85 protein-coding genes and 3 tRNA genes are annotated in these 90,665 nt (G+C 66.2%); 61 read left to right on the top strand and 27 right to left on the bottom strand.

Features of this window, described 5'->3' with window-relative positions; genetic code table 11:
* Window positions 1–147: 147 nt before the first annotated feature.
* The 4 genes from YWC_RS0121195 (at window position 148) to ybgF (ending at window position 2,842) form a co-directional block, all read left to right on the top strand.
* Window positions 148–1,026: a PhzF family phenazine biosynthesis protein gene (locus tag YWC_RS0121195; protein WP_027867197.1), complete on the top strand. Its 879-nt coding sequence runs from the start codon at window positions 148–150 to the stop codon at window positions 1,024–1,026.
* Between the two features lie 39 nt (window positions 1,027–1,065).
* A complete protein-coding gene (locus tag YWC_RS0121190; protein WP_027867196.1) occupies window positions 1,066–1,599 on the top strand; it encodes a DinB family protein in 534 nt (177 codons plus the stop codon).
* A 75-nt stretch (window positions 1,600–1,674) separates the two neighbouring features.
* Window positions 1,675–2,088, top strand: coding sequence for an excalibur calcium-binding domain-containing protein (locus YWC_RS34210; protein ID WP_371846448.1), 414 nt, complete (start codon window positions 1,675–1,677; stop codon window positions 2,086–2,088).
* Window positions 2,024–2,842 carry a tol-pal system protein YbgF gene (gene ybgF, locus YWC_RS0121185; RefSeq protein WP_229413154.1) on the top strand — a complete coding sequence of 273 codons (819 nt, stop codon included), beginning with the start codon at window positions 2,024–2,026 and terminating at the stop codon, window positions 2,840–2,842. Before YWC_RS34210 ends, ybgF begins: the two co-directional genes overlap by 65 nt.
* A gap of 18 nt (window positions 2,843–2,860) precedes the next feature.
* Here ybgF and YWC_RS0121180 read toward each other — a convergent pair whose 3' ends face one another.
* Entirely contained in the window at window positions 2,861–4,105 is a 1,245-nt protein-coding gene (locus YWC_RS0121180) for a glycoside hydrolase family protein (RefSeq protein ID WP_036215303.1), read from the bottom strand.
* A gap of 154 nt (window positions 4,106–4,259) precedes the next feature.
* Here YWC_RS0121180 and YWC_RS30220 point away from each other — a divergent pair, with 154 nt between their 5' ends.
* The 7 genes from YWC_RS30220 to YWC_RS0121145 all read left to right on the top strand — a co-directional run bounded on the left by YWC_RS30220 (window position 4,260) and on the right by YWC_RS0121145 (window position 13,193).
* On the top strand, window positions 4,260–4,616 hold the full coding sequence (locus tag YWC_RS30220) for a hypothetical protein (RefSeq protein WP_051306632.1): 357 nt from the start codon (window positions 4,260–4,262) through the stop codon (window positions 4,614–4,616).
* Between the two features lie 79 nt (window positions 4,617–4,695).
* The gene (locus YWC_RS0121170; RefSeq protein WP_027867193.1) at window positions 4,696–6,672 is read left to right on the top strand and encodes a TonB-dependent receptor; all 1,977 of its coding nucleotides are present in this window, start codon (window positions 4,696–4,698) and stop codon (window positions 6,670–6,672) included.
* A gap of 83 nt (window positions 6,673–6,755) precedes the next feature.
* Window positions 6,756–7,142, top strand: coding sequence for a hypothetical protein (locus tag YWC_RS31745; RefSeq protein WP_156923828.1), 387 nt, complete (start codon window positions 6,756–6,758; stop codon window positions 7,140–7,142).
* Between the two features lie 73 nt (window positions 7,143–7,215).
* Window positions 7,216–8,424 carry a TolC family protein gene (locus tag YWC_RS0121160; RefSeq protein WP_027867192.1) on the top strand — a complete coding sequence of 403 codons (1,209 nt, stop codon included), beginning with the start codon at window positions 7,216–7,218 and terminating at the stop codon, window positions 8,422–8,424.
* Complete coding sequence (locus YWC_RS0121155) at window positions 8,421–8,975, top strand: hypothetical protein (protein WP_036215301.1); 555 nt, start codon at window positions 8,421–8,423, stop codon at window positions 8,973–8,975. Before YWC_RS0121160 ends, YWC_RS0121155 begins: the two co-directional genes overlap by 4 nt.
* A gap of 2 nt (window positions 8,976–8,977) precedes the next feature.
* The gene (locus YWC_RS0121150; RefSeq protein ID WP_027867190.1) at window positions 8,978–10,087 is read left to right on the top strand and encodes an efflux RND transporter periplasmic adaptor subunit; all 1,110 of its coding nucleotides are present in this window, start codon (window positions 8,978–8,980) and stop codon (window positions 10,085–10,087) included.
* 7 nt (window positions 10,088–10,094) lie between these two features.
* On the top strand, window positions 10,095–13,193 hold the full coding sequence (locus YWC_RS0121145) for an efflux RND transporter permease subunit (RefSeq protein ID WP_027867189.1): 3,099 nt from the start codon (window positions 10,095–10,097) through the stop codon (window positions 13,191–13,193).
* Window position 13,194: 1 nt separating this feature from the next.
* Here the strand turns inward: YWC_RS0121145 and YWC_RS32980 are convergent, their stop codons facing one another.
* Complete coding sequence (locus YWC_RS32980; RefSeq protein ID WP_156923827.1) at window positions 13,195–13,611, bottom strand: hypothetical protein; 417 nt, start codon at window positions 13,609–13,611, stop codon at window positions 13,195–13,197.
* 114 nt (window positions 13,612–13,725) lie between these two features.
* On the opposite strand from YWC_RS32980, the gene YWC_RS0121135 reads away from it, so the two are divergent.
* The 5 genes from YWC_RS0121135 to rnk all read left to right on the top strand — a co-directional run bounded on the left by YWC_RS0121135 (window position 13,726) and on the right by rnk (window position 18,935).
* On the top strand, window positions 13,726–14,067 hold the full coding sequence (locus tag YWC_RS0121135; protein ID WP_027867187.1) for a TfoX/Sxy family protein: 342 nt from the start codon (window positions 13,726–13,728) through the stop codon (window positions 14,065–14,067).
* 224 nt (window positions 14,068–14,291) lie between these two features.
* Window positions 14,292–14,945, top strand: a complete 654-nt coding sequence (gene paoA / locus YWC_RS0121130) for an aldehyde dehydrogenase iron-sulfur subunit PaoA (protein ID WP_036215324.1) — start codon at window positions 14,292–14,294, stop codon at window positions 14,943–14,945.
* Entirely contained in the window at window positions 14,942–15,892 is a 951-nt protein-coding gene (locus YWC_RS0121125) for an FAD binding domain-containing protein (RefSeq protein WP_027867185.1), read from the top strand. Before paoA ends, YWC_RS0121125 begins: the two co-directional genes overlap by 4 nt.
* Window positions 15,893–15,907: 15 nt before the next feature.
* Complete coding sequence (gene paoC / locus YWC_RS0121120; protein ID WP_027867184.1) at window positions 15,908–18,166, top strand: aldehyde oxidoreductase molybdenum-binding subunit PaoC; 2,259 nt, start codon at window positions 15,908–15,910, stop codon at window positions 18,164–18,166.
* 361 nt (window positions 18,167–18,527) lie between these two features.
* Window positions 18,528–18,935, top strand: a complete 408-nt coding sequence (rnk, locus tag YWC_RS0121115; RefSeq protein WP_027867183.1) for a nucleoside diphosphate kinase regulator — start codon at window positions 18,528–18,530, stop codon at window positions 18,933–18,935.
* Here the strand turns inward: rnk and YWC_RS30210 are convergent.
* From YWC_RS30210 to YWC_RS0121095, 4 genes are all read right to left on the bottom strand, one after another.
* The gene (locus YWC_RS30210) at window positions 18,880–19,662 is read right to left on the bottom strand and encodes a phosphatase PAP2 family protein (RefSeq protein WP_229413153.1); all 783 of its coding nucleotides are present in this window, start codon (window positions 19,660–19,662) and stop codon (window positions 18,880–18,882) included. The two genes, rnk and YWC_RS30210, sit on opposite strands and share 56 nt — an antisense overlap.
* Complete coding sequence (locus tag YWC_RS0121105) at window positions 19,643–21,292, bottom strand: phosphoethanolamine transferase (RefSeq protein ID WP_084416515.1); 1,650 nt, start codon at window positions 21,290–21,292, stop codon at window positions 19,643–19,645. Before YWC_RS0121105 ends, YWC_RS30210 begins: the two co-directional genes overlap by 20 nt.
* A gap of 101 nt (window positions 21,293–21,393) precedes the next feature.
* Window positions 21,394–22,614, bottom strand: a complete 1,221-nt coding sequence (locus YWC_RS0121100) for a sensor histidine kinase (protein ID WP_027867181.1) — start codon at window positions 22,612–22,614, stop codon at window positions 21,394–21,396.
* On the bottom strand, window positions 22,601–23,314 hold the full coding sequence (locus YWC_RS0121095) for a response regulator transcription factor (RefSeq protein WP_027867180.1): 714 nt from the start codon (window positions 23,312–23,314) through the stop codon (window positions 22,601–22,603). Before YWC_RS0121095 ends, YWC_RS0121100 begins: the two co-directional genes overlap by 14 nt.
* A 156-nt stretch (window positions 23,315–23,470) precedes the next feature.
* On the opposite strand from YWC_RS0121095, the gene YWC_RS0121090 reads away from it, so the two are divergent.
* Window positions 23,471–23,971, top strand: coding sequence for a nuclear transport factor 2 family protein (locus tag YWC_RS0121090; protein ID WP_027867179.1), 501 nt, complete (start codon window positions 23,471–23,473; stop codon window positions 23,969–23,971).
* 42 nt (window positions 23,972–24,013) lie between these two features.
* Complete coding sequence (gluQRS, locus tag YWC_RS0121085) at window positions 24,014–24,925, top strand: tRNA glutamyl-Q(34) synthetase GluQRS (protein ID WP_036215298.1); 912 nt, start codon at window positions 24,014–24,016, stop codon at window positions 24,923–24,925.
* Here gluQRS and YWC_RS0121080 read toward each other — a convergent pair.
* Window positions 24,918–25,508 (bottom strand): CHRD domain-containing protein, encoded by a 591-nt coding sequence (locus YWC_RS0121080; RefSeq protein ID WP_027867177.1) that lies wholly within the window; start codon window positions 25,506–25,508, stop codon window positions 24,918–24,920. The genes gluQRS and YWC_RS0121080 overlap by 8 nt on opposite strands.
* Window positions 25,509–25,748: 240 nt before the next feature.
* Between YWC_RS0121080 and YWC_RS0121075 the strand changes: the two genes are divergently transcribed.
* Complete coding sequence (locus tag YWC_RS0121075; RefSeq protein WP_036215295.1) at window positions 25,749–26,318, top strand: NMCC_0638 family (lipo)protein; 570 nt, start codon at window positions 25,749–25,751, stop codon at window positions 26,316–26,318.
* Between the two features lie 76 nt (window positions 26,319–26,394).
* On the opposite strand, the gene YWC_RS0121070 is transcribed toward YWC_RS0121075, so the two are convergent.
* The 3 genes from YWC_RS0121070 to YWC_RS0121065 form a co-directional block, all read right to left on the bottom strand.
* The gene (locus tag YWC_RS0121070) at window positions 26,395–26,859 is read right to left on the bottom strand and encodes a DUF421 domain-containing protein (RefSeq protein WP_027867175.1); all 465 of its coding nucleotides are present in this window, start codon (window positions 26,857–26,859) and stop codon (window positions 26,395–26,397) included.
* A gap of 85 nt (window positions 26,860–26,944) precedes the next feature.
* Window positions 26,945–27,121, bottom strand: a complete 177-nt coding sequence (locus tag YWC_RS32235; RefSeq protein WP_084416514.1) for an oxidoreductase-like domain-containing protein — start codon at window positions 27,119–27,121, stop codon at window positions 26,945–26,947.
* Window positions 27,118–27,510, bottom strand: a complete 393-nt coding sequence (locus YWC_RS0121065) for a BlaI/MecI/CopY family transcriptional regulator (RefSeq protein WP_027867174.1) — start codon at window positions 27,508–27,510, stop codon at window positions 27,118–27,120. The genes YWC_RS32235 and YWC_RS0121065 overlap by 4 nt, the downstream gene beginning before the upstream one ends.
* A gap of 184 nt (window positions 27,511–27,694) precedes the next feature.
* Here YWC_RS0121065 and YWC_RS0121060 point away from each other — a divergent pair, with 184 nt between their 5' ends.
* On the top strand, window positions 27,695–28,894 hold the full coding sequence (locus YWC_RS0121060; RefSeq protein ID WP_036215315.1) for an RNA-guided endonuclease InsQ/TnpB family protein: 1,200 nt from the start codon (window positions 27,695–27,697) through the stop codon (window positions 28,892–28,894).
* A gap of 59 nt (window positions 28,895–28,953) precedes the next feature.
* On the opposite strand, the gene YWC_RS33600 is transcribed toward YWC_RS0121060, so the two are convergent.
* From YWC_RS33600 to YWC_RS30205, 3 genes are all read right to left on the bottom strand, one after another.
* On the bottom strand, window positions 28,954–29,409 hold the full coding sequence (locus YWC_RS33600; protein WP_027867172.1) for a hypothetical protein: 456 nt from the start codon (window positions 29,407–29,409) through the stop codon (window positions 28,954–28,956).
* Window positions 29,410–29,498: 89 nt separating this feature from the next.
* Entirely contained in the window at window positions 29,499–30,161 is a 663-nt protein-coding gene (locus YWC_RS0121050) for a response regulator (protein ID WP_027867171.1), read from the bottom strand.
* Window positions 30,158–31,726 (bottom strand): ATP-binding protein, encoded by a 1,569-nt coding sequence (locus YWC_RS30205; protein ID WP_051306630.1) that lies wholly within the window; start codon window positions 31,724–31,726, stop codon window positions 30,158–30,160. Before YWC_RS30205 ends, YWC_RS0121050 begins: the two co-directional genes overlap by 4 nt.
* A 259-nt stretch (window positions 31,727–31,985) precedes the next feature.
* Between YWC_RS30205 and YWC_RS0121040 the strand changes: the two genes are divergently transcribed.
* Window positions 31,986–32,345, top strand: coding sequence for a KGG domain-containing protein (locus YWC_RS0121040; protein ID WP_027867170.1), 360 nt, complete (start codon window positions 31,986–31,988; stop codon window positions 32,343–32,345).
* 116 nt (window positions 32,346–32,461) lie between these two features.
* Here the strand turns inward: YWC_RS0121040 and YWC_RS0121035 are convergent, their stop codons facing one another.
* From YWC_RS0121035 to YWC_RS0121015, 5 genes are read right to left on the bottom strand one after another with little or no spacing between them, the layout of a single operon-like run.
* Window positions 32,462–33,808, bottom strand: coding sequence for a sulfite reductase subunit alpha (locus tag YWC_RS0121035; protein WP_027867169.1), 1,347 nt, complete (start codon window positions 33,806–33,808; stop codon window positions 32,462–32,464).
* Window positions 33,805–34,818, bottom strand: coding sequence for an FAD:protein FMN transferase (locus tag YWC_RS0121030; RefSeq protein ID WP_036215292.1), 1,014 nt, complete (start codon window positions 34,816–34,818; stop codon window positions 33,805–33,807). Before YWC_RS0121030 ends, YWC_RS0121035 begins: the two co-directional genes overlap by 4 nt.
* Window positions 34,819–34,833: 15 nt before the next feature.
* Entirely contained in the window at window positions 34,834–35,655 is an 822-nt protein-coding gene (locus YWC_RS0121025) for a DUF4198 domain-containing protein (protein WP_027867167.1), read from the bottom strand.
* A 23-nt stretch (window positions 35,656–35,678) separates the two neighbouring features.
* On the bottom strand, window positions 35,679–36,191 hold the full coding sequence (locus YWC_RS0121020) for a DUF2271 domain-containing protein (protein WP_027867166.1): 513 nt from the start codon (window positions 36,189–36,191) through the stop codon (window positions 35,679–35,681).
* A gap of 24 nt (window positions 36,192–36,215) precedes the next feature.
* Complete coding sequence (locus YWC_RS0121015) at window positions 36,216–36,884, bottom strand: PepSY-associated TM helix domain-containing protein (RefSeq protein ID WP_027867165.1); 669 nt, start codon at window positions 36,882–36,884, stop codon at window positions 36,216–36,218.
* Window positions 36,885–37,170: 286 nt separating this feature from the next.
* On the opposite strand from YWC_RS0121015, the gene YWC_RS0121010 reads away from it, so the two are divergent.
* From YWC_RS0121010 to YWC_RS0120985, 6 genes are all read left to right on the top strand, one after another.
* Window positions 37,171–40,026, top strand: a complete 2,856-nt coding sequence (locus YWC_RS0121010) for a 2-oxoglutarate dehydrogenase E1 component (protein ID WP_027867164.1) — start codon at window positions 37,171–37,173, stop codon at window positions 40,024–40,026.
* Window positions 40,027–40,095: 69 nt separating this feature from the next.
* The gene (gene odhB, locus YWC_RS0121005) at window positions 40,096–41,355 is read left to right on the top strand and encodes a 2-oxoglutarate dehydrogenase complex dihydrolipoyllysine-residue succinyltransferase (RefSeq protein ID WP_027867163.1); all 1,260 of its coding nucleotides are present in this window, start codon (window positions 40,096–40,098) and stop codon (window positions 41,353–41,355) included.
* Between the two features lie 73 nt (window positions 41,356–41,428).
* Complete coding sequence (locus tag YWC_RS0121000) at window positions 41,429–41,791, top strand: PspC domain-containing protein (protein WP_027867162.1); 363 nt, start codon at window positions 41,429–41,431, stop codon at window positions 41,789–41,791.
* A gap of 15 nt (window positions 41,792–41,806) precedes the next feature.
* The gene (gene lpdA, locus YWC_RS0120995) at window positions 41,807–43,240 is read left to right on the top strand and encodes a dihydrolipoyl dehydrogenase (RefSeq protein WP_027867161.1); all 1,434 of its coding nucleotides are present in this window, start codon (window positions 41,807–41,809) and stop codon (window positions 43,238–43,240) included.
* A gap of 150 nt (window positions 43,241–43,390) precedes the next feature.
* Window positions 43,391–44,488, top strand: a complete 1,098-nt coding sequence (gene zapE, locus YWC_RS0120990; protein ID WP_027867160.1) for a cell division protein ZapE — start codon at window positions 43,391–43,393, stop codon at window positions 44,486–44,488.
* A gap of 13 nt (window positions 44,489–44,501) precedes the next feature.
* Window positions 44,502–45,185 carry a hypothetical protein gene (locus YWC_RS0120985; RefSeq protein WP_036215289.1) on the top strand — a complete coding sequence of 228 codons (684 nt, stop codon included), beginning with the start codon at window positions 44,502–44,504 and terminating at the stop codon, window positions 45,183–45,185.
* Between the two features lie 193 nt (window positions 45,186–45,378).
* On the opposite strand, the gene YWC_RS0120980 is transcribed toward YWC_RS0120985, so the two are convergent.
* A complete protein-coding gene (locus tag YWC_RS0120980; protein ID WP_027867158.1) occupies window positions 45,379–46,185 on the bottom strand; it encodes a PP2C family protein-serine/threonine phosphatase in 807 nt (268 codons plus the stop codon).
* A 192-nt stretch (window positions 46,186–46,377) separates the two neighbouring features.
* Here YWC_RS0120980 and YWC_RS0120975 point away from each other — a divergent pair, with 192 nt between their 5' ends.
* Window positions 46,378–46,578 carry a YdcH family protein gene (locus YWC_RS0120975; protein WP_027867157.1) on the top strand — a complete coding sequence of 67 codons (201 nt, stop codon included), beginning with the start codon at window positions 46,378–46,380 and terminating at the stop codon, window positions 46,576–46,578.
* A 25-nt stretch (window positions 46,579–46,603) separates the two neighbouring features.
* A complete protein-coding gene (yoaA, locus tag YWC_RS30200) occupies window positions 46,604–48,676 on the top strand; it encodes a DNA repair helicase YoaA (RefSeq protein ID WP_036215286.1) in 2,073 nt (690 codons plus the stop codon).
* Between the two features lie 110 nt (window positions 48,677–48,786).
* Here yoaA and YWC_RS0120965 read toward each other — a convergent pair whose 3' ends face one another.
* Window positions 48,787–49,761, bottom strand: a complete 975-nt coding sequence (locus tag YWC_RS0120965) for an NADPH:quinone oxidoreductase family protein (RefSeq protein WP_027867156.1) — start codon at window positions 49,759–49,761, stop codon at window positions 48,787–48,789.
* Window positions 49,762–49,949: 188 nt separating this feature from the next.
* On the opposite strand from YWC_RS0120965, the gene YWC_RS0120960 reads away from it, so the two are divergent.
* From YWC_RS0120960 to rlmD, 7 genes are all read left to right on the top strand, one after another.
* Window positions 49,950–50,558, top strand: a complete 609-nt coding sequence (locus tag YWC_RS0120960) for a toll/interleukin-1 receptor domain-containing protein (protein WP_027867155.1) — start codon at window positions 49,950–49,952, stop codon at window positions 50,556–50,558.
* Window positions 50,559–50,569: 11 nt separating this feature from the next.
* Window positions 50,570–52,678: a tetratricopeptide repeat protein gene (locus YWC_RS0120955; protein ID WP_027867154.1), complete on the top strand. Its 2,109-nt coding sequence runs from the start codon at window positions 50,570–50,572 to the stop codon at window positions 52,676–52,678.
* Between the two features lie 114 nt (window positions 52,679–52,792).
* A complete protein-coding gene (surE, locus tag YWC_RS0120950) occupies window positions 52,793–53,527 on the top strand; it encodes a 5'/3'-nucleotidase SurE (protein WP_027867153.1) in 735 nt (244 codons plus the stop codon).
* 8 nt (window positions 53,528–53,535) lie between these two features.
* Entirely contained in the window at window positions 53,536–54,411 is an 876-nt protein-coding gene (locus tag YWC_RS0120945; protein WP_027867152.1) for a protein-L-isoaspartate(D-aspartate) O-methyltransferase, read from the top strand.
* 203 nt (window positions 54,412–54,614) lie between these two features.
* Window positions 54,615–55,547 (top strand): peptidoglycan DD-metalloendopeptidase family protein, encoded by a 933-nt coding sequence (locus YWC_RS0120940; protein ID WP_036215283.1) that lies wholly within the window; start codon window positions 54,615–54,617, stop codon window positions 55,545–55,547.
* A gap of 16 nt (window positions 55,548–55,563) precedes the next feature.
* A complete protein-coding gene (rpoS, locus tag YWC_RS0120935; protein ID WP_027867150.1) occupies window positions 55,564–56,556 on the top strand; it encodes an RNA polymerase sigma factor RpoS in 993 nt (330 codons plus the stop codon).
* Window positions 56,557–56,690: 134 nt separating this feature from the next.
* A complete protein-coding gene (gene rlmD / locus YWC_RS0120930) occupies window positions 56,691–58,079 on the top strand; it encodes a 23S rRNA (uracil(1939)-C(5))-methyltransferase RlmD (protein ID WP_027867149.1) in 1,389 nt (462 codons plus the stop codon).
* 168 nt (window positions 58,080–58,247) lie between these two features.
* On the opposite strand, the gene YWC_RS0120925 is transcribed toward rlmD, so the two are convergent.
* Window positions 58,248–58,946 (bottom strand): Bax inhibitor-1/YccA family protein, encoded by a 699-nt coding sequence (locus YWC_RS0120925; protein WP_051306629.1) that lies wholly within the window; start codon window positions 58,944–58,946, stop codon window positions 58,248–58,250.
* A 232-nt stretch (window positions 58,947–59,178) separates the two neighbouring features.
* Between YWC_RS0120925 and ndk the strand changes: the two genes are divergently transcribed.
* The 20 genes from ndk (at window position 59,179) to YWC_RS0120825 (ending at window position 79,998) form a co-directional block, all read left to right on the top strand.
* Window positions 59,179–59,604 (top strand): nucleoside-diphosphate kinase, encoded by a 426-nt coding sequence (gene ndk, locus YWC_RS0120920; protein WP_027867147.1) that lies wholly within the window; start codon window positions 59,179–59,181, stop codon window positions 59,602–59,604.
* A gap of 126 nt (window positions 59,605–59,730) precedes the next feature.
* Window positions 59,731–60,900, top strand: coding sequence for a dual-specificity RNA methyltransferase RlmN (gene rlmN / locus YWC_RS0120915; RefSeq protein ID WP_027867146.1), 1,170 nt, complete (start codon window positions 59,731–59,733; stop codon window positions 60,898–60,900).
* Window positions 60,900–61,709, top strand: coding sequence for a type IV pilus biogenesis/stability protein PilW (gene pilW / locus YWC_RS0120910; RefSeq protein ID WP_027867145.1), 810 nt, complete (start codon window positions 60,900–60,902; stop codon window positions 61,707–61,709). The genes rlmN and pilW overlap by 1 nt, the downstream gene beginning before the upstream one ends.
* 9 nt (window positions 61,710–61,718) lie before the next feature.
* Complete coding sequence (locus YWC_RS0120905) at window positions 61,719–62,735, top strand: RodZ domain-containing protein (protein WP_027867144.1); 1,017 nt, start codon at window positions 61,719–61,721, stop codon at window positions 62,733–62,735.
* An 11-nt stretch (window positions 62,736–62,746) separates the two neighbouring features.
* Window positions 62,747–64,030, top strand: coding sequence for a flavodoxin-dependent (E)-4-hydroxy-3-methylbut-2-enyl-diphosphate synthase (gene ispG, locus YWC_RS0120900; protein ID WP_036215309.1), 1,284 nt, complete (start codon window positions 62,747–62,749; stop codon window positions 64,028–64,030).
* Window positions 64,031–64,151: 121 nt separating this feature from the next.
* Window positions 64,152–65,510, top strand: a complete 1,359-nt coding sequence (gene hisS / locus YWC_RS0120895) for a histidine--tRNA ligase (protein ID WP_027867142.1) — start codon at window positions 64,152–64,154, stop codon at window positions 65,508–65,510.
* A gap of 47 nt (window positions 65,511–65,557) precedes the next feature.
* A complete protein-coding gene (locus YWC_RS0120890) occupies window positions 65,558–66,229 on the top strand; it encodes a YfgM family protein (protein ID WP_027867141.1) in 672 nt (223 codons plus the stop codon).
* A 93-nt stretch (window positions 66,230–66,322) separates the two neighbouring features.
* The gene (bamB, locus tag YWC_RS0120885; RefSeq protein ID WP_027867140.1) at window positions 66,323–67,504 is read left to right on the top strand and encodes an outer membrane protein assembly factor BamB; all 1,182 of its coding nucleotides are present in this window, start codon (window positions 66,323–66,325) and stop codon (window positions 67,502–67,504) included.
* Between the two features lie 9 nt (window positions 67,505–67,513).
* Window positions 67,514–68,857: a ribosome biogenesis GTPase Der gene (gene der / locus YWC_RS0120880; RefSeq protein ID WP_027867139.1), complete on the top strand. Its 1,344-nt coding sequence runs from the start codon at window positions 67,514–67,516 to the stop codon at window positions 68,855–68,857.
* Window positions 68,858–69,009: 152 nt separating this feature from the next.
* Window positions 69,010–69,246: an RNA chaperone Hfq gene (gene hfq, locus YWC_RS0120875; RefSeq protein ID WP_026354376.1), complete on the top strand. Its 237-nt coding sequence runs from the start codon at window positions 69,010–69,012 to the stop codon at window positions 69,244–69,246.
* 32 nt (window positions 69,247–69,278) lie between these two features.
* A complete protein-coding gene (hflX, locus tag YWC_RS0120870; RefSeq protein ID WP_084416513.1) occupies window positions 69,279–70,457 on the top strand; it encodes a GTPase HflX in 1,179 nt (392 codons plus the stop codon).
* Window positions 70,458–70,460: 3 nt separating this feature from the next.
* Window positions 70,461–71,750: an FtsH protease activity modulator HflK gene (gene hflK / locus YWC_RS0120865; protein ID WP_027867137.1), complete on the top strand. Its 1,290-nt coding sequence runs from the start codon at window positions 70,461–70,463 to the stop codon at window positions 71,748–71,750.
* Window positions 71,750–72,622 carry a protease modulator HflC gene (hflC, locus tag YWC_RS0120860; RefSeq protein WP_027867136.1) on the top strand — a complete coding sequence of 291 codons (873 nt, stop codon included), beginning with the start codon at window positions 71,750–71,752 and terminating at the stop codon, window positions 72,620–72,622. Before hflK ends, hflC begins: the two co-directional genes overlap by 1 nt.
* Window positions 72,623–72,888: 266 nt before the next feature.
* On the top strand, window positions 72,889–74,043 hold the full coding sequence (locus tag YWC_RS0120855) for an ATP phosphoribosyltransferase regulatory subunit (RefSeq protein ID WP_027867135.1): 1,155 nt from the start codon (window positions 72,889–72,891) through the stop codon (window positions 74,041–74,043).
* A 3-nt stretch (window positions 74,044–74,046) separates the two neighbouring features.
* Window positions 74,047–75,363 (top strand): adenylosuccinate synthase, encoded by a 1,317-nt coding sequence (locus YWC_RS0120850; protein ID WP_036215279.1) that lies wholly within the window; start codon window positions 74,047–74,049, stop codon window positions 75,361–75,363.
* Between the two features lie 28 nt (window positions 75,364–75,391).
* Window positions 75,392–75,931, top strand: coding sequence for a phosphoribosyltransferase (locus YWC_RS0120845; protein WP_027867133.1), 540 nt, complete (start codon window positions 75,392–75,394; stop codon window positions 75,929–75,931).
* A 271-nt stretch (window positions 75,932–76,202) separates the two neighbouring features.
* Window positions 76,203–76,688 carry an Lrp/AsnC family transcriptional regulator gene (locus tag YWC_RS0120840; protein WP_027867132.1) on the top strand — a complete coding sequence of 162 codons (486 nt, stop codon included), beginning with the start codon at window positions 76,203–76,205 and terminating at the stop codon, window positions 76,686–76,688.
* Window positions 76,689–76,757: 69 nt separating this feature from the next.
* Window positions 76,758–77,354 carry a MarC family protein gene (locus YWC_RS0120835; RefSeq protein WP_027867131.1) on the top strand — a complete coding sequence of 199 codons (597 nt, stop codon included), beginning with the start codon at window positions 76,758–76,760 and terminating at the stop codon, window positions 77,352–77,354.
* A gap of 85 nt (window positions 77,355–77,439) precedes the next feature.
* Window positions 77,440–79,455 (top strand): hybrid sensor histidine kinase/response regulator, encoded by a 2,016-nt coding sequence (locus YWC_RS0120830; RefSeq protein ID WP_027867130.1) that lies wholly within the window; start codon window positions 77,440–77,442, stop codon window positions 79,453–79,455.
* 78 nt (window positions 79,456–79,533) lie between these two features.
* Window positions 79,534–79,998 (top strand): RES family NAD+ phosphorylase, encoded by a 465-nt coding sequence (locus tag YWC_RS0120825; protein ID WP_036215277.1) that lies wholly within the window; start codon window positions 79,534–79,536, stop codon window positions 79,996–79,998.
* Here YWC_RS0120825 and YWC_RS0120820 read toward each other — a convergent pair.
* From YWC_RS0120820 to uvrB, 3 genes are all read right to left on the bottom strand, one after another.
* On the bottom strand, window positions 79,995–80,726 hold the full coding sequence (locus tag YWC_RS0120820) for a peptidase (protein ID WP_156923824.1): 732 nt from the start codon (window positions 80,724–80,726) through the stop codon (window positions 79,995–79,997). The genes YWC_RS0120825 and YWC_RS0120820 overlap by 4 nt on opposite strands.
* 1 nt (window position 80,727) lies before the next feature.
* Window positions 80,728–81,036 carry a hypothetical protein gene (locus YWC_RS0120815; RefSeq protein WP_036215275.1) on the bottom strand — a complete coding sequence of 103 codons (309 nt, stop codon included), beginning with the start codon at window positions 81,034–81,036 and terminating at the stop codon, window positions 80,728–80,730.
* 133 nt (window positions 81,037–81,169) lie between these two features.
* Window positions 81,170–83,266: an excinuclease ABC subunit UvrB gene (gene uvrB / locus YWC_RS0120810; protein ID WP_027867126.1), complete on the bottom strand. Its 2,097-nt coding sequence runs from the start codon at window positions 83,264–83,266 to the stop codon at window positions 81,170–81,172.
* A gap of 104 nt (window positions 83,267–83,370) precedes the next feature.
* Here uvrB and YWC_RS0120805 point away from each other — a divergent pair, with 104 nt between their 5' ends.
* The 4 genes from YWC_RS0120805 to YWC_RS0120790 all read left to right on the top strand — a co-directional run bounded on the left by YWC_RS0120805 (window position 83,371) and on the right by YWC_RS0120790 (window position 85,803).
* Window positions 83,371–84,582: an amino acid aminotransferase gene (locus YWC_RS0120805; protein WP_027867125.1), complete on the top strand. Its 1,212-nt coding sequence runs from the start codon at window positions 83,371–83,373 to the stop codon at window positions 84,580–84,582.
* 115 nt (window positions 84,583–84,697) lie between these two features.
* Window positions 84,698–84,773, top strand: a tRNA-Asn gene (locus tag YWC_RS0120800).
* A gap of 127 nt (window positions 84,774–84,900) precedes the next feature.
* Window positions 84,901–85,659, top strand: a complete 759-nt coding sequence (locus tag YWC_RS0120795; protein ID WP_027867124.1) for an alpha/beta fold hydrolase — start codon at window positions 84,901–84,903, stop codon at window positions 85,657–85,659.
* A 68-nt stretch (window positions 85,660–85,727) separates the two neighbouring features.
* A tRNA-Asn gene (locus YWC_RS0120790) sits at window positions 85,728–85,803 on the top strand.
* Between the two features lie 47 nt (window positions 85,804–85,850).
* On the opposite strand, the gene YWC_RS0120785 is transcribed toward YWC_RS0120790, so the two are convergent.
* The 3 genes from YWC_RS0120785 to purT all read right to left on the bottom strand — a co-directional run bounded on the left by YWC_RS0120785 (window position 85,851) and on the right by purT (window position 90,436).
* Entirely contained in the window at window positions 85,851–86,990 is a 1,140-nt protein-coding gene (locus YWC_RS0120785; RefSeq protein WP_027867123.1) for a PepSY-associated TM helix domain-containing protein, read from the bottom strand.
* Between the two features lie 10 nt (window positions 86,991–87,000).
* Window positions 87,001–89,118 (bottom strand): TonB-dependent siderophore receptor, encoded by a 2,118-nt coding sequence (locus tag YWC_RS0120780; RefSeq protein ID WP_051306627.1) that lies wholly within the window; start codon window positions 89,116–89,118, stop codon window positions 87,001–87,003.
* Window positions 89,119–89,227: 109 nt separating this feature from the next.
* A complete protein-coding gene (purT, locus tag YWC_RS0120775) occupies window positions 89,228–90,436 on the bottom strand; it encodes a formate-dependent phosphoribosylglycinamide formyltransferase (RefSeq protein WP_027867121.1) in 1,209 nt (402 codons plus the stop codon).
* A gap of 124 nt (window positions 90,437–90,560) precedes the next feature.
* Between purT and YWC_RS0120770 the strand changes: the two genes are divergently transcribed.
* A tRNA-Asn gene (locus tag YWC_RS0120770) sits at window positions 90,561–90,636 on the top strand.
* Window positions 90,637–90,665 lie beyond the last annotated feature (29 nt).

Below are 90,665 nucleotides of genomic sequence, written 5' to 3'. Positions count from 1 at the left end.
ATCGCGACCTCAACCGTTCCAACCGCCCGGTGCGGACCCGCATGCCGGGTGGTGTGGGAGGGGCCGGCCAGATTTGGCCGCCCCTATCCCGATTTCCGGCCCAAGCGGGTACACTCATCGCCAGCCTTCACCAACACGGGAGCAAGCATGACACGCCTACCGATCAAGACCGTCGACGTCTTCACCACCGTCCCGTTCAAGGGCAATCCGGTCGCCGTCGTGCTCGACGCCGCCAGCCTCTCGACCGGGCAGATGCAGCAGATCGCCCGCTGGACCAACCTGTCCGAGACCACCTTCGTGCTGCCGCCGACGCAGCAGGGTGCGGACTACCAGGTCCGCATCTTCACGCCCGGCGGCGAGCTGCCGTTCGCAGGCCATCCGACGATCGGCACCGCGCATGCATTGATGGAAGCGGGCACCGTCCAGGCAAAGAACAGCATCCTGGTGCAGCAATGCGCCGCCGGACTGGTGAGCTTGACGGTCGAGCAGGAAGGGCAGGGCGCGCCCTGGATCTCGTTCGAGCTGCCCACGCCGAGCCTGACGGCGCTGGATGCCGCCCAGGCCGCCCAGCTGGAATCCATCCTCGGCGCCGACCTGGAAGTGAACGTCGTGCCTTACCTGGTCGACGTCGGCCCGCGCTGGGTCGTCGCCCAGCTGACGGGCGCCCGCGCGGTGCTGGCCTGCGACCCGGACCTGCAGCGCATGAAGGCGCAGGACATCACGGAGCGGCACACGGGCGTCGTCATCTTCGGCGCCCACGATCCGGGGAGCCCGGCGGGCATCGAGGTCCGCGCCTTCGCCCCGGCCCATGGCGTCAACGAGGACCCGGTGTGCGGCAGCGGTACCGGCGCCGTGGCGGCCTACCTGCGCCACACGAGGCAGCTCGGAACCGTCGGAAACGAGTTGCTGGCCACCCAGGGTGAAATGGTCGGACGCGCCGGCGTGCTCAAGCTGGCGATTTCGGACGCGGCGATCCGGGTCGGCGGCCATGCGCTCACTTGTATCGATGGCCTGCTCTCCGTATGATCGCCGCTCCGAAACAGAACAGGCAGGAGACAGACAGGCATGCCGACCCGCGACGATATCGTCTTACTGGCGTCCTATAACGCCGCCATGAACGGCAGGCTGTATGCCGCCGCCGCGAGCTTGCCGAAGGACGTGCTGCTGGCCGACCGGGGCGCCTTCTTCGGCTCGATCATGGGCACCCTGAATCACATCGTTGCCGGAGACACCATCTGGCTGCGCCGCTTCATGGGACATCCTTCGGCCTTCGCTTCCTTGCAAGCGATGGCCGACATTCCCGCTCCCACTGGCCTGACCTACCGCTACAGCGACGACCTGCCTGTGCTGCACCAGCACCGCGTGCGGCTCGATGCGATCATCACGGCCTTCGCGGCAGAGGTATCGGACCGAGACCTGGCCCAGCCCCTCTCGTACCGGAACGCACGCGGCGACAACCGGAAGCATTTCGGCAGCCTGCTGCTGCACTTCTTCAATCACCAGACCCATCACCGTGGCCAGGCCAGCACCCTGTTGTCTCAATCGCGCGTCGATATTGGCGTGACCGATCTGCTCGAATGGCTACCCGATCAGCATTAATGCCATTCCATCCTCGGCTATTTCTTGCGCGAAACCCCATCACTCACTAATATCGAAACGGGTTACCAGGTATTCATGAGACTTGGTCAGGATTGTCGAGCGATTCGGATAGGGTGGGATGTGCAGATGAAGCCAATTCTTCGGCTGTTGGTCGCGCTGGGCGCTTCGGTATGCTCCCTTGGGGCCAGCGCCCATGGCGGCGGCCTGAATGCGGACGGTTGCCATGTCAACCGCAAGACCGGTGACTACCATTGCCACCGCAGTCCCGCACGGCAGCCGGTTTCCCCATCGTATGCCTCTGCCCAGGGCCTGGCGCCCCTGAACACAGGCTCGCAGGGAAGCATGCGCAGCAGCGGTGCCTTTAAAAACTGCACGGAAGCGCGGGCGGCAGGCGCTGCGCCGGTACGCATCGGCGAGCCCGGTTATGGTCCCCACCTCGACCGCGACGGCGATGGCATCGGATGCGAGCCTTACCGTGGGCGGCGCTAGCCTTCGCCGGCGCGCCGCCGCAGCCGTTCTCCTGATCGCTTGCCTGCCCCTGCATGCCGGGGCCGGACTGCTCGACGACGACGAAGCCCGCAAGGCCATCGTCGCGCTGGGCGCCAAGGTCGACACCAGGCTGCGCGACATCGATACGCAGATGCGCGATCTCCACGCGCGCATCGATACCAAGGGCGACAAGACGCTCGGCCTGGACATGCTGAACCAGCACGAGCAGACCATGCGCGAGCTGGCCAACCTGCGCGGGCAGATCGAGCTGCTGACGAACGAGATCGCCAACGCCCGTAAAAATCAGAAAGACCTGTACGCCGACCTCGATGCGCGCATCAGGAAGTTCGAATCGCGCCAGGAAGCTGCCGACGCGCTGTCGGCAGAAAAGCAGTCCTACGAGACGGTGATGAACGCCTTCAAGTCAGGGGATTACCAGGACGCCGCCACCGGCCTGCAAGCATTTCTCCGCCGCTTCCCGGATTCCGAGCATGCTGCCGATGCCCGCTACTGGCTGGGCAATGCCTATTTTTCCCTGGGCGACTACAGGAAGGCCATCGCGGCGCATCAAGACATGGTGGCGCGCCACGCCGACAGTGCCAACGTGCCCGAAGCGATGCTCAACATCGCCGCCAGCTTCTCCCAATTGAACGACAAGAAGAACGCCAGGCAATCGCTGCAGCGCGTGATCGCGGCCCATGCAGGCTCGCCCGCGGCGAATGTCGCCAGGCAGCGGCTGGCGCAGTTGAAGTAGGGAAGGGCGGGCGCGGCCTCAAGCCCAGTCCTTGTCCGGCTGGATGTTCAGCCGCTGCGCCGCATCGACGACGTCCTGCAGCTCCACCGGATTGCTGAACGGGTCCTCGTCCAGGCTGGTCACCCGGTTCAGCTCCTTCTGCCAGCGCCGCAGTTCCTCGACGTAGGCCTGGTTCGGCACCCGCTTCAGGTCGCCGCACCCGTCCAGCACGTCGCAGATCCCGTTGCCCACCCACTGGCCGGTATGCCAGTCCGGCATGTCCACCGCGGGGAACAGGCAGACGCCCTGCAGGTCCATGCCGCGCCGCACCGCGGCCAGCGATTCTCCCATCACGTCGCGCAGCCAGTCCGGCCGCCCGTGTCCCAGGCCGCTGGTCTCGCCGATGATCATCGGTCTGCGGTAGCGCTGCCAGACGGTGTCGAGCATGTCGCACAGCGGCGCGATGCGCTCGTCGCCGGGTTCCAGTGGGGCGTGCGGGCCGCTCTCGCGGTATTCCATCTGGCCGAAGGAGTACACGTTGGTGCCGACGATGTCCAGGATCTCGGGCGAGCCGCCGAATTCCGGATGCTCGCGCCCCTCGATGATGTCCCAGGCCAGGAAGCTGTCGACGTGGGTTTCGTAGCGCGCCGCTTCCTCCTGGTCGGGCCGGTCGCGCGGCGCCACCACCCGCACCAGCGGATCGATGTGCACCATGCGCGCCTGCGGATCGACGTCGCGGATCGCCTTCACGCCGGCGATGGCGGCGCGGCAAAGGGCTTTCAACAGGCGCGCCCGGTCCTCGCGGCTGCAGCGGTAGGGCGCGGCCCAGCCCCATTCGCCGGCGCAGAAGGAAAAGAAGGTGATCTCGTTGATGGGCGTGAAGAAATGCGGGCCGCGCAGCTTCGGCATCACGTACTCCGCGCAAGCACGGCAATAGCGCGCGAAGCGCTCCGTAAAGGCGTTCGAGAACGGGTCCAGGTCGTCCGGATAGCCATAATGGCACAGGTCCCAGATCGGCGTGATCTTCGACGCGTTCATCGCCTCGATGTAGGGATCGAGCATGGAAAAATCGTAGGCGCCGCCCCGGTCCACCAGCGGCCATGGAATGCCTTCGCGCGCGACGGCGATGCCGAGGCTGCCCAGGATGCGGTAATCCTCGGCGGCATGCCGGTCATGGCCGGTCTCCGCGACCAGGTTGCGCCGTACACCGTCCTTCCAGAGGAAATTCGAGCACTCGAAGCCGGACAGGAAGAAAGTGGGGAAGATACCGGGATGCCGTGCCATATGATCTCCTCGTAGAATGCAAGACGTGTTTACGCACGAGAACCTAGCACGCAATGCGCAGGCCGGTCGCCGCCCACGCTGTCAGCCGGCCTGCCATCCAGTTATAATGCCGTCCTTCAGCGCCACGTTCCACTCCGGCTCTTCGACCAGACAGATGTTCGCCAGCCTTCCACGCATCCGCTCCACCCGCTACCTCGTCGCATTCCTGCTGACGCTGGCGATGGTGTTTGCGCACTGGCAGGGCCTGGCGCACCGGATCGCGCACGCCACGCAGTATTCGTCCGTCGCGCTCGACACGGCCGTCAACGGTTCCGCGGCCTCGCACCAGCAGACCGTCCCGCATTCCTGCATCGCCTTCGACGCCGCCACGGTCGCTCCCGCGCTGGATACCCCGGCCTGCACGATCGACATCCTGCCTGCCAGCCGGATACTCGCCCTGTGGACCGCCTTCGATTCCTGGCATGCGCCGTTCACGCCGTACTTCTCTTCCCGCGCGCCTCCCGTCGCCTGATGTCCTGAACCGCTCGATGCGCCTGCGCCGCCCGTTTCGCGCAGGCGTGTCCGTCCGTTTTCGCTTTGAGGAATTCATCATGCACGTCCAGCGTACCATCCTGGCGAGCGCGGTATTGGCCGCACTCGCACCATGCTCGTTTGCCCAGACCACCGGCGAGCCCGTCGCGACCGTCGTCGTGACCGCCAGCCCCTTCAATGCCGCCGAAGGCGACCAGATCCTCACGCCGGCCAAGGTGCTGGCCGGCGACGAACTGCGCAGCAAGCTGGGTAGTTCGCTGGGCGACACCCTGTCGAGCGAACTGGGCGTGTCGGCCTCGGCCTTCGGCGCCGGCGCCTCGCGCCCGATCATCCGCGGCCTGGAAGGCAACCGCGTCAAGGTGCTGGAGAACGGCATGTCGGTGTCCGACCTGTCCGGCCTGTCGAACGACCACGCCGTCACCGGCGAAGCGGCCACCGCGCGCCAGATCGAGATCCTGCGCGGCCCGGCGGCGCTGCTGTACGGCTCGGGCGCGATCGGCGGCCTGGTCAACGTCGTCAACGAGCGCATCCCGACCGAGCTGCACGACAAGCCGAGCGGCGTGATGGAAAGCCGCTACAGCAGTGTCGACCACGGCCGCGCCCTGTCCTTCTCCGGCGACGCGGCGAGCGGCAAGGTGGCGCTGCACGTCGACGGCAGCGGACGCGATGCCGGCGACTATCACATTCCGGATGCGCCGGAGGGCGACACGCTGCCCGATTCGTCCCTGCGCCAGCACACCCTGGGCGCAGGCGCGTCGTATATCGGCGAGCGCGGCTACTTCGGCGCCTCGGTCAGCTCGCTGAAGAAGAAGTACGGCATCCCGGGCGGCGAGGGCGCCAGGATCGACCTCGACCAGACCCGCTACGACGTCGACGGCCAGCTGAATGCGCCCATGGCGGGCTTCGAGAGGCTGCGCTTCAAGGCCGGCTATTCCGACTACGGGCACGTGGAGCTCAACGCCGAGGGCGGCCCGGAGACCATCTTCTCGAACCGCTCGCTTGAGTCCCGTCTGGAGCTGACCCACAAGCCGCTCAAGGGCTGGGAAGGCAGCTTCGGCATCCAGACCGAGCACACCCGCTTTTCCGGCCTGAGCGCGGACAGCGGCGAATCGGCGACGGTGCCGGTGACCGTGTCCGATACCCATGCCGCCTTCCTGGTCGAGCAGCGCCAGTTCGGCAAGACGCGCGTCAACGCCGGCGTGCGGGTGGAATCGGTGAAACGCGAGCCGGAAGGAGCCGCGCCGCGCCGCAGCTTCGATTTGCTGTCCTATTCGGCGGGCGCGATCTGGCCCCTCGCCCGGGACTACACGGTGGGCGTAACCGCCTCGGTGGCGCAGCGCGCGCCGGGCACCGACGAGCTGTATTCGGGCGGCCCGCACGAATCGACCCTGACCTACGACATCGGCAACCCGAATTTCAAGAAGGAGACCTCGCGCAACCTGGAAATCTCGCTGCGCAAGGTGACTGGCCTGATTCGCTGGCAGGCGAACCTGTTCGAGAACCGCGTGCACGACTTCATCTACGGCGAGGTCAACGACACCCTGCTGGACGACGAAGGCAACCCGGGCGACGAGCTGCGCGAGCGCATCTTCCGCCAGGCCGACGCCACGATTCGCGGCGCCGAGGCCGAGATCAGCTACAACCGGCACCCGCATACGCAAGGCCTGTCGCTGCGCGCCTTCGGCGACCTGTCGCGCGGTTCGCTGGACCATGCGGGCAGCCTGCCGCTGCAGCCGGCCAAGCGCATCGGATTCGAGGCCGGCTATCGCCAGGGTGCGCTGCGCGCAAACGTCTCGGTGCTGCGCGCGCTGAAGCAGGAACGCCTGGCCTCGTTCGAAACGACGCCGACCCCGGCCTACACCCAGCTGGACGCCAACCTGTCCTACACCCAGCGTTTCCGCAACGCGGACCTGACCTGGTTCATCATCGGCAAGAACCTGCTCGACGAGGACATCCGCATCTCGACCTCGGTCCTGAAGGATGTGGCGCCGCTGGCGGGACGGAACATCACTGTGGGCGTGCGCGCCGCGTTTTGATCGGGCGCGCATTGCTTGCAGCGGCGGCATGATCCGGCCGGTCGCCGCGCTGCTATAATCGGCGCATTCCCCGAGGTGAGCTCTTGCGCCGGTTCATTGCCATCCTTCTGCTGCTTTGCCTTCCCCTGTATGGTGTCGCCATGCAGGGCGGCTCGCCGCAGGCCTACGGCGCCGGCGCCCTGGCGCACGCGGTGGCGCACGACGAGAACATCCTCCACCATCATCACGAAGACGACGGCTCGGTGCACTACGACGCATCCGAGAAGTCGCTTGCCCATGCGCAGGACCACCACTCCTGCGCGCAGCCAGCCGACCTGCTCCTTCCCGCGCTCATCGTGCCGCCCGAACAGCTGCTGTCCAGCGTGGTCGTCCCCGCTGCCCAGTCGCTGCCGGAACCGTTCCTGGATGGGCCACGAAAACCACCCCGCCACGCCCCCGGCCACGCCGCCGGGGGAATGACGCACGCCTGACAAACCAAGCGCGAGCTCCTCGCGCCCGTGCGCTTCCCTTCGGTCGATCTCGAACTTCACCGATGGAGAACACATGCGCACTCGCCGCCTGTCCCTTTACCTTGTCGGTACCGCGCTTGCCCTGCCATGCTGGGCGCTTGCGGCACCGCCAGTCACACTCAAACACGCCGTCGACAGCGCCTGGCAGCGCGTGCCCGACGCGCGCACGATCGAAGCACGCCAGCTCGAAGCCGCGGCGGCACGCGCCGGCGCCGCTTCCTGGCTCGCCACGCCGCCCACGCTCGGCCTGTCCCAGCGACGCGACGAGAGCGGATCGGAACGCGCCCAGCGCGAATCCGAGATGTCGGTCTCGTCCTCGTTCTGGCTGCCCGGCCAGAAGTCCGCCCGCGAAACGCTGGCCGCGCGCACGACGATCGAGGCAAGCGCCCACCTGCTTGCAACCCGCCTGGCCGTGGCCGGGCTGGTGCGCAACCGGATGTGGGAAGCAGCGTCCGCCCAGGTCACGCTGGACGAAAAACAGGACCACCTGCACCACCTCGAAGGACTCGCCAATGAAGTGAGCCGCCGCGTCGGGGCGGGCGACCTGGCGCGCAGCGACGCGCTGCTGGCCAACCAGGAAGTGCTGGCCGCGCGCATCGAGGTCGGCAAGGCCCGCACCGCCGCCGCCGAGGCGCTGGCGCGCTTCCAGGTCCTGACCGGGCTGCCGGAACTGCCGGTGCTGGAACCGGAGCCGCTGCGCGAAGCGCAGGCGCCTGCCAATACACGCCTGGCCGCTGCCCAGGCTTCCGAGCAGCGGGCACGCGCGGACTTGCGGCTGCTTGAGGCCAACCGTTCGGCGCCCCCGACGATCGCCCTGTCGGTGCGTCGCGAAGACGAGCGTGGCTTGCGCGAACCGACGCGCAGTCTCGGCGTGGCGCTGCAGATTCCGTTCGGGAGCGCCGCGCGCAACCGCAGCGTCGAGGCCCAGGCCCAAACCGCGATCGCCACCGCGGCCGCCGAAGCGGCCGAGGCGCAAGCCGCCAGCGGGGCCGAGCTCGCCGTCGCCCGCGCACGCCTGGCGAATGCCGGCACGGCCCTGAACGATGCCATCGCGCGCGCCAAGGCCCTGCACGAACACACCGCGCTGTTCGAGAACGCCTTCCGCCAGGGCGAACGGGGGCTGGCCGACCTGCTGCGCTCGCGCGCGCTGACCCACGAGGCCGACGTCGCCGTGGCCCAGCAACAAGTCGCAGTCGGGCACGCCCATGCGCAACTCAATCAAGCATTAGGAATCCTTCCATGAAAATCCTGACCCTGTTCCTCGCCGCCATGCTGGCCATGTCGCCGGCACTGGCCGGACCCGGCGCGCACGGGCCGAACGGCGAACACCTCGACGCCCCGGCAGCAAGCGCGGGCGCCGTGCTGCCGCGCGTCGAGACCTTTACCGAAGCCTTCGAGCTGGTAGGCCAGCTCTCGGGTGGCGAACTGTCGATCATGATCGACCGCTACGCGACCAACGAGCCGGTCCTGAACGGCGTGCTGGAAGTCCAGTACAAGAACCTCAAGGCGAAAGCCAGCTTCCACGCCGACATGGGCGACTACGCGGTCGACGATCCGGCCTTGCTCGCCGCGATCTCCAAACCGGGCGCGCATCCGCTGCTGTTCACCCTCGTTGCGGGGGAGGAAAGCGAGCTGCTCGAAGGCACGCTGCAGGTGGCGCAAGCGCTTGAAGACAACGACCACGATCACGAGCACGCGGCGTGGAGCCCGTGGCTGCTGGCCGCCGTCGCGGCCGTCGTCCTGATTGCCGCCGCATTCGTCGTGCGCCGCATGCGCCAGCGCCAGGGAGCCTGAACATGAAACATCGCATTGTTATCGGCCTGCTCGCCGGCCTCTTCACGACTTCCCTGCTGGCCTCGCCGGGCGCGCACGGCCCCAATGGTGAACATCTCGACGAGAAGGCAGGCGGCGCGGCAAGCGGCCTGGCGCGCCTGCCGGACGGCAGCGTCAACGTGCCCAAGCTGGCGCAGCGCCGCATGGGCGTGCGCACCCTGATGGTGAAGGAAGGCGAGCACGCGCGCACCGTCCAGCTCAACGGCCGCGCCGCCATCGATCCGAACGCCGGCGGCCGGGTACAGGCGCCGTTCGCGGGACAGATCGCGCCGGGGCCGAAGGGCCTGCCGGTGCTTGGGCAGCGCGTCGCGAAAGGGCAGGTGCTGGCGCGCCTGCGCCCGATCGGCGACGCCATCGAGCGCGGCAACCAGGCGGCCGAACTGGCCGGCCTGCGCGCCAACCGCACGCTGCTGGAACAGCGGCTCAAGCGCCTGGAATCGCTGGAAGGCGTGGTGCCGGCCAAGGAAGTCGAGGCGGCCCGCGCCGAACTGGCAGCCAACGCCGGCCGCGAGCGCGCGGTGGCGAAATCGATCGGCGGCGTGGAAAACCTCGTTGCGCCAAGCAGCGGCATCATCGCCAGCGCGGCGGTGCTGAACGGCCAGATGGTGGACATGCGCGAGCTGCTGTTCGAGATCGTCGATCCGCAGCAGATGCTGGTCGAAGCCCTGGCGACGGACGCCGCGCTGGCGGGCAGGATCGGCAGCGCGACCCTGCTCGAGGTGGCCGATGTCCAGCTCACGCTGCTGGGAGGAGGGCGCAGCCTGCGCGAAGGCGCGGTGCCGCTGAACTTCCGGGCGCAGGGCAAGGCGCTCGACCTGGCGGTGGGTCAGCCGGTGACCGTACTGGCCAGGCTGAACACCACGGTGAAGGGCATCGCCTTGCCGGCGTCGGCGCTGGCGCGCAACCAGGCCAACGAGACCGTGGTGTGGATCAAGTCCGGGGCCCAGCGCTTCATCGCCCTGCCGGTGGAGGCGACGCCGCTCGATGCCGGCACCGTGATCGTGACCCGTGGGCTCAGCCCGGACAACCGGGTCGTGGTCAAGGGCACCTCCCTGATCAACCAGATCCGGTAGGCGGCCCATGTTCAACGCTATCGTACGTTTCAGCCTGCGCAACCGCCTGTTCGTGCTGGCGGCGGCGCTGCTGCTGATGGTCTACGGGGCCTATACGGCCTCGCGCACCCCGGTGGACGTGTTCCCCGACCTGAACAAGCCGGTGGTCACGGTGCTGACCGAGGCCGGCGGCATGGCGCCCGAGGAAGTCGAGCAGCTGGTGTCCTTCCCGATCGAGACCTCGCTCAACGGCATGCCGGGCGTGACCCGGGTGCGCTCGGTGTCGGGCGTCGGCCTGTCCATCGTGTATGCCGAATTCGACTGGGGCACCGACGTCTACCGCAACCGCCAGCTGGTGTCCGAGCGCCTGGGCCTGGTGAAGGAAGGGCTGCCCGGCCATATCTCGCCGATGATGGGGCCGGTGTCGTCGATCATGGGCGAGATCATGCTGATCGCGCTGCCCATCGATGTGGCCCGGACCGATCCCATGAAGGCGCGCGAGTACGCCGACTTCGTGCTGCGTCCGCGCCTGCTGTCGATTCCGGGCGTGTCGCAGGTGATCCCGATCGGCGGCGAAGTGCGCCAGCTGCGCGTGCAGCCCGACACCGCGCGCATGGCGCAGTTTGGCGTCTCGCTTGCACAGGTGACAGATGCACTGCGCGGCGTCGCGGCCAATACCAGCGGCGGCTTCATCGACCTGAACAACCGCGAGTACCTGATCCGCAACCTCGGGCGCACCACGCGCCTGGAAGACGTCAAGGGCCTGTCGGTGGCTTATCGCAAGGGTATGCCGGTGCTGCTCGAGCAGGTCGCCAGCGTTGCCTACGCGCCGGCGTTCAAGCGCGGCGACGCCGGCATGAACGGCAAGCCGGCGGTGATCGTCAGCGTGCAGAAGCAGCCCGATGGCGACACGGTGCGCCTGACCCGCGACATCGAGGGCGCGCTGGCGGAGCTCAAGCAGGGCCTGCCGGCCGGGATCGCGCAGCCCGTGGTGCTGTTCCGCCAGGCGAATTTCATCGAGGCCGGTGTCGGCAACGTGGTGGAAGCCTTGCGCGACGGCGCCATCCTGGTGGCGATCGTGCTGTTCGCCTTCCTGCTGAGCGCCCGCACCACGCTGATCTCGCTGGTGGCGATCCCGCTCTCGCTGGCGGTGACGGCGCTGGCCTTTCACCTGTTGGGCCAGTCGATCAACGTGATGACCCTGGGCGGGCTGGCGATCGCGATCGGCGAGCTGGTGGACGATGCGGTGGTCGACGTCGAGAACATCGTGCGCCGCCTCAAGGAGCGCGACAAGACCGGCCTGTCGGTGTTGGAGACGATCTGGCATGCCTCGGTGGAAGTGCGTTCGGGGATCGTCTACGCCACCGTGATCGTGGTGCTGGTGTCGATTCCGCTGTTCGCGCTGCCGGGCATCGAGGGGCGCCTGTTCGCGCCGCTGGGCATCGCCTACATCACCTCGATCCTGGCCTCGATGCTGGTGTCGATGACGGTCACGCCGGTGCTGTCCTATTACCTGCTGCCGAAGATGAAGCGCCTGCATCGCGGCGACAGCCCGATCGTGCGCCGCCTGAAGGGCTGGGACACGGCGCTGCTCCACTGGTCGCTGCCGCGCATCCGCCCCGTGCTGGGTGCTGCAGCATTGGTAGTGCTGCTGGCGGTCGCCTCGGTGCCTTTCTTTCCGCGTGCCTTCCTGCCGGCCTTCGACGAAGGCTCGCTGGTGATGAGCATGAGCTTCACGCCGGGCACCTCGCTGGCGGAGGCGAACCGCATGGGGACGCTGGCCGAGACCCTGATCGCGCAGGTGCCGGAAGTCGCCAAGGTCGGGCGCCGCACCGGCCGTGCCGAACTGGACGAGCATGCCGAAGGCGTGCATTCGTCCGAGATCGAGATCGACCTGAAGCCTTCGAAGCGCAGCCGCGAGGAAGTCATGGCCAGCATCCGCAACCAGCTCGCAGGCATCCCGGCATCAAGCGCGATCGGCCAGCCGATCTCGCACCGCCTGGATCACCTGCTGTCCGGCGTGCGCGCGCAGATCGCGGTGAAGATCTACGGCGACGACATCGACACCCTGCGCGGCCTCGCCGAAGACTTGCGTGGGCGCGTGGCTGGCATTCCGGGCCTGGTCGACCTGTCGGTCGAGCGCCAGGTCCTGATCCCGCAGGTGAAGCTGCGCATCGACTACCGCAAGGCCGCCCAGCACGGCCTGGCCGCGGGCGAGGTGCTGCAGGCGCTGCAGTCGCTGTCGGAAGGCACGCGCGTGACCCAGGTGATTGACGGCGCGCGCCGCTACGACCTGGTGCTGCGCCTGGACGATGCCGATCGCTCGCCGCAGGACCTGGGCCGCGTCATGCTGAGCAGCCCAGCGGGCCAGATTCCGCTGTCGAGCATCGCCACGGTGGAAGAGGGCGACGGCCCCAACCAGATCAGCCGCGAGAACGGGCGCCGCCGCATCGTCGTGTATGCGAACACGGACGGCTCCAACATGTCGCACATCATCGAGGACGTGCGCCTGGCAGTGGCGCAGACCCGGCTGCCGGGCGGCTACTTCGTCAGCGTGGAAGGGCAGTTCCAGGCGCAGGAGCAGTCGCAGCGCCTGATCGCGGTCCTGGCGCTGGCCTCGCTGGCGATGATCTTCCTGGTGCTGTATTCGCGCTACCGCTCGGGGGCGCTGGCGCTCATCATCATGGGGAACATCCCGTTCGCGCTGGTGGGCAGCGTCATCGCGATGTGGATCGCAGGGGTATCGCTGTCGGTGGCCTCGATGGTCGGCTTCATCACGCTGGCCGGCATCGCCACGCGCAACGGCATCCTCAAGATCAGCCACTACATCAACCTGTGCAAGTTCGAGGGCGAGATCTTTGGATGGCCGATGATCGTGCGCGGCTCGATCGAGCGCCTGACGCCGGTGCTGATGACGGCGCTGGTGGCCGCCTTCGCGCTCACGCCGCTGCTGCTGGCGGCGGATGCGCCGGGCAAGGAGATCCTGCATCCGGTGGCGGTGGTGATCTTCGGTGGTTTGATCAGCTCCACCTTGCTCGATTCGCTGCTGACGCCGCTCATCTTCTGGAAGCTCGGACGGCGTCCGCTGGAGCGCCTGCTTGCCGAGGAGGGCGGGGAAAGCTATTGAGTTAGCGGGTCCAGTTGCACTTGCCGCGCGCGATGGCGGCAGCCCAGAAGGGCAGGCCGGCCAGGCCGCCAAAGCCGAAGTTCCAGTTCTTCGTGCTGAAGCCGGCCGGCTGGTGCTTGAGCGCGTCCGGACCCAGGCAATGTGCTTTCTCCGCTTCCGAGAACTTGCGCGCGAATTCGCGGTATGCGCCTCCGCTGAGCGCGGTGCCGCCGGCGGGCATGGCGTCGGCCGGCATCTCATCCAGGACGGCGCGTACGGCTGCCTTGATGGCTTCGTCGCTCGGACGGGCGCTGGGCGCGGTCCGGGTCGGGGAGGGATCGGGCTGCGGCGCCCCAGGTGTTGCCGGCGCATCTGCATGGACGAGGAGTGCCGGGCTGGCTACGAGAGCTACGAGGATCGTCAGGAACGGGGCTTTCATCGTCATGTCGCAAAGTGAATGGCCTGGCGACTGTACCCGAACGCATTGCCATATTCTTAAGTCTGCATGAAGAGCTGCATTATTATGTGGATCGGATAAACGAGGGGAGAGCAGATGGGAACCGAACGGAGTTTCGTCGACTACGTCACCGAGGTCGCGGGGCTGGGCAGCCGGCTAACGCACAAGAAGATGTTCGGCGAATATGCCCTCTACCTGGACGGCAAGGTGGTTGCCTTCGCCTGCGACAACAGCCTGTTCATCAAGCCGTCGAAGGCGGTAACGGCGCTGGCGCCGGACCTGCCGCAGGGGCCGCCGTACCCGGGCGCCAAGGACTATCCGATCGCCGACGAGCTGCTCGACGATCCCGAGGCGCTGCGCCGCCTGATCGAGCAGACCGCGGCCCTGATGCCGCTGCCCAAGCCGAAGAAAGCAGCAGCCGCGCGGCGCGCTTCCTGACATTTCATTACCGGGCGTACTGATAAGTGCCCCGGATTCATGAATTCCATTCATAAGCCCTTGCATTTTTCACATGCAGTGCGGCCTTCCCACGCCCCTACAATGCCAGGGCTGCACGCCTGAACGAACTGCACGCCTCAAAAATTAAAAAAGCGCTATGTTCTTGCATGCGCATTTTCATCAAATTGCCCGTCCAGCCAGCCCCCCTCAAGAAAGGAAGTACGATGCCCGACTTCGATCCCAATCGGCGCCAGCTGCTCAAGGCGTCGACCGCCGCCGTCGGCGGCGTCGCGGTAGCCTCCCAGCTCGCGGCGCCGGCCCAGGCCGCGCCCGCCGCCGCCCAGCCGCCTGCCTCCACCACGCCCACGACCATGAGCGTCCGGCTGAAGGTCAACGGCATTGAGCACCAGTTGATGGTCGATCCGCGCACCACGCTGCTGGACGCCCTGCGTGACCGCCTGCACCTCACCGGCAGCAAGAAGGGCTGCGACCAGGGCCAGTGCGGCGCCTGCACGGTGCTGGTGGACGGCCGCCGCACCACCTCCTGCCTGACCCTGGCCGTGATGCAGGAAGGCCACGAGATTACCACCATCGAAGGCCTCGGCACCCCGACCAACCTGCACCCGCTGCAGCGCGCCTTCATCAAGCACGATGGCTACCAGTGCGGCTTCTGCACCCCGGGCCAGATCTGCTCCGCCGTCGGCATGCTGGAAGAGATCCGGGCCGGCGCGCCGAGCCACGTCACGGCCGACCTGAACGCGAGCCCTCAGCCGAGCGAGATGGAGTTCCGCGAGCGCATGAGCGGTAATATCTGCCGCTGCGGCGCCTATTCGAACATCCAGGAAGCGATTGCCGAAGTGGCGGGGGCCAAGCGATGAAAGCCTTTACCTACGAACGGGCCAGGACCCCACAGGAAGCCGCGGCCGCGGCAGCACGCATTCCGAATGCGCGCTTCGTTGCCGGCGGCACCAACCTGCTGGACCTGATGAAGCTCCAGATCGAGACGCCGGCCCACCTCATCGACGTCAACGACCTGGCGCTCGACCGCATCGAGCCGGCCCCGAACGGCGGCCTGCGCATCGGCGCGCTGGTGCGCAATTCCGACCTGGCGGCCGACCTGCGGGTGCGGCGCGACTACGGCGTTTTGACCCGCGCGCTGGTGGCGGGCGCCTCGGGCCAGCTGCGCAACCAGGCCACCACCGCCGGCAACCTGCTGCAGCGCACCCGCTGCCCCTATTTCTACGACACCAACGTCCCCTGCAACAAGCGCAAGCCCGGCAGCGGCTGCAGCGCCATCGGCGGCTTTACCCGCCTGCACGCGATCGTCGGCCAGAGCGATGCCTGCATCGCGACCCACCCGAGCGACATGGCGGTGGCCATGCGCGTACTGGACGCCCAGGTCGAGACCATCGACCCGAGCGGCGCCACGCGCGTGATCCCGATCGCCGACTTCCACCGCCTACCTGGCAACACGCCGCACGTCGACCACAACCTGAAGCCCGGTGAGCTGATCACCGCGGTGACGCTGCCGCCGCCCGTCGGTGGCGTGCAGAGCTACCGCAAGGTGCGCGACCGCGCTTCCTATGCCTTCGCGATCGTCTCGGTGGCCACCATCCTGCAGCGCGACGGCAGCGGCCGGGTGGCGCTGGGCGGCGTCGCCCACAAGCCGTGGCGCGTGGAAGCGGCCGAAGCCGCGTTCCCGCGCGGGGCGCAGGCCGTGGCGGGCGCTGTGCTTGCCGGCGCGCGCACGACCCAGGACAACGCATTCAAGGTGCCGCTGGTCGAACGCACCCTGGCCGCCGCCATCGCGGACGCCAAAGCCTAAGCAAAAGGGACAGCCATGAAATTCAACGAACCAGCCACCACTAACCCGATCGACCAGCTCAAGGTGGTGGGCCAGCCGGTCGACCGCATCGACGGCCCGCTCAAGACCACCGGCACCGCGCCTTACGCGCTCGACCGCCACGACGTGGTGCCCAACCAGGCGCACGGTTACGTGATCGGCTCCGCGATCCCGACCGGACGGATCGTCTCGATCGACCTGTCGGCGGCCAAGGCCGCGCCGGGCGTGATCGCCATCGTCACCGCCCAGAACGCCGGCAAGCTCACCAAGGGCAACTTCAACACCGCCATGCTGCTGGGCGGACCGCGCGTCGAGCACTACCACCAGGCCGTGGCGCTGGTGGTGGCCGAGACCTTCGAGCAGGCGCGCGACGCCGCTTCGCTGGTGCGCATCAAGTACGAGCGCGACAAGGGCGACTTCGACCTGCGGGCGGTGCAGAACAAGGCCATCGCGCCGAAGTCGGAAGCCGCCGAGACCAGGATCGGCAACTTCACCGGCGCCTTTGCCTCGAGCCCGGTGAAACTCGACGCCGAGTACCATACCGCCCACGAATCGCACATGATGATGGAGCCGCACGCCAGCGTGGCCGCCTGGGACGGCGACCAGCTCACCGTGTGGACCTCGAACCAGATGATCGCCTGGGCCAAGGGCGACCTGGCCAAGACCCTCGGCATCCCGAAGGACAAGGTACGCGTGCTGTCGCCCTACGTCGGCGGCGGCTTCGGCTCCAAGCTGTTCCTGCGCGCCGACGTGGTGCTGGCGGCGCTGGGTGCGAAGGCCGCGCGCCGCCCGGTGCGCGTTCCCCTGCAGCGCGCGCTGATCCCGAACAACACCACGCACCGCTCGGCGACGGTGCAGCGCATCCGCATCGGCGCCACCCGCGAAGGAAAAATCACCGCCATCGGCCACGAAAGCTGGTCCGGCAACCTCAAGGACGGGTCGCCGGAGAACGCGGCCACGCAAACCCGCTCGCTGTACGCGGGCGAACACCGCATGACCTCCAACCGCGTAGCCGCGATGGACCTGCCGGAAGCGAACGCGATGCGCGCGCCGGGCGAGGCGCCGGGCATGGCGGCGCTCGAGATCGCGATGGACGAGATGGCGGAAAAGCTGGGCATGGACCCGGTGCAGTTCCGCATCCTGAACGACACCCAGGTGGTGCCGGACAATCCCGAGAAGCCGACCTCCAGCGACCCGCAGTCGAAGAAGCCGGAGAAGGAAAAGCACATTGCGAATCCGCCGTTCTCCAAGCGCCAGTTCGTCCAGTGCCTGCAGACCGGGGCCCAGCGCTTCGGCTGGGAGCACAGGGCGACGAAACCCGGCACGCTGCGCGAGGGGCGCTGGCTGGTGGGCATGGGCGTGGCGGGCGCCTTCCGCGACAGCCTGCTCACCAAGTCAGCGGCGCGGGTGCGCCTGGACCGGCGCGGCATGCTGACGGTGGAAACCGACATGACCGACATCGGCACCGGCAGCTATACCATCATCGCGCAGACGGCCAGCGAGATGATGGGCGTGCCGCTGGAACGGGTGCGGGTGCGGCTGGGCGACTCCAGCCTGCCGGCATCCTGCGGCTCGGGCGGCCAGTGGGGCGGGCACAACTCGACGGCGGGCGTGTACGCGGCCTGTCTCAAGCTGCGCGAGGCGGTGGCGCGCCAGGCTGGCTTCGAGCCGGAGCGCGCCATCTTCGCCGACGGCCTGGTGCGCATGGGCGAGCGCAGCCTGCCGCTGTCCGAGGCGGTGGCCGGGCGCGAGCTGGTCGGCGAAGACCTGATCGAATACGGCGACATCGACAAGCGCTACCAGCTGTCCACCTTCGGCGCGCACTTCGTCGAGGTGGGTGTCGATGCGGTGACCTGCGAAGTGCGCATCCGCCGCATGCTGGCGGTGTGCGCGGCCGGGCGCATTCTGAATCCGAAGACGGCGCGCAGCCAGGTGATCGGCGCGATGACGATGGGCGCCGGGGCGGCGCTGATGGAGGAACTGGCCGTCGACAAGCGGCTCGGCTACTTCGTCAACCACGACCTGGCCGGCTACGAGGTGCCGGTGCACGCCGACATCCCGCACCAGGAGGTGATCTTCCTGGACGAGGTCGATCCGATGTCCTCGCCCATGAAGGCCAAGGGCATCGCCGAGCTGGGCATCTGCGGCGTGGCGGCGGCGGTGGCCAATGCGGTGTACAACGCGACCGGGGTGCGGGTGCGCGAGTATCCGATCACGCTCGACAAGCTGATAACGAAGATGCCCTTGTCGATATGATCCAGCGGGGTGGGTTTCACGCATGGCGTTGACGAATCCCCCACAAGGGCTATACTGGCCCCTGTACGATATTCACATGCCCATGAACCCACCACGCTTTACATCGCCGCGCAATAGCGCCTGCCAGCAGGGCAGGGGCTTTGCCGCGTCCGTCGAGCGTGACTGTGCCGCCGTTTCCCGAGCGGTGCAGCAGTCGTCCCGCAACCTCGCCTGGCTCGTCCGGGCTCGGTGAGGACCCCTGCACGCGCTTCTCCGTCCTCCCGAGCCGCCCCGATCCGCCCAGCCCGCCATTTCCGTGGCCGGCACCTCACATCACATCGATATCCGCCCGCCACGCCGCGGGCAAGCACAGGAGTACACAATGAAACCGACCATCCTCGTCTCATGGCTGGACATGGACCGCCTCGACCGCATGCTGGACGCCGTTCCGGCCGCCCAACTTGCTGCGCGCGACGCGCTGCTCGATGAACTGGGCCGCGCCGCGCTCGCCGAGCCCTGGGAAATGCCGCCCGACGTCGTCACCATGAACTCGCGCGTGCGCTTCTCCTTCGACGGCGCCGAGGAAGAAGTGATCATGACGCTGACGTATCCGAAAGACATGGCCGGCAATCCCGATCAGCTGTCGATCCTGACCCCGGTCGGCACCGCCCTGCTGGGCCTGAAGGTGGGCGACTCCATCAGCTGGGAGCGTCCCGACGGCGCCCTGTTCGAGCTCAGCGTGCGCGGCATCGAGTACCAGCCGGAGCGCGACGGACAGTACCACCGCTAGGCTGCAGCACCACCACCAGGGCCAGCACGATGGCGCAGGCGATCCAGACCGACCACAGCGTATGGGTGAGGAAGTGGGCGCCGCGCATCTGCTGCATCCAGCCCAGCACCAGCCCCGGCGCCAGCGCCAGGCAAGCGGCGCGCCATGCCCCGCGGCCCGGCCCCGGCAACCACAACACCGCCAGCGACACCAGCCACAGCGCGCTCGACGCGTGGCCGGCCGGCATGCAATGGCCGGGCAGGACACCCGCCGGCAGCGCATCGAACAGGCGCACATAGGGCTCGTTGCCGCCGTAGCGCGCCAGGTCCCAGGGACAGTGGGCGCTGCTGGCCTGCTTGAGCAGGCTGGTCGCGAGCGGCACCAGCACGGCGGAGCAGGCGATCACGCGCAGGCGCAGTCGTGCCAGGGGCCGCTCCAGCGGCGCCTGCGGCCGGAGCGCATCGGCGATCGCCAGCGCCACGAAGCATGCCGCCAGCAGCGCCAGTCCCCCCTTGAGTATCTCGTGGCCAAAGGTCGCGGTGAGCCATGCGTCGCGCCATGGGAAGCTGGCTGTGGCGCGGCTGTACAGCCAGTCCGCCAGGACCAGGTCGACGTCGGTCCATTGCCCCAGTGCGCCGATCAGCGGCGCCACCAGGACCAGCACCGCGCCAAGCCGCCGACAGCTGCGCATCTCCAGCAAGGCTCCCGCGTGCTGCTGCTCCGCCCCCTCAATTGCGGATGCAGGCATGGAACAGGTCGAGTTTCGGATTCAGGACGGCGGTCTCGACATTCAGCATGCCGAGCACGGAGTGGAACACGTTGTCGTGCGAGAGCGGCTGGTCGCGGCGCGCCTGCAGGCAGGCGCGGTCGATGCGGAAGCGCTGGCTGAAGCCCTCCGACATCCACAGCATCATCGGCACATGGGTCTGTTCCTTCGGCGCGAACAGCCAGGGAGCGCCGTGCAGGTACATATTGCCTTCGCCGAGCGACTCGCCGTGGTCGGAAAAGTACAGCATCGAGGTGTCGACGTCGGCATCCTGCGCGGCCTGGCGCAGCAGGTCGATGGTCTGGGCCAGGAAGCTGTCGGTGTAGAGGATGGTGTTGTCGTAGGCCGCGACGATGGAATCGCGGGTGCAGCTTTCGAACTCGCTGGTCTGGCACACCGGCCCGAAGCGGCCGAAGCCGGCCGGATAGCGCCTGGCATACTCCGGCCCGTGGCTGCCCTTCTGGTGCAGGACGATGACGAGGTCCTTGCCTGGCTGGCGGATCAGCTCCGGCAGGCCCTCGAGCAGGCCTCCGTCGTAGCATTCTGCTCCGGCGCAGTGGGATTTGCCGGGCGCCGGCGTTGCCACGTCGACGAATTCGACGCGCTCGCACACGCCCTTGCAGCCGGAATTGTTGTCGCGCCAGAGCACGCGGAAACCGGCATGCGACAGCACGTCGAGCAGGCCCTCCTGGTGTTTGGCGACGCTGTCGTCATAGCGCTCGCGCGGCAGCGCCGAGAACACGCAGGGCACCGACACCGCGGTCGCGGTGCCGCAGGACTCGACCCGTGCAAAGTTGATCAGGCCCTCTTCGCGCGCCAGCCGCGGATTGGTCTGGCGCGCATAGCCGTTGAGCGAGAAATTGGCCGCGCGGGCGGTCTCGCCGACCACGATCACGGTGACCGTGCGGCGCGCCTGGCCGGCCCAGCGGCTGCCCTTGGCCGCGTCGCGGCCGATCGCCTGCAGCGGCACCTGCTTGCTCCAGCGGTTGCGCAGGTAGCCGTTCAGCGCTTGCACCACGTTGGTGGGCGTGAGCAGGTAGCGCAGCTCGCGGTGCTCGCGCACCACTGGCGCCAGGGTCTTGAACAGCAGGACCAGAAGCAGCGCGGCCGCGGCGAGCGCCGCCGCGCCGAGGCCGAGGCGCCGGCCGATGCCGCGCAGGCCGCGCGGAAAGGCCAGCTGCGCCCGCGCCACCAGCAGCGCGGGCAGGCCCCCGGTCAGCATGACGAAGGCCGCCAGGCGCCAGCACAGCAGCTCGCCGGCTTCGCGCGGGTCGGTTTCGAACACGCTCTGGATGATGGACTTGTCGATCACGACCCCGTACTCGTTGATGAACCAGGCCGAGGCCGAGGCAGTGAGGATGCAGGCTACCAGGGCCGGCTTGGCGACGTAGCGGAAGCTGAACGGGGTCAGGAGGGCGTAGAACAGCAGCACGACGATCGCGAAGCTGCCGGCCAGCAGCGGCAGCCGCGCCAGCGAGAAGCCGCCGACGGCGTGGATGAAATTCGACCAGAAATTGATGTTGGCGGCGCTGGCCAGCAGCACGGCGACGCCGAAGACGAGCAGGTTGGCGCTGATGCGCCGGGGAGGTGTGTTGTGCACTTCGTATTGCATTCGAACCGCGCGGCCGGGATGGCCACGTCATGCTTGCAGGATACGAGGCGCGCCGTGAATCGCGGCTCAAGCGGGCGTTAAGGCTGCGTGAACCTCCGGGCTCAGGCGGCGGGAAAGCTGATCGTGAAGCGGCTGCCGCCCTCTTGGCGTTCTTCGTAGGCGAAGCCGGCGCCGAGAAAATCGCAGATGCGCCGGGCCAGCGCCAGCCCCAGCCCGGTGCCGCCCGATCCGCTCGAGGGCGCGCCGCCGCTGCCGAAGGTGGCCACCACGGCGGGCGGCAGGCCGGGACCGGTGTCCTCGACCACCACCCGGCCCGGCAGCAGGCGCACCACCACCTCGCCCCGGTCGGTGTACTGGCAGGCGTTGCGCACCAGGTTGCCGATGGCGGCCGCGACCAGTTCGCGCGGGGCGCGCACGGCGAGTGCCGGGCCGTCGAGAAAACGCAGCGCAACCGGCTTGCCGGCCACCAGCACGCGGTATTTCTCGACTTCGTCCTCGGCCACGGCGTGCACGTCGACCGGCGCCAGCGTGCCGAGCTCGGGTGCGCGCGCCAGCAGCAGCAGCACGGTGACCGATTCGGCCGCCTCGCGCGCCGCGCGGTAGATGCGCTCGGCCGGGGCGCGCACGGCGGGCGCGGCTTCCTGCATCAGGATCTCGCTGGCGCCCATGATCACGGTGAGCGGACTGCGCAGTTCGTGGCTGACGTCGCCGGTGAAGTAGCGTTCGCGGTCGAGGAAGGCGCGCAGTTCGGCGGTGTGGGCCTCCAGCGCGCGCGCCAGCACGCCCAGTTCGTCCTTGCGTGCGGTGAGTTCCGGCGGCGCCTCGCCGCGGCGCGCCGACTGCGCCAGCGCGTGGATCGGGGTGACCACGCGGGCGCCGAAAAAGCCGCCGAGCAGCAAAGCCAGCAGCACGAAGACGATGAACACGGCGGCGAACATGGAGTACACCACCAGCTCGATCTTGTCGTAGTCGCTTTCGTGGTCGACCAGCACCCAGCTGCCGCGCGCGTCCTGCCCGGCCAGCACGTGCAGGCGGATGGCGCCGACGTCGACCTTGTGCACGCCGTCGGATAGTCCGCGCAAGGGAGCGGGAATCGCTTCGTTGCGATGAAAGCGCAGGCCGGCCGGCATGTCGACGTCCAGGCCGGCCGCCTGGCGCGGGGCGGCCCAGGCCACGGCCGCTTCCAGGCGCTTGTCGACCAGCTGCACTTCGATGCCCTCCACCGCGATCGCGGCGATGACCGCGAAGAAGCATGAGGCGCCGAGGCCGAACAGGACGAAGGCGACGACGATGCGCCGTTTCAGGGAATCAGCGGGGCGCATCGCGCTGCGGGCCGCCCTGGGGATCGCCCTGCACCAGCTTGTAGCCGACGCCGGCCACGGTCTGCAGCATCGGCGTGGCGAAGGGCTTGTCGATCGCCTGGCGCAGCGCATGGATGTGGGTGCGCAGGGCGTCGCTGTCGGGCCGGTCCTCGCCCCACACGGCCTGCTCCAGGGTCTCGCGGGTGACGATGCGCGGCGCGCCGGCGAGCAGGCAGCGCAGCAGCGTGTAGCCGGTCCGGGTCAGCTGCACCGGCACGCCGGCGCGCGCGGCTTCCTGCGTGTCGGGATCGAAGCTCAGCTCGCCGAAGCGCATGGTCGCGTGCACCGCATGGGCGGCGCACGAGCGGCGCACCAGGGCCTTCAGGCGCACTTCGAGCTCCACCAGCGAGAAAGGCTTGACCAGGTAGTCGTCGGCGCCGCTGTCGAAGCCGGCCACCTTGTCGGGCAGGCTGTCGCGCGCGGTCAGCATCAGCACCGGCGTGGCCTTGCCGAGCTCCGTGCGCAGCTTCTGGCACAGCTCCAGCCCGTTCAGGCCGGGCAGCATGACGTCGAGGACGATCACGTCGTAATCGTTCTCGGAGGCGAGCGCCAGCCCGCCGTAGCCGTTGCGGGCGGAATCGAGCTGGTGGCCCTTCGGCTCCAGGAAACCGTACAGGTTGGCGAGGATGTCGGGGTGGTCTTCGACGATGAGGATGCGCATGCGCTTATTCTAGTGGAGTAGAGCGGGCTCAGCGTAGCGTTGCGGGCGTTAAGATCGCGTTAAAGAGGAGCTTCCGGCAGTGACGCTGCCTGGAAACGTTGGCAAATGCGCATCTTTGGATTATCGTTGGCGCGTTCACTGCCAACGAAAGAGACCATGAAACGATTCCTCGCCGCCGCCTTCCTGTTCCTGGGCCTGATCGGCATCGCCCGTGCCGAGACCGACGCCCAGCTCACCAAGCAGGTCAATGCCTTCGTCGACGCATGGCATGACGACGCCGCTAATGCGCGCATGGCCTATTTCGACAAGATCGCCCCGGACGGCGTCTACATCGGCACCGACCGCACCGAGCTGTGGAAGCGCGACGCCTTCAAGACCTGGGCCAAGCAGTATTTCGAGCGCAAGTCGGCCTGGAGTTTCAAGGCCACGCGCCGCAATGTGTATGCCTCGGGCGACAAGTCGCTGATCTGGTTCGACGAGCTGCTCGACACCCCGAACATGGGCCCGTGCATGGCCAGTGGCGTGATCCGCAAGACGGCCAAGGGCTTCGAGATCGTGCATTACCAGCTGTCGATGGCGGTGCCGAACGAGGTGGCGGGACAGGTGACGGCGCTGATCGCCGAGCACGAGAAAGAGGGAAAGCAGGCCGCCAAGTAAGGGGAGGCCGCACGGCCATCCCCGTGCGGTTATCATCTGCGGATGTCGCTACTGAATCCACCCTACATCGGCCGTTTCGCCCCATCGCCCACCGGCCCGCTGCACGCCGGTTCGCTGGTCGCGGCCCTGGCCAGCTACCTCGACGCCCGTGCCCACCACGGCACCTGGCTGGTGCGCATCGAGGACATCGACGAGGGCCGCTGCGTGCCCGGCGCGGCCGAGGGCATCCTGGCCTTGCTGGAGCTGCTGGGCATGCACGCCGACGGCGAAGTCGTCTGGCAGAGCCGCCGCAAGCACCTGTACCAGGCCGCCGCCGAGCGCATCGTCCTGCACACCTACCCCTGCGGCTGCAACCGGCGCGAGATCGCCGATTCGCGCCTCGGCTTCGCGCCGGACGGCGCCGCGATCTATCCCGGCACCTGCCGCTATGGGCTGGCGGAGGGACGCAGCATGCGCAGCCTGCGCCTGCGCGTGCCGGAACCGGGCTACGACGTCGTCAGCTTCACGGACCGTTTCGCCGGCGAGGTCACGCAGCGGCTCAGCGGGGAATCGGGCGACTTCGTCCTGAAGCGCGCCGACGGTTTCTGGGCCTACCAGCTGGCGGTGGTGGTGGACGATGCCGAGCAGGGCGTCACCGACGTCGTGCGCGGCGCCGACCTGCTCGACTCCACGCCGCGCCAGATCTTCCTGCAGCGCGTGCTCGGGGTGCCGACCCCGCGCTACCTGCACGTGCCCGTGGTGCGCAACGAGAACGGCGAAAAGCTGTCGAAGCAGACCGGCGCGCTGGCCGTGGCGCCGGGCGACGAGGCGGCCGCAGTGGACGCACTCTTGCAAGCCGCGCGTTTCCTCGGCCTGCCCCTCGACCGGCCGGCATCGCTGCACGCCTTCTGGCAGGCGGCGATACCGGCCTGGAGCCAGTTGCTGGCTACGCGCGAGGGCGCGGCGCTTACCTGATCGCGCTGGGCCGGCGGCGCGCCATCAGCGCCAGTCCGGCCAGGCCGATGCCCAGCATCCCCCAGGTCGCCGGTTCCGGAATCGGCGCCGCCACCACGAAGCCACGGATCTCGCCGTTCGGATACTCGGCCGTGTGGATGTTGAGGTAGGCCTGGTTGGCGTTCATCGCCGCGAGCAGCGCCGAACCGGCCGAGGACGGGGTGCCGCCGAACTGGGCCAGGAAGGCCGGCTCCCAGACCGCCGCCTCGCCCAGGTCGAAGGTGTGGGTGTATTCGCCGGCCGTGACCATCATCGGGAAATCCACCAGCGAGATCGCCGGCGGCGCGACGCCGGTGAAGGCTTCGGTGGTGCAGCAGTGGATGTGGGCGACGGTCGTCCCGGCCACCAGGTCGCTGAACGGTACTTCGGCCCGCAGCAGCGAGCCGTCGATCTCGAGGGTGGCGATGCTCGAACCGGGCGACCCGTTGGGCGGCGACTCGGCCGGGCCGCTGGACACGGCGCGGTAGATGTCGGCAGCCTGGGCCGCCGGTGCGAGCGCCAGCGTTGACGCCGCGAGCGCAAGTGCGCTCAGTACTTTTTTCATGGCAGTCCTCCTGATCAGGAAAGAATCCAGACAGCACACCCGGATGGGTGTACTGCTGAAAAAAGTAGCGCATCAATTCCGCACCGTCCACACCGTACCGGGGATAAAAGTACCTTGGGCATAGGCATGAAAGAAAGATGCTTCAGGTGCTGCCTTGCATCAATGGTGGGAAAGCGAGGATTTGTAGCGAGCCCGGCTGGCTATACTTGACGGCTTCGTTCTTACAACTGACAAGTCGACATGGAACAAGGCATGGGCAAGCGCTTTGCTGCCGTTTTCATACTCGCAGCACTGCCATTCACCAGCAATGCAGGCGGGCCCGCGGACCAGGCCAGATCATTTGCAGAGATCTACACGTCGCTCTGCATGAAACACCTGACGAATCTGGACGCCTTGCGCGAGAAGCTGAAGCAGGTACCCAAGCTTGCGCCGGAGCAGGCGCGGCATTTCCTGTCGGGGAGGAGCGGCGATGCGTGGTCCGTACCCGACAAGCACGGCACTTTTGTGCTCGCCTTGCCCCATCAGAAGAACCTGTGTGCCGTGTACGCACGCCGGGCGGATACGAAGGCCGCTGAAAAGCTGTTCGTGGAACGCGTTGGCACGGCTCCAGCACCATTGATCGGCAAGCGAACGGCAGACGATCACGCCAGGACGGCGAGCGGACCGACGCATACGCTTGCCTACGAGTGGGGCGTGCCGAAGGCCGGGAGAAAGATGGTGTTCACCCTGACAACGGCGGCGTCGGATACCGCGCAGGTGCAAGTGCTCGGTACTGCCGCCATCGCGAATGCGGATCGTGCACCCGATTGATCCTGGGCTGTGATCCTGGCAGAGCCGACCCGATGCACATGGCGCTTCCCCTCGCGTTCGCAAGCGGGCCGGCCCCTCAGTGAGGCTTGCGCAGGATGGTGATTTCGCCGTCGGCTTCCAGGAAGGCGCATTTCATTTCCGGGCGCGGGCAGTCGTGCTCGCGCAGGGCTTCCTCGATGTCGGATTCGGACAGGCGGCAATTGCGCACCACCTTGTCGAAGAACACCCCGTCGCGTCCGATCAGGACGGCGCTGCCGTCGACCAGTTTTTCGAAGCGCGGGCTGCGCGAGCTGAACAGGGCGACCGAGGAATTGATGGCGACCAGCGTGGCTGCCGCGATCAGGCCGCCGACCAGCGATTGGTCGCCCGCATTCAGCGAGTTGGACACGGCTTCGGACAGCAGCATGATGACCAGCAGGTCGAAGGGCGTGAACTGTCCGACCGTGCGGCGGCCGGACAGGCGCACCATAATTAGCAGAAAGATGTACACGGCAAGCCCGCGTACGATGAATTCCCACCAAGGAAGATCCATGTCGAACATATCGTCTCCATGCACAACACCGATGGGTTCATTGTAATCAAAACGTTAAGGTCTTGATTTTCAAGCGTGCGCTACCGCAGGCCGCTCAGGAGGCCGGCGGCGACGGCGATTGCGTGGCAGCTTCCCATGCGGCAAGTTCCCGCTCGTAGCGTGCCAATGCTTCCTCGTAGAGGTCGAAGACACAGGGCACGCAGCCGCTGCGGCAGCAGTCCTCGAGTTCGGGCTGCACCGGTGGAACCGGACGCGGCGACGGCGTGCTCATTCCTTGCGCCCGGTCTCGCCGTTCAGGATCTGCTGGATTTCCTCGCGTTCCTTCTTGCTGACGTGGCCACGCAGCGCGGCCAGCACCAGCTCCTTGCCCGAGCCGGAGAAGGCCTTGTGGATCAGGTCCTTGATCAGGCCGGCCTGGTGCCGGTCCTGCGGCTGGGCCGGCGCGTACACGTGGGCGCGCGCGCTCTCGTCGCGGGTCAGAAGACCCTTGGCGTGCATCATCTGCAGCAGCCGCAGCACATTGGCATAGGCCATGTCGGGCCGCGTTGCGAGCGCGGCTTCGTGCACCTGGCGGGCAGTGGCGGGGCCGAGCTGCCACAGCAGGCGCAGCATTTCCAGTTCGGACGGGGTCGGCTTGGCGGGATCGTCGGGAGTGCTCATAGCTTAAACAAAAATAAAACTTGCTCAACTCTACACGGTCTGACTCAACATGAAGGAACTTTCCCCTCGTTGGTACTATCAAGGTTTCTGGTTACTCGACTAGTTTACTACCGTAGCGTTATTCCAAACGCAGACTCGCGCTAATCAAGGCCGAGCGGTGGCAGAAACGCTAGGGAGACGCATCGTGTTTGCAGCGCACCTCATCCGGCTCGTACCAAATAATGTGCAGGCTTCGTACTTGGCACGTGCGGCCGGGACTGCGCGATTTGCGTACAACTGGGCGCTGGCCGAATGGACAAAACAGTACGAAGCATGCAAGCTTGACCCGTCACTACCTAAGCCTTCCGAGGCGGCCTTGCGGCGCAAGCTCAATGCAATCAAGCGCAACACCTTTCCTTGGATGCTCGAGGTGACGAAAAATGCACCTCAGATAGCCATTATGCAGCTAGGACGTGCATTCGAAAATTTCTTCGCTAAGCGTGCCGAGTACCCGGTATTTCGGAAGAAAGGTCAAGACGATCGGTTTAGTCTAAGTAATGACCAGTTCAGTGTTGAGCAGCGACGTATTCGCATCCCGAAGCTGGGATGGGTGCGGATGCGCGAAGCCTTGCGTTTTACAGGCCGGATAATATCGGCCTCGATCTCACGCGTTGCAGACCAGTGGTACGTCAGCATTACCGTCGAGGCCGAGAGTCCACCGTTGCCACCTTCCGAAAGCCAAGATGCGGTGGGAGTGGACCTGGGCATCAAGACACTGGCGACATTATCGACAGGCGAGAAGTTCCTTGGCCCTAAAGCGATGAATACATTGCTTAAGCGCTTGCGCCGCCTGTCACGCGCTTTGGCTCGCAAGGTAATAGGTTCGCGCAACAGGACCAAGGCAAGGCTGAAACTGGCCAGACTGTACGCCAAGATCGCGAATGTTCGTCGTAACAGCTTGCATCAACTCAGCACAAGTATCACACGCCGTTTCTACACGATCGGCATCGAAGACCTGTGCGTCAAGGGCATGTTAGCCAATGGGCGTTTGGCGCGCGCCATCGCCGATATGGGTTTTCGTGAGTTGCGCCGTCAGCTTGAGTACAAGGCGGCTTGGCGTGGTGGTCATTTGGTGCTGGCGGATCGTTGGTTTCCGAGCAGCAAATTGTGCTCCTGTTGCGGACATAGGCTGGAAACGCTTGACTTGTTCACTCGGAAGTGGAGCTGTTCGATTTGTGGGACATCACATGATCGAGACGTGAACGCGGCTATTAATCTGAAGAACATGGCGGTGAGTTTCACCGCTTCTGCCTGCCGAGGGGAAGGCGCTGGCCTCGCACGTAAGCGCGAGGCGAAACCGGCCCCAGCGAAGCAGGAATTCAGTAGCAGAATTAGCCACGGTTAGTTCTGCATCAATCTGGAAGAACGGTAAATGATCTAGACCCGCTGTCCGCCATTCGATTGCTATCGATCGTGGAGCCGATATTCCCGCAGGTCGAATATGTTCTTGCCATTTTCCCTGATGCACACGCCGGTCATGGTCTCGCCTGGCCGCAGCACGTGCTTGATGCGGGTGCCCACGGCCTTGCCGGCGCAGGCGGCGTGGGCGGCTTCCGGCACCTCGGGCAGGGGCGGCGGCGGCGGCGGCGGCGCCGGCGGGGCCGGGATCGCGGGCATCGCGGGCATGGACGGCAGGGCCGGCGGGGCGATGCCGGTGACCCGCTCGTCCGGGAGCTCGGGCGGCGCCGGCGGGGCAGGAGGAGCCGGGGGCGCAGGCGGGGTGGGCGGGGCCGGCGGCGGCGGGCATTTTCCCTTCGCGGTCGACTCGCACTTGTAATGAACGTGGACGCCCGCCTGGGCGCCGCCGGTGAGCAAGCCCAGCAGGGCGATGGCGGCAATCGCCTTGTTTTTCGTATGCATGATGGTCTCCCTTGGCAGCGGCCCGCGCCATGCGGCGGGCCATGGTTGCATCCTGCATGCCAAATGTGGAGAAATGATGGAGCGCCGAGCTAGAGGTCGCAGCGGTAGCCGAGCCCGTAGATCGAGCGGATCGCTTCCAGCCCCGGCGCGGCGGCCTCGATCTTGCGCCGCAGGTTCTTGATGTGGCTGTCGATGGCGCGGTCGGTGGCGTCCAGGCTGTCGGCACGGGCGGCATCGAGCAGCTGGGCGCGCGAGAACACCTGCCCCGGGCGCCGCGCCAGCGCCGCCAGGATCGCGAATTCGGTCGGGGTCAGGTCGAGCTGCCGGCCGTGGATCGCGATGCGGCGCGCGCCCTCGTCGATGGCCAGCACGCGCCGGGGTTCTGCCGGGCCCGCGCGGCGCAGGATGGCCTTGATGCGGGCCATCAGTTCGCGCGGGCTGAAGGGCTTGCACAGGTAGTCGTCGGCGCCGGCTTCCAGGCCGAGCAGGCGGTCGATCTCCTCGACCCGCGCGGTTACCATGATCACCGGCAGGTCGCCCGACGCGCGCAGCGTGCGGCACAGCGACAGGCCGTCGAGGCCCGGCAGCATCAGGTCGAGCACGACCAGGGCGGGCGGGTGCGCGCGGATCGCGGCCAGTGCCTCGCGGCCGTCCCCGAAGACCTGCGGCGCATAGCCGGAAGCGCGCGCGTAGTCGGCGACCAGCGCGGCCAGTTCGGGTTCGTCTTCCACGATCATGATGGACTGGCTCATGCGGCGCCTCGCGCCAGCGGCAGGGACAGCGTCACGCGCAGGCCGCCGAGCGGCGAGTGGGCGAAGGCCAGGCTGCCGCCCTGGGCTTCGAGCAGGCGCCGGCAGAGCGCCAGGCCGAGCCCGGCGCCGCCATGGGCCCGGCTGCGCGAGGCGTCGACGCGGTAGAAGCGTTCGGCCAGGCGCGCCAGGGCATCGTCCGGCACGCCGGGGGCGCTGTCGTCGATGACGAGGTGCAGGCAGCTGGCGTCGGCATGCGCATGGAGCGCGATGCGCCCGCCCGCAGCCGTATACCGCAGGCTGTTCTCGAACAGGTTGTCCAGCACCTGGCGCAGGCGGTCCGGGTCGGCCAGCACGCGGCTGCGCGCAGGGGCGGCGCCCGGCTCGAAGGCCAGCCCGGCCGCCTGCAGGCGCGCGGCGAAGCCTTGCGCATGGGCGCTGGCGAGCTCCCACAGGTCGAGCGGGACCGGCTTGCAGTCGAGCGCCCCAATGTCGGCGCGCGCCAGCGCATACAGCTCGTCGATCAGCTTGTTCAGGGCCAGCACCTGGCGCAGCATGGACTCGACGGTCTCGGGCGTGGCGCTGCGCACGCCGTCCTGCAGGGCCTCGAGCTGGGCGCGCAGCACGGCCAGCGGGGTGCGCAGCTCGTGCGAGGTATCGGCCACCCACTGGCGGCGCGCTCCTTCCGCGCTTTCCAGCTGCTGCGCCAGGGCGTTGAAGTGGCGCGCCAGCTCGCCCAGTTCGTCGCTGCGGGTGCTTGGCAGGCGTACCCCGTAGCGGCCGCCGGCCAGCGCGCCGGCGCCCTCGGCCAGGCGTTCGATCGGCTGGCGGAAGTGGCGCGCCAGCAGCACGGCGGCAAGCGCGCTCAGGGCGACGGCCGCGGCGACGATCGGCCACAGGCTGCTGCGCAGCTGTTCCAGGAAGGCGAAGGCCATCGCATCGCTCGGCCGCTGGCTGGGCAGCACGCCAAGGTAGCCAATCGTGCGGCCGCCGACCTCGATGGCACGGTCGACCAGCGGAAGATCGCCGGGCACGCGCCCAGCCAGGTAGGCGCCCTTCGCGTCGAGCAGGGTGACGCGCTGGTGCAGGTCGTAGGTGACGCCATCGGCACGCGGCGCGTCCAGGTGTGGCGGAGCCAGGGGCAGCGCCGGTGGCGCGGGAGGAGCGGGCGGAGCCGGTGGCGCAGGCGGAACGGCGCCGTCCACCGGCGCGGCCGGGGCGCTGGCGCGTTCCGGCGCTGCCGGTGGCAAGGGAGCCGCCGGCAACTCGGGCGCCGGCGGTACGGCCAGAGCCCGGCGCTCGCGTTGGTCCTGCAGGCGCACCAGTTCCTGCGCAATCCAGCCGTGCCGTGCATCGCCAGCGGGCAGGAATTGCCAGCCGCCCTGGGCCCGGTAGCGTGTCGCCAGGCTGTCCGACAGTTCGCCCAGGCGGTCGAGTTCGATGCCGACGGCGTAGTCGCCGAAACTCGCCAGCACGTTCTGGCGCAGCAGGTAAACGGCGCTGGCCGCCACCGCGAGGATGGCAAGCAGGACCGAGAAGAATAGGCGGTGACCGATGGAAAATTTCACAATGGCGAGTCAGTGTCGGACTACATGAAAGAGATTTTTTATTCTCAATAAAAGGTGGCGAACGATCATCCTATTCTAGTGATGGCAAAACCACAAAAGCCATTTCTCTTAGTCTGACAGATAAGACGCCAGAGCTGGCAAGGTCTGGTCCTACAAGACTGTTGCCGGTTTTGGGTGGTCTGCCGCGCTCGCCGTGGTTAGGATGGATCTGTCTCAGCCACTTCCGGCTGATGCTTTAAACGATGAACAGGAGGTAACTATGGCATCGAATAACCAAGGCGGCAACAAAGGCAAGCAGGGCGGCAACCAGCAGAGCGGCGACACCAGCAACCGCGGTTTCGCCTCGATGGATCCGCAACGCCAGCGCGAGATCGCCAGCGAAGGCGGGCGTGCTGCGCACGCATCGGGTAATGCCCACGAATTCACCTCGGAAGAAGCACGCCGTGCCGGCTCGATGAGCCACGGCGGCGGTGGCGGCCAGCAGAGTGGCGGCCAGGGCGGCAACCAGCAAAGTGGTGGCGGTCGTGGCAGCAATCAGGCAAGCGGCGGCAACACCCGCGGCGGCTCGCCCGAGCAGCACGCCAAGGCTGGCTCGCAGAGCCACAAGAACCAGAAGTAAATCGTAGCGTGGGCGGGTTTGCCCGCCCACGCGGTGGTAGACGGCAGCAAGATCATCCGGCACGAAAGCGGAGGCACTACGTATCGCCGCGTGGGCAAGAAACTTGCCCACCCTACTTAATAAACATCCCTGCGGTAGCGTCCTTCGGCCGTGAGCGCATCCAGCATCTCCACGCCCAAGACTTCCGTCAGCGCCTCGTGCACGCCGCCCGCCATTCCCTGCAGGCTGCCGCACACGTAGATCGCCGCTCCCTGGTCGACCCAGCTGCGCAGCGTTTGCGCATGCTCGCGCACCAGGTGCTGCACATAGCGCGGCGCCGCCTGATCGCGCGAGAAGGCGAGGTCGAGCCGGGCCAGGCCGCCTGACGCCAGCCATCCCTGCAGCTCGTCGCGGCACAGGAAGTCGTGGGCAGCATTGCGTTCGCCGAACAGCAGCCAGTTGTCGCCTTTCCCGTCATCGACGCGCGACTTGAGCAGCGCCCGCAGCCCGGCCAGCCCGCTGCCGTTGCCGATCGCAATCAGGGGGCGTGCGGCATTGCCGTTCAGGCGGAAGCGCGCATGCGCGCGGATGCGCAGGCGGATCACCTCGTCCGGCGAAGCCGTCTCGCACAGCCAGCCCGATGCCGCGCCCAGGCTGCCGTCCTCGCGCCGCTGCAGGCGCACCAGTAGTTCCAGCCGGCCTTCGGAAGGCAGGGACGCAATCGAGTATTCACGCGGATGTTCCGGGTCAGCCGGAGCGCTGACCTGGGCCAGGTCGCCGGCTTCCCACGCCGGCAGCGCGGCGTCGACCGGGATCAGTGCGATGCGGTACAGTGGGGCGCCGGCGCTGCCCGGATTGGCGAGCTCGCGCCCTGCGATGCGCCACTCGCCGTAGCTCGGGGCTTCCCAGTCCGGTGCGTCGCTGGTGCCGGCCAGGCGGCCGATGTGGTGCTGCCATGCGGCCAGCGCGGCGGGGTTGCCGCGGTCGACGTCGATGCGTTCGAACAGCGCCGTGGCGCCGTGCGCGGCCAGCCAGTCGTCCAACGCACGGCCGAAGCCGCAGTAATTCGTGTAGCTGCTGTCGCCCAGCGCCAGCACCGCGTAATGCAGGTGTGACAGATCGGGCGCAGCACCCATGGTCACGCCGGCGAAACGCGCGGCGCTGTCGGGGGCGTCGCCCTCGCCATAGGTGCTGGCGACGAACAGGATGCGGCCGGCCTTCGACAGCGTGTCCGGGTCGAGCGCCGACATGCAGGCCGCGCGCGCCGACAGGCCGCCCGTCCTCAAGGTGGCCGCGGTCTGTTCGGCCAGGTATTCGGCGCTGCCGGTCTGGCTGGCGTGGACCACCAGCCAGTCGGCCTCGCCCGTGGCGGTGGTCTTGCGGGCGCTCGCGCGGGCGCGCCATATCGCGAAGCACATCGCGAGGTAGCCGCCCGACAGGGCAAGGGCGCCGCCCCAGCGTACCGGATCGATGGTGAGCATCATTGCAGCAGCTCGCGCCAGGCGGCGCTGGTATGTTCGCGCAGGCCGCCCTCGTGGCGAACCAGGTAGCGCCCCGCGATGCCGCGCGCATCGGCAAAGGCCAGTCCCGCATCGACGCCCATCACGGTCAGCGCGGTGGAGAGCGCGTCGGCCACCATGCAGCTGCCCGCCACGACCGTGCAGGAAGCGACGCCGTTGGCGATCGGATGGCCGCTGCGCGGGTCGATCGTGTGCGAGGCGCGCTGCCGGCCGTGCTCGAAGTAGCTGCGATAGTCGCCCGAAGTGGCGACCGCCAGCCCGTGCAGGGCCACCATGGCGTGCGGGCTTGCTGCCGCATCGGGCACGCCTTCGATCTCGACCCACCACGGCTCGCCGCCCGGCTTCATGCCGGCGCCGCGCAGCTCGCCGCCGACTTCGACCAGGTAGTGGCGCACGCCGAGGCGCTCCAGGCAGAGGCCCAGGCGGTCCACGCCGTAACCCTTGGCGATCGAGGAGAAATCGAGGACGGCGCCGCCCGGCTGCAGCAGGCGGCGCCCGGCGCGGTCGAGCTGGGGGACGGCCCTGGCCCGGCGCGCCAGGGTGCTGGCGACTTCGATGGGGGAGGGCAGCTGGAATCCGGCCCCGTCATGGCGGCCGGTCGGGCCGAAGCCCCACAGCTTGACCAGCGCTCCGGCGGCCGGGTCGTAGGCGCCTGCCGTGTCTTCATGGACTTGCAGCGCAAGATCGGCGACGTCGTAGAACTGCGGCGGCAGCGCATGCCAGCTCCCGGCCGGCGCCCGGTTGTAGCGCGCGAGCAGGGAGCTTTCTTCCCAGTGGCTCATCTGCGCGACGATCTCGTCCAGCTCGCGCTGCAGGGCGGCTTCCAGGCCCTGGCCCGCGCCGGGCGGGACCAGCATCTGCGCCGACCAGGTGGTGCCCATCGAACGGCCCGCCGCCTTGCGCGGCACGCTGCCCGCGGGAGGAAGTGCCATGTCGATCTCGAAGGGAACGAGGACGCTGCGCAGGTTCTGCATGCCGGCCCGCCGTCCTTACTGCGGCAGCACTTCGAAGGTGGCCGCGTAGGTGTAGCGCTTGGCGCCCGGCTGCTGCGGGGCGCCGCGTTCGCCGTGCGGCACGGCGGCGCTCAGGTAGTACATGTTCGGCGCCGCCACGGTGAAGCTGGCTTCGCCCTTGGCGTCGGTAGTCAGGCGCTGTTCGCCCGAGGAGCCGCGGTACTTGGCGGTGCCCGGCACCACGCTGAACGGCATGCTGGCCACCGGCTTGCCGTCGAGCTGGAAGCGCACGCGGATCGGCTCGCCGACGCGCAGGTCGGACGGGTGGGTGACCGGGACCAGCTCGAGGCCGACGCCGCTCGGCTTCAGGGCGGTCTCGTTCATCTTGTTGGCCGAGACGAAGGTTTCCAGGCGGGTGTGCACGTTGGTGGTCTGCACTTCGGTGGCGCCGGCCGGCACCTGCACCTGCGGGCTGCCCTGCGGACCGCGGAAGCGCTTGGTCTCGCCGTTCAGCTTGTAGCTGCCCATCACGTTGTTGTTGACGATGGACAGGCGGTAGGTGCCGTCCTTCGGCAGGCGCAGGTCGAGCGTGCTGCGGTACTTGCCCAGCACCGCGCCCTGCGCCTTGGTTGCGACGCCGTCCGGATCGGTGATCGTCAGGTTGTCCAGGCGCAGCGGGGCGTGATTGAATTCGAACAGCTGGTTCGAGATGCCGGCGTCGAGCGTGACCCAGGCTTCCTTGGCGTCGACCATGGTGCTGTTCGGCAGCAGCCAGGCGTCGTGCGCCTGGGCCGTGAAGGACATGCCGGCGAGGATCAGGCCGAGCAGGGCGGCTTTGGTGAAGCGGGGTTGTTGCATGGTGTTCTCCTGTTCTTGATGCGTTATTGGATCTGGAGCGACACGGCGCCCAGTTCGTCCTTGCCCGCCGCGCTGGCCGCGACCTTGCCCTTGCCGGCCCAGTTGAAGGGCAGCTTGACCACTTCGCGCCCGCCGGATTCGCGCGAGGCCTCGACCACCAGCGTGTAGTCGCCGGCCGGGAGCTTGTCCAGGCCATGGCGCGCGCCGTCGAACTTCATGGTGTGGGCGCCCGGCGGGCGGGTCGCGCCGCTCACGCCGTCGATCGGCATGGTCGCTTCGCGGCCGGCCTTGCGCCACCAGGTGCGCAGGTCCTTCAGCCACTTCTCGCCTTCGCGGTTCTTCAGCTTGAGGTCGTACAGCACGGCCAGGTTCGAGGCCACGCTCTGGTCGGCGCGCTCGATCCAGATCGCGACATAGGGCTTGTGGTATTCGGCCACGTTCAGGCGCGGCAGCTCGAACTTGACCGACAGCTCGGCGCCCACGGCCCAGCTCGATGCAAGCGGCAGGCTCAGGAGGAGCGAATGGGACAGTTTCATTCTTGGTCTTCTCTTATAAATACATCAATGAACGAACAGCAGGGCCAGCACGATCGGCAGCACGATGCCGAATCCGATCACGGGCCAGGTCGACGGCCGCTTGGCCGCGTGGTACTTCAGGATCAGGAAGCCGGTGATGCAGAACACCACGCAGGCGACCGAGAAAATGTCGATGAACCAGCTCCACACGGGGCCCGTGTTGCGGCCCTTGTGCATGTCGTTGAGCCAGGAGATCCAGCCGCGGTCGGTCCGCTCGTACTCGGCCGAGCCGTCGGCGGCGATGCGCAGCCAGGCGTCGCCGCCGGGGCGGGGCAGGGCCAGATAGGCGTCTTCCTCGCTCCACTCGGCGCGCTTGCCGCGTACCTCGACCGGGAAGGCGGCGTTGGCCCAGTCCGCGATCTCGCTCGGCAGCGGCACTTCGGCGTCGGCATGCTCGGCGGCGAATGTCGCGAGCTGGGCGCGCAGGGGCTCGGGCAGGCTCGCCTTCAGCCGGGTGACGCGGGGCTCGGCCTCGATCAGGCTGGCATTATTCAGGGTCAGGCCGGTAAAGCTGAACAGCAGCATCGCCATCAGGCAGATGGCCGAGCTGATCCAGTGCCACTGGTGCAGCTGCTTCAAATAAACGGCGCGACCCGCACTGGGCAGGGCCTTGGGTGCTGCGGATGCGGAAGTGGTCGGTCCGGTTGGGCTCATCATTAAATGATAACGATTATCATTTACCTGGTCAACCCGCTCCGTGTGGCTTTACAAATAGAAATAAAACATTTCTTGTTGAACGCTCTGCCTTGCCCGGAAGCTTGCGTTACAATACTGTGCGCTAAAAGGCAGCAGGAGACCTGTTGCCTTGCTTGGTGCACAGAATACGTCCTTCCCCCACAACTTGAGAAGTAAGTGCGATCCGCTAACCGGTCAGGCCGTGTCGCGGAAGGTTAGATTAACCCGCCCCATACTCGCGAAGCGCGAAGAAAGGTGAGCAAGAATGATGCAGCAACAGAATGCGAACTCGTACCTGTTCGGCGGTAATGCGCCGTACGTGGAAGAGTTGTACGAAGCGTACCTGAACAATCCGGGTTCGGTCCCGGAAAACTGGCGCGCTTACTTTGACCAGATGCAGCACGTGCCCGCAGTGGACGGCTCCAGCCGCCCGGACGTGGTCCACTCCTCGGTCGTCGCCTCGTTCGCCGAACGCGCGAAGCAGGGCCCGATCCGCACCATCAGCGCCTCGTCGGACCCGGAAATGGGCCGCAAGCGCGTGGCCGTCACCCAGTTGATCGCCGCCTACCGCTATCTCGGCTCGCGCTGGGCCAACCTCGACCCGCTGCAGCGCCAGGAACGTCCGCCGCTGCCGGAACTCGACCCGGCCTTCTATGGCTTCACCGAAGCGGACCTCGACACCGTCTTCAACATCAGCAATACCTACTTCGGGAAAGAAACCGCGCCGCTGCGCGACATCCTGAACATGCTGCGTGACACTTACTGCCGTTCGATCGGCGCCGAGTTCATGTACATCAGCGATCCGACCGAAAAGCGCTGGCTGCAGGAGCGCCTGGAGTCGATCCGCTCGACCCCGACCTTCACCGGCGACAAGAAAAAGCACATCCTCGAGCGCCTGACCGCGGCCGAAGGCCTGGAGCGCTACCTCCACACCAAGTACGTCGGCGCCAAGCGCTTCTCGCTGGAAGGCGGCGAATCCTTCATCGCCTCGATCGACGAAGTCATCCAGCGCGCCGGTGAAAAGGGCGTGCAGGAAATCGTCATCGGCATGGCCCACCGCGGCCGCCTGAACGTGCTGGTCAACACCCTGGGCAAGAGCCCGGCCGACCTGTTCGAAGAATTCGAAGGCAAGCACGCCGACGACCTGCCGGCAGGCGACGTGAAATACCACCAGGGCTTCTCGAGCGACATCTCGACCCCGGGCGGCCCGGTCCACCTGTCGCTGGCCTTCAACCCCTCGCACCTCGAAATCGTCAACCCGGTCGTCGAAGGTTCGGTCAAGGCACGCATGGAACGCCGCGGCGACCGCAAGGGCAAGGAAGTGCTGCCGATCCTGGTGCACGGCGACGCGGCATTCGCCGGCCAGGGCGTGGTCATGGAAACCCTGAACCTGGCCCAGACCCGGGGCTACGGCACCGGCGGTACCGTCCACATCGTCATCAACAACCAGATCGGCTTCACCACCTCGGACCCGCGCGACGCCCGTTCGACCATCTACTGCTCGGACGTCGTCAAGATGATCGAGGCGCCGGTGCTGCACGTGAACGCCGACGATCCGGAAGCGGTCGTGCTGGCCTCGCAGATCGCGATGGACTACCGCACCGAGTTCGGCAAGGACGTGGTCGTGGACATCGTCTGCTACCGCAAGCTGGGCCACAACGAGCAGGACACGCCGGCCCTGACCCAGCCGCTGATGTACAAGAAGATCGCCAAGCACCCGGGCACCCGCAAGCTGTACGCGGAGAAGCTGGCTGCGCAGGGCACCGTGCCGCCGGAAACCGGTGACCAGCTGGTCGCCGAATTCCGTGCCGCGATGGACGCCGGCAAGCACACCAACGATCCGGTGCTGACCAACTTCAAGGGCAAGTACGCCGTCGACTGGGCGCCGTTCCTGAACAAGAAGTGGACCGATGCCTGCGATACCTCGGTGCCGCTGGCCGAACTGAAGCGCCTGGCCGAACGCATCACCAAGGTGCCGGAAGGCTTCAAGCCACACTCGCTGGTCGAGAAGGTCCTGAACGACCGCGCCACCATGGGCCGCGGCGAGATGAACCTCGACTGGGGCATGGGCGAGCACCTGGCCTTCGCTTCGCTGGTGTCGTCGGGCTATGCAGTGCGCCTGTCGGGCCAGGACGCCGGCCGCGGCACCTTCGTGCACCGCCACGCCGTGCTGCACGACCAGAACCGCGAGCGCTGGGACCAGGGCATCTACCTGCCGCTGGCCAACGTCTCGGACAACCAGGCCAACTTCACCGTGATCGACTCGGTGCTGTCGGAAGAAGCGGTGCTCGGCTTCGAGTACGGCTACTCGACCGCAGAACCGAACACGCTCACCATCTGGGAAGCCCAGTTCGGCGACTTCGTCAACGGCGCCCAGGTCGTCATCGACCAGTTCATCGCCTCGGGCGAAGTGAAGTGGGGCCGCGCCTCGGGCCTGACCATGATGCTGCCGCACGGCTATGAAGGCCAGGGTCCGGAGCACTCGTCGGCGCGTATCGAGCGCTTCCTGCAGCTGTGCGCCGACAACAACATGCAAGTGGTGCAGCCGACCACGGCCGCCCAGATCTTCCACCTGCTGCGCCGCCAGATGGTGCGCCAGTTCCGCAAGCCGCTGGTGATCTTCACGCCGAAGTCGCTGCTGCGTAACAAGGACGCCGGCTCGCCGCTGACCGACCTGGCCAAGGGCGGTTTCCAGACCGTCATCGGCGAATGCGACGAGAAGATCGACGCATCCAAGGTCAAGCGCGTGCAGGTCTGCTCGGGCAAGGTCTACTACGACCTCGTCAACGCACGCAAGACCCGCGGCGTCAGCGATGTCGCCATCGTTCGTATCGAACAGATGTATCCGTTCCCGCACAAGTCGTTCGTGGCCGAACTGAAGAAGTTCCCGAACGCGACCGAAGTGGTGTGGGTGCAGGACGAGCCGCAGAACCAGGGTCCGTGGTTCCAGATCCAGCACAACATCTTCGAAAGCATGGAAGACGGCCAGCGCCTCGCCTACGCAGGCCGCCCGGCTTCCTCGTCGCCTGCGGTCGGCTACGCCGACAAGCACGTGGCGCAGCAGAAGGAACTGCTGGAAACCGCGTTCTCGAAGCTCAAAGGCTTCATCCTGACGAAATAAGAACAACACTGCCCCGGGCCTCGGCCTGGGGCGTTTGCATACAGAATACATAAACGGAGCTACATCAAAATGGCACAAATCGAAGTCAAGGTCCCTGTCCTGTCGGAATCGGTTGCTGAAGCAACCCTGCTGTCCTGGCACAAGAAAGTCGGCGAACAAGTGTCGCGCGACGAAAACATGATCGACATCGAGACCGACAAGGTGGTCCTGGAACTGCCAGCCCCGAGCGAAGGCGTGATCGTCCAGCTGCTGAAAGCCGACGGCGCGACCGTCGTGTCGGGCGAAGTCATCGCCGTCATCGACACCGAAGCGTCGGCACAGACCAGCCCGATCGCCGTGAAGGCCGTCCCGTCGGCCGCCCCGAACGCATCGATCGAGGCCGCCCCGGCCGCTGCCGCTACCGGCTCGAAAGGCGACGTCGCCATGCCGGCCGCCGCCAAGATCCTGGCTGACAACAACATGAGCGCCGCCGACGCCACCGGCACCGGCCGCGACGGCCGCGTGACCAAGGGCGACGCCCTGGCCGCAGTCGCCAACAAGCCGGCGGGCGGCGCCGCGCCGGCGCCACAGGCGCCAGCGCCAAAGCCGGCGCTGCAGTCGGTCGCCGCACCGGTCGCCAACCTGGGCGACCGTCCGGAAGAGCGCGTGCCGATGAGCCGCCTGCGCGCCCGCATCGCCGAGCGCCTGCTGCAGTCGCAGCAGACCAACGCCATCCTGACCACCTTCAACGAGGTGAACATGGCGCCGGTCATGGAACTGCGCAACAAGTACAAGGACAAGTTCGAGAAAGAGCACGGCGTCAAGCTGGGCTTCATGTCCTTCTTCGTCAAGGCCGCTGTCGCCGCGCTGAAGAAGTACCCGATCCTGAACGCCTCGGTCGACGGTAACGACATCGTCTACCACGGCTACTTCGACATCGGTATCGCCGTCGGTTCGCCGCGCGGCCTGGTGGTGCCGATCCTGCGCAACGCCGACCAGCTGTCGATCGCCGAGATCGAGAAGAAGATCGGCGAATTCGGCCAGAAAGCCAAGGACGGCAAGCTGACCCTGGAAGACCTGAACGGCGGTACCTTCTCGATCTCGAACGGCGGCGTGTTCGGCTCGATGCTGTCGACCCCGATCATCAACCCGCCGCAGTCGGCGATCCTGGGCGTGCACGCCACCAAGGACCGCGCCGTCGTGGAAAACGGCCAGATCGTCATCCGCCCGATGAACTACCTGGCGATGTCGTACGACCACCGCATCATCGACGGCCGCGAAGCCGTGCTGGGCCTGGTGGCCATGAAGGACGCGCTGGAAGATCCGGCACGCCTGCTGCTCGACCTGTAATTCGGCAGCACCGTAGTGCAATACAGACATGCCTGCCCCGGCAGGCATGTCCCCAACACCAGTGAGGACCGCCATGATCTCCGATGAAATCCGGCGTTTGCACGAACTGCACCAGGCCGGCGCGCTCTCCGACGCCGAATTCGAGCAGGCCAAGGCGAAGGTGCTGGCCAGCGAAAAGATCAGCCTGGAAAAGGAGGGCAGGAGCAGCACCGGCGCCGGCTTCGGCCCGCCGCCCGGCAGCTTCGAGGCCAAGCTGAAGTCCCTGCGCCGTTCGCGCCGCGACCGCTGGCTGGCCGGCGTCTGCGGCGCCCTGAGCGATGGTTTCGGCATGGACATCTATGCCTGGCGCCTCGTGTTCGTCCTGCTCACCCTGGTGACCTCCGGGTTTGGGGCGCTGGCTTATCTGGCGCTGTGGATCTTTGTCCCAGAAGAATAAATAAGGAAGCTATTCATGAGTAACGAGAAACAATTCGACGTCGTCGTGATCGGCGGCGGCCCTGGCGGCTACATCGCCGCCATCCGTGCAGCGCAGCTCGGCTTCAAGACCGCCTGCATCGACGCGTGGAGCAACGCGGCAGGCAAGCCGGCCCCGGGCGGCACCTGCACCAACGTCGGCTGCATCCCGTCGAAAGCCCTGCTGCAGTCGTCGGAACACTTCGAGCACGCCGGCCACGCCTTTGCCGACCACGGCATCAAGGTTGGCGGCCTGGAACTCGACCTCCCGACCATGCTCAAGCGTAAGGACACCATCGTCAAGCAGAACAACGACGGCATCCTGTTCCTGTTCAAGAAGAACAAGGTCACCTTCTTCCACGGCCTGGGTTCGTTCGCCGGCAAGACCGAGGGCGGCTACACCGTCAACGTGACGGGTCCAACCACCGACACCCTGAGCGCCAAGAACGTGGTCATCGCGACCGGTTCGAACGCCCGCCAGCTGCCGGGCGCGGAATTCGACGAGAAGCTGATCCTGTCGAACGAAGGCGCACTGGCGATCGACGCCGTGCCGTCGAAGCTGGGCGTGATCGGCGCCGGCGTCATCGGCCTGGAAATGGGCTCGGTGTGGCGCCGCGTCGGTGCCGACGTCACCGTGCTGGAAGGCCTGCCGACCTTCCTGGGCGCGGTCGACGAGCAGATCGCCAAGGAAGCGCACAAGCTGTTCACCAAGCAGGGCCTGAAGATCAACCTGGGCTGCAAGATCGGCGCGATCACCAAGGGCGAGAACAACGTCACCGTCAACTACGCCGATTCGACCGGCGCCGAGCAGACCGCCACGTTTGACCGCCTGATCATCTCGATCGGCCGCGTGCCGAACACCAACGGCCTGAACGGCGAAGCGGTCGGCCTGCAGCTGGACGAGCGCGGCTTCGTGGTCGTGGACGACGAATGCCGCACCAGCCTGCCGGGCGTGTGGGCGGTGGGCGACGTGGTGCGCGGCCCGATGCTGGCGCACAAGGCGGAAGAAGAGGGCGTCGCGGTTGCCGAGCGCATCGCCGGCCAGCACGGCCACGTCAACTTCAACACCATCCCGTGGGTCATCTACACCTCGCCGGAAATCGCCTGGGTCGGCAAGACCGAGCAGCAACTCAAGGCCGAAGGCGTGTCCTACAAGGCCGGCACCTTCCCGTTCATGGCCAACGGCCGTGCGCGCGCGCTGGGCGACACCTCGGGCATGGTGAAGTTCCTGGCCGATGCCACGACCGATGAAATCCTGGGCGTGCACATCGTCGGCCCGGTGGCTTCGGAGCTGATCTCGGAAGCCGTCGTCGCGATGGAGTTCAAGGCCTCGTCGGAAGACATCGCCCGCATCTGCCACGCGCACCCGTCGCTGTCGGAAGCCGTCAAGGAAGCCGCGCTGGCGGTGGACAAGCGTTCGCTGAACTTCTAAGTAACACAGGCGTTACCGCCTTGGTAGGGTGGGCGGGTTCCCCGCCCACGCGTTCAACAGGCGTATGCAAGCCACGGAGCGGGCCTGGATACATGATTTGAACGCGTGGGCGGGAGACCCGCCCACGCTACGTTTTAACGATTGAATTAGATGAACGTCCAAGAGTATTACCAGCACGCGCTGACCGAGCGCGGCTTCAAGTCCGACCCGGCCCAGGCCGCCGCGGTGGATCGCCTGCAGCAGGCGTACGACGACTGGGTCCAGTACAAGGCCCAGCGGTCGTCCGCTTTCAAGCGTCTCATCAACCGTCCGGACGTGCCCAAGGGCGTGTACATGTGGGGCGGGGTGGGGCGCGGCAAGTCCTTCCTGATGGACTCCTTCTATTCGGTGGTCCCGGTGGTGCGCAAGACGCGCCTGCACTTCCACGAATTCATGCGCGCCGTGCACGGCCAACTGGACGAGCTGAAAGGCGTGGCCGACCCGCTCGACGAAGTCGCCAAGCGCATCGCGAAAAAATACCGCCTGATCTGCTTCGACGAATTCCACGTCTCGGACATCGCCGACGCGATGATCCTGTACAACCTGCTCAAGGCCTTGTTCGACAACGGCGTCTCCTTCGTGATGACCTCGAACTACGAGCCGTCGACCCTGTATCCGGACGGGCTGCACCGCGACCGCATGCTGCCCACCATCGCGCTGCTGCAGGCGAAGCTGGACGTCCTGAACGTCGATGCCGGCAACGACTACCGCAAGCGCGCGCTCGAGCAGGTGGACGCCTACTACACGCCGCTCAATGCGGCCTCGGACCATGCCTTGCGCGAAGCCTACGCCAAGGTGGCCGACACCGCCGACGAGAGCCCGATCGTGCACATCGAGAACCGCGAGATCCGCGCACTGCGCCGCGCCGGCGGCGTGATCTGGTTCGATTTCGCCACCCTGTGCGGCGGGCCGCGCTCGCAGAACGACTATCTCGAACTGGCCTCGCGCTTCCACACCGTGATCCTGTCGGGCATTCCGGCCATGTCCGCAGGACAGTCCTCGGAAGCGCGCCGCTTCACCTGGCTGGTGGACGTGTTCTACGACCACAAGGTCAAGCTGATCATGTCGGCCGCGGTGGAGCCGGAGGAGCTGTACACCCAGGGTATGCTCGCGAACGAATTCCACCGCACGGTCTCGCGTATCATTGAAATGCAGTCGCGCGAATACATGCTGGCCGAACGCCGCGGCGCCGCCGATGCCATCGCCTGATCGAAAGGAAACCATGAGGAGTTACTCAATCATCCGCGTCCTCGCCGCGGCCGCGCTCGCCGCAAGCCTGTCCGCCTGCGCCAGCGTCGAACCGGGCCCGGCGCTGGAAACGGTCGATCCCACCACATCGGTGGAGCAGGCCGATGGGCGCCTGGCCGCGGTCGCCGTGGAGCGGGCCGCGATCGAGGCGCGCTATGCCGAGCGGGAAGCGGTCTGCTACGAGAAATTCTTCGTCAATAACTGCCTCGACGAAGCGAAAGAACGCCGCCGCGTGGCCTTGAATGCGCAGCGCAACATCGAAATCGAAGCCGAGCGCTTCAAGCGCCGCCTGAAGGTCGAGGAGCGCGACCGCGAGATCGCCGCCGCCGACGCCGAATACAAGGCCGAGGAAGCGCGCCTGGCGGCCGAACCGCCGCCACCGCCACGCGACACCACCGCCCTGCCGCCACCCAAGCCGTCGCCGGCCGCCTCGCGCATGGCGCGCCGCAATGCCAAGGCAAAGGAAGAGGCTGCCCGCGCACCGGAGGAAGCCGCCAAGGCCGCGGCGAACGCGCGCGCGTTCGAGGAACGCAAGCGCAAGTCGGAGCAGAAGCAGAAGGAAGTCGCCGAGCGCGTGGCCGAGCGCGAGGCGAAGGCGGCGGCGCGTAAAGCCGAGGAAGAGAAGGCGAAGGCGGCTACGCCGGTGGCGGGGAAGTAAACGCGTATCTCTGGTACTGCACGGCTTCCGCCAGTTGGTACCGATTGATCTGTCATTCCCGCGAAGGCGGGAATCCAGGTTCCCTTGCGTACCTCCTGCGCTTTAGCTTATCGGCCCGGACGCAAAATTGGGTTCCCGCCTGCGCGGGAACGACGGTATTTGGGCTAACAGCTGAAGCACGCGGCAGGGGCGCTCAAACTACCCGTCCGACCCTTCCCGCCAACCCGTCCTGGGCCGGCTTCACCAGCTTCACGATCGCCATCGAGCAATTCCCACCCTTGCCCTGCGAGCGTTCCTGCGCCTTGTTGATCAGCATTTCCGATGCCTGGCGCGGCGTGGCCCGGCTGGTGGCCGCCGCCAGTTCGGCATCGGTGAAGAAATGCCATAATCCGTCCGAGGCCAGCAGGAACACGTCTCCCGGTGCCAGCCCGGTGTGCTTGCCGAAACTCACGAAGGGCTCCTTGCGGCTGTTGCCCATGACGTTGAGCAGCAGCTTGGACTTGCGGTGGTTCCTTGCCGCGTCCTCCGGCAGCCTGTCGCTGGACACCAGGTGCTGCACATAGGCCGTGTCGCCCGTTCGCAGCTTGCACTTGCCGTCATGAAAATGGTACAGGCGCGAGTCGCCCACATGTCCCCACACCGCCTCGCCGTGCGGCGTCAAGACCAGGCCGACAAAGCTCGCATGCGCTTCCAGCGCCTCGCTCGCCCCGAGCATCACCGAGTTCATCTTCATGACCAGATGGGTTTCGCTGACGATGTCCTGCAGCAGCTGCTCGATCCGCTCCAGGCTGGGACGGTCGCCTGGCTTGAATTCGTCGAAGACCTGGCGCGCCGTGTGCAGCACCTGGTCCGCCCCTGCAGCGCCGGCGATGCCGTCCGACAGCACGGCCAGCACGTAACCGGGCGCGCGGGCACCGGTCAAGAGGGCAACGCGGTCGTTCTGCTGCGGGCGGTTCCCGATGTGTTGCGCGGTTCCCGCTTCGATCTTGTATGTTGTCATAAACCTTTATTTCCGTAGCGCCTGCGCCAATCTTTGTTGGCGGCAACCTCAGCGTAGATTAAACTATGCACCGAGAAGCCGTGGTGTTGCAAGCCGAACACAAGCGGCGCCACCATGTGCCGCCGCCGACTGCCGGCGCCGCCGCCCCAGCCCCCGCAAACGCTTTGTAAAGAACTGTTTGGAACAGCCATCATGACCGACGTCCAGGACATCCAGCGCCGCATCATTGAACTCGACGTGGAACACCGCGACCTCGATGCCGTCATTTCGATGCTCGCTGCGGACGGCCATGCCGACCAGCTCCAGCTGCGCCGTTTGAAAAAGCGTAAGCTGCAGCTGAAGGATCATATTACGCTGCTGAAGATGCAGCTGGTGCCCGATATTCCAGCTTGACCCAAGCTATAAAGAAACAAGCATTTTGACCGACCATCTCCCTGTTCCTGGCGTGACCGCCGAGCCGGTGGAGACGCCGCCGCAGGGCGACGTGCTTCCCGCCAGCGCCCGTCCGCTTGGTAAATACGACGACGAGCTCGACCGCCTGTTCGGGGCGGGAGGCCCGCTCGCGCCCAACGTCGGCACCTACAAGCCGCGCCAATCGCAAACCGAGATGGCCAAGGCCATCGCAGCGGCGATCGCCGAGCAGAAAGTCTTGATGGCCGAGGCCGGCACCGGCACCGGCAAGACCTTCGCCTACCTCGTCCCGGCGCTGCTGTGGGGCGGCAAGACCATCATCTCGACCGGTACCAAGAACCTGCAGGATCAGCTGTTCCTGCGCGACATCCCGACCATCCGCGCCGCGCTGCGCGCGCCGGTCTCGGTGGCCCTGCTCAAGGGGCGCTCGAACTACGTCTGCCATTTCCACCTGGAGCGCACGCTGAACAACGGGCGCCTGACCTCGCGCGACGACGTCGGCCACCTGCGCGAGATCTCGCGCTTCATCAAGATGACCAACTCGGGCGACAAGGCCGAGCTGGCCAAGGTGCCGGAAAACGCCACGGTCTGGAACCTGGTCACCTCCACGCGCGATAGCTGCATGGGCGCCGAGTGCCAGTACTACCAGGACTGCTTCGTGATGAAGGCGCGCAGAGAAGCCCAGCAGGCCGACGTGGTCGTGGTCAACCACCACCTGTTCTTCGCCGACGTGGCCCTGAAGGACACCGGCGTCGCCGAACTGCTGCCGTCGGCCAACACCATCATCTTCGACGAAGCGCACCAGCTGCCGGATACCGCCACGCTGTTCTTCGGCCAGTCGGTCTCGACCTCGCAGGTGCTGGAACTGTGCCGTGACGTGCTGGCCGAAGGCCTGGCGCATGCGCGCGGACCGGACTGGGCCAAGGTCGTGACCGTGGTCGAGAAGGCCGCGCGCGACCTGCGCCTGACCTTCCCGGAAGGCGGCACCCGCCTGTCGCTGCCGCAGATTCTGCCGACCTCGGCCTTCTTCCCGGCACTCGACAAGCTGAAGGAAGAGCTGTCCGGCATGATCACGGTGCTGGAAGAACATTCCGCCCGCGCGGAGACGATCGAGGCCTGCCGCCTGCGCGCGCACGAGCTCAGCGCGTCCTTCGACGCCTGGAAGCCGGATACGAAAAAAGCCAAGGTGGGCGACGATGCCGCCGTGCTGTGGGTCGAGGCCTTCAACTCCTCGCTGCAGCTGCACAAGACGCCGCTGTCGATCGCCCCGATCTTCTCGGGCCAGCGCGAAGGCACGCCGCGCAGCTGGATCTTCACCTCGGCGACGCTGGCGGTGAAGAACGACTTCAAGCATTTCTCCGACCAGATGGGCCTGACCGGCGAGCCGGCCATGACCTGGCCGAGTCCGTTTAATTATGGCGAGCAGGGCATCCTGTACGTGCCCACCGGATTGCCGGAGCCGAACTCCTTCCAATACACCGACGCCTGCGTCGACATCGCGCTGCCGGTGATCGAGGCGGCGGGCGGGCGCACCTTCTTCCTGTGCACGACCATCCGCGCCGTGAACAAGGTGGCCGAACGCCTGCGCGAGGAGTTCGCCGCGCGCGGGCTGGATTTCCCGCTGTTCGTGCAGGGCGAGCGCGGCCGTACCGAGCTGCTGGATTCCTTCCGCAATGCCGGCAACGCCGTGCTGGTGGGTAGCCAGAGCTTCTGGGAAGGCGTGGACGTGCGCGGCGACGCGCTCTCGCTCGTCATCATCGACAAGCTGCCCTTCGCCCCGCCGGACGATCCGGTGCTGGCGGCGCGCATCGAGGTGATGGAAAAGCAGGGGCTGAATGGCTTCATGCACCACCAGCTGCCGGAAGCGATCATCACGCTCAAGCAGGGAGCAGGACGCCTGATCCGCGACGTGGACGACCGTGGGGTATTGATGATCTGCGACCCGCGCATCATCACCAAGCCCTATGGCAGGCGTATCTGGCAAAGCCTGCCCCCGTTCAAGCGCACCCGGGTGCAGTCGGAAGTGATCGAGTTTTTCCAGCCGGGGACGATGGCGGATGCGGCGGATTTGAATGCCTAGTTTTTCGTAGGGTGGGCGGGTTCCCCGCCCGCGCGTTCAAATTACGTATCCTGGCCCGCTCTGTGGCTTAAAACGGATCGTTGAACGCGCGGTCGGCATAGCCGACCACCCTACGGGCAAATCACGACTTTGCCTGTCACCTTGCGCGCCGCCATGTCGTTGAGCGCCTGCGCCGTCTCTTCCAGTTTGTAGCGCGCCGACACCAGCGGCTTGAGTTTCCCTTCCGCCATCCAGCCCAGCATCTGCTGCATCGCCGCCAGGTTCGCCGCCGGCTCCTTGCGCACGAAATCGCCCCAGAACACGCCCACCACCGACGCGCCTTTCAGCAGCATCAGGTTCCAGGGCAGCTTCGGAATCTCGCCCGCCGCGAAGCCCACCACCAGGTGGCGTCCGCGCCAGGCGATCGAGCGCAGCGCCGGCTCGCTGTACTTGCCGCCGACCGGGTCGTAGATCACGTCCGGCCCACGGCCGCTGGTGGCCGCCTTCAGCGCCTCGCGCAGGTCTTCCTTCTCATAATTGATCACGGCATCCGCACCGTGTGCGCGGCAGACCGCCAGTTTCTCGTCGTTCGAGGCGGCGGCGATCACGCGTGCGCCCAGGGCCTTGCCGATCTCGATCGCCGCCAGCCCGACGCCGCCGGCCGCGCCCAGCACCAGCATGGTTTCGCCCGGCTGCAGGGCGGCGCGGTCGACCACCGCGTGGTGCGAGGTGCCATAGGTGAGGGTGATGGCGGCGGCGGTGTCGAAGTCCATGCCGGGCGGTATCGGCATCAGGGCATCCACCGGCGCCAGCGCCTGCTCGGCGAACGCGCCGGTACGGGTGAAACCGATCACTCGCTGACCCGGCGCGACGCCGGTGACGCCTGTGCCGACGGCGCGCACGGTGCCGGCGAACTCGTTCCCCGGCGTGAAGGGGAGGGGCGGGCGCACCTGGTACTTGCCCTGCACGGTCAGCACGTCGGGGAAGTTGACGCCGGCCGCTTTCACGTCGACCACGACCTCTCCCGCGCCCGGCACCAGGTCGGGCAGGTCCTCGATCACGAGCTGGTCGATCGGACCCCAATTATTGCAACGTACGGCTTTCATATCCTGTCCCTTTACTTCGAATACCTGTCCATTAATCGGCGGCATTATGCCTCAAGGTGCATGTCGCGCTACTTTCCAAGGATGCTGACGAGTCCGCCAGCACGCTTGTGCGCACGCAAAGTGGCCAAGGTCCGTGTCGCTAGAGTCAAAGGAATCCAGCCTTAGCGCATTGGAATGGGGGATAGGCAATGGCGATCCGTTACGGGTGTTTTTTCAGCTACGCACACGGCAGGCACGACCTGATGAAACGGTTCAAGACCGCCCTCGCCGATGCGCTACGCTGCTATCTCGAACCTCACTTCGACAACGAGGACGAACTGTTTATCGACACCGAACAACTGGGCGGTGGCGACGACCTCGACCGCAAGATCGCGCGCGCGATGTGCGAGAGCGTGTGCATGATCCTCATCTACACGCCCAAGTACGAGGCCCATGCCTACACCCGGCGCGAGTACGCGGCCATGCGCCTGCTCGAGCACGAGCGATCGAGCTGGTACGAGCTGCCGAGCCGCCTGATCATTCCGGTGATCATGACGCGGCACCCCGAATCGCTGCCGCCGGAGATCACCGAGAACACTTTCTACGTCGATTTCTCGCACTTCACGATGGCCACGAGCGACCTGAAATCCAACCCGGACTTCCTGCCCGACATCGACAAGATGGTCCAGCGCATCTCCACGCACTATCACCAACAAAAAAAGCATACGCCACCCGGACATGACTGCAACCAATTCGTGCTCCCCGATGTCCCACCAGAATGGCGCGCGATGCCAAGCCTGACTTTCCCAAAAAAATAACGAGGAGTCACATGGAACAGAATCGCTCTACGCTCCAGGCACTGGACAGTCCCGGCCAGGTCACCACCCTGTATGCCTACGAAGGCGGCCCGGTCCGCAATGGCCTGCTGGCGGCCATGGCGCTGCAGCTGGCCGGCGACACCGACGCGGCGCCGGTCCTGGTGATCGACTGGGACCTTGCCTCTCCTTCGCTGCACGGTTACTTCGGCCCGCCGCCCGGCGCCGCCGACGACCACTGTCCGCCCGGCCTGGTCGACTATGCCGGCGCGCTGCTCGGAGAGCTGCGGCGGCGCCGCATCGCCCGCGACGATGGCGGCGACGGCGTTGCCGATGCCTTGCTCGACGCCGTCGACTGGCGCCCCTACGTACAGCGCGTGGACGGCCGCCGCCCGCTGTACCTGATGCGGGCCGGCCGCTTCGACGACGATTATGCCGAGCGCGCCGGGCGCCTCGACTGGGTGGCCTTGTTCGATGCCTGTCCGGCGCTGCTGCGCCGCTTCGCCGCGCGCCTGGCGGGGCACTTCCGCCACGTGCTGGTGGCCAGCGGCGCCGGCCGCTCGTCGAGCGTCAGCGCCTGCACCGTTCTCGTCCCCGACCGGCTGGTCGGCCTGTTCACGCCGGCGCCGGGCAGCATCGAGGGCCTCGAGGGTGTCGTGCGGCGCGCCATCGACTACCGCTGCACCCACGAGGAGGAGCAGCGCCCGCTGCTGGTCTATCCGGTCGCCTGCGCCGCCGACGGCGCCCGCAGCGACACCGGCCAGCGCTGGCGCCGCGGCGATCCGGCCCAGGGCCTGGCCGGCTACCAGCCGCGCCTCGAAGCGCTGCTACGCAGCAGCTACGGCGTCGGCTGGCTGCGCCTGGAAAGCTGGTTCGACGAAGTCCAGCTGCCGGTGTCCGAAGCGGTGGCCATCGCCGGCCCGGGACGCGCCGCGCTGGCGCACCCGGCATCCTGCCTGATGACATGGTTCGCCCAGGGCTGCTTCCCCTGGCAGCCGCTGGCCGAGGTGCGCCTGCGCAGCGCGCGCGCGCGCGCCCGCGCACAGGATGGAAAGGGCGCGGCCGTGCTGCAGGCCAGCTGCCTGGCGCGGCTCGCCGAACTGTGCCGGCAGGAAGGGCGTGGCAACGAAGCGCGCGAGCTGCTGCGCGAGAGCCTGCTGCTGCGCTGCGCCGAGTTGGGCGAAGACCACCCGGACACGCGCGCCGCGCATGCCGCGCTGGCAGCGCTCGATCTCGCCGGAGGCAGGCTCGACGACGCGCGCCAACGCTACGAACTGCTGGCCCAGCGCGGCATGAGCACCCTGGGAAGCGAGCATCCGGAGACGCTGGCGGCACGTTCCGGCCTGGCGTCCGTGCTTGGCCGGAAAGGGGAGAGCGAACGGGCGCTGGCGCTGCACGAGCAGGTGGTGGCCACCTGCGAGCGCTTGTGGGGAGATGCGCACCCGGCCACGCTCGACAGCCTCGAACAGCTCGCCGCGACCCTGGACAGCCAGCACGAGAAAGACAGGGCGCGGGTGCTGTTCGAGCGGGTGCTCGACGGCCGCCGCCAGTTGCAGGGCGCCGAGCACGAAGACACGCTGCGATGCGGCCAGCGGCTCGGCCAGCTGCTCGGCGAAACAGGCGACCTCGGCAATGCCCGGCGGCTTCTGGAGGCCGTGCTGCGCGTGCGCGAGCGCTACGACGGCGCCTATGCCCTGCCGACGATGAGCGCGCGCGACGCACTGGCCCAGATCCTCGCGGCCCAGGGCGACATGGCTGCCGTACGCAGCCTGCGCAGCGCACCGGCGCCGGTCCGCGACACCGAACCGGGCGCCGCCCGCACGGACGAGCACGGTGCGATCGACAGCCTGCAGCAGCAGTGCGCGCAGCTGAAAGCCCTGATCGACCAGGACAGCCGGCTGGAGGCGCGCGCGCTGGCCGACAGCATGCGTCACTCGGTGCAATGGCTGAGTGTGGCACTTCCGCTACGCCAGCGGGTGGCGGCCATGATCGAGCAGGTCTACCTTCGGGACGGGGACAAGGACGCGGCGCTGGCGCTCAACAAGGACCTGGTCTCCTCACTGGAGGGGGCCCTGGTCCGCGCCCGGCGCGAGGAGTTGTCGGCACCGCTGTCAGTGCATTAGCGACAAAAATACTTGGCAAGTTGCTCATTCCTTGACAGGAAAAATCGCCATGAGGAAACAAAAAAGGCCTTGCTGACGAGCGATCCGGGCGTTGCTTCAGGTAAAATCGCTGACATGCGAATTCTTATCAGTAACGACGACGGCTACCTGGCGCCTGGTATCAGCGCGCTGGCCGATGCCTTGTCCGCGATCGCGGACATCGTGGTGGTCGCACCCGACAGCAACCGCTCGGGTGCGTCGAATTCGTTGACGCTCGACCGCCCGCTGACGGTCACGAAGGCCGCCAATGGTTTCCATTTCGTTAATGGAACGCCGACCGATTGCGTTCACATCGCCCTGACCGCGATGGGCGATGCGCCGCCCGACCTGGTCGTTTCCGGCATCAACAATGGCCAGAACATGGGCGACGACACGCTGTATTCCGGCACCGTCGCGGCGGCCACCGAAGCCTACCTGTTCGGCATCCCGGCGATCGCCTTCTCGCAGGTGAATCCGGGCTGGGCCCACGTCGATGCCGCCGCCAGGGTCGCGCGCGAGATCGTCGAGCGCCGCTTCGACAAGCTCGAGCTGCCCTTCCTGTTCAACGTGAACATCCCGAACCTGCCGTACGAAGAGATCGGCCCCTTGACGCCTTCGCGCCTCGGCCGTCGCCACCAGGCCGAGCCGGTCATCCGCTCGCAGGATCCGCGTGGCCGCGAGATCTTCTGGATCGGCGCACCGGGCGCCTGCCGCGATGCGAGCGAGGGCACCGATTTCCATACGACCGCGCAGGGCTGCGTGTCGATCACGCCGCTGCAGGTCGACCTGACCCACAAGGCCCAGCTGGAACTGCTGCGAGGACTCGTATGAGCGGCGACGTGAACGATAAACGCAGCACCTTTCCCTTGCCGCTGTCCTCGGTGACCGGCGGCGCCGTGCGCAAGCCGGGGCTGCCGACGCCGGTGGCCACGCCGCAGACCGCGACGCGCAATGCGAGCACGGCCGGGCGCGCCAGTTTCGCGCCGGCCGCGCCGGCGCCGTCGCCGCGTCCGCCCGGCTATGCCCAGGCACACGCGCCGGCCGCCCCGGTCGCGCCGCGCTCCGAGCTGATGGCGTCGGAAGCGGTACGCCGGGCCATGGTGGCGCGCGTGGCGAAGCAGGGCGTCAAGGACGGCGTCGTGCTGGGCGCGATGGAAGCGGTGCCGCGCCACCTGTTCATCGAACCGGCCCTGTCGGCGCAGGCGTACATCGACGCCTCGCTGCCGATCGGGCACAACCAGACGATTTCGCAGCCCTACATCGTCGCGCGCATGATCGAAGCGATGCGTGCCTCGATCGGCGCCGGCGGCCAGCTGGGCCGGGTGCTCGAGATCGGCACCGGCTGCGGCTACCAGGCCGCCGTGCTGTCGTTCGTGGCGCGCGAGGTGTATTCGATCGAGCGCATCAAGCCGCTGCACGAGCTGGCCAAGACCAACCTGCGGCCGCTGAGGATTTCGAACCTGCGTTTGCAATACGGCGATGGTATGCTAGGCTTGCCGCAGGTAGCGCCTTTCGACGGCATCATCCTTGCAGCCGCGGGACTCGAAGTGCCGCAAGCCCTGCTCGAACAACTGGCCATCGGCGCGCATCTCGTCGCACCGGTTGGCGCCCAGGTCCAGCACCTGCAACGTATCACCCGCATCGGCAAAAGCGAGTGGGCCAGCGAAACGCTGGAAGCGTGCCACTTCGTGCCGCTGCGCCCCGGCACCATCTAGCGTGGCCAGCGGGCGCGCCCAGGCGCGCCGCGCACGATGCCGCCTGTCCCGGCCTGCCGGGTCAACCCCGCCGGCCCGGCCGGCGTTGAAGAGCCTGGTCCAACCGGCACGACCACGGCTGATGATGTCCGCCGGCGCGTGTCGCCCCTGGCGCTGCTGCAGGGACGCGCCGCCATAGAACATGAATAGAAAATAGAAAGACAATGAACCAAGCCTCCCATTTACCCCGCCTCGCACTGCTCACCCTCGCCCTCGGCCTGCTGGCCGGCTGTAACTCCATGACGCGCCAGGCGCCGGTCGTCGAGCGCACCGGCGCCTCGGTGTCCGAGCGTCCGCGCCCGGCCCCGGCCGCCCGCGTCGAAGAACCGAAGGCCGAGAAGGGCATGTACACGGTACGCCGCGGCGACACCCTGCTGCGCATCGCACTGGACCACGGCGAAAACTACCGCGACATCGTCGCCTGGAACAACCTGCGCGATCCGGACGACATCAAGGTCGGCCAGACCCTGCGCGTTGCGGCGCCGGAGCGTGGCGAACGCACCGCCAATATCCAGACCCAGCCGGTGCCGGCACCGCCGGCGGCCACGCCGCCGCGCAAGACCGAACCGCGCGCCGACAAGCAGCCCTACACGGAGAACGTCGCCGCCCGGCCCGAAACGGGAACACAAGCGGGCGCGCGCACCGAGCCGGTGCGCCCGGCTGCACCGGCGCCGGCGGCCCCGGCCCCGGCGATCGCCGCCGGCAGCACCGTGACCGCGAACGACGACGACAAGCTGAGCTGGATGTGGCCGGCGGACGGCCGCATCGTCGCCACCTTCGACGAAGGCCGCAACAAGGGGATCGACATCGCCGGCCGTCCGGGCCAGCAGGTGGTGGCTGCAGGCGCCGGCAAGGTAATGTACGCTGGCAGTGGCATCCGGGGTTATGGTAACCTCGTCATCGTCAAGCACAACAACAGCTTGCTGTCGGCATACGCCCACAACCGCAAGATCGTCGTCAAGGAAGGCGACAACGTGGCCAAGGGCCAGATGATCGCGGAAATGGGCGATTCGGACGCCGACTCGGTGAAGTTGCATTTCGAGATACGCCAGCAGGGCAAACCGGTCGATCCGGCGAGGTTCCTGCCGGGACGTTAAAGGATGTAAAGAGGGTATGACGCAGCCGCCGCACTCGCTGGACCAGCAGGAATCAGACGAGTTTCCGGACGAACCGGAACGCGGGGGCGCCGCTGCGACCGACGGGGAGGACATCCTCCCCGGCCCCGAGGTCGACACGGTGGACGAGCTGCGCAAGGTCTTGCAGGCCGAGCTCGCCACCGACACCACCCAGCACTACCTCAACCAGATCGGCACCCGCCCGCTCCTGACGGCGAGCGAGGAAGTCCAGGTCGCCACGCTGGCCAAGGCGGGCGACTTCGCGGCGCGCCAGAAGATGATCGAGCATAACTTGCGCCTGGTCGTCTCGATCGCCAAGCACTACATCAACCGCGGCGTCGTGCTGCTCGACCTGATCGAAGAGGGCAACATCGGCCTGATGCGCGCGATCGACAAGTTCGAGCCCGAGCGCGGCTTCCGTTTCTCCACCTACGCCACCTGGTGGATCCGCCAGAGCATCGAGCGCGCCATCATGAACCAGGCGCGCACCGTGCGCCTGCCCGTGCACATGGTGCGCGAACTGAACGGGGTGCTGCGCGCCAAGTACCACCTCGAGGCGCAGAAGCACGACGGCAAGGAAGCTTCCTGTGAAGACATCGCCAGCCTGGTCGGGCGCCCGGTGGAAGAGGTGCAGGACATCCTGGCGCTGTCCGAACACGCCGCCTCGCTCGATGCGCCGCTCGACAACGACCCGACCTCCAACCTGATGGACATGCTGCCCGACGACGGCGAGGCCAGCCCGGACGCGCGTGCCGAGCAGCACGAAATGACGGCCCTGGTGCGCGACTGGCTCACGCGTCTTCCCGACAAGCAGCGCCTGGTGGTCACGCGGCGCTTCGGGCTGGACAATGACGATCCGGCCACGCTGGAGACCCTCGCCGAGGAGATGGGTGTGACGCGCGAGCGGGTGCGGCAGATCCAGCAGGAGGCGCTGGTCAAGCTGAAAAGGGCGATGGCGGCGCGCGGGGTGGTGCGCGATTCGCTGCTGTAGCAGGGGATTTCCCCTGTAGCACCCACCCCCATTTCCTTGCTATCATTCTGCCCGGGCGTACTCCGCCCATTTTTTATTTGCGAACTCCCTGCACAGCCAGTCCTGTGCCCACTCCCTATTTCTTTTTGAACAACATGCAAGAAATCTTCATCGACATCAAAGCCCTGGATGCGGACGCGCGCGGCGTCGGCCACCTCGAAAACGAAGACGGCACCCCGGGCAAGGTGATCTTCGTCGAAGGCGCACTGCCGGGCGAACGCGTCAGCTTTGAAACCCTGCGCAAGAAAAAGAATTGGGAGTCGGGCCGCATGGTCACCCTGCAGCGTGCCTCGTCGATGCGCGTCGAGCCGAAGTGCCAGCATTTCGGCTACTGCGGCGGCTGCTCGATGCAGCACCTGGAGCCATCGGCCCAGGTCGCGATGAAACAGCGGGTCCTCGAGGACAACCTCTGGCACCTCGGCAAAGTGAAGGCCGAGAACATCATGCGCCCGCTGCACGGCCCGACCTGGGATTACCGCTACCGCGCGCGCCTGTCGGTGCGCCACGTGGCCAAGAAGGGCGGGGTGCTGGTCGGTTTCCACGAGCGCGCTTCGTCCTACGTGGCCGACATCACCTATTGCGAGATCCTGCCGGACCACGTCGCCCAGCTGATCGTGCCGCTGCGCGAGTTCGTCGGCCAGCTGTCGATCTACAACCAGATGCCGCAGATCGAAGTCGCCATCGGCGAAGAAGTGACCGTGCTGGTGCTGCGCATCATGGCCCCGCTCACCCCGGCGGACGAGGAACTGGCCAGAGCCTTCGCCGACAAATGGAACATCCAGTGGTGGCTGCAGCCGAAGGGCCCGGACACCGCCTACCCGTACTACCCGCTGGGCAAGGAGCTGTACTACACGCTACCGGAATTCGGTATCCGCATGCCTTTCAAGCCGACCGATTTCACCCAGGTGAACCACCAGATCAACCGGGTGCTGGTGTCGAAGGCGCTGCGCCTGCTGGAAGTGCAGCCGGGCGAGCGCGTGGCCGACCTGTTCTGCGGCCTGGGCAACTTCACGCTGCCGCTGGCGACCCAGGCGCGCGAGGTGGTGGGCATCGAAGGCAGCACCGCGCTGACCACCCGCGCGCTGGAGAACGCGCAGGCCAACGGCCTGGCAAGCAAGACCTCGTTCTCGACCCGCAACCTGTTCGAGGTGACGAAGGACGACCTGGTTGCGCTCGGCCATTTCGATCGCATGCTGGTCGACCCGCCGCGCGACGGGGCCATGGCCTTGTCGCTGGCGCTGGCCGACCTGCGCGAGACCCACGAGGAGCTGATGCCGCAGCGGATCGTGTACGTATCCTGCAGCCCCTCGACGCTGGCGCGCGACGCCGGCATCCTGGTGCACAAGGCGGGCTACGTGCTGAAGAAGGCGGGGGTGTGCAATATGTTCCCGCATACCTCGCACGTGGAGTCGATCGCGGTGTTCGAGCTGGGCGAGAAGCCGGCGGCAGCTGCCGCCTACGAAGTGCCTGCCGAAGTCGCTTAAAAGTAGGGTGGGCAGGTTTCCTGCCCACGCGGTCAAATCACGGTAGATCTGCCTGTGCGACTTTTCGTACCTCAACTATCACCGCGTGGGCGGGTGACCCGCCCACCCTACGAAAAGCCAAAGAAAAAGCCGACCTCGAGGTCGGCTTTTCATTTCGGCTGAAACCGCTTAGTCGCGGTCGCCGCCGGCGATGCCCAGCAGTTGCAGCAGGCTGGTGAAGATGTTGTACACGTCCAGGTAGATCGACAGGGTGGCGGTGATGTAGTTCGTTTCGCCGCCGTTGACGATGCGCTGCACGTCGAACAGGATGAAGGCCGAGAAGATACCGATCGCCAGCAGCGAGATCACGATGGTCAGGGCCGACATCTGCAGGAAGATGTTGGCCACGGCTGCCAGGATCAGCACGATCACGCCGGCCATCAGCCAGCTGCCCATGCCCGAGAAGTCGCGCTTGGTGGTGGTGGCGATGCTGGCCATCACCGCGAACACGCAGGCGGTGCCGCCGAAGGCGGTCATGATCAGGGTGCCGCCGTTCGAGTAACCGAGGGTGTGCTGCAGCAGCGGGGTCAGCATCAGGCCCATCACGAAGGTGAAGGCCAGCAGCAGGCCCAGGCCGACGGCCGAGTCCTTGAACTTCTGGATCGCGAAGATGAAGCCGAAGGCGACCAGCATGAAGCCGATGAAGCCGATGCCGCCGATGCCGGCCATCAGGTTGAACGACACGCCGATGTAGGCGCCCAGCACGGTCGGGATCATCGACAGCGCCAGCAGCCAGTAGGTGTTGCGCAGGACTTTGTTGCGCGTGACGTCGACCCGGCCGGCTTTGGTCAGGTCGATCGTACTGCGGGGTTGCGAATTAGGGATCATGGTGCCTCCGGTTGGTGGATGAGCGTCACTGAAAACCATACAAGCAGATGCTTAGCAGAGCCTTAAACCAGGACGATTTTTCTCTGCAACTCTACCACTTTGCTTGCCAGTACCGCAATATCGGTTATATGAGGCAGCTGTGGTAAAATTAAAGGTTAATTGAGTTCCAAATTCAGTTGCAGGAGCCACTAAAGGTTCTTGATTCAAACCATTCTTTTCATTGGAGTTTTACATGGCAATCGAACGCACCCTGTCGATCATCAAACCGGACGCAGTTGCAAAAAACGTGATCGGCCAAATCTATAGCCGCTTCGAAGGCGCTGGCCTGAAAGTCGTCGCTGCACGCATGACCCAGCTGTCGCAAGCCGAAGCCGAAGGTTTCTACGCCGTGCACGCTGCTCGTCCGTTCTTCAAGGACCTGGTCAACTTCATGATCTCGGGCCCGGTCATGATCCAGGTGCTGGAAGGCGAAGGCGCGATCCTGAAGAACCGCGACCTGATGGGCGCAACCGATCCGAAGAAAGCCGAAGCCGGCACCATCCGCGCCGACTTCGCCGACTCGATCGACGCCAACGCCGTCCACGGTTCGGACGCCGCTGAAACCGCCGCCGTGGAAATCGCTTACTTCTTCCCGGCACTGAACGTCTACTCGCGTTAATTAGTAGGGGGAGCGCATCCGGGGCGCGCCCCGGTAAATTTTCCCCCGGACTAATTTAAATGAGTAAACCACTCGCCCGCGGCCTCGGGCCGGCGCGAGTGGTTTCAGGAAATAAAGGATTTTGCCATGACGACTCTCACCAACCTGCTGGACTTCGATCCCGCGCAACTCGTTGCGTACTGCGCCGAGCTGGGTGAGAAACCGTTCCGCGCCAAGCAGCTCCAGCGCTGGATCCACCAGTTCGGCGCGTCGAACTTCGACGACATGACCGACCTGGCCAAGTCGCTGCGCGAAAAACTCAAGACCCGCGCCGAAGTCCGTGCGCCGGGCATCATCAGCGACCATACCTCGACCGACGGCACCCGCAAGTGGCTGGTCGACGTCGGCAATGGCAATGCCGTGGAAACCGTGTTCATCCCGGAAGAAAACCGCGGCACGCTGTGCATCTCCACGCAGGCCGGCTGCGCCGTCAACTGCCGCTTCTGCTCGACCGGCAAGCAGGGCTTCAACCGCAACCTCACCGTGGCCGAGATCATCGGCCAGCTGTGGATGGCCGAGTTCGAGCTGCGCCGCACCAAGGGCATCGAGCCGGGCCCGAAGGGCGAGCGCCAGATCACCAACGTGGTCATGATGGGCATGGGCGAGCCGCTGCTCAACTACGAGCCGACCGTCACCGCGCTCAAGATGATGCTGGACGATAACGCCTACGGCCTGTCGCGCCGCCGCGTGACCCTGTCGACCTCGGGCGTGGTCCCGAACATCGACAAGCTGTCCCAGGACGTGCCGGTGGCCCTGGCCGTGTCGCTGCACGCGTCGAACGACGCCTTGCGCGACATCCTGGTGCCGCTGAATAAAAAATACCCGCTGCGCGAGCTGCTGGCCGCCTGCAAGCGCTACCTCGAATTCGCCCCGCGCGACTTCATCACCTTCGAATACTGCATGCTCGACGGCTTCAACGACAGCGACGAGCACGCGCGCGAACTGATCGCCCTGGTGAACGACCCGGTAGTGGGCATCAACTGCAAGTTCAACCTGATTCCGTTCAATCCGTTCCCGGAATCGGGGCTGACGCGCTCGAAGAATCCGCGCATCAAGGCCTTCGCCCAGGTGCTGATGGACGCCGGCATCGTCACCACCGTGCGCAAGACGCGCGGCGACGACATCGACGCCGCCTGCGGCCAGCTGGCCGGAGAAGTGCAGGACCGCACCCGCGTGGCCCAGCGCATGGAAAAGATGGCCGAGTACCAGAAGAAGTTCGGCGCCGACTTCGGGCGCATCGTGGAGATCCCTTCCTGATGGGTAGCAAGGCCGGTCGTGCAGCTCTCCTGTCAGCGTCTATCGCTGCGCTGGCTGCGCTCGCCGGCTGCGCCAGCAATGGCGCCGGCAGCGGCGAACTGAAGACCGCGTCCGACGTCACGGCGGCGGAAAAACGCGCCTCGATCCGCCTGCAGCTGGCGGTCGGCTACTACCAGAACGGCAAGTACGAGATCGCCCTCGACGAGGTCAAGCAGGCGCTCGCGGCCGACCCGGGCAATGCCGAAGCCCACGGCCTGCGCGCGCTGATCTACACCGCGATGGGCCAGCTGGCCCTGGCCGACGACAACTACCAGACCGCCCTGCGACTCAAGCCGGGCAACCCCGATTTGTCGAACAACTACGGCTCCTTCCTGTGCACCTCGCTGAACAAGCCGGCCCAGGCCATGCCGTACTTCGACGCGGCGCTGCGCAACCCGGCCTACCAGACCCCGGTGAGCGCGCTGGTGAATGCCGGACTGTGCAGCATCCGCAACAAGAATTTCCAGGCCGCCGAGCGTTACCTGCTCGAGGCCCTGCGTTATAACCCCGACCTGCAGGCGAGCAACGCCGGCCTGGCGCGGACCTATTACGAGCGGCGCGAGTACACGCGCGCCGGTTTTTTCATTAACCGCCTGATCGAGACTTCGAAACTCGACACGCTGTCGGCCGACGCGCTCTGGCTGGCTTTGCGCGTGCAGCGCAAGCTGGGCGACCGGACGCAGGAAGCCAGCCTGGCAGCCCAGCTGCGGCGGCGCTTCCCCGGCTCGCCGGAGTACGCGGCCTTCGAGCGCGGCGCATTCGATGAGTGAGACAAGATGATGAACGAGCATGCAGACCAGCCGGCGACGCCGGGCAACGACGCTGGTATTCCCGGCAAGACCCTGCAGTCCCAGCGCGAAGCGATGGGCTGGAGCGTGGAGCAGGTGGCCGACCAACTGAAACTGGCGCCGCGCCAGGTGGTGGCGCTGGAAGCCGGCGATTACGCTTCGCTCCCGAGCCCGGCCGTGACGCGCGGCTTCGTGCGCGCCTACGCCAAGCTGCTGAAGATCGACGCCGCCCCGCTGGTCGCCAAGATCGAGATGAACATGCCGCCCGAAGCCCAGGCCGGCGCCACCGCCTCGATCCCGCGTCGCGAGCAGCGTCCGGCCTCGTTCTCGCAAAGCCGCTTCCCGATCGGCGGCAAGCGCAATAAAGTGCCGGTCGGCCTGATCGCCGGCGTGGCGGTACTGGTCGCCGCCGGCGCCGCGCTCTGGCACTTCGGCCTGCTCCCGGGCAGCCAGCAGCCGCAAGCGGACAATGGCGCCTTGCTCGAAACGCCGGTGGTGACCCCGAACGGTGGCGCTCCGGCCGCGCCGGCGCACCAGGACGCCTTGCAGACCCCGTCGGTGCCGCTGATCTCGGTGCCGGCGCCGGCAGGCGAGGGCGCGACCGTGCCGGCAGGCACTACGCCGCCGGCCGCGGCGCCGGCGACTGCTCCGGGCGCCATGCCCCCGGCCGCCGCTGCGCCGGGCACCGCGCCCGCAGCCACGGCGCCGGCCACGCTGGCAGCGCCCGTGACCGCCGTACCTGCAACGCCGGCAGCCGCGCCCGCAGCAGCCGGCGGCAACGCGCTGGTGCTGAACGTGCGCGAAGATGCCTGGATCGGCGTGGTCGTCGGCGGCAAGCGCCTGCTGTGGCGCGAGGTCAAGGCCGGCTCGACCGAAACCTTCGACGTCACCGCGCCGGGCATGCTGACCGTCGGTAATCCGGCTGCCGTCAGCGCGACCCTGCGTGGTTCGCCTGTCAGCCTGGAACAGGCCTCGGGCAAGAAATTTGCTCAAGTCTCTTTGAAGTAATGGAACGGAACATGATCGTGAACGAACCCTGCATTGGCGAACCGATTCCTTCCGGCCCGCTGCCGCGCCGCGCGCGCCGCAAGGTCGCGGTCTCGCATGGCAATCGCACCGTCTGGGTCGGCGGCGATGCGCCGGTGGTGGTGCAGTCGATGACCAACACCGACACCGCCGACGCGATCGGCACCGCGATCCAGGTGAAGGAACTGGCGCGCGCCGGCTCGGAGATCGTGCGCATCACCGTGGACACCCCGGCGGCCGCCGCCGCGGTGCCGGCGATCCGCGAACAGCTCGACCGCATGGAAATCGACACCCCGCTGGTGGGCGACTTCCACTACAACGGCCACCTGCTGCTGCGCGACTATCCGGAATGCGCGCATGCGCTCTCCAAATACCGCATCAACCCGGGCAACGTGGGGCAGGGCGCCAAGCGCGACACCCAGTTCGCCCAGATGATCGAGATCGCGGCGAAGTACGACAAGCCGGTGCGCATCGGCGTCAACTGGGGCTCGCTGGATCAAAGCCTGCTGGCCCGCATCATGGACGAGAATGCCGCCCGCGCCACCCCGTGGAGCGCCCAGGCCGTGATGTACGAAGCGCTCATCACTTCCGCGATCGAGAACGCCGTGCGCGCCGAGGAAGTGGGCCTGGCGCGCGACAAGATCATCCTGTCGTGCAAGGTCTCGGGCGTGCAGGACCTGATCGCGGTCTACCGCGAACTGGCGCGCCGCTGCGACTACCCGCTGCACCTGGGCCTGACCGAGGCCGGCATGGGCAGCAAGGGCATCGTCGCCTCGACCGCGGCGCTGTCGGTGCTGCTGCAGGAAGGCATTGGCGACACCATCCGCATTTCGCTGACCCCGGAACCGGGCGGCGACCGCACCAGGGAAGTCGTGGTCGGCCAGGAGATCCTGCAGACCATGGGTCTGCGCAAGTTCACCCCGATGGTGATCGCCTGCCCGGGCTGCGGCCGCACGACCTCGACCGTATTCCAGGAACTGGCGGACAACATCCAGACCTTCCTGCGCGAGCAGATGCCGGAATGGAAAAAGACCTATCCGGGCGTGGAAGCGATGAACGTGGCCGTGATGGGCTGCATCGTGAACGGTCCGGGCGAATCGAAGCACGCCAACATCGGCATCAGCCTGCCGGGTACCGGCGAATCGCCGGCGGCGCCGGTGTTCGTCGACGGTCAGAAGGTGGCCACGCTGCGCGGCGAGCGCATCGTGGATGAGTTCAAGACCATCGTGCTGAACTACGTGCAGAAGAATTACGGCCAAGAGGCAGTGTCACAATAAAATACACCACCGTCATCCCGGCGAAGGCCGGGATCCAAGTTTGCATGAGCAGTCGAGATGCAGACAACATTGGGTACCGGCCTGCGCCGGTACGACGGTTTTAAGGCTAACGGTACTAACAATGTCCAAACCAGAAAAAATCGTCGCCGTCAAAGGCATGAACGACATCCTCCCGCAAGACGCACCGATGTGGGAGCTGTTCGAGAACACCGCCGAAACCATCCTGAAGAGCTACGGCTACCAGAAGATCGTCACCCCGATCGTCGAGGATACCTCGCTGTTCGCGCGCGCCATCGGCGCCGTGACCGACATCGTCGAGAAGGAGATGTACTCCTTCGAGGACTCGATGAACGGCGACCAGTTGACCCTGCGTCCGGAAGGCACCGCCGGCGTGGTTCGGTCCGTGCTCGAGCACAACCTCGTGTACGACGGCCCCAAGCGCCTCTGGTACAAGGGCCCGATGTTCCGCCACGAGCGTCCGCAGCGCGGCCGCTACCGCCAGTTCTTCCAGTTCGGCGCCGAAGCCGTCGGCTTCTCGGGCCCGGACATCGACGCGGAACTGATCATGCTGTGCCGCCGCCTGTGGGACGACCTCGGCCTGCAGAACGTGCGCCTGGAGCTGAATTCGATCGGCAATGCCGACGAGCGCCTGCGCCACCGCGCCGACCTGATCGCCTACTTCGAGAAGCACGATGACATTCTCGACGCCGAAGCCAAGCGCCGCCTGCACAGCAACCCGCTGCGCATCCTGGACACCAAGAACCCGGCCATGCAGGAAATGGTCAACGGCGCGCCGAAGCTGCTCGACTACCTGGGCGAAGAGTCGCTGGCCCACCTCAACGGCCTGCGCAAGATCCTGGACCGCAATGCGGTGCAGTACACCATCAACCCGCGCCTGGTGCGCGGCCTGGATTACTACAACCGCACCGTGTTCGAATGGGTCACCGACGAGCTGGGCTCGCAGGGCACCATCTGCGCGGGCGGCCGCTACGATCCGCTGATCGAACAGTTCGGCGGCAAGCCGACCCCGGCGGTCGGCTTCGCGATGGGCATCGAGCGCATCATCGAACTGATGAAGGGCCTGGGCGAGACCCAGGCGCCGAGCCAGTGCGACGTTTACCTGGTGCACCAGGGCGAGGACGCCCAGCTGCAAGCCTTCATCCTGGGCGAGCGCCTGCGGGATGCCGGCCTGGATGTTGTGTTACATTGCGCAACGCCGGCAGGCGCGGGCAGCTTCAAGAGCCAGATGAAGAAGGCCGACGGCAGCGGCGCCTCGTTCGCCGTGATCATCGGCGAAGACGAGATCGCGAACCAGAAGGCCGCGGTCAAGTCCATGCGCGGCGAGGCCGGCGAGCAGCAGCAGGCCAGCGTGCCCTTCGAAGAGGTGGTCGACTACGTGGTCGACCAGATCGTCGGAGGCGGCGGCCACGACTGCGACGACGAGAATTGCAACGAGCACGGTCATCACCACCGTCCGTGACAGCAACGATTCACCATTCCAAATAACAAACAGACACTGAGCAGACAATGGCATACGACCTCGAAGAACAGGAACAGATAGCGACTTTCAAGGCCTTCTGGGCGCGTTTCGGCAACCTCATCATGGGCGTGCTGATCGTCGCGCTCCTCGCCTACGCCGGCTACAACTTCTGGCAGTCGCGCCAGCGCACCCAGGCCGTTGAGGCATCCGCGCTGTACGATGAGCTGCAAGCGGCCCTGGTCGCCAGCGACAATGCCAAGTCCCAGCGCATCGCCGGCGACATCAAGCAGAAGTACGAAGGCACCGTGTATGCGCAGATGGCCAGCCTGGCCGCCGCCAAGACGGCCTTCGATGCGAACGACCTGAAGACCGCCAAGGCCCAGCTGCAGTGGGTGGTGGACAAGGGCAACGACGAGTACAAGGCGATCGCGAAACTGCGCCTGGCCGGCGTGCTGCTGGACGAGAAATCCTTTGACGCCGCCCTCAAGCTGCTGAACGACAAGTTCCCTGAGCAGTTCTCGGCCGAAGTGGCGGACCGCAAGGGTGACGTGCTGGTGGCGCAAAACAAGATCACCGAAGCACGCCAGGCCTATGTGGCCGCGCTGGCTGCGATGCACAAGGATAATCCGGGCCGTCAGCTGGTCCAGCTCAAGCTCGAAGCCATCGGCGGCACCGTGCCGGAAGCGAAAGACGCCAAAGCCAGCACCGCGGCCGCGTAAACTCCAAGATTGACAGGCCCGCGCAGGCCGCGAAGGCGTGCGCGGGCTTTGCGTCCTCTACAGCTCTACAGTCCAGGAACAAGGTTAAAGAATATGCGTATCAGCAGCAAACTTGTCGGTGTTGGTGTACTGGCCCTGGTGACCGGTTGCTCGAGCCTGAGCCCGTCCAGCATGGTCCACAAACTCAGCTCGCTCAATCCGTTCGCGTCGAAATCCAAGACCGACCAGCCGGCGCCGCTGGTGGAACTGAAGGCGACGATGGCCGTGCGCACCGCGTGGAAGCTCGACATCGGCAAGGCCGGTCCCTACACCTTTTCGCCTGCGCTGGCGGGCAACACCGTGGTCGTGGCCGGCGGCAACGGCGACATCGCCCGTGTCGAGGCTGAAAGCGGCAAGCAGCTGTGGCGCATCAAGGCCGGCAGCGAACTGTCGGCCGGCGTCGGCACCGACGGCAACCTGATCGTGGTCGGCGGCACCAAAGGCACCGTCATCGCCTTCGACATGGACGGCAAGAAACTGTGGACCTCGCAGCTGTCGAGCGAGCTCCTGTCCTCGCCCGTGGTGGGGCAGGGCGTCGTCGTCGCCCGCAGCCTGGACAACCGCATCGTCGGCCTGGATGCCAAGACCGGCGAAAAGAAATGGACCGTGCAGCGCGTGACCCCGTCGCTGACCCTGCGCACCGCGCCTGGCATGATCGTCAACGGCAGCGACGTCATCGTCGCCCAGCCGGCCGGCCGCCTGTCCTCCATGATCCTGGCCACCGGCGCGCCGCGCTGGGACCAGGAAGTGGGCGTGGCGCGCGGCGCCACCGAGCTGGAACGCGTGACCGACATCGGCGGCGCGCCGGTGCTGTTCGAGGGCGAGGTCTGCGCCGCGTCCTACCAGGGCCGGGTCGCCTGCTTCGATGCCAGCGCCGGTTCGCCCAAGTGGACCCGCGACCTGTCGTCCGAAGTCGGCGTCGCCGTCGACCAGCGCTTCGTGTTCGCGGCGGACGACAAGGGCGCGCTGTACGCCTTCAACCGCGACACCGGTTCGAGCGCCTGGAAGAACGACAAGCTGGCCTTCCGCCGCCTGTCGACCCCGGTCTCCTTCGGCCGTGCGGTGGCGGTGGGCGACTACCAGGGCATCGTGCACTTCCTGTCGCGCGAGGATGGCTCGTTCCTCGCGCGCGCCGCCCTTGATGGCAGCGCCGTCATCGGCACTCCTCTGGTGGCTGGATCGCACCTGATTTTTCAAACACAAAATGGAACTGTGGCCGCCATCGCGGTCGAATAGAATAACTACATGAAGCCGGTAATTGCACTCGTTGGTCGCCCGAACGTCGGGAAGTCGACCCTATTCAACCGCCTAACCCGCTCGCGGGACGCGCTGGTGGCCGACCTCCCTGGCCTGACCCGCGACCGCCACTATGGCGAAGGCCGGATCGGCGAACGGCCGTTCCTGGTCATCGACACCGGCGGTTTCGAACCGGTGGCCAAAGAGGGCATCATGTTCGAGATGGCGCTGCAGACGCGCCAGGCGGTGGCGGAAGCCGACGTCGTCGTGTTCATCGTCGACGGCCGCCAGGGCCTGACCCCGCACGACAAGACCATCACCGATTACCTGCGCAAATCGGGCCGCAAGGTCATGCTCGTGGTCAACAAGTCCGAGGGCATGAAGTACACCTCGGTCACCGCCGACTTCTACGAGCTCGGCATGGGCGACCCCTACGTCATTTCCGCCGCCCACGGCGACGGCGTGCACGACCTGGTGAACGAGGCGCTCGACTTCGCCTTCGCCAACCGCCCGGACGAAGAAGACGAAGTGGAACATCCCGACCACGGCATCAAGATCGCCATCGTCGGCCGCCCCAACGTCGGCAAGTCGACCCTGATCAACACCCTGGTCGGCGAGCAGCGCGTGATCGCCTTCGACATGCCGGGCACCACCCGCGACTCGATCGAAGTGCCGTTCGAACGCGAAGGCAAGAAGTACACCCTGATCGACACCGCCGGCATCCGCCGCCGCGGCAAGATCTTCGAGGCCATCGAGAAATTCTCGGTGGTGAAGACCATGCAGTCGATCTCGGACGCCAACGTCATCGTGCTGCTGCTCGACGCCCAGCAGGACATTTCCGAGCAGGATGCCCACATTGCCGGCTTCATCCTGGAATCGGGCCGGGCGCTGGTGGTGGCCGTGAATAAATGGGACGGCCTGCAGTCGGACGACCGCGACCAGGTCAAGAATGACCTCGACCGCAAGCTCGACTTCCTGTCTTTCGCGAAAACGCACTTCATCTCGGCCCTGAAGGGCACCGGCATCAGCCAGCTGATGAAGTCGGTGGACTCGGCCTATGCCGCCGCCACCGCTAACCTGTCGACCCCGCGCCTGACGCGCGCGCTGCAGGAAGCGATCGAGAAGCAGGAGCCGAAGCGCAAGGGCAGCACCCGTCCGAAGATGCGCTACGCCCACCAGGGCGGCCAGAATCCGCCCATCATCGTCATCCACGGCAATGCGCTCGAGGCTGTCAGCGACCCGTACAAGCGCTATCTGGAAAAACATTTCCGCGATACCTTCAACCTGGTCGGCACCCCGGTGCGCATCGAATTCAAATCCGGTAAGAATCCTTTTGCCAGGGAGCAGAATTAAATCAGCGCCTGGGCATAGCAGTACGACAAAAAGTGGCGAAACAGGTTACAGTAGCTTAGGGCTTTCATTCGCCACAGCGGAATGTAGTCCAGGCACTTGAAATTTGGCAAACCGCCACTATTTTTAAACTACAACAACATTACGGAGCTGTTATGAGCAACAAAGGGCAACTGTTACAAGACCCATTCCTGAACGCTTTGCGCAAGGAGCACGTCCCCGTCTCCATCTACCTGGTCAACGGCATCAAGCTGCAAGGCCATATCGAATCCTTCGACCAGTACGTCGTCCTGCTTCGTAATACCGTGACCCAGATGGTCTACAAGCATGCCATTTCCACCGTTGTCCCGGCTCGCGCCGTCAACCTCAACCTCGACTCCGAAGCCGAGTAAGGCCGATGGCTGACGCCCCCGGCAACACCTCCATGCGCGCAGCGCTGGTCGGCATCGATTTTGGTGCTGGCGATTTCACCGCCAGCCTGGAAGAGCTGTCGCTGCTTGCGCGCTCCGCCGGCGCCGAACCGATCACCACGATCACGGCCAAGCGCAGCAGTCCCGATCCCGCCCATTTCGTCGGCAGCGGCAAGGCCGACGAAATCAAGATGGCCTGCAAGGCCGAGGGCATCGAGCTCGTCATCTTCAACCATGCCCTGTCGCCTGCCCAGCAGCGTAACCTCGAGCGCAGGCTCGAGGTGCGCGTGGTCGACCGTACCAGCCTGATCCTCGACATCTTCGCCCAGCGCGCCCAGAGCCACGAGGGCAAACTGCAGGTGGAGCTGGCCCAGCTGCAGCACCTGGCCACGCGCCTGATTCGCGGCTGGACCCACCTGGAGCGCCAGAAGGGCGGTATCGGCCTGCGCGGCCCGGGTGAAACCCAGCTCGAGACCGACCGCCGCCTGATCGGCGAGCGCGTCAAGCAGCTGCGCATCCGGCTCACCAAGCTGCGTAAGCAGCACGAGACCCAGCGCCGCCAGCGCGGGCGCAACCAGACCTTTTCGGTCTCCCTCGTCGGTTATACCAACGCCGGCAAGTCGACCCTGTTCAATACGCTGACCAAAGCCGGGGTGTATGTTGCGAACCAGCTGTTCGCGACGCTCGACACCACCAGCCGCCGCCTGTACCTGGGCGACGAGGTGGGCAACGTGGTGATTTCCGATACCGTCGGCTTCGTGCGCGAACTGCCGCACCAGCTGGTGGCGGCCTTCCGCGCCACGCTGGAAGAAACCATCCACGCCGACCTCCTGCTGCACGTGGTCGACGGCAACTCGCCGGTGCGCATGGAACAGATCGAGCAGGTGAACGAAGTCTTGCGCGAGATCGGCGCCGATCATGTGCCCCAGATCCTGGTCTGGAACAAGATCGATGCGGCCGGGCTGGAGCCCGGGATCGAGCGTGATGAATATGATAAGATCAGCCGCGTTTTCATCAGCGCCCACAGCGGGGCCGGCCTGGACCTGCTGCGAGATGCCATCGTCGAGGCGGCGTTGGCGGCACGCGCAGAACAGGAACCGTCGCGCAATGGGGAAGAACCGGCGGTGGGCGGCTCCCTGGCCAATTCTGCAGAGAACACTATGACAACCTCCACCCATCTCGGGCCACACTAGCCTATGCTCGTTTCTTTACTAAAACGTTGCGGCATCAAACTGTCGCTGAACGACCCGCGTTGGGGCCACAAACCCAACGGTGACCACAAGGCCCAGGAGGGCCGCCGGCCGGGTGAAGGCCCGCCCGACCTCGATCAACTCTGGCGCGATTTCAACGCGCGCCTGAACCGCATCTTCGGCGGCCGCAACAACGGCGGCGACAGCGGCGGCGGCCCGGGCGGCCGTGGCGAGATGCGCGGCGCCGGCATCGGTGCCGGCGTGGTGGCGGTGATTGTCGGCCTGATTTGGCTGGCGAGCGGCGCCTTCATCGTGCAGGAAGGCCAGACCGGCGTCGTCACCACCTTCGGCAAGCTCAGCCATACAACCGGCGCCGGCTTCAACTGGCGCTGGCCGTATCCGATCCAGGCCCACGAGACCGTCAACGTCTCGACCATCCGTACCGCCGAGATCGGCTACCGCGCCAACGTGCGCAACAAGCAGCCGCAAGAGTCGCTGATGCTGACCGACGATGAAAACATCATCGACATCCAGTTTGCGGTCCAGTACACGCTGAAAGACCCGGTCCAGTGGCTGTTCAACAACCGCGAGAACGACGAGACCGTGCGCCAGGTGGCCGAGACCGCCATCCGCGAAGTGGTGGGCAAGAGCAAGATGGACTTCGTCCTGTACGAAGGCCGCGAGAAGGTCGCCGCCGACGTGCACCAGATGATGCAGCAGATCCTCGACCGTTACGCGCTGGGCGCCCTGGTCACCAACGTGACCATGCAGGGCGTGCAGCCGCCGGAGCAGGTGCAGGAAGCCTTCGACGACGCCGTCAAGGCCGGCCAGGACCGTGCCCGCGCCCGCAACGAGGGCGAGGCCTACGCCAACCAGGTGATTCCGCAGGCGCGCGGCCAGGCCTTCCGCCTGCAGCAGGACGCCGAGGCCTACCGCTCGATGGTGGTCGAGAACGCGCTCGGCAACGCCTCGCGCTTCGACCAGGTGGTGGCCGCCTACGCCAAGGCACCGGCCGTCACCCGCGACCGCATGTACATCGATACCATGCAGCAGATCTTCTCCAGCACCAGCAAGGTGATGGTGGATTCGCGCGCGGGCAATCCGATGATCTACCTGCCGCTGGACAAGCTGATCGGGCAGGGCGCGGGCGCCGACGGTGTCGGCAGCCGTTCGGGACCACAGCAGGTGCCGGTGCCGCAATCGTCGGCCCCGGGAGATGTCATGCAAGCCATGGATTCGGTGCGCCAGCGCGACAGCCGCAGCCGCGATTCCTCACGTGATCGGGAGAGCCGTTAATGAACCGCCTCGTAACTTTATTTGTGGCGGGCTTCATTGCCCTGATGCTGCTGTCGTCCACCGTGTTCGTGGTCGACCAGCGCCGCTTCGCTATCGTGTTCGCCCTGGGCCAGGTGCGCGACGTGATCACCGAGCCGGGCCTGCACTTCAAGCTGCCGCCGCCGTTCCAGAACGTGATCTACCTGGACAAGCGCATCCTGACGCTCGACACGCCTGACGCCGATCGCTTCATCACGGCCGAGAAGAAGAACATCCTGGTGGATGCCTTCATGAAGTGGCGCATTACCGACCCGCGCCTGTACTACGTCAGCTTCGGCGGCGACGAGACCCGGGCCCGCGACCGCCTGTCGCAGATCATCAAGGCTGCCCTGAACGACGAGATCACCAAGCGCACCGTGCGCGAAGTGATTTCCGGCGAGCGCGGCGCCGTGATGAACGCGGTGAAGGAAAAGGTCGTGGCCGAAGCCAAGGAGATCGGCGTGGGCGTGGTGGACGTGCGCCTCAAGCGCGTCGACTACATCGAGCAGATCAACAACTCGGTGTACGAACGCATGAAGGCCGAGCGCGTGCGCGTGGCCAACGAGCTGCGCTCGACCGGCGCCGCCGAATCCGAGCAGATCCGCGCCGACGCCGACCGCCAGCGCACCGTGATCATCGCCGAAGCCTTCCGCGAGGCCGAGAAGATCAAGGGTGACGGCGATGCCAAGGCATCGGTGATCTACGCCGAGTCGTTCGGCAAGAACCCGGAATTCGCCAAGTTCTACCGTTCGCTGGAAGCCTACCGCGCGACCTTCAAGAACCGTGGCGACGTGATGGTGGTGGATCCGAATTCGGAGTTCTTCAAGTACTTCAAGCAGCCGGGCGGGAAGTAGTCCTCGGGCTGGCGCAAACACTGCGCTATGGCATTGGATCCCGGCGCAGGCCGGGATCCAATTTTGTTTGCGTCACACTAACTCTTCAGTATAGACAAGCGTTGCAACATGGCACTCTGACAAGCTATCCAGCCTGTCAAACCAACATCCCCCGCCTACGCCTTATCATTTTCGGGTAAAATTGCCGATTCGGCGCTCGCACCGTGCGCCGGCACGCCTGTGCCTATTGCATTGCTCTTTACAAACAACCCGTAAGCTGTCTGCCCATGCCGAACTGGCTATTGCCTGAAAATATTGCCGATGTCTTGCCGTCCGAAGCGCGCAAGATCGAGGATCTGCGCCGCAAGATGCTCGATACCTTCCGCCTGTATGGCTACGAACTGGTGATGCCGCCGCTGCTCGAGTACGTCGAGTCGCTGCTGGCCGGAGCAGGGCAGGACACCGAACTGCGCACCTTCAAGGTGGTCGACCAGCTGTCCGGCCGCCTGCTCGGCCTGCGCGCTGACATGACCACGCAAGTGGCGCGCATCGACGCCCACCTGCTCAACCGCGATACCGTCACCCGCCTGTGCTACGCCGGCAGCGTGCTGCATACCCGCCCATCGGGCCTGCACGCCACCCGCGAGCCGATCCAGATCGGCGCCGAGATCTACGGCCACGCCGGCCTGGAAGCCGACGCCGAGATCCAGGAGCTGGCGCTCGGTGCGCTGGCGCTGGCCGGCTTCGACAGCGTTCGTCTCGACCTGTGCCACGTCGGCATCCTGCGCGCCCTGCTGGCCGAGGACCCGGCCGCGCTCCGCGACGAAGCCCAGCTCATCGCCATGCTGCGCGCCAAGGATGCGCCGGGACTGGACGAGCTTACCCAGGATTACCTGCCTGCCACCCGCAAGGCCCTGCTGGCGCTGCCGCACCTGTACGGCGACGTCGAGGTGCTGGCGCGTGCCAGGGAAGAATTGCCGGCGCTGCCGGGCATCACCCGCGCGCTGGCCGAACTGGCCGCGCTCGCGGCAAGCGCCATCGGCCGCGCCGAGGTGGCGATCGACCTGGCCGACCTGCGCGGCTACCAGTACGAAAGCGGCGCCATGTTCGCGCTCTACGTGCCGGGCCTGCCGAACGCGGTGGCCCGCGGCGGCCGTTACGACCATGTGGGCGAGGCCTTCGGACGTGCGCGTCCGGCGACCGGCTTCTCGCTCGACCTGCGCGAACTGGCGCGGCTGCTGCCGACCGCCGAGCGCAAGCACTCCATCCGCGCGCCCTGGGGCAATGCGCCGGAACTGAAGGAAAAAATCGCTGACCTGCGCAAGGCAGGCGAAGTCGTGATCCAGTCCATGCCGGGTCACGACAATGTTCAGGACGAGTTCGAGTGCGACCGCGTGCTCGTCCTCGAAAACGGAAATTGGATTCTCAAAAACTTAGGTTAAGTGATGTCAAATACTAACGTGGCAAAGAACGTCGTCGTCATCGGCACCCAGTGGGGCGATGAAGGTAAAGGCAAGATCGTCGACTGGCTGACCGACCATGCGGCCGGCGTCGTCCGTTTCCAGGGCGGCCATAACGCGGGTCACACCCTCGTGATCAAGGGCCAGAAGACCGCGCTGCAGCTGATCCCCTCGGGCATCATGCGCGAAGGCGTGGCCTGCTACATCGGCAACGGCGTGGTGGTCTCGGTCCCGGACGTGATGCGCGAGATCGACAAGCTGCAGGCCGCCGGCATCGAAGTGGTGTCGCGCCTGAAGATCTCGGAAGCCTGCCCGGTCATCCTGCCTTACCACGTCGCCATCGACAAGGCCCGTGAAGCCAAGCGCGGCGAGAACAAGATCGGCACCACCGGCAAGGGCATCGGCCCGGCCTACGAAGACAAGGTCGCCCGCCGCGCGATCCGCATCGCCGACCTGCTCAACGAAGAGCGCTTCGCCGAGAAGCTCAAGGAAAACCTCGAGTACCACAACCACGTGCTGGTCAACTACCTGGGCGCCGATCCGATCGACTTCCAGACGACCTACGACGACGCCATGGCCCTGGTGCCGCGCCTGCGTCCGATGGTGGGCGACGTCTCGTCGCAGCTGTACGCCGCGCACAAGGCCGGCGGCAGCCTGCTGTTCGAAGGCGCGCAGGGCTCGCTGCTCGACGTCGACCACGGCACCTACCCGTTCGTGACCTCGTCGAACTGCGTGGCCGGCAATGCCGCCGCCGGCGCCGGCGTCGGTCCAGGCATGCTGCACTACATCCTGGGCATCACCAAGGCCTACACGACCCGCGTGGGTTCGGGCCCGTTCCCGGCCGAACTGCCGACCGACGCCGGCGTCGGCGAGCACCTCTCGCGCATCGGCCACGAGTTCGGCACCGTGACCGGCCGTGCCCGTCGCTGCGGCTGGTTCGACGCCGCGCTGCTGCGCCGCTCGGTGCAGATCAACGGCGTGTCGGGCATGTGCCTGACCAAGCTGGACGTGCTGGACGGTATCGAGTCGCTGAAGCTGTGCGTTGGCTACAAGATCAACGGCGTTGATGCCGACATCTTCCCGGTCGGCGCCGAAGAAGCCGCGCTGTGCGAGCCGGTCTACGAAGAAATGCCGGGCTGGACCGAATCGACCGTCGGCGCCAAGTCGATGGAAGAACTGCCGGCCAATGCCCGCGCCTACATCAAGCGCATCGAAGAACTGGTGGGCGTGCCGATCGACATGGTGTCGACCGGTCCGGACCGCGAAGAAACCATCGTGCTGCGCCATCCATTTGCAGCCTGATCCAATAAAAAGATAGGAACGACCTGAAATGAACACCCCTGCATCGACCGACAAGGACCTCTGGGTTTCGTGGGACCAGTACAACCGCCTGGTCGAGCGCCTCGCGCTGCAAGTGTACGAATCGAACTGGAAGTTCGACATGGTGCTGTGCCTGGCGCGCGGCGGCGTGCGTCCGGGCGACGTGATCTCGCGCATCTTCGACGTGCCGCTGGCGATCCTGTCGACCAGCTCCTACCGCGAAGAAGCCGGCACCAAGCAGGGCAACCTGGACATCGCCAAGTACATGACGATGACCAAGGGCCCGCTGGCCGGCCGCATCCTGCTGGTCGACGACCTGGCCGATTCGGGCGTGACCCTGCAGAAGGTGCGCGAGCATCTGCAGACCAACTACCCGGACGTCTCGGAAGTGCGTTCGGCCGTCATCTGGGTGAAAGGCACCTCGGCCTTCAAGCCGGACTACCACCTGGAAGACCTGCCGCACAACCCGTGGATCCACCAGCCGTTCGAAGACTACGACGGCCTGCGTCCGCACCAGCTGTCGGCGTGGATGAAGAAGTTCGAGAAGTAATTCGCAGCCTGCAAGGGCAAGGCGAACGGGCAGGGAAGGCGCAAGCCTTTCCTGCCCGTTTCATTTGGTCAGCCGCTCTCTTGAAGCGGCGCCCGCGGCGCGCGATGCAGCTCCGTTCGTGGCAGAGGTTCAGGGCAGCGCGGAATGTCTCGATGAAGTACCCCTCCATCGTAGTGGCAGGGGGCAAAAAGGTGCTTTCGTTGTTTCCCTGTTTTAAGCGGAATATGGGAGAATCTTCTGTGTATATATAAAAGATCAGGAGTTTCTTCTCATGGAGGCCGATAGCAAGCCCAAAAAGGACGTCCTCGACGAGATCGACCGGAAGATCCTGCGCATCCTGCGCGTCGATGGCCGCATCACCAACCAGAAGCTGGCCGACAGCGTCCACCTGTCGCCCACGCCCTGCTGGAACCGGGTTCGGGCCCTGGAAGAGCAGGGCTACATCGAGGGCTATGCCGCCATCCTGTCCCAGCGTGCGCTGGGCCTGCCGGACACCGTCATCATCGAGGTCACGCTGGAACGCCATGACGACGACATGCTGATCCGCTTCGGCGAAGAACTGGCGAAATTGCCCGAGGTGATGGAGGCCAGTTTGCTGACCGGCGACTACGACTACCTGATCAAGGTGGCGGTGGCCGGCACCGAGGGTTACGAGCGCTTCCTGCGCCAGCGCCTGTACAAGATTCCCGGCATCCGCCACAGCCGTTCGACCTTCGTGCTGCGCACCCTCAAGCGCACCCATTCGGTGGAGCCTTGAACGTATTACTCTGCTAAGATGCGGCTCGGCCATTTTCCGGCATGGTTCAACAATAACAAGTAAAAATCGATGACCCAAAGTTTTTTCCAGACCTTCATCCTGCTGATCCTCGTCACCGACCCCTTTGGCAACGTTCCGCTGTTTGCCGCCGCCCTCAAGGAAGTCCCGCTCGAGCGCCGACCCCGCATCGTGGTGCGCGAATGCGCGATCGCCTTCCTGCTGCTGCTGGTGTTCATGTTCTTCGGCCAGCACTTCCTGGAAGCGCTGCACCTGTCGCCGGTGGCGCTGCGCATCGGCGGCGCGGTCATCCTGCTGATCATCGCGATCCGCATGATCTTCCCGCATCCGGACGGCGTGCTCGGCCGCAGCGAGGGAGGCGAGCCCTTCATCGTGCCGCTGGCCATTCCCGCGCTGGCCGGGCCGTCGGCACTGGCGACCGTGCTGCTGTTCAGCTCTGGAAGCATCAACGAGACCATGGTTCACGTGGCGGCGCTGGCCGCGGTCGGCGTGGTCTGGCTGGCGGTCTTCCTCAGCGCGGAAAAACTGCAGCAGCGCCTTGGCCCGCAAGTCATGACCGCCTTCGAGCGCCTGATGGGCCTGATCCTGACTGCGATGTCGATCGAAATGCTGCTGGGCGGTATTCGCGAGTTCGTCCAGACACTCTGAGGGCAGCGGTGCGGGGGCAAATGCCTTCTTTCTGGCACACTTTTGGCATGCGTACCGCTGCGACCACTTCCGTATTGACCCGAGCATGAAACCCGAACATGAAACTCCTTCCGAATGGCTGCCCTTCCTGAGCGGGGGCGGCCAGATGGGGGCCATGATGCGGGCGCACGATTGGTCGCATTCCCCGCTCGGGCACCCGCGTACCTGGCCCCAGGCCCTGCGCACCACCGTCGGCCTGATGCTCAACTCGAAGTTCCCGATGTTCGTGGCCTGGGGGCCGGAGCTGGGCTTCCTGTACAACGACTCCTACGCGATCATCCTGGGCGAAAAGCATCCCGCGGCGCTGGGCGCGCGCTTCCACGACATCTGGCGCGAGATCTGGGACGACATCCATCCGCTGATCGTGCGCGCGCTCAAGGGCGAATCCACCTACATGGACCGGCTGCCGCTGCGCATGAACCGCCACGGCTACGACGAGGACACCTGGTTCCGCTTCTCGTATTCGCCGGTGCGCGACGAGGACGGCACCGTGGCCGGCATGTACTGCGCCTGCGTCGAGATGACCGGCGAAGTGCTGGCGGAACGCTATCGCGAACAGGAGAACCAGCGCCTGATGGGGCTGTTCGAGCAGGCGCCCGGCATCTTCGCCGTGCTGCGCGGCCCGGACCACGTGTTCGAGATCGCCAACGAATCCTACCTGCAGCTGATCGGACGCCGTGAGCTGATCGGCAAGCCGGCGCGCGAAGCGCTGCCCGAGGTCGCCGACCAGGGCTTCTTCGAGCTGCTCGACCAGGTCTACCAGTCGGGCCAGCCTTTCGTGGGCCATGCGGTGCCGGTGCGCGTCCAGCGCGAGGCCAGCGCGCCGCTGGAGGAGCGCTACGTCGACTTCGTGTACCAGCCGATCCGCGGCCCGAAGGGCGACGTCGAGGGCATCTTCGTGGAGGGCAGCGACGTTACCATGCGCAAGCGCGTGGAGGACGAGCTGCGCGCCGCCAACCGCCAGAAGGACCAGTTCCTGGCGATGCTGGCGCACGAGCTGCGCAACCCGCTGGCGCCGATCACGACGGCGGCCCAGCTCCTGCAACGCGGCACGCTCGACCCGGAGCGCGCGCGCCACGCCAGCGACATCATCGTGCGCCAGGCCGAGCACATGACCGACCTGGTGAACGACCTGCTGGACGTCTCGCGCGTCACCCGCGGCCTGGCCGAGATCGAGAAGGAAGACCTCGACGTCGCCGCGGTCGTCAACGGCGCCGTCGAACAGGTGCGCCCGCTGCTCGACATGAGGCGCCACGAGCTGCGGGTAGAGCAGTGGCAGCAGCCGCTGTACGTGTCGGGCGACCGCACGCGCCTGGTGCAGGTGGTCTCGAACATCCTGAATAACGCGGCCAAGTACACGCCGTCCGGCGGCCGGATCGCCCTGCGCGTGACCAGCGAAGGCGGCGAAGCCGTGATCGCGGTGAGCGACAACGGGCAGGGCATCGAGCCGCAGGTGCTGCCCTACATCTTCGACCTGTTCACCCAGGCCGAGCGCACGCCGGACCGCTCGCAGGGCGGCCTGGGCATCGGCCTGGCGCTCGTGAAAAGCCTGGTGGCGCTGCATGGCGGGCGGGTGGCGGCCTTCAGCGATGGCCCGAACAAGGGCAGCGAATTCGTGATCCGCCTGCCGCTGCTCTCCGGTGCCGAGGCGCAGGAGGCACAGCAGCCGCCTGACCAGGCCAATGAGGGTGCGGTGCGGGTGCTGGTGGTGGACGACAATGCCGACGCCGCGCAGATGCTCGCCACGCTGCTCGAGGCGCATGGCCACGTGGTGAGCGTCGAGTACGACGGGACGGGCGGCCTGGCGCGCGCCCTGCGCGAACGGCCCGAGGTCATGCTGCTCGATATCGGCCTGCCCGACATGGACGGCCACGAGCTCGCGCGCCGCCTGCGCTCCTCGCCCGATACCGCCAACGCCATGCTGATCGCGCTCACCGGCTACGGCCAGAGCGAAGACCGTGAACGCGCGCGCCAGGCCGGCTTCGACCGGCATCTGGTCAAGCCGGCCGACCTGTCGGAACTGCTGCGCATACTCGCCGAAGTACGCGGCCACGTCCACTGAGCGCCTGTCCCATCCGTGCGCGCTCCGCGCCCTGGGCCGGTGTATGCTGGTTCCGGGACAATAAGCGGACAAGCTCGCATGAGAACCTGGAGAATCGCGGAAGAAAACGTGGCGCTGGACCGCAGCTGCGAAGGCGCGCGCAAGAGTGGCGGGCACTGGCATGAAGAGGGCTGCGCCGCGCTGTACACCGCCATGACGGCGGAGATGGCTGTGCTGGAAAAATTCGTCCACCTTGATGGCGACGAACCCGGCCTGGTGCTGGTGGCGGTGGACTTGCCGGACGATCCCGAGCTGGGCATGGATGTATCGCGCGAGGAGCTGCCGGAAGGCTGGGACGATCTCGACGACGGCGGCAGCGCAACCCGATTCGGCACCGCCTTCCTGCAGAAGTGCCACCACCTCTACATGCGGGTGCCGTCGGTGATCGTGGGGGAGGGTGTCAACCTGGTGATCAACCCGGAGCATCCGGCCTACGCGGACGTGAAGCTGTCGATCGCCAGGTCGTTCAGCTTCGATCCCAGGATGTTCAAGCGTCCCGACTAGTCGACACCGATGGTAACGACCGTCTTGTCGCTGTTCACGAATGCCGGTTTCCACGGTGGATTGACGACCCGGATGTCGCGCACGCCCAGTTTGGCAAAGTCCGCGATCGAATAGGTCCACCCGACCGATTGTTCGGTCTCGGCCTGCGCATGCGCAGGCGACTGGCCCAGGGTCGTGATGCGTTGCTGTACGCCGATGAGGGCAAAATAACGCGCTTCTTCCGCGGCTTGCGGTGCGGCCGCCTCCCGCACGGCCTGTTCCAGCTTGGCGCGCAGCGCCTCGCGCTGTTCGGCGGGCAGTGTCTTGAGCATGGCTTCCTGTTCGCCATCGAGCTGGAACGACATGCTACTGAGGCCGCCGTGATAGCCGATGACGGCAAAATTGCTCACGACCTTGCGTGGCGCCGCCGGGAAGACGTAGTTCGCACACGAAGAAAAGCAGTATTCCATCACCTTGACCGTCAGGCCCTGGGCATGCACCCAGCGGCCCAGTTCGATGCCGGCGCCGGTAACCCCGCCCTTGCTGCGAATCGACAGTATGGCAGGCCTGGGCTGCGCCTGGCCAAACAACGCGAATGCGCGTTGGTTGGCCTCGGCCGTCAGGCTGCCCACGTAGTTCAATTCGCCGTTGTCGATGAAGACCTGGGTGGGCGAGGCGGCGGCCGTTGCGGGCAATGCCAGCGCGGCCAGGCATGCTGCTGCCAATGTCGATCGCGGTTTGAGGTGCATGTCAGAAGCTGCCGAAAACGAGTGGAACGAAGACGACGATGAAGAGGAGGATGCGGATGCCGAACGTCCCGCTGACCTGCACCGATGGATGGCGCTTTTCCACGCGCAGCGACCAGACGAAAGCGGCCATGCCGACGACGAGCGCCACGGCGACCAGGCCTCCCAGGTTCAGCAGTCCTTCTCCCAGCAAACTCATGCGGTAGGGAGCAGGAGAAACCATGGCGAGGAAGCGGTAAAAGCTGAACGGGATCAGCACGGCTCCCAGAAGCATGAGACCGTTGGCGACTTTGAGTTTGGTGTGAGGCGTCATGGGCAGCAGTCTACACAGCCGGCGCCCTTGAAAATGCACGGAATTCCACCGGCGGCAGCAAGAGAGGAGGCGAAAAAAAACCGTTCCCGCGGAAGCGGAAACGGTTTCCTCGCGTGCTAGCTGAATCGATCGCTTACTTGCCCAGCATCGACACCACGTTGTCCGCCCCCGGCGCCCCGAAGGCCTGCTGCTTGAGCACATGCAGCTGGTCGCGCACCTGCGCCGCTTTTTCGAACTCGAGGTTCTTGGCATGGTCCACCATGAGCTTCTCGAGACGCTTGATCTCCTTGCTGATCTGCTTCTCGCTCATGGCCTCGACCTTGGCCGTCGTGGCCTCATCGACCAGGCCCTCGCCCATCGCCCGTTGGGCGGCGTTGCTGTAGACGCCGTCGATCATGTCCTTGATCTTCTTGTTCACGCCCTTCGGCACGATGCCGTGCGCCTCGTTGAAGGCGATCTGCTTTGCGCGGCGGCGTTCGGTCTCGTCGATCGCCCGCTTCATCGAATCGGTCATCTGATCCGCGTAGAGGATCGCCACGCCGTTCAGGTTACGCGCCGCGCGGCCGATGGTCTGGATCAGCGAACGCTCGGAACGCAGGAAGCCTTCCTTGTCCGCGTCCAGCACCGCCACCAGCGACACTTCCGGCAAGTCCAGGCCTTCGCGCAGCAGGTTGATGCCGACCACCACATCGAAGGTACCCAGGCGCAGGTCGCGCAGGATCTCCACGCGCTCCACGGTCTCGATGTCGCTGTGCAGGTAGCGCACCTTGATGCCGTGGTCGCTCAGGTATTCGGTGAGCTGCTCGGCCATGCGCTTGGTCAGCGTCGTCACTAGCACGCGCTCGTCCTTGGCGATGCGGTCGGTGATCTCGCTCATCAGGTCTTCGACCTGCGAGCGCGCCGGCTTGACGATCACCAGCGGGTCGACCAGGCCGGTGGGGCGCACCACCTGTTCGACCACGTTGTCGGCCTTGCCCTTTTCGTACTCGGCCGGCGTGGCCGAGACGAAGACCGTCTGGCGCATCTTGCCCTCGAATTCCTGGAACTTCAGCGGCCGGTTGTCCAGCGCCGAAGGCAGGCGGAAGCCATAGTCGACCAGGTTGACCTTGCGCGAGCGGTCGCCGTTGTACATCGCGTTGAGCTGGCCGATCATCACGTGCGACTCGTCCATGAACATCAGCGCGTCCTTGGGCAGGTAGTCGATCAGGGTCGGCGGCGGCTCGCCCGGCATCGAGCCGGACAGGTGGCGCGAATAGTTCTCGATGCCCTTGGTAAAACCGATCTCGGCCAGCATCTCGAGGTCGAAACGGGTGCGCTGCTCGAGGCGTTGTTCTTCGATCAGCTTGTTCTGCTGACGGAATTCCTCGAGGCGGTCGCGCAGCTCGGCCTTGATCGATTCCACCGCGCGCAGCACGGTCGAGCGCGGCGTGACGTAGTGCGAGCCCGGGTACACCGTGAAGCGCGGGATCTTCTGGCGCACGCGCCCCGTGAGCGGGTCGAACAGCTGCAGCGACTCGATCTCGTCGTCGAACATCTCGACGCGGATCGCCAGCTCGGCGTGTTCCGCCGGGAAGATGTCGATGGTGTCGCCGCGCACGCGGAAGGAGCCGCGCGAGAAGTCCATCTCGTTGCGCGTGTACTGCATCTGGATCAGGCGCGCGATGATGTCGCGCTGCGCCACTTTGTCCTTGTGGCGCAGCGTCAGGATCATCTTGTGGTATTCGTTCGGATTACCGATACCGTAGATGGCCGACACGGTGGCCACGATGACGACGTCGCGCCGCTCCATCAGCGACTTGGTGCACGACAGGCGCATCTGCTCGATGTGCTCGTTGATCGACGAGTCCTTTTCGATGAACAGGTCGCGCTGCGGCACATAGGCTTCCGGCTGGTAGTAGTCGTAATAGGAGACGAAATACTCGACCGCGTTCTGCGGGAAGAATTCGCGGAACTCCGCATACAGCTGGGCCGCCAGCGTCTTGTTGGGCGCGAAGACGATGGCCGGACGCCCCGCCTGCGCGATCACGTTCGCCATCGTGTAGGTTTTGCCGGAACCGGTCACCCCGAGCAGGGTCTGATACATCAGGCCGTCATTGATGCCTTCGATCAGTCCGGCAATCGCGGTCGGCTGGTCGCCGGCCGGCGGGAAGGGCTGGTGCAGTTTGAAGGGCGATCCGGGATAGGTGATGACGGTCGGTTCCGGGGCATTTGCGATGGATAAATCTGCCATACTTTCAGACCTTTGCTAGAATGGGAGTCCACATGACGCAGTGCAGCACTGACGTCTATGTCTATACAACCGCTGCGAACCCACCGACAACTCAGTTTATCACGATGACTTCCAAAGCCTCCGCCAGCCTCTTCGGCGCCATCGAAATGGCGCCACGCGACCCGATCCTGGGCATCACCGAAGCATTCAACGCCGACACCAACCCGGCCAAGATCAACCTGGGGGTGGGCGTCTACTATGACGACAATGGCAAGGTTCCTTTGCTGCAGTGCGTGCAAAAGGCGGAAGCGAAGCTGATGGAGCAGCCGGCACCGCGTACCTACCTGCCGATCGAAGGGCTGGCAAGTTACGACAAGGCCGTGCAAGAGCTGGTATTTGGGGCCGACAGCGCCGTAATTCAAGAGAAGCGTGCGATCACCGTGCAGGCCCTGGGCGGCACCGGCGCGCTCAAGCTGGGCGCCGACTTCCTCAAGCGCTTCGCGCCGGATTCAAGCGTCTACATCAGCGACCCGAGCTGGGAAAACCACCGCGCGCTGTTCGAGAGCGCCGGCTTCGCCGTCAACAACTACACCTATTACGACCCGGCCACCCACGGCGTGAATTTCGAGGGCATGCTGGCCTCCCTGAAGGCCATGCCGCGCGGCTCGATCGTGGTGCTGCACGCCTGCTGCCACAACCCGACCGGCGCTGACCTGAGCCAGGATCAGTGGAGCCAGGTGATCGCGGCCGTGGTCGATAACGGCCTGGTGCCTTTCCTCGACATGGCTTACCAGGGCTTCGGCGCGGGCATCGCGGAAGACGGCGCCGTGGTGCGCCGCTTCGCCGAGACCGGCATTCCGCTCCTGGTGTCGAACTCGTTCTCGAAGTCCTTCTCGCTGTACGGCGAACGCGCCGGCGCGCTGTCGATCGTGGCCACCAGCGCAGAAGAGTCGGCGCGCGTGCTGTCGCAACTGAAGCGCGTGATCCGCACCAACTACTCGAACCCGCCGACGCATACCGCCAAGGTGGTCGCGATGGTGCTGTCGACCCCGGAACTGCGCCAGCTGTGGGAAGAGGAGCTGGCCGGCATGCGCGTGCGCATCCGCGAGATGCGCAACCTCATGGTTGAGAAGCTCAAGGAAAAAGCCCCGGGCCACGACTTCGAATTCGTGCGCGAGCAGGTCGGCATGTTCTCGTACTCGGGCCTGACGAAAGAACAGGTCGGCAAGCTGCGCGAAGGGTCGATCTACGCGGTCGACACCGGCCGTATCTGCGTCGCCGCCCTGAACTCGACCAACCTCGACCGCGTCGTTGACGCCGTGGCCAAAGTTCTTTAAAATCGCGGCTCTTCGGAACTGACGAGAGTTGATTCCGAAGAGCAGCAAAAGTGGCTGCGCGACACGCGTCGAATTTGACACGCTGTCACCGCAAACATATAATGCTGTCATCAATTCCCTGATAGCTCAGTCGGTAGAGCGACGGACTGTTAATCCGCAGGTCCCTGGTTCGAGTCCAGGTCGGGGAGCCAGAATTTCCAGAAAAGCCACATCGCACGATGTGGCTTTTTTGTTTTTACGTGTGAATGCGTTTTGGTAGTTGCGTATTTACATGTGGAATGGGTAAGCTGGCAACGTCAACTCATCAGGATCAAGCAAGTGAAGCATCTACCATCGAACAAACGGATCGCGGTCGCGGGACAGGTGCTGCGTTTTTCGCAATCGGGGCAGGGCAGCCCGACCATCGTCATGCTCGGCGGCGCCGGCAGCGCGCTCGAAACCTGGTTCAAGCTGTTTCCCGAGATCGAACAACTGGGCACAGTCATCACCTACGACCGCCCCGGCGTCGGCGGCAGCGCGCGCCCGCGCGAGGCGCAAATGGGCACCACGGTCATCCTGCAGCTGCGCGCGCTCTTGCGCGAGATCGAGGCCAGGCCGCCGTTCCTGCTGGTGGCGCATTCCTTCGGCGGCCTGCACGCGAACCTGTTTGCGCGCGTCTATCCCGAAGAAACCTGCGGCGTGCTGTTCCTTGAGGCGACCGCGCCCGACGACGTCCTCAACATGAAGCGCTACCGGTCGGCGCTGCAGCGTGCGGTCACGGGGTTGCTGGACCGTTTTTCGCCGCAGGATCCGAATGACGAGGTGAGCAACGAAGCCGAGACGGTGGCCGAGATTGCGGAGGCGCCGGAGTTTCCGCCGATTCCCATCACCGTGCTGTCGGGCGGCAAGCGGCTGCCGCGCCTGATGGTGTCCGGCGCGGCGCAACGCGAGCGCGAGCGCAACCAGGAAGCGCTGGTGCGCCTGTCGCCGTTGGGCGAGCGCGTGATCGCGAAGGGCAGTGCGCATTTCCCGCAGATGTCGGAGCCGCAGCTGGTGCTGGAGGCCTTGTCGAAGCTGATCCGCCGGACGCAGTGCTAGGAAATATTGCCTTTCGATAGCGCGACACTTCGCGAAATCGAAAAGCGCTGCTATAATACGGCCTCTAATCCCTGATAGCTCAGTCGGTAGAGCGACGGACTGTTAATCCGCAGGTCCCTGGTTCGAGTCCAGGTCGGGGAGCCAGAATACGAAGGGCTGCACGCAAGTGCAGCTCTTTTTTCTTGTCTGCGCTACCCCGACACTGTGGCCGGCGCTCTCTGCAAGGACGCGAGCTTCTGCTCCGCCGTCACCTTCCTGCGCTTCCACCACAGCACCAGCCCGCTCCATAGCACCACGATGCTGAGCACATCCAGCAGCGCCCACAGCAGCTTGAGCGCCATTCCGCCATAGTCTCCGAAATGCAGCGGCTGCGACAACATCAGGGTCGATACGTACCATGGCATCTCGGCGCTGGCGACCACCGCCGAGGTGCGCGCATCGACCATCACGATCGACAGCAGCTTCGAGGTCAAGGGCGTGTTCCCGTTCATGAAGGCGACGAAGTGCTGCGGCGTGGCGAAACCGTTGCCCGGGTAGGCCATGAAGCTCAGCGATTTGTCAGGATGCCATCGGCGCGCTGCCCGCAGCGCCGCATCGGCCGACACGGTGCCCGTCACCGGCGTCCGGTCACGGTAGGGAGCCGCCAGCGAGGCCAGCTCGGTTGCCTGCCATGCGGCGAAGATCGGGCGGTTCAGCGCATTGATGGTGCCGGTCAGTCCGACCACCAGCAGCCACACCAGCGTCACCATGCCCAGCAGGTTGTGCCGGTCAAGCCACTTGAGCCGCGCGGTACGGTCGCGGCGTACGGTCCCGAAGCGCAGCTTTTTCATGTACGGCCCGTACACGTAGATGCCCGACAGGATCGAGGCGGCCAGCAGCAGTCCCGTAAAACCGAGGAACAGCGTGCCGCCCAGTCCCAGGTACATGTCGGTATGCAGGCGCAGCATCAAGTCCATGAAGCCCTGGCCGAGCGGGTATTCGCTGAGAAAATGGCCGGTGCGCGCGTCATAGGTATAGAAGGCCGTCAGGCCTTCCGAATCGACCTTGTCGGCCATGCGCACGTAGACGAGTTCCGGCTCGTCGGCTTCGGCAACGAGGAACTGCGGCACGTCGTTCGGGCGGCGTGCCTGGGCGTCGGCGACAATGGCGTCGATGTTCGCTTGCCCGGCGTGGCCGGCGGCCAGCACGGGCGGCTCGACGCTGGCGCCTGTCCAGTGGGCGATCTCGTGCGAGAAGATCAGCGGGAGGCCGGTCACGCACAGCATCAGGAGGAATAGCGTGCTGAGGAGGCTGGTCCATTTGTGGACCGCATACCAAGCGCGAAAGCTCATCGCCCGCTCCTCAGAAGGCCGCGTGCAGGCTCAGCTCGATGTTGCGCTCGGCGCCCATCCAGCAGTTCTGCGCGCTGTGGCAGGCGCCGACATAGCGCTTGTCGCCCAGGTTGCCGGCAGTGAGGCCGAGGCGCCAGGTCCTGTTCAGCCTGAGCATCGCGGCGGCATCGAACACGGTATACGAAGGCACGAAGCCGCTGTTCAGCGCATCCATCTGGCTTTCGCCGACGTAGCGCACGCCGGCGCTCAGGTCGAGTACGTCCAGCGGCTGGTAGTTCAGCCACAACGAAGCCTGCCGGTCGGCCACCCACACCGGCTTCTTGCCGACCAGCGCGGGGTCCAGCGGGTTCTTCGTCACTTCCATGTCGAGCCTGCTGAGGCCGAGCGTGAAGTCGAACCGGTCGTTCAGCGCCTGGGTCCAGGACAGCTCCGCGCCGCGCGAGCGTACTTCGCCGTTCTGCGTGTACTGGTTGAAAGTCGGCGTGTTCACAACCACGTTCTGCTTGCGGATCTCGAACACCGCGGCCGTCAGCGCGGTGCGGCCATCGGACGACTTGAATTTGACGCCGCCTTCGAGCTGCTTTGCCGTGGTCGGCTTGAAGGCGGCCCCGGTCAGCGAGTCCACGCCGGAGGTCGGCTCGAACGAGGTCGAGTAGTTCAGGTAGGGCGCCAGGCCGTTGCCGAACTGGTAGATCGCGGCGAGGCGCCCGCTTGTCTTGCGCTGGGCAACCACGGTCCTGCTGTCCGACGGAGATCCGGCGTAGGTCGAGGCATTCGCGTCGTCGCTGCGGTAGCGGTCGTGGCGCAGGCCGCCGATCACGGTGAGGGCGCCGAGCTTGACTTCGTCCTGCAGGTACAAGCCTAGCTGCGACTGGCGGATCGCGTGCTGCTCGGTGTAGAAGCCGAAGGGCAGCTGCGCCACGTCGAACAGGCGGTGATCGGGCGCGCCCAGGTCGATCGATGGCGTATCGGTGCCGAGCGTGTCGCCGTAGCCGACGCGCGAGCGCAGGCGCTGGTAGTCGGCGCCAAGCAGGATGCGGTGCGAGAACGCGCCGGTATTCAGGCGCAAAGCCAGTTGGTTGTCCACCACCCAGCCGTTCTGCGTTTCGTCGGTGAAGTAGGCCGCGCGGGTGAGGGTGCGTCCATCCTCGAGCAAGCCATTGTTGTAGGTGTTGCGCTGGAAGCCGCTGGCGTTCGTGTAGCGGAAGTTCTGCAGGAAGCTGATGCGGTCGTTGAAGGCGTGTTCGAACTTCCAGCCCGCCATGGTCGTCTCGCGCTCCATGCCCGACCAGTTGGCGTCCCCCGCGAAGGCATCCGCATCGAGGAAGCCGTAAGGCGCCCGGCGCAGCGTGCCGAGCGCCGGCAGTGGCGTCGACGGCACCAGCGCCGGGTCGTCCTGGTAGTAGAGATTGAGGTTCAGGCGCGTGGACGGGCCGATGCGCCAGGTGAGCGAGGGCGCGAGCAGGCGGCGTTCTTCCCTGGTCGTGGCCTGCTGGCCGTCGCGTTCGCGCGCCAGGGCAATCAAGCGGTAGTCGACGTCCTGCGCCAGCGGGCCGGTGCTGTCGATTGCCAGCTCGCGCAGGGCATTCGTGCCAATGCGGGCGCGCAGCACGGTTTCCTGTTGCGAGCGCGGCTGCTTGGCGGTCTGGTTGACCATGCCGCCCGGCGGCGCCGAGCCGTACAGGACCGAGGTAGGGCCCTTCAGCACTTCGACGCTCTCGGTGGCGAAGGCATCGACCTGCGGCACCAGGTTCCACAGGCCGTTGTACTGCAGCGGCAGGCCGTCGTAGTAGTTACGGTAGCTTTCGAAGCCGCGAATGGTGTACTGGTCGAAGATCGTCACGGTCGGCCGGCTCTCCGGCGTCACGCCCGGCACGTAGCGTAGCGCTTCGTTGACGCTGTCGACCTGGCGTGCCTCCAGTAGCTCGTTGCCGTACACCTCGTAGCTCATCGGCGACTCGAGCGGCTTCAGGTCGGACTTGGTGCCTGTGGTGCGGTAACCGGTGGCGCTGACGTGCACCTGCGCGGTGTCGCCGGCCGCCTGCCCCTGCGCCGCGGCGGCCGGTGCTAGGGTGGACAGGACGAGAAGGCCGAGCAGGGTGCGGGATGTTCCGATGGACGTGGGCATGGCAGACGCTTCTGATGAGAATGATAATGAGAACGATTATCATTCACTATCGAGCTTCTGTCAAAATCTGCGTCGAACCAGGGTCGACGCACATGACGCCGCGTGGTGCTCAGCGGATCACAGGCTTGACCCGCGAGGCAGCCTCGAGCGCCCGCCGGCGCGCCGTCTCGACATCCTCGGCCGTCGCCAGCGCGACGCCCATGCGGCGCCGTTCGAACGACTCCGGCTTGCCGAACAGGCGCAGGTCCACGCCCGGCACGCGCAGGGCATCGGCCACGCCTTCGAAGGCAATCCCCGCCGCCTCATGCTGGCCGTAGATCACGGCGGAGGCCCCCGGCGCGCGCAGCGACGCATCGGTCGGCAGGCCCAGCACCGCCTTGGCGTGCAATTCGAACTCGCTCTGCACCTGGCTGGCCATGGTCACCATGCCGGTGTCGTGCGGGCGCGGGCTCACTTCCGAGAACCACACCATGTCGCCCTTGACGAACAGCTCGACGCCGAACACGCCGCAGCCGCCCAGGTCGGCCGTCACCTTGGCCGCGATGTCGCGCGCGCGTTCGAGTGCGGCAGGGTTCATCGGCTGCGGCTGCCAGGATTCGACATAGTCGCCCTGCACCTGCTTGTGGCCGATCGGCTCGCAGAAGCTGGTCTCGACCTGCCCGTCGCTGCCGATCGAGCGCACGGTGAGCAGGGTGATCTCGTAGTCGAAGTCGATGAAGCCTTCCGCGATCACGCGGCCGGCATCGACGCGCCCGCCGCTGGCGGCGACTTCCCAGGCTTTTACGACGTCCGCAGCGCTGTCGAGCTTCGACTGGCCCTTGCCGGACGAGGACATCACCGGCTTGACCACGCAGGGGAAGCCGACCGCGGCGCAGGCCTGTTCCAGTTCTTCCAGGCTGCTGGCGAAGCGGTAGGGCGAGGTCGGCAGGCCGAGTTCCTCGGCGGCCAGGCGACGGATGCCTTCGCGGTTCATGGTCAGCATCGCAGCGCGTGCGGTCGGGATGCAGGTGATCTTGCCGGCTTCTTCGAGGGCCAGCAAGGTCTCGGTGGCGATGGCTTCGATCTCCGGCACCACCAGGTCGGGCTTTTCCAGCGCGATCAGGGCGGACAGGGCGGCGCCGTCCGTCATGTCGATCACGTGGGCGCGGTGGGCGACCTGGTGGCCCGGGGCGTTCGGGTAGCGGTCGACGGCGATGGTCTCCACGCCCAGGCGCTGCAGGGCGATGATGGTTTCCTTGCCGAGTTCACCGGAGCCGAGCAGCATGACCTTGGTGGCGGAAGGGGAGAGCGGAGTACCGAAGAGGCGTGGGGAAGTCATTGGAAATCGCGGTTGTGAAAAGTGCGACGACTATAACAAAGCAGCCCCGCGGCTGCTGGCGGCCAAACTGTTTATGCGCAGCACTAGGCAAACCGGAAACGGACCGCTATAATGCGGCCTCCTTTCCCTGATAGCTCAGTCGGTAGAGCGACGGACTGTTAATCCGCAGGTCCCTGGTTCGAGTCCAGGTCGGGGAGCCAGAATACGAAGGGCTGCACGCAAGTGCAGC

Source organism: Massilia alkalitolerans DSM 17462, assembly GCF_000427785.1.
Taxonomy (GTDB): domain Bacteria; phylum Pseudomonadota; class Gammaproteobacteria; order Burkholderiales; family Burkholderiaceae_D; genus Telluria; species Telluria alkalitolerans.
The sequence above is the reverse complement of the archived record's forward strand: the minus strand, read 5'-3'. Positions and strand labels throughout refer to the sequence as shown.

What these genes read in the sequence shown, in the direction of transcription:
- YWC_RS0121195 (WP_027867197.1), top strand. Translation starts at nt 148, where the DNA reads ATGACACGCCTACCGATCAAGACCGTCGACGTCTTCACCACCGTCCCG.
- YWC_RS0121190 (WP_027867196.1), top strand. Translation starts at nt 1,066, where the DNA reads ATGCCGACCCGCGACGATATCGTCTTACTGGCGTCCTATAACGCCGCC.
- YWC_RS34210 (WP_371846448.1), top strand. Translation starts at nt 1,675, where the DNA reads ATGAGACTTGGTCAGGATTGTCGAGCGATTCGGATAGGGTGGGATGTG.
- ybgF (WP_229413154.1), top strand. Translation starts at nt 2,024, where the DNA reads ATGGTCCCCACCTCGACCGCGACGGCGATGGCATCGGATGCGAGCCTT.
- YWC_RS0121180 (WP_036215303.1), bottom strand. Translation starts at nt 4,105, where the DNA reads ATGGCACGGCATCCCGGTATCTTCCCCACTTTCTTCCTGTCCGGCTTC.
- YWC_RS30220 (WP_051306632.1), top strand. Translation starts at nt 4,260, where the DNA reads ATGTTCGCCAGCCTTCCACGCATCCGCTCCACCCGCTACCTCGTCGCA.
- YWC_RS0121170 (WP_027867193.1), top strand. Translation starts at nt 4,696, where the DNA reads ATGCACGTCCAGCGTACCATCCTGGCGAGCGCGGTATTGGCCGCACTC.
- YWC_RS0121160 (WP_027867192.1), top strand. Translation starts at nt 7,216, where the DNA reads ATGCGCACTCGCCGCCTGTCCCTTTACCTTGTCGGTACCGCGCTTGCC.
- YWC_RS0121155 (WP_036215301.1), top strand. Translation starts at nt 8,421, where the DNA reads ATGAAAATCCTGACCCTGTTCCTCGCCGCCATGCTGGCCATGTCGCCG.
- YWC_RS0121150 (WP_027867190.1), top strand. Translation starts at nt 8,978, where the DNA reads ATGAAACATCGCATTGTTATCGGCCTGCTCGCCGGCCTCTTCACGACT.
- YWC_RS0121145 (WP_027867189.1), top strand. Translation starts at nt 10,095, where the DNA reads ATGTTCAACGCTATCGTACGTTTCAGCCTGCGCAACCGCCTGTTCGTG.
- YWC_RS32980 (WP_156923827.1), bottom strand. Translation starts at nt 13,611, where the DNA reads ATGAAAGCCCCGTTCCTGACGATCCTCGTAGCTCTCGTAGCCAGCCCG.
- YWC_RS0121135 (WP_027867187.1), top strand. Translation starts at nt 13,726, where the DNA reads ATGGGAACCGAACGGAGTTTCGTCGACTACGTCACCGAGGTCGCGGGG.
- paoA (WP_036215324.1), top strand. Translation starts at nt 14,292, where the DNA reads ATGCCCGACTTCGATCCCAATCGGCGCCAGCTGCTCAAGGCGTCGACC.
- YWC_RS0121125 (WP_027867185.1), top strand. Translation starts at nt 14,942, where the DNA reads ATGAAAGCCTTTACCTACGAACGGGCCAGGACCCCACAGGAAGCCGCG.
- paoC (WP_027867184.1), top strand. Translation starts at nt 15,908, where the DNA reads ATGAAATTCAACGAACCAGCCACCACTAACCCGATCGACCAGCTCAAG.
- rnk (WP_027867183.1), top strand. Translation starts at nt 18,528, where the DNA reads ATGAAACCGACCATCCTCGTCTCATGGCTGGACATGGACCGCCTCGAC.
- YWC_RS30210 (WP_229413153.1), bottom strand. Translation starts at nt 19,662, where the DNA reads ATGCCTGCATCCGCAATTGAGGGGGCGGAGCAGCAGCACGCGGGAGCC.
- YWC_RS0121105 (WP_084416515.1), bottom strand. Translation starts at nt 21,292, where the DNA reads ATGCAATACGAAGTGCACAACACACCTCCCCGGCGCATCAGCGCCAAC.
- YWC_RS0121100 (WP_027867181.1), bottom strand. Translation starts at nt 22,614, where the DNA reads ATGCGCCCCGCTGATTCCCTGAAACGGCGCATCGTCGTCGCCTTCGTC.
- YWC_RS0121095 (WP_027867180.1), bottom strand. Translation starts at nt 23,314, where the DNA reads ATGCGCATCCTCATCGTCGAAGACCACCCCGACATCCTCGCCAACCTG.
- YWC_RS0121090 (WP_027867179.1), top strand. Translation starts at nt 23,471, where the DNA reads ATGAAACGATTCCTCGCCGCCGCCTTCCTGTTCCTGGGCCTGATCGGC.
- gluQRS (WP_036215298.1), top strand. Translation starts at nt 24,014, where the DNA reads ATGTCGCTACTGAATCCACCCTACATCGGCCGTTTCGCCCCATCGCCC.
- YWC_RS0121080 (WP_027867177.1), bottom strand. Translation starts at nt 25,508, where the DNA reads ATGAAAAAAGTACTGAGCGCACTTGCGCTCGCGGCGTCAACGCTGGCG.
- YWC_RS0121075 (WP_036215295.1), top strand. Translation starts at nt 25,749, where the DNA reads ATGGAACAAGGCATGGGCAAGCGCTTTGCTGCCGTTTTCATACTCGCA.
- YWC_RS0121070 (WP_027867175.1), bottom strand. Translation starts at nt 26,859, where the DNA reads ATGTTCGACATGGATCTTCCTTGGTGGGAATTCATCGTACGCGGGCTT.
- YWC_RS32235 (WP_084416514.1), bottom strand. Translation starts at nt 27,121, where the DNA reads ATGAGCACGCCGTCGCCGCGTCCGGTTCCACCGGTGCAGCCCGAACTC.
- YWC_RS0121065 (WP_027867174.1), bottom strand. Translation starts at nt 27,510, where the DNA reads ATGAGCACTCCCGACGATCCCGCCAAGCCGACCCCGTCCGAACTGGAA.
- YWC_RS33600 (WP_027867172.1), bottom strand. Translation starts at nt 29,409, where the DNA reads ATGCATACGAAAAACAAGGCGATTGCCGCCATCGCCCTGCTGGGCTTG.
- YWC_RS0121050 (WP_027867171.1), bottom strand. Translation starts at nt 30,161, where the DNA reads ATGAGCCAGTCCATCATGATCGTGGAAGACGAACCCGAACTGGCCGCG.
- YWC_RS0121040 (WP_027867170.1), top strand. Translation starts at nt 31,986, where the DNA reads ATGGCATCGAATAACCAAGGCGGCAACAAAGGCAAGCAGGGCGGCAAC.
- YWC_RS0121035 (WP_027867169.1), bottom strand. Translation starts at nt 33,808, where the DNA reads ATGATGCTCACCATCGATCCGGTACGCTGGGGCGGCGCCCTTGCCCTG.
- YWC_RS0121030 (WP_036215292.1), bottom strand. Translation starts at nt 34,818, where the DNA reads ATGCAGAACCTGCGCAGCGTCCTCGTTCCCTTCGAGATCGACATGGCA.
- YWC_RS0121025 (WP_027867167.1), bottom strand. Translation starts at nt 35,655, where the DNA reads ATGCAACAACCCCGCTTCACCAAAGCCGCCCTGCTCGGCCTGATCCTC.
- YWC_RS0121020 (WP_027867166.1), bottom strand. Translation starts at nt 36,191, where the DNA reads ATGAAACTGTCCCATTCGCTCCTCCTGAGCCTGCCGCTTGCATCGAGC.
- YWC_RS0121015 (WP_027867165.1), bottom strand. Translation starts at nt 36,884, where the DNA reads ATGAGCCCAACCGGACCGACCACTTCCGCATCCGCAGCACCCAAGGCC.
- YWC_RS0121010 (WP_027867164.1), top strand. Translation starts at nt 37,171, where the DNA reads ATGATGCAGCAACAGAATGCGAACTCGTACCTGTTCGGCGGTAATGCG.
- odhB (WP_027867163.1), top strand. Translation starts at nt 40,096, where the DNA reads ATGGCACAAATCGAAGTCAAGGTCCCTGTCCTGTCGGAATCGGTTGCT.
- YWC_RS0121000 (WP_027867162.1), top strand. Translation starts at nt 41,429, where the DNA reads ATGATCTCCGATGAAATCCGGCGTTTGCACGAACTGCACCAGGCCGGC.
- lpdA (WP_027867161.1), top strand. Translation starts at nt 41,807, where the DNA reads ATGAGTAACGAGAAACAATTCGACGTCGTCGTGATCGGCGGCGGCCCT.
- zapE (WP_027867160.1), top strand. Translation starts at nt 43,391, where the DNA reads ATGAACGTCCAAGAGTATTACCAGCACGCGCTGACCGAGCGCGGCTTC.
- YWC_RS0120985 (WP_036215289.1), top strand. Translation starts at nt 44,502, where the DNA reads ATGAGGAGTTACTCAATCATCCGCGTCCTCGCCGCGGCCGCGCTCGCC.
- YWC_RS0120980 (WP_027867158.1), bottom strand. Translation starts at nt 46,185, where the DNA reads ATGACAACATACAAGATCGAAGCGGGAACCGCGCAACACATCGGGAAC.
- YWC_RS0120975 (WP_027867157.1), top strand. Translation starts at nt 46,378, where the DNA reads ATGACCGACGTCCAGGACATCCAGCGCCGCATCATTGAACTCGACGTG.
- YWC_RS0120965 (WP_027867156.1), bottom strand. Translation starts at nt 49,761, where the DNA reads ATGAAAGCCGTACGTTGCAATAATTGGGGTCCGATCGACCAGCTCGTG.
- YWC_RS0120960 (WP_027867155.1), top strand. Translation starts at nt 49,950, where the DNA reads ATGGCGATCCGTTACGGGTGTTTTTTCAGCTACGCACACGGCAGGCAC.
- YWC_RS0120955 (WP_027867154.1), top strand. Translation starts at nt 50,570, where the DNA reads ATGGAACAGAATCGCTCTACGCTCCAGGCACTGGACAGTCCCGGCCAG.
- surE (WP_027867153.1), top strand. Translation starts at nt 52,793, where the DNA reads ATGCGAATTCTTATCAGTAACGACGACGGCTACCTGGCGCCTGGTATC.
- YWC_RS0120940 (WP_036215283.1), top strand. Translation starts at nt 54,615, where the DNA reads ATGAACCAAGCCTCCCATTTACCCCGCCTCGCACTGCTCACCCTCGCC.
- rpoS (WP_027867150.1), top strand. Translation starts at nt 55,564, where the DNA reads ATGACGCAGCCGCCGCACTCGCTGGACCAGCAGGAATCAGACGAGTTT.
- rlmD (WP_027867149.1), top strand. Translation starts at nt 56,691, where the DNA reads ATGCAAGAAATCTTCATCGACATCAAAGCCCTGGATGCGGACGCGCGC.
- YWC_RS0120925 (WP_051306629.1), bottom strand. Translation starts at nt 58,946, where the DNA reads ATGATCCCTAATTCGCAACCCCGCAGTACGATCGACCTGACCAAAGCC.
- ndk (WP_027867147.1), top strand. Translation starts at nt 59,179, where the DNA reads ATGGCAATCGAACGCACCCTGTCGATCATCAAACCGGACGCAGTTGCA.
- rlmN (WP_027867146.1), top strand. Translation starts at nt 59,731, where the DNA reads ATGACGACTCTCACCAACCTGCTGGACTTCGATCCCGCGCAACTCGTT.
- pilW (WP_027867145.1), top strand. Translation starts at nt 60,900, where the DNA reads ATGGGTAGCAAGGCCGGTCGTGCAGCTCTCCTGTCAGCGTCTATCGCT.
- YWC_RS0120905 (WP_027867144.1), top strand. Translation starts at nt 61,719, where the DNA reads ATGAACGAGCATGCAGACCAGCCGGCGACGCCGGGCAACGACGCTGGT.
- ispG (WP_036215309.1), top strand. Translation starts at nt 62,747, where the DNA reads ATGATCGTGAACGAACCCTGCATTGGCGAACCGATTCCTTCCGGCCCG.
- hisS (WP_027867142.1), top strand. Translation starts at nt 64,152, where the DNA reads ATGTCCAAACCAGAAAAAATCGTCGCCGTCAAAGGCATGAACGACATC.
- YWC_RS0120890 (WP_027867141.1), top strand. Translation starts at nt 65,558, where the DNA reads ATGGCATACGACCTCGAAGAACAGGAACAGATAGCGACTTTCAAGGCC.
- bamB (WP_027867140.1), top strand. Translation starts at nt 66,323, where the DNA reads ATGCGTATCAGCAGCAAACTTGTCGGTGTTGGTGTACTGGCCCTGGTG.
- der (WP_027867139.1), top strand. Translation starts at nt 67,514, where the DNA reads ATGAAGCCGGTAATTGCACTCGTTGGTCGCCCGAACGTCGGGAAGTCG.
- hfq (WP_026354376.1), top strand. Translation starts at nt 69,010, where the DNA reads ATGAGCAACAAAGGGCAACTGTTACAAGACCCATTCCTGAACGCTTTG.
- hflX (WP_084416513.1), top strand. Translation starts at nt 69,279, where the DNA reads ATGCGCGCAGCGCTGGTCGGCATCGATTTTGGTGCTGGCGATTTCACC.
- hflK (WP_027867137.1), top strand. Translation starts at nt 70,461, where the DNA reads ATGCTCGTTTCTTTACTAAAACGTTGCGGCATCAAACTGTCGCTGAAC.
- hflC (WP_027867136.1), top strand. Translation starts at nt 71,750, where the DNA reads ATGAACCGCCTCGTAACTTTATTTGTGGCGGGCTTCATTGCCCTGATG.
- YWC_RS0120855 (WP_027867135.1), top strand. Translation starts at nt 72,889, where the DNA reads ATGCCGAACTGGCTATTGCCTGAAAATATTGCCGATGTCTTGCCGTCC.
- YWC_RS0120850 (WP_036215279.1), top strand. Translation starts at nt 74,047, where the DNA reads ATGTCAAATACTAACGTGGCAAAGAACGTCGTCGTCATCGGCACCCAG.
- YWC_RS0120845 (WP_027867133.1), top strand. Translation starts at nt 75,392, where the DNA reads ATGAACACCCCTGCATCGACCGACAAGGACCTCTGGGTTTCGTGGGAC.
- YWC_RS0120840 (WP_027867132.1), top strand. Translation starts at nt 76,203, where the DNA reads ATGGAGGCCGATAGCAAGCCCAAAAAGGACGTCCTCGACGAGATCGAC.
- YWC_RS0120835 (WP_027867131.1), top strand. Translation starts at nt 76,758, where the DNA reads ATGACCCAAAGTTTTTTCCAGACCTTCATCCTGCTGATCCTCGTCACC.
- YWC_RS0120830 (WP_027867130.1), top strand. Translation starts at nt 77,440, where the DNA reads ATGAAACCCGAACATGAAACTCCTTCCGAATGGCTGCCCTTCCTGAGC.
- YWC_RS0120825 (WP_036215277.1), top strand. Translation starts at nt 79,534, where the DNA reads ATGAGAACCTGGAGAATCGCGGAAGAAAACGTGGCGCTGGACCGCAGC.
- YWC_RS0120820 (WP_156923824.1), bottom strand. Translation starts at nt 80,726, where the DNA reads ATGCACCTCAAACCGCGATCGACATTGGCAGCAGCATGCCTGGCCGCG.
- YWC_RS0120815 (WP_036215275.1), bottom strand. Translation starts at nt 81,036, where the DNA reads ATGACGCCTCACACCAAACTCAAAGTCGCCAACGGTCTCATGCTTCTG.
- uvrB (WP_027867126.1), bottom strand. Translation starts at nt 83,266, where the DNA reads ATGGCAGATTTATCCATCGCAAATGCCCCGGAACCGACCGTCATCACC.
- YWC_RS0120805 (WP_027867125.1), top strand. Translation starts at nt 83,371, where the DNA reads ATGACTTCCAAAGCCTCCGCCAGCCTCTTCGGCGCCATCGAAATGGCG.
- YWC_RS0120785 (WP_027867123.1), bottom strand. Translation starts at nt 86,990, where the DNA reads ATGAGCTTTCGCGCTTGGTATGCGGTCCACAAATGGACCAGCCTCCTC.
- YWC_RS0120780 (WP_051306627.1), bottom strand. Translation starts at nt 89,118, where the DNA reads ATGCCCACGTCCATCGGAACATCCCGCACCCTGCTCGGCCTTCTCGTC.
- purT (WP_027867121.1), bottom strand. Translation starts at nt 90,436, where the DNA reads ATGACTTCCCCACGCCTCTTCGGTACTCCGCTCTCCCCTTCCGCCACC.